The organism is Flavobacterium olei, from assembly GCF_039749035.1.
GTDB lineage: Bacteria > Bacteroidota > Bacteroidia > Flavobacteriales > Flavobacteriaceae > Flavobacterium > Flavobacterium olei.
In genome coordinates, this window is record NZ_JBDKWC010000005.1 from 338,451 (window position 1) to 453,793 (window position 115,343).

The following is a 115,343-nucleotide window of genomic DNA, read 5'->3' on the forward strand; positions in this document are numbered from 1 at the left end:
TACGATTATACTTTAAAAGGTAACGGAACAGAAGAATGGACACCAAAATTCAGTTATTACGGCTTTCAATTTATTCAAATAGAAAACATTAATTATAAGGAAACAAAAGATAAAAGTCTGCCGACAATATTAGATTTGAAATCAAATTTTATTTATAATTCCGCAGGAGAAGCAGGAAGTTTTGTTTGTTCAAATGAACTTTTTAACAAAACCCATGAGATTATAAATAATGCTATAAAAAGTAATTTTCAGAGTGTTTTTACCGATTGTCCGCAACGAGAAAAATTGGGCTGGCTGGAAGAAATTCACTTAAACGGACCCGGATTACTATTTAATTATAATCTGGAAAATTTCATTCCGGCGACAATGCAGAACATTTCAGATTCGCAGAGAGAAAACGGTTTAATTCCGACAATCGTTCCGGAATATGTGGTTTTTGGAGGCGATTTTACCGATTCTCCGGAATGGGGTGTAACGGGTGTAATCCTGCCTTGGATGTATTATGAATATTATGGTGATGCGTCTTTAATTGAAAAATATTATCCGGTAATGAAAAACTATGTCGATTATTTAGAATCAAGGTCTAAAAATCACATCGTTTCTCACGGATTGGGCGATTGGTACGATTACGGAACACATCCCGCTGGATATTCAAAAAATAGTCCGATTGCGCTTTCGGCAACTTCTCATTTTTATTATGGAGCCAGTTTGGTCGCAAAAGCAGCTAAATTGTTTAATAAAACAGAAGATATCGAGAAGTATGAAAACTTAACTTCTGAGATTAAAAAAGCTTTTAATGAGGAATTTTTCAATAAGGAAACGAAACAATACGGCACAAACAGCCAGTTTAGTAATGCCGTTCCAGTTTTTATGGAAATTGTAGAACCGCAATTTAAGGAAGCGGTAATGCAAAATCTGATTGCCGATATCAAAGCAAAAGGCGACCGATTAACAACGGGCGATGTTGGAAACCGTTACTTATTTCAGGCTTTGGCACGAAATGGCGAAAACGAAACGATGTTTAAAATGAACAATCATTATGATGCGCCGGGTTACGGTTTTCAGATTAAATATGGCGTCACAACTTTGACCGAACAATGGGATCCGAGAAAAGGAAACTCATACAATCATTTTATGATGGGACAAATTGAGGAATGGTTTTATCAAAGTCTGGCCGGAATTAATGCAGATCCCGAAAAACCGGCATTCAAACATTTCTTTATTCAGCCGGAAGTAGTAGGCGATATGACTTTCGCGAAAGCGGAATATCACTCGGTTTACGGGAAAATCGTTTCTTCCTGGGAAAAGAAAGACGGGAAATTTATTTTGGAGGTCGAAATTCCGGTGAATACTTCGGCAACCATAAAATTACCAGTTGCTAAAAATTCTGAAATTAGAATTAATAAAAAAGTGGTAAGAACAGGTTTTGATGGAAAGAAACCAAGTTTAGAATTTGGTTCCGGAAAATATACAATTGAGTGTAAGTTATGAGTTCTTAGTTAGTAGTCCTTAGTTCATAGCAATTATCAAATAAAAAATCAATTGCCTCCAGTTTTAACTGGAGGTTATAAATAGACAAAGTCAGAGGGCTTTAGCCAAATAAATAAGTTAGGCTAAAGCCAATATTAAAAATCAATTTGTTTCCTCCAGCTAAAGCAGGAGGCAATTCAAAAACAATTTTGAAATAAAATGAAAAAAATAAAATACACAATCTTACTTTCAATTTTCGCATTGACCATTTCAAATGCGCAGATTACTTCTGATGAAAATTTTAGAAAACCGGTTTCAGAAACCATTCAAAAAATTGGAACTATTTTTAATATTACCATCAACGATGACAGAGGTTTACTAAAAGGAAAAGAACTGGATTATGCAGACTGGAGAATTGAACCGGGAAATCTGGCGGTTTCGCTGACCAATATTCTGGCGCCGTTTGAATTGATGTATTTTAAACAACCCGACGGAACCTACATTATTCGTAAATATGAAAACCATAAAGTTTCAGTTGATAAAGGAAAAGAGCGCTTGTTTTATTTAGAAAGCCAATATTCAACCACAGACGAATGGGAGAAACGTAAAAAGGAGTTAAAAGCATGTATGATAACCTCATTTGGTCTAGACAAGGCTCCCCCAATGCCAAAATCTAAGCCACTTTTAACTCCTAAGAGAATTTATAAAGATTACAGTATTGAAAATATTGGGTTAGAAATTCTTCCGGGAGTTTATGTTACAGGATCGATTTACAAACCGTATCCGTTAAATAAAAAATCGGCTGTAATCTTAACACCGGACGGACATTTCGGTGACGGAAGATATAGAAAAGACGAGCAGTATCGTTGTGCCATTTTAGCCAAAATGGGGGCTATTGTAGTAAGTTATGATTTGTTTGCCTGGGGAGAATCATTGCTTCAGTTTCCAGAACAAACACACAGAAACAGCATTGCATCAACAGTTCAGGTTTTAAGCGGAATTCGATTATTAGATTATTTATCGACTGTAAAAAATGCGGACATGTCTAGAGTTGGTGTTACGGGCGGTTCTGGCGGAGGTTCACACACTATGTTTTTAGGAGCAATCGATGACAGAGTAAAAGTTACGGCTCCAGTGGTAATGGTTTCATCTCATTTCTCAGGCGGTTGTCCGTGCGAAAGCGGACGCGGAATTCACCTTTGCGGAAACGGAACAAACAATGCAGAAATTTCAGCAATGATGGCGCCAAAACCACAACTAATTGTTTCAGATGGAAAAGACTGGACATTGGCAGTTCCGGAGTTGGAATTTCCTTTCATTCAAAGAACGTATGAATTGTACGGTAAAAAAGATTTGGTAGAAAATGCTCATTTTGGAAAAGAAGGACACGATTACGGCGTTTCAAAACGTATGGCAATGTATCCGTTTATGGCGAAATATTTAGGATTAGATTTGAATAAAGTCAAAAATGCAAAAGGCGAAATCGACGAATCGACTTGTGTGATTGAACCTTATGACAAATTATATGTTTTTGGAAATAAAGCAGAAAATTTACCCAAAAATGCTTTGAAAGATATCGACAAATTATATGAAATGTTCGGAGAAAAAAATCTGAAGGTTTATGAAACTAAAAAATAGCCACGAATTACACGAATTGCACTAATTTTTTTTTGCCACTCCCGATAGCTATCGAGAGTGGCAAAAAATTAGAGAAATTGAAATAAAAATTAAAAAAGAAATTAGTGCCATTCGTGAAATTCGTGGCAAAAAAAAATATAAACATGAAGTTAAAAAGTAAAATAACGGTAATCTGTCTGGGAATTTTTTCGCTTACAGCAACAGCGCAAAACGACCTGAAATTATGGTACGATAAACCAGCTTCAATCTGGAACGAAGCTTTGCCATTAGGCAACGGACGATTGGGTGCAATGGTATTCGGCGATCCGGCAGTCGAACGTTTACAATTGAATGAAGAAACCATTTGGGCAGGTTCTCCGAACAGTAATGCGCATACTAAGTCAATCAAAGCTTTGCCGATCGTTCGTCAGTTAATATTTGATGGAAAATTTGATGAAGCGCAGGATTTGGCGACGGAGGATATTATGTCGCAGACCAATGACGGAATGCCGTATCAGACTTTTGGAAGCGTGTATATTTCGTTTCCTGGGCATCAGAAATATTCTAATTATTATAGGGATTTAGATATAAGTAACGCTTCCGCGAAAGTAAAGTACACAGTAAATGGAGTGGAATTTACGCGTGAAATTATTACAGCATTTGCCGATCAGGTAATTGCAGTAAAACTTTCGGCAAGCAAACCGGGACAAATTACGTGTAATGTTTTTATGAACAGTCCGATTGATAAAACCGTTGCTTCAACAGAAGGAAACCAAATTATACTTTCCGGATTAGGGACAAATTTTGAAAATGTAAAAGGAAAAGTGAAATTTCAGGGAAGGCTTACCGCTAAAAATAAAGGCGGCGAAATTAGCGCCAGCAACGGCGTTTTAAGTATTGATAAAGCCGATGAAGTTACTTTATACATTTCAATTGCAACCAATTTTAAAAACTATCAAGACATTTCGGGTGACGAAATTGCGAAAAGCAAATCGTATTTAGAGCAGGCTTTACCAAAAAGTTTCGACGAAATAAAAACGGCGCATACAGCATATTACCAAAAATTCTTCAACAGGGTTGCGTTGGATTTAGGAACAAATGAAAATGCAAAGAAACCAACAAACGAAAGAATCCGTGATTTCTCTAAAGAATTTGATCCACAATTAGCTTCATTGTATTTCCAGTTTGGACGTTACTTATTGATTTCAAGTTCACAACCGGGCGGACAGCCGGCCAATTTACAAGGAATCTGGAACGATATGGTGACTCCGCCGTGGGATAGTAAATACACCACAAACATCAATGCCGAAATGAATTACTGGCCGGCACAAGTAACGAATCTACAGGAAATGCACGAACCGTTTTTGCAAATGGCGAAAGAATTAAGTATAACGGGCGCCATAACTGCAAAAACCATGTACAATGCAAACGGTTGGGTTTTACATCATAATACAGATATTTGGCGTGTAACGGCTCCGGTAGATTCTGCTGCGTCTGGAATGTGGCCAACGGGTGGCGCCTGGGTTTGTCAGGATTTATGGGAAAGATATTTATATACGGGTGATAAAAAATATTTAGAAGAAATTTATCCGATTATGAAAGGTGCGGCAAGTTTCTTTTTAGATTTTATGATCATCGATCCAAATACAAAATATTTGGTTGTAGTTCCGTCAAGTTCGCCAGAGAATACGCATGCAGGAGGAACAGGAAAAGCCACTATTGCATCGGGAACTACGATGGACAATCAGTTGGTTTTTGATTTATTTACACATGTTATTGAGGCTTCAAAACTGGTTGCTCCAGATGCTGATTTTACTAAAAAAGTACAGAATGCCTTAGCAAAAATGGCTCCGATGAAAGTGGGAAAATACAATCAGTTACAGGAATGGCAGGAAGATTGGGATAATCCAAAAGATAACCACAGACACGTTTCGCATTTGTACGGCTTGTATCCGAGTAATCAGATTTCGCCAATCAAAACACCGGAATTATTTGAAGCTGCGAAACAATCTTTGATTTACAGAACAGACGAATCTACAGGCTGGTCAATGGGATGGAAAGTGAATTTATGGGCGAGATTATTAGACGGAAATCACGCATATAAACTGATTCAGGATCAGTTGCATTTGGTAACGGCAGATCAGAGAAAAGGAGGCGGAACGTATCCGAATATGTTAGATGCGCACCAGCCTTTCCAGATTGATGGAAACTTTGGCTGTACGGCCGGAATCGCCGAAATGCTGATGCAGAGTCAGGAAGATGCGATTCATTTATTGCCGGCTTTACCCACGGTTTGGAAAGACGGAAGTATAAAAGGTTTGGTTGCGAGAGGCGGTTTCGTAATCGATATGACGTGGAAAAATAATAAAGTTTCAACTTTGAAAATTTATTCTAAATTAGGTGGAAACTGCCGATTGAAAGTGCAAAATACGCTGAGTGGTTCTTCTATCAAAAAGGCAAAAGGTAAAAATGCAAATGTTTTGTTTTATGATGTGGAAGTGAAGAAACCGATTATTTCTAGCGAAGCTAAATTGAAGAAGGTCGTTTTACCGAATTACAATATTTACGATGTGAATATGAAAGCAGGGCAGACTTATACTTTTACTGGGAAATAATTTTTTTGAACCATATAAGTGATATAAGGAAATATAACGTCTCGTTTTGTCATTTCGACCGAAGGGAGAAATCACACGCGTGACCATAAAGAATGTCAAATATTGTTGCGGAGCTTCTAGTGCGATTTCTCCCTTCGGTCGAAATGACAAACTAGTTGCAGAATTATATAATAAATAAAAAATAATGTTAACAAATCTCAAACATAAAATAGTAACCCTTTCAATTATAATTGCTTGTTTAAACAGCAGTTGTAAATCAGGTGCGAATGTTTCAAATAAAGGGAAATCGGTTGTTTTAAAAGAAAATAACTTCAAACATTATGTTGATTATTTCAACACGATGGAAGACGAGAATTTAAAATTTGCGATTCCGAATGACAGCGCGTGGAGCTGGATGGAAAAGAATATTCCGTTGTTTGAATGTCCACAGCAGAATTTTGAGGAAATCTATTATTTCCGTTGGTGGAGCGTTCGTAAACATATCAAAAATACACCGCAGGGATTTGCGATCACGGAGTTTTTGGTAGATCGTTCTTATGCCGATAAATACAATATGATCAGTTGTGCTTTGGGACATCATATTAATGAATTCCGCTGGGTTCATGATCCTAAATATATTGAGCAGGACGTTCATTTATGGTTTAGAGGAAATGATGGAAAGCCAATGAAGAAACTCAGAACGTTTAGTTCTTGGACAGCTGATGCATTATACAACAGATATTTAGTAAATAAAGATGACAAGTTTTTACTGAATATGTATCCGGATTTGGTTAATGAATATGCAGCTTGGGAAGGCGACAGAAAACGTAAAGACGGTTTATTCTGGCAATTTGACGTAAAAGACGGTATGGAAGAATCGTTGAGCGGTGCGAGAAAGTTTAGAAATGCGCGCCCAACAATTAACAGTTATATGTTTGGAAATGCGGTGGCGCTGTCTAAAATGGCAAAACTAAAAGGCGATACGGCAAAAGAAAATTATTTTACTGCAAAAGCCGATACGCTTCAGAACTTAGTGGAAACGAAATTGTGGAATAAAAAATCTGAGTTTTTTGAAACTTTCACAGAAAAAGATACATTAGCACAGGTGAGAGAAGCGATTGGATTTATTCCGTGGTATTTTAATCTGCCTCAAAAAGATAAAGGTTTTGAAAAAGCCTGGGAGCAGGTGAAGGATGAAAAAGGATTTTCGGCTCCGTTTGGATTAACAACGGCAGAAAGAAGAAGTCCGCGTTTTAGAACTCACGGAACCGGAACCTGCGAGTGGGACGGGGCAATCTGGCCTTTTGCAAGTTCGCAGACTTTGACCGCAATGGCCAATGTTTTGAACAATTACAATCAGGATTTTGTGGCAAAACCTGATTATTTCAAACAAATGGAATTGTATGTGCAGTCGCAGTATTATAGAGGAAAACCTTATCTTGGCGAATATCTGGACGAAACTACAGGCTATTGGTTAATGGGCGACAGAGAAAGAAGCCGTTATTATAATCATTCGACTTTTAATGATTTGGTGATTACCGGTTTGGTTGGTTTACGCCCGAGAGAGGATGAAAAAATTGAGGTAAATCCGTTGATTCCGCCGGAAAAATGGGATTGGTTTTGTCTGGATAATGTTTTGTATCATGGCAATATTATTACGATTCTTTGGGATAAAACCGGAGAGAAATATCATAAAGGAAAAGGATTTAGGGTTTTTAAAAACGGAAAAGAAATTGCGGTTTCTGAGAAGTTGGAGCGTGTGATTTCTGAATAGAATCATATATTAATCGTCCAGTTTGTCATTTCGACGAAAGGAGAAATCGCACTAGAAACTCCACAAAGTGAGCCAATCTTTGTAGAATCCCGCGTGTGATTTCTCCTTTCGTCGAAATGACAAAAATGAGAATAAATTTACTCTTGCAGATTTAAGGGATTTTTACTTTAAAGAAATAAAAAAATCTGCTCAATCTGTAAAATCTGCGAGAAACAAAAAATAATACCATGAAAAAGTTTTTACACCTTACATTAATCATCACATTGTCTGCATTTTCGGCGAAAGCCCAAAACAAAATCAGTGTAAACAATCTGCAATGCGAAATGATGAACAATCCGGAAGGTATTGATGTTTTGCAACCGCGATTAAGCTGGCAGATTGATGCAAATGTAAACGATGTAAAACAAACCGCTTATCAGATTATTATTGCTTCGACTCAAGAAAATTTAAACGCGAATAATGCCGATCTATGGGACAGTGGAAAAATAGAAAGCAACGAATCTGTCAATATTATTTACAATGGAAAAACTTTAGAAAACAGACAAAATGCTTTTTGGAAAGTAAAAATCTGGACGAATAAAGGAGAAATTCAATCTACTGAAAAAGCATTTTTCAGTATGGGAATTTTAAATTATGCCGACTGGAAATCGACGCGTTGGATTGGTTATGAAAAAGCTTCGCCGGGAGATAGTATTTCGCAATATTCGAGATTATCGGCAAGATATTTAAGAAAAGAAATCAACCTTAAAAAACAAATTAAGAGTGCGAAAGTATATTTAATGGGTTTAGGCATGTACGAATTGTATATTAACGGAAATAAAATTGGAAATCAGGTTTTAGCACCCGTTCCTACAGATTACACCAAGAATGTAAAATACAATGTTTTTGATGTGACTTCGCAATTGAAAGAAGGCAAAAATATGCTGGGAACTATTCTTGGAAATGGCCGTTTTTTTACTATGCGTCAGGATTATAAACCTTATAAAATCAAGACTTTTGGTTATCCAAAAATGGCTTTGCAATTGTTTGTAGAATATACAGATGGCAGCAAAGACGTAATTCGTACAGACGATACTTGGAAAGTTACTACAAATGGACCGATTTTATCTAATAATGAATACGATGGCGAAGATTATGATGCACGCAAAGAATTAAAAAACTGGAATACTGTAAATTATGATGATAAAAATTGGTTAAGCGCCGAATATGTTCAGGAACCGGGCGGTTTTTATGAAGCTCAGATGACTCCGAATATGAAAATAATGGGAGAAGTAAAGCCAATTTCCATGAAGAAAACGCCACGCGGAACTTATATTCTGGATATGGGCCAGAACATGGTAGGCTGGTTACAATTGAAAGTAAAAGGAAAAAGCGGTGACAAAATCACTTTGAAGTTTGCTGAATCTTTGCAGGCCGATGGTTCTTTATATATTGATAATCTGCGCGATGCGAGAACGACAGATCATTATATTTTAAAAGGAGAAGGCGAAGAAGTTTGGGAACCAAGATTTATTTTCCACGGATTTCGATTTGTAGAAGTTACAGGATTTCCGTCAAAACCAACATTAGATAATTTTGTTGGAAAAGTAGTTTATGACGACATCAAAACAACGGGAACTTTTGAATCTTCTGATGCGACGATGAACCAGATCTTCAAAAATGCCTATTGGGGAATCAGAGGGAATTATAAAGGAATGCCGATTGACTGTCCGCAAAGAAATGAGCGCCAGCCTTGGTTGGGTGATCGTACTACGGGTGCTTACGGCGAGAGTTTTATTTTTAACAATCAGACTTTATATGCAAAATGGCTGGACGATATTAAAAATGCACAGACGGCAGATGGCGGAATTCCGGATGTTGCGCCGGCTTTCTGGCGTTATTACGGGGATAATGTGACCTGGCCGGGAACGTATATTACAGTTGCCGATATGTTGTATCAGCAATTTGCAGATAAAAAAGTAATCGAAAAACACTATCCATCAATGAAAAAATGGGTGGTGTATATGGAGAAAAATTATTTGGTTAAGGATTTAATGACCAAAGACAAATACGGCGATTGGTGCGTTCCACCGGAATCTCTGGAGTTGATTCATTCTAAAGATTCAGCCAGAACAACAAACGGCGAATTGATTGCGAGTGCATTCTATTATCATTTATTGCAAAAAATGAAAAAATTTGCCACAATTAATGATTCTGGAAATGAAGATATTCAATATTATGAAGGACTCTCACAAAGAATAAAATCAGCATTTAATGCTAAGTTTTTCAATTTAAAAACAAATAACTACGCCAATAATACGGTAACAGCAAATCTTTTACCATTGACTTTCGGAATGGTTCCGGAGAATCTGGAAGATAAAGTTTTTGAAAATATTGTTTATGAAGTTGAAGTTACATACAAAGGTCACATCAGTACAGGTGTGATCGGAACGCAGTTTTTAATGCGGACTTTATCGCAGTTCGGGCGACCTGATTTGTCTTATAAACTGGCGTCCAACAATACCTATCCGAGTTGGGGATATATGGCGAAAAACGGCGCCACTACGATTTGGGAATTATGGAACGGTAACACGGCAGATCCAAAAATGAATTCGCAAAACCATGTCATGCTTTTGGGTGATTTACTGATTTGGTATTACGAAAATATGGCCGGAATAAAAAGCAATCCAGAAACTCCAGGTTTCAAAGAAATTATCATGAAACCCGATTTTAATGCCGGATTAACTTACGTGAATACTTCTTACGAGTCTATTTACGGATTAATTAAAAGTAACTGGAAAAAGAGCAAAAATTCTTTGTCGTGGAATATTACGATTCCTGCCAATACGACTGCGGTTGTTTATCTTCCCACAGAAAATGCTTCTAAAGTTACTATCAATAATCAAAAACTACACAAGACTTCAAATACATTTAAAACAGAAAAAGGTAATCTTGTACTTACACTTCCGTCAGGAACTTATGTTTTAAATGTTAAATAATCTGCTTTTCTGTTAATTCGGGACAGTACAGGATAGATATTTAAAAAATTAGTGTCATTTTTACACTTAATAAATAATTTTGTGTAAAAAATTATTGAGAATGCATTTAATATCAGAAATTGTAATTCAAAAATAAAACCTAAGAATGAAGATTTTCAAAGTAACATTTATCCTGTTTAGTTTATTTCTTTTAGGAAGCTGTAAATCGGCTTTAGAAAAGAAAACCTGGAAAGAAGGCATTTTAGTAGATCAGTTTATCTATGATAAAGCCCCTTATCCGTCTTGCCACGCCGTAACTATCGTAGAAGCAACCAATGGTGATCTTGTAGCCTCCTGGTTTGGAGGTACTAAAGAAAGACATCCGGACGTTTGTATTTATGTGGCAATCAAACCAAAAGGAAGTGATAAATGGAACGAAGGTATACAAGTAGCTGACGGAGTGATGAAAGACGGACCGAGATTACCAACCTGGAATCCGGTTTTGTATCAAATTCCGGGTGGCGATTTAATGTTATTTTATAAAATCGGCCCTAAACCATCAGAATGGTGGGGTGTAATCAGAACTTCATCTGATGGCGGAAAAACATGGTCTGAAGCTAAAAAAATGCCAGACGGTTTCTTAGGGCCAATCAAAAACAAACCTGTTTTATTAAGCAACGGAACTTTACTTTGTCCGTCAAGTATAGAAGGCGATGGCTGGAGACTTCGAATGGAATCTACACCAGACTTCGGGAAAACATGGGTAATGGGCGATACGCTTTCAAGAGGAAAACAGAAAATCAATGCGATTCAGCCAAGTATTTTATTTCATAAAGATGGAAGTATTCAGGCGATCGGAAGAACCAGAAACCGCGCTATTTTCAGCACCTTTTCAAAAGATAACGGAAAAACCTGGTCGGATGTTGAGTTAATTGGACTTCCAAATAACAACTCAGGAACAGATGCCGTTACACTTAAAGACGGCAGACATTTATTGGTTTACAATCACGTCCTGCCTCCGGGAAAAGAAGCAAAAGGGCCAAGAACGCCTTTGAATGTTTCGGTTTCGAAAGACGGAATTAATTGGAACGCCGCTTTGGTTTTAGAAGATTCAAAAATCAGTCAGTATTCTTATCCGTCGATGATTCAAAGTGCTGACGGAATGGTGCATATTGTATATACGTGGAGAAGAGAAAAACTGAAATATGTAAAAGTTGATCCGAGCAAATTAAAAGCACTTCCAATCAAAAACGGAATCTGGCCTGGCGATGAAAACAAAGTCGTAACAGCTGTAAAAGCAGAAGAAGAGTAAAGAAATTATTCGCCACGAATTCCACAAATTTTCACGAATTATTATTTAAAAAATTAGTGTAATTAGTGTAATTCGTGGCAAAAAAATATACCCATGATATATAAAAAACACTTATTAATTGCACTACTTGTTGTTTTATCGACAACATTCAACAGCTGTGCAACGGCTCAGGCATCAAAAAACAAGCACCAATACAAAGTGGCGGTTTGCGACTGGATGATTTTAAAAAGACAAAAATTAGGTGCGTTTGGACTTGCGTCTGATATAAAAGCAGACGGAATCGAACTGGATATGGGCGGTTTAGGAAAGCGACCAACCTTTGACAGCAAACTAGGAGATCCCGTAGAAAGACAAAGGTTTCTGGATAAATCTAAAGAAGTAAATGTCGGAATCAGTTCTATTGCAATGTCAGGGTTTTATGCGCAGTCTTTTGCCAAAAGAGAAACCATCGAGCCTATGATAAACGATTGTGTGACAGCGATGAAAAACATGAAAGTAAAAGTCGCGTATTTACCATTAGGCACAGAAAGTGATTTGACTAAAAATCCCGAATTACGCCCAATTATTATTGAACGATTAAAATGGGCAGGAAAACAAGTCGGTAAAATTGGCGGTGTAATTGCTATTGAAACGTCACTAAATGCTACAGACGAGAAAAAACTTTTAGAAGAAATAGGTTCCAAATACATTAAAAGTTCGTTCAATTTTGCGAATGCAGTTGATAACGGAAGAGACATTTCGGCTGAATTAAAAATTTTAGGCAAAAAACATTTAGCACAGATTCACGCTTCCAACACCGATAAATTCTGGTTAGAAAATGATCCGGCGATCGACATGCCAAAAATCAAACAAACGCTGGACGAAATGAAATGGAGCGGATGGTTAATTGTGGAGCGTTCAAGAGATGTAACACAAGTACATAATGTAAAAGCCAATTACGGAGCAAATGTGGCTTATTTGAAAAAGATTTTTCAGAATTAAAATAATAGAGCTTTCTCTCATTTTTGTCATCCCGAGGAACGAGGGATCTCCGCAATTAACTCCACAAAGATTGTCGATTTAGTTTGCGGAGTTACTTGCGGAGATTTCTCCTTCGTCGAAATGACAAATAGAACGAGGTAAGATTGCCAAGAATAAAAACAAAATACAATGAAATACCTAAGTTTACTTTTTTTTAGTTTTTACGTCACTTTCGCAACAGCGCAAAATATCACTATTGTAAGTGATGCAAATGCGCCAAGAGCAAAGTTTGGTGCAGAGAAATTAGCAGAAACCCTAACTTCAAAAGGATTCAAAGTTAGTCCATCTGACAAGTTTAAAAAGTCAAAAGAACAAGTAATTGTAATCGGCGAAAAAGGAACAGATTTCTGGAAAAAAAACACCAAAAGTGCCAAAATCGATGACAGTAAATTAAGTAAAAAAGAAGGATTTCAGATTCGTACACAAAATAATACCATTTTTATTGAAGGAACAGATGCGACTGGAGCGTTGTATGGTGCTTTGGAATTAGCAGAGCGAATCAAATCCTCAGGTAAAGTTCCTTCCGAAATTAATATTGATGACAGTCCCGAAATGGTTTTGCGCGGCGCCTGTATCGGAATGCAGAAACCGGTTTATCTTCCGGGTCGTGACGTTTACGAATATCCTTATACACCAGAAACTTTTCCGTGGTTTTATGATAAAGCTTTATGGATTAAGTATTTGGATATGATGGTAGACAATAGAATGAATTCTTTGTATCTATGGAACGGTCATCCTTTTGCTTCTTTAGTCAAACTAAAAGAATATCCGTTTGCGGTAGAAGTAAGCGACGAGGATTTCAAAAAAAACGAAGAAGTTTATAAATTCTTAACCGTAGAAGCCAATAAAAGAGGAATTTGGGTAATCCAAATGTTTTACAATATCATCGTTTCTAAACCTTTTGCAGAACATTACAACATAAAAACACAAGATCGTTCGCGACCAATTACGCCTTTACTTTCCGATTATACACGAAAGTCAATTGCTGCGTTTATCGAAAAATATCCAAATGTAGGTTTAATGGTTTGTCTCGGAGAAGCGATCAATACTGTGGATGACGACGTAGAATGGTTTACCAAAACCATAATTCCGGGTGTTCGCGACGGTTTACAAGCCTTAGGAAAAACAGATGAACCGCCAATTATTTTACGTTCTCACGATACAGACGGACCTTTGGTTATGGAGAAATCGCTCCCGTTATACAAAAATCTGTACACCGAAAGCAAATATACAGGAGAATCGCTGACGACTTATACGCCAGGCGGACCTTGGGGTGAAACACACAAGCAATTGAGTTCGTTAAAATCGATTCATATTGAGAACGTTCATATTTTGGCCAATTTAGAGCCTTTCAGATACGGATCACCAGATTTTATCCAGAAAACCGTAAAAGCAATGCACAGCGTTCACGGCGCCAATGCATTACATTTATACCCGCAGGCATCGTATTGGGATTGGCCTTATTCTGCCGATAAAACCAAAACTGGCGAAAGACTGCTGGAGATGGATCGCGACTGGATCTGGTACAAGGCCTGGGCAAGATATGCCTGGGACAGTAAAAGAGACCGAAACGCAGAAGTTAAATATTGGGATAATGATTTAGCGACAAAATACGGAACAGATCAGGAAGCTGCTAATAATATTTTAAAAGCCTACGAAGAAACAGGAGAAATCGCTCCAAAAACATTAAGACGTTTCGGAATTACTGAAGGAAACCGTCAAACCTTATTATTAGGTATGTTTGAAAGTCAGTTGGTAAATCCGGCAAAATGGAGAGTGTATCCGGGATTCCACGAATCGTGCGGACCTCCGGGAGAATTACTTTTAGAATATGCCAAAAAAGAATGGAACAAAGAACCCCATTCTGGGGAACTTCCAACGCAGATTATTGCTGAAATTACAGAACACGGCAGATTGGCCGTTGAAGCTATCGACAAAGCCGAAGCAAGTGTAACCAAAGACAAAGAAGAATTTTTACGTCTTAAAAACGATGTACATTGTTACAAAGCTTTCGCCGATTTCTTTTCAGAGAAAGTAAAAGCAGCGTTACTGGTTTTGAGATACAGTTATTCTAATGACATTTCAGATCTGGATAAAGCGATGCCACATTTGGAAGAAAGCATCAAACATTATGAATTATTGGTAAATTTAACCAAAGATACTTATTGGTACGCCAATAGTATGCAGACCGCGCAACGCCGAATCCCGATTGGAGGAGACGACGGAAACAACAAGACTTGGGCTGAATTGTTACCGCATTACGAACGTGAGTTGGCGAATTTTAAAAGAAATTTAGAAAAACTGAAATCTTCTAAAGATGGTAAAATAGAAAGTAAAGAAGGAAAACCGTGGAAAACGGCAGAAGTCACTTTCATCGACGAAAAACCGGGAACGTATTTGGTTAAAACCGGAACAAAAGTTTATGGAACCGATATTTCAGAACTAACAAAAATTGCTCCCGAACTCCAGAACCTAAAAGGATTCTCGTTTGTAGAAAACGATCAGAACGAAAAAGGAACACATTTGAAATTCAGAAATAACAAAGCCGTAAAACTGGTTGTAGGTTATTTCAATTCAGACCAAAAGAGATTTTTATTACCGCCAAGTTTAGAAACCGATGCTGCAGGAAACGCCCACGGTCAGGCCGAAGTGATTTTGGCAAGTGCCATGAATTTGAAAGAACTGCCACGTGTAAACATTCATACCTATACTTTTCAGCCGGGTGAAAACAAACTCGATTTAGGAAAAGGAAAAGTATTAATTTTAGGTTTCATCGATGCAGATCAAACCATTACAACTCGCGATGTTGGGTATATAGATGCAGGAGAAAAAGCAGCAGTAGACTGGTTATTCTATTAAAATAATAGTATTTTGGGCGTGTCCCTCCGGGTCGGGCTGTACGTTCCCGCTTTTTTTGAGGCAAAGACCCGAGCGTAAGCGAACAGGCGGAGCAAAAATTGCCCCAAAAAAGAGCTCCACTGCCATCCCTCACGCGAACCAAGATTGCATTAAACCTGACGGGTTTTCAAAAGCCGTCAGGTTTAATAACACAATCTTGTCATTTCGACGAAGGAGAAATCACACTAGAAGCTCCGCAAAGTAGAGACAATCTTTGTCGAATCCCGAGTGTGATTTCTCCTTCGTCGAAATGACAAAAAAGCCGAGTAAAGGCGTTGTATAATAAACCAAAAAACAACCTTATAATCACTTATATGGTTTAAAAATATGAAGAAAATAGTTTTTTTTATTTTTTGTTTTTTCTCAGGTTTTTACTTTGTTTGGAGTCAGAGTAAAAGTTCAGTTCGTAAAGAAATTTCGCTGAATTCATCCTGGGAAACCATAATGTTGGATAATCTTCCGCTGAAAGAAGAAGATTTTGTAGAAAATCCAAAAACTGATTCCAATTGGAACAAGGTAAGTGTGCCTCACAATTGGGATCAGTATTATGGCTTTAGAAGAACAAAACATGGAAATTTGCACGGTACCGCCTGGTACAAAAAAACTTTAAAACTTGATAAATCTGCCATTGGCAAAAAACTTTTCCTTTTTTTTGAAGGCGTAAGTTCGTACGCAGATGTTTGGGTAAACGGCAAAAAAGTAGGTCAGCACAAAGGCGGAAGAACCACTTTCACTTTAGAGATTACCAAAGCCGTTTCTTTTCATAAGGAAAATAAGATTTTAGTAAAAGTTTCACATCCTTCTTTTATTGCTGATCTTCCGTGGGTTTGCGGAGGCTGTTCGGGAGAATGGGGATTTTCAGAAGGTTCTCAGCCAATGGGGATTTTCAGACCTGTTTCTTTAGTGATTACAAACGATATCAGAATCGAACCTTTTGGCATTCATGTGTGGAATGATAAATCGGTTTCTAAACAAAAAGCAATTCTTCATACCACAACAGAAATCAGAAATTACGGGACTTCAGACCGAAATCTAATCTTAGAAAATATTCTTTTTGATGCTTCAGGAAAGAAAGTTTCAAGCATTAAAAATCAAATCAAATACAATTCTGGAGAGAAGAAAGAAGTCGCGTTGACTTTACCGGAAATTCAAAATCCGAAATTATGGTCGCCATCCCATCCATATTTATACAAATTGGTAACCTCAATTTACGAAAACGGAAAAATAATAGATCAATTAACAACGCCTTATGGAATCCGCTGGGTAAGCTGGCCGGTAAGTCGTGACGGAAAAGACAATCGATTTTTCATTAACGATGAACCTGTTTTTATAAATGGAGTTTGTGAGTACGAACATCAAATTGGAAACAGTCACGCCTTTTCAGACGAACAAATTCATGCCCGAATTGAACAAATAAAAACGGCTGGATTTAATGCTTTCAGAGAAGCGCATCAGCCCCATAATTTATTATATCAGGCAGCATTAGACGAAAACGGAATTCTGTTTTGGAGTCAGTTTTCGGCACATATCTGGTACGATACACCGGAATTCAAAGAAAATTTTAAAACGCTTTTACGCGAATGGATTAAGGAACGCAGAAACAGTCCGTCGGTTGTAATGTGGGGCTTGCAGAATGAAAGTACAATTCCGAAAGAATTTGCAGAAGAATGCACCAAAATCATTCGTGAAATGGATCCGTTATCCGATAAACAGAGAATTGTAACAACTTGCAACGGAGGAGAAGGAACCGATTGGAATGTCGTACAAAACTGGTCCGGAACCTACGGGGGAGATCCGCTAAAGTATCATTTAGAAATGACAACGCAGTTATTAAATGGCGAATACGGTGCGTGGCGTTCGGCAGATTTGCATACCGAAGGCGAATTTGATCAAAAAGGAACGTTGAGCGAAAACCGTTTTTCTCAATTAATGGAAATTAAAGTCCGCGAAGCCGAATCGGTTCGTGATAAAATTGCGGGACAATTCAACTGGCTTTTTGCTTCACATGAAAATCCGGGACGCGTACAAAACGGAGAAGGATTTAGAGATATTGACAAGGTCGGACCCGTAAATTACAAAGGACTTTTTACGATTTGGGGCGAACCGCTGGATGCGTATTATATGTACCGCGCCAATTATGTTTCGAACAAAACCAATCCCATGGTGTATATTGTTTCGCATACCTGGCCAAGTCGTTGGGAAAGTGCAGGAATCAAAAACGGAATCGATATTTACTCGAATTGTGAAGAAGTAGAATTGTTTAATGATGTCAATAAAACTTCATTAGGAAAATTGAAAAATCCGGGAATCGGAAATCATTTTCAGTTTAATAATGTAAACGTTCAATACAATGTTTTATACGCTGTGGGTTATGTAAACGGAAAAGCTGTTGCCAAAGATTATATTGTTTTGAATACTCTTCCGAAAGCGCCGAATTTAGAGGTTTTAACGCCAAATAAAACCGATATTCTAAAAGCAAAAAGTGGTTTAAACTATATTTACCGAGTAAACTGCGGTGGTTCAGAATTTACAGACAGCAACGGAAATACCTGGTTAACTGATACACACAAAAGCGGAAAAAATACTTGGGGTTCTTTATCGTGGACAGATAATTTCGAAAAACTTCCGGACTTTTTTGCCAGCCAAAGAAGTAGTTTTGATCTTGTAAACGGCACAAAAGACCAAACTTTATTTCAGACTTTCAGATACGGAGTGGACAAATTAAGTTATGAATTTCCTGCACCGGACGGGGAATATGTAATCGAATTGTATTTCATAGAACCATGGTACGGAACAGGCGGTGGCATGGATTGTAAAGGCTGGCGTTTGTTTGATGTGGCAGTTAACGATAATGTGATTTTGAAAGATTTTGATATTTGGGCAGAAGCCGGACACGATAATGCTTTAAAGAAAACGTTGAAAGTAAAAAGTGTTGGAGGGAAAATCAAAATTTCATTTCCAAATGTAAAAGCAGGACAGGCGATTATTTCGGCAATCGCTATCGGGACAAAAGATTATCACGCAAGACCAGCTGAGGAATCGGCAAGAAATATTCAGAATGTAAGTTTAGATTCCAGAGATTTTAAAATTGCTTCGTGGTTGGATATTAATTCAAAACAATTCGTAAACTCAGAAGTTCTATTTACCGAATTACCTTCAGAAGTTTTTGGTGCTGATTTTATTCAGTTTTTGACTGATTCAAAAGCAACTGGTTCATTCAAAGCAAAAGAAGAATCGACTGTTTTTGTTTTAGTTGATAATAAAATCAAGTCTTTAAACTGGCTTTCGGATTATAAAAAAATAGAAGAAAAAGCAAAAAACAACGCTGGAACTAGTTTTGATGTTTTCACTAAAAAAGTAAAAAAAGGCGAAAAAGTAGCTTTTGATAATTCAGAAACGACAATTTCGATTGCAGTTGTTCCAACTTATGATATGGGCGAAAAAGACGATTCTAGGCCCGTTGTTATCATAGAAGCTGAGAAAACAAAGACGACAGGAACGGGAATTGAAAAAGGAAATTTCAAAAAAGCCGATTATATTGAATTCACAAAAAAGACAAATAACAGTATCGAGTTTGAAGTAAAACCAGGAGTTGCGGGAATTTATCTAATGCGTTTCCGTTTTATGAACCGAAATGAAACGCCATTAAAAGTAAAATTCAAAATGGAAGATGCGTACGGGATTTTAATGCGAAATGACACGATCGAATTTTTTCCTTCATCGGAAAAATGGAAAATTTTAAACACAACATCAGGAGGTTATATCAACGCGGGGACTTATAAAATCACTTTGGAAGGAGATGATTTGAAGGGGTTGATGTTGGATAATTTTGAATTTCAATAATTTGATTTAGCCACAAAGACACAAAGACGCAAAGGTTCAAAGTTTTTTGTTGGGTTCGGTTGTCAGGCTGAGCGAAGTCGAAGCCCACGCAAAGTAATTAACCCAAAGGTTAACACGTTTAGTTTGTCATCCTGAGGAACGAAGGATCTCCGCAAGTAGCTCGACAAAAGGATTAAGGTTCAGTTTGTCATTTCGACGAAGGAGAAATCACACTCGAAACTCTATAAAGATTGGCGATTCGCTGTGCGGAATCCCGCGTGTGATTCTCCCTTCGGTCGAAATGACAAGATTGTGGAATTCGATAATTAAAAAGATTATTTATAGATATTATGATTATAAAAAAAGTAACATTTGTATTTCTGATACTATTCTCAACAGCAATAATGGCACAAAAAGCCAGAATTGTAGAGGATTTCAATAAAAACTGGAACTTCAAATTAGGCGATTATCCAGAAGCAATTAATGCAAATTACAACGCATCAGACTGGAGAACGCTTCAATTACCACACGATTGGAGTATCGAATTGCCCTTTGATAAAGACAGCAAAACCAAACAAGCACAGGGATTTTTACCTGCTGGAAAAGGCTGGTACCGCAAAGTTTTTACCGTTCCGGCTGATTGGAAAAACAAAACGGTTTCAATAGAATTTGACGGTGTTTTTAAAAACAGTGAAGTATTTATAAACGGACATTCTTTAGGAATGCGTCCAAACGGGTATATTTCTTTTGGATATGATTTAACGTCCTATTTACAATTTGGAAAATCGAATACTATCGCAGTAAAAGTCGATAATGATGCACAGCCGAATTCACGTTGGTACACCGGTTCTGGTATTTACAGAAACGTTCGATTAATAGCAAGCGAAAAACTACATGTAGGGAAGTGGGGTACTTTTGTAACAACTCCGGAAGTTTCGGCAGAAAAATCAAAAGTAAATGTGGAAGTTACGATTGATAATGATAATGCTTCTGCAAAAGAATTTAAACTGATTACTTCAATTGTAAATGCAGATAATAAAGAGGTTGCAACTTTTACTTCAACAGAAAAAATTGGTGCTAAAACTTCTGAGAAAAAGGTTCATAATCTGGAAGTCAAACAGCCGAAATTATGGAATACAGAGAATCCGTATTCGTATAAAGTAATTACAAAAGTGTACGAGAAATCGAAGCTTGTAGACAATTACGACACTCCTTTAGGTTTCCGTTATTTCAATTTTGATGCTGAAAAAGGATTTTCTTTAAACGGCGTTCCAACTAAGATTTATGGAGTTTGTCTCCATCACGATAATGGCGCTTTGGGTGCGGTTGAAAACATTCACGCCGTTCGCAGAAAACTGACTTTAATGAAAGAAATGGGTGTGAATGCGATCAGAATGTCGCATAATCCGCATTCTTTGGAAATGATGCAATTGTGTGACGAAATGGGGTTCATTGTTCAGGACGAAGCTTTTGATGTCTGGAAAAAGAAAAAAGTGACCAACGATTACCATAAAGACTGGGATGCTTGGCACAAACAGGACTTAGAAGATTTCATCAAAAGAGACCGCAATCATCCATCGGTTATGATGTGGAGTATTGGTAACGAAATCCGTGAGCAATTCGATTCAACCGGAATTGCAATAACGAGAGAATTAGCTAAAATCGTAAAATCTTTAGATACAACCCGTCCTGTAACTTCCGCTTTGACGGAAAATGTAATTGAGAAAAACTTTATTTATCAGTCGGGCGCTTTAGATCTTTTGGGATTCAATTATAAACATGAAGATTATAGAGATTTTCCAACGAAATTTAAAGGGCAAAAGATATTAGCATCAGAAAGTGTGTCGGCTTTGGAAACCAGAGGACATTACGATGCACCTGATGGAATTAAAGCCTGGCCCACAAAACACGGCGCTAAGTTTGACGGAAATGCAGATTGGACGGTTTCAGCTTACGATCAGGTAAAATCGTATTGGGGCGCGACGCACGAAGAAAACTGGAAAACGATCAAGAAACAGGATTTTATGGCGGGAACTTTTATCTGGACAGGATTTGATTATATCGGAGAACCAGATCCTTATCCTTATCCCGCGAGAAGTTCGTATTTCGGAATTGTAGATTTGGCCGGACTTCCAAAAGATGTCTATTATATGTACCAAAGCGAATGGTCGAAGAAAGACGTTCTGCATATTTTCCCACATTGGAACTGGAAAAAAGATCAGGAAGTAGATGTTTGGGCATATTACAATAATGCCGATGAAGTGGAGCTTTTCTTAAACGGAAAATCTCTTGGAAAGAAATCCAAAAAAAATGATGATTTGCACATTTCCTGGAAAGTGAAATTCGAGCCGGGAACTTTAAAAGCCATTTCCAGAAAGAATGGAAAAGTAGTTTTAGAAAAGGAAATCAAAACGGCTGGAGAAGCTTCTAAAATTGATTTAAAAGCAGATAAAACCACGATTAAAAATGATACGTACGATTTGGTTTATGTAACCGTTTCGTTAGTTGACAAAGATGGAAATATGCTTCCAAACGCTATGGATTTAATCAATTTCGAAGTTTCCGGCGGAGGAAAATTAGTTGGAGTTGATAACGGTTATCAGGCGAATTTGGATTCGTTTAAAGCGAATTCCTGTAAATTGTTTAATGGAAAATGTATTGCGATTATTCAGTCGAATGGGAAGAAAGAGAAAATTCAGTTGAAAGCTACAACTGACAATTTAAAAGCTTCGACAATTGAAGTTAAAGTAAATTAATTTTTGCTCGCGAAGTTGCAAAGGCACAAAGTTTTTGAACCATATAAGTTATATAAGTAATTTTAAGTTTAGCTTAATGGAACTTATATAACTTATATGGTTTAATTTTTTGTAAACATGTTTTTTTGTGAAAGAAATAATACTATTTTAGCTCGGGATTAATCAAACAAATTTTTGGATTTAACTTGATTTTTTATAACTAAAATATAAGTGATTTTATGAATAAAACACTTTGGGAAAAAGCTTTAGCATTTAGTTTTGATCATCCAAAAGATCAATATGGATTTTCGACAAGACTGGCATTAGAAAATCATTGGACTGTTAATTTCACTCAAAGCGCCATAGTCGAATATAAAAAATTCATGTTCCTGGCTGCGACCAATAACGAAATGGTTTCGCCTTCTGAAATTGTAGATATTGTTTGGCATGAACATCTAATTTTTACAAATTCGTATACCGATTTTTGCTCACTTTTAGGAAAGAGAATTGAGCATATTCCATCGACACATAGCCGATCTGAATTTGATAAGTTTCAAATTGCAAAAGAGCGAACAAAAGAACTTTACGAACTTAATTTTGGACCACAGCCACAAGAAGTTTGGCATTATAGTAACGAACTTGATTCTTTCAATCTGGAGAAAAGTAAATATGAGATTAAAAAGCTTAGTAAAGGTTTTTTAAAATATACATTCGTACTGTCTTTTCCAGTTTGTTTCCTGATTTCTTTTATACTGATAAGAATAAACAACCCTAATTTTATTATAGGATATCTTTTGTTGTTTTTAGCTGGATTTCTGTTTGTAAAATGGTATGTCACAAAAGGTCTTAAAGATTTGCATACTAAAATACAGGCAAACGTCATTTTAAAAAACCTTACCGCATTGGAATTGGTTTATTTCAAGGAAAATAGTTTAGATGCTGTCATTCACGGTGTAGTCAATAATTTGATTGAGAATAATAAAATCCAAATTTTAGCGAATAAGAGATTACAGTTAATTAATGGAAATTTGGGTGATAATCCATATGAAAACTGCGTGATAGAAATTATGAAGGATTTCGAGCCAATGCCTTACAAACAATTATGCTATAACGTGAGGCAGAAACCTATTTTTGAACAGCTGCAAAAAGCCATTGACAGGATAAAAGAGAGAATTATAGCATCCAGACAGTTTACCAATATGATAATTGTTGCTATGGTCACTTTAGGTGGTTTATTAAGTATTGGATTCAGCAGACTATTTATGGGAATTTGGCGAGATAAACCCATTGTTTATTTAGCCATTGCATTGCTTCCTTTGTTGGCGGTTTCGATGTATTATATAAATCAGTTATTAAATTTACTGTTTGTAGACATCATACCAGCTTCTTTTAAAGCGGCGATTTTAGATAGAAAAGAAAGTGAAAGAGATTGGCAATGGAGCTATTTTCTTTATGGAACTGCTGCGCTTTCAACCGCTTTTATTCCAATAACCGGTTTTGTAGCACCAAATTCTTCCAGTGATTATTTCAGCAATTCGACTTCTGGTGATTCAGGTTCCGGTGGCTCGTCGGGTGGAAGCTCGTGTGGGAGTTCCTGCGGTTCTTCCTGTGGAAGTTCTTGTGGAGGTTGTGGTGGTGATTAAAACAATTATTTTGAAAGATTTTTAACCATACAAATCTTAAATCAATTCAAGTTTTAGCTTAATTGAACTTATATAACTTATATGCTGTAATTTTTATCCGTATTTCCAACATAGCCCATGGTTTTAACCGTGGGAAACTAAACGTGATATTGCATGCGTTCTCACGGTTAAAACCGGGGGCTATTTTTTTAGCATCTTATTTATAATTTAATTTTTTATTTTTAAACTTTGAGACTTCGCTCCCGATAATTATCGGGATTGCGAGATTCTTTTTATATTTATACAAAAAAATGAAACCTACTTTCTTTGCAGATCAAAACGACTTCAGAAAATGGCTTGAGATAAACCATCAAAAAGAAAAAGAACTTTTGGTTGGTTTTTATAAAGTCAATAGCAAGAAACCTTCAATGAGCTGGTCAGAATCTGTAGATCAGGCGCTTTGTTTTGGCTGGATTGACGGTGTTCGTAAATCTATTGACGAAGAAAGTTATACCATTCGTTTTACGCCCAGAAAAACTTCAAGTATCTGGAGTGCTATTAATATCCAAAAAATGGAAGATTTAACTAAAGCCGGTTTAATGACTGATGCCGGTTTAAAAGCTTTCAGTTTTAGAACCGAAAATAAATCCAAAATTTATTCCCACGAAAAAGAACCCGTTCCGCTTGATGGGTCTTACGAGAAACAATTTAAAGCGAATAAAACGGCATGGGATTTTTTTGAGAAGCAGGCACCTTCGTACAAAAAAGTCATGATACATTGGATTATGAGTGCGAAGCAGGAGAAAACACGTCAATCGAGATTAGAGAAAACGATTAGCGAAAGCGAAAAACAGAAAAGAATTTTGTAAACTATTCTAAATGAAATTTCAAATTGTTGAACAGTTTGTTTGGAAAATGGGATATCTAGTATGCAAGATTAAATTTATTATCCGGACTATTTCGAAAACTGTCTTAAATCTGTCATTGGTCGAAATTCTTTAGATCGCAATCTTTAATTCTATTACATTTATGGTTTAGACTAATTTAAGTAAACCACAATGAAAAACATTTTCCTTTCGCTTTGTCTTTTAGGCGTTTTATCGAGCAGTTTTAGTCAGGAATTACCAAATGCGCCAAAACCTTTTGGGCCGCTTCCGACGCAGAAACAAATCGATTGGCAGGAAATGGAATTCTACGCTTTTGTACATTTTTCGTTAAATACATTTACCAATAAAGAATGGGGTTACGGCGACGAATCTCCGGAACTTTTTAATCCGACAAATTTAGACGTTCGTCAGTGGGCGCGCGTGGTTAAGGAAGCCGGTATGAAAGGAATTATTCTGGTTGCTAAACATCACGACGGATTTTGCTTGTGGCCGTCGGCGTATACGGAACGTTCGGTTAAGAATTCGCCCTGGGAAAATGGAAAGGGAGATCTGGTCAAAGAATTGGCTGCAGCCTGCAAAGAATACGATTTAAAATTAGGATTATATCTTTCGCCTTGGGACAGAAATCATCCACAATATGGAAAACCGGAATATGTTACCTATTTTAGAAATCAGCTGAAAGAATTACTGACCAATTATGGTGATGTTTTCGAAATGTGGTTTGACGGTGCAAACGGTGGCGACGGCTATTATGGCGGTGCAAACGAAACCAGAAAAATCAACACTCTTACGTATTATAATTGGGATGAAACTTATAAAATGATTTACGACTTAGCTCCAAAAACTTTAGTTTGGGGCGTTGGTCCTTCTGAAGCGAGATGGATTGGAAATGAAGAAGGACGTGCCGGCAAAACCAATTGGTCATTATTGCGCCAAAAAGATGAACTGGCTGGAAAAGTACATTATACCGAATTTATGTCGGGCCACGAAGACGGGGAGAAGTGGGTTCCGGGAGAAGCCGATGTCTCCATTAGACCGGGGTGGTTTTATCATTCGGTTGAAGATGATAAAGTGCGTTCGCTGGACGAAATGGTTGATATTTATTACGAGTCGATTGGACGAAATGCAACTTTATTACTGAATCTTCCTGTTGACAGACGCGGACTGATTCATGAAAATGATGAAACGCGACTAAAAGAATTGGTGGCAACTATTAAAGCCGATTTCCAAACAGAACTATTAGCAGCAACAAATGTTCAGGCATCAAACATAAGAGCAACAGATTCTAATTTTGGACCTCAAAATGTGATTGATGGAAATAAAAATACGTATTGGGCAACCGATGATAAAGTAAAAGAAGCTTCAATTGAATTTACGTTTAAAAAACCAACAGAATTTAATAGAATTCTGCTTCAGGAATATATTAAACTGGGACAAAGGGTAAAATCTTTTTCTGTTGAAGCAAATGTAAACGGACAATGGAAAACTATTGCCAATGAAACTACGATTGGATACAAAAGAATTCTCCGTTTAGAACGAGTTAGGGCTTCAGCTCTGAGAATTAATATTATGGATGCAAAAGCCGGTTTTGTAATTCATACCATCGAAGCGTATAATGCGCCGACTTTTGTTAAAGAACCTCAGATCCGGAGAGATAAAAATGGTCTGGTCACGATTAAATCAGAATTGGGGACTGCTGTTTATTATTCGCTTGACGGAAAAAATCCTACGGAAAAAAGTACCCTTTATAAAGCTCCGTTTACTTATAATAAAGCGGTAGAAATTAAAGCGATTGCCAGAAATCTGAAAGAGAAAATCAATAGTGCCGTAAAGTCAGCTAAATATGGTGTTTCTAAAGAAAAATGGAAAGTGGTCTCGGTTTCAGACGGAGACAGTAAACTGGCGGAAAGAATTATTGACGGCGATGCCAATACCGATTGGGGATTTGGAAATGACCAAAATAAATTACCGCAAACAGTCATTATTGATATGGGCGAATTAGTCCGTATTAAAGGTTTTACGTATACGCCACAACAAGTTGGTAACAATCTGAATCTAATTTCGAATTATGAATTCTACACCAGTATAGATAATTTTTACTGGGATAAACAATCAGAGGGAGAATTTTCTAATATCAAACATAATCCAATTGAGCAATTTAAGAGTTTTACTGCAGTAAAAGCAAGATTTTTGAAATTTGTAGCTACAGCAGGGTTAGGAAAATCACAAAGTGTTTCGATTGCTGAAATTAATGTTATGGAATAAAATCTTTTTTTCCTGTTGATAAAATAGCTTATACCTACTAATTTGTCTTTTGCCGAAGCGCAGTCGTTATTAGTCGAATTTTTGATAGTTGGAGGCAATTAAATTCTACTTTTAACATACATTAATTAAATGGTCAAAGGCAAATGATTAAAGAAGACATTGGTTTTAGAGAAGCAGGAAAGTTTGAAGAAACTCGTTTTGAGAAAATTCACAATGTCATTTTCGAATCGTCTGAAGAAGCTTCTTTTTTGGTTGCACAGGAAATTGCCAATTTGATTCAGAGAAAAAATGAGCTGAACGAACCATGCGTTTTAGGTTTAGCGACAGGCTCTTCGCCAATTAAAGTATACGAAGAACTGGTGAGAATGCACAAAGAAGAAGGTCTTAATTTTGAAAACGTTGTGACCTTCAATTTAGATGAATATTATCCGATGGATAAAAATGATATTCAGAGTTATTATCATTTTATGCACGAGCATTTATTCGATCATGTCAACATTCAGCCTAAAAATATCAACATTCCGGATGGACAGGTAAGTGCGGAGGAATTACAACAATATTGCATTGATTATGAAATGAAAATCAAGTCGTACGGCGGATTGGATTTTCAGCTTCTCGGAATTGGAAGAACGGGTCATATTGGTTTTAATGAACCGGGTTCTCACGTTAATTCGGGAACTAGAAGTATTACACTGGATCATTTAACCAGAGTCGATGCGGCATCTTCTTTTTTAGGAATTGACAATGTGCCGAGAAAAGCCATTACTATGGGAATCGGTACGGTTAGAAATGCAAAAAGAATTGTTTTGCTGGGATGGGGAATCAGCAAGGCGGGAATCATAAAAAAAACTATTGAAGGAGAAGTTTCTTCACGAGTGCCTGCGACGTATCTGCAGGAGCATAACAACACAACATTTGTTCTGGACACAGAAGCATCGTCTGAACTGACACGAGTTAAAACGCCCTGGCTGGTTAAATCGGTAGTTTGGACAGACGAATTAAAACTGAAGGCGGTGGCCTGGTTAAGCGAATTGACCAAAAAGCCGTTTCTTAAACTTACTGATAAAGATTATAACGACAGCGGAATGTCGAGTCTTTTGACTGAAGAAGGCACTGCATACGATTTGAACATTAAGATGTTTAATAAAATGCAACAAACAATCACTGGCTGGCCGGGCGGAAAACCAAACGCAGATGATACTTACAGACCGGAACGTTCCACACCGGAAAGAAAAAGGATCATTATTTTCAGCCCGCACCCAGATGATGATGTGATATCGATGGGTGGAACATTTGACCGCCTTGTAGATCAGGGACATGATGTTCATGTTGCGTATCAGACTTCTGGAAATATCGCGGTTTCGAATGAAGAAGCGTTAAAATTTGCAGAAATTTCGAAAGCACTGAATCCTGATTCGGATGTTGCTGATGAAATTATTAATTTCTTAAAGAACAGAACCGGGAACGAAATAGATTCTTTAGAAGTCAGAAAATTAAAAGGATTAATAAGAAGAAGCGAATCTCACGCCGCAACGCGTTATTTAGGTTTGGCAGATTCTAATGTAAACTTTTTAGATTTACCGTTTTACGAAACGGGAACGGTTAAAAAGAATAATCTTTCGGATGCAGATATCAACATTATGTGTGATATTATTGAAAGAATAAAACCGCATCAAATTTATGCCGCCGGAGATCTGGCAGATCCGCATGGCACTCATAAAGTCTGTTTAGACAGTTTGTTTGAAGCTTTAAAAAGATTAAAACACAACTCATTTATGGAAGACTGTTGGGTTTGGTTGTACAGAGGCGCATGGCATGAATGGGAATCGTACCAAATTGACATGGCAGTACCAATGAGTCCTGATCAGGTTTTAAAGAAACGACATGCTATTTTTTATCACCAGTCTCAAAAAGACGGTGTTATGTTTCAGGGCGATGACAGCAGGGAGTTTTGGGTACGTGTTGAAGACAGAAACAGATTGACTGCAGAAAAATACCACAACTTAGGATTAGCAGATTATTCGGCCATTGAGGCGTTTAAGCGTTATCATTTTTAGTGATTTTTGCAGCAATAAAGATAATAGACTATTTCATGGTTTATTTTGGTTAGTTACCTATAATTGAGAGAAAATGCGGTCGTGGTTGGCCGCATTTTCGTTTTTTATTAGTTTTTACTGCAAAGATTTCTTTACCGCAAAGAGCGCTAAGGTTTCGCAAAGTTTCTTTTTAGGAATGCCACGAAGGCGCAAGGACACAAAGGTTTTTCTTATTTCTGTCAGGCTGAGCGGAGTCGAAGCCCACGTAAGAAGCTCTACAAAGATTGATGACTTTATATGCAATTACTAACGTGGGCTTCGACTCGCTCAGTCGGACAAACACGGTGACAAACTTTGTGTCTCAGTAAACTGGCTTCGACTCCGCTCAGCCTGACAAATTAGGCGTAAAAAAAAAGGTTCGCAAAGCTTAAAAATAAAACTTTGCGAACTTTGCGTAATTCTTTGCGCTCTTTGCGGTTAAATAGACGAATTCAAAATTTTCTGTTTTACTTCATCAATATAAGATCTTCCGATAACGTATCTAAGACCTTCAATTTCAATGCTGTTCCCTTCAACGGCATCAATTTTGTCAATCGCAATGGTGTAGGATCTGTGGATTCTGATAAAATCTCTTTCGGGTAATAAACTCGTAAAGTCAGATAAAGTACTGTGAATGATAAACTTTCCCGAAGTGGTGCTGATTTTTAGGTAATCCTTTAAACTTTCAATGACCAGAATTTCATTCAGAAAAATCTTTTTCATCTTCTTTTTATCGATTTTCACAAAGATAAAAGCGTTTTCTTTACTGTTTTCCGTCGGTGTTTTAGTATTTGTATTAAGACGCTTGTTGATTTTATTGACTGCTTTCATCAAACGTGGAAACTCAATTGGTTTTACGAGATAATCCAAAACATCAAGTTCATACGTTTCTATGGCAAATTGATCGTAAGCGCTTGTAATGACTAATAATGGCGGATTTTCTAAACTTTTAATAAAATTAATACCGTCCAGAACAGGCATGTTTATGTCCAGAAAAATTACATCGATTGTGTTGTTCTTTAAAAAATTAAGACCTTCAATAGAATTACTGAAAGTATTGATTAATTCTAATTCTTCAATCTGCTCAATATAATTTTTAATAACGTTTATTGCCAATGGCTCATCATCGATAACTAAACACTTTATTTTCATTTTTTTATGTAATATTATTTAGGCCGGTAAAGATTTTGTAGGTATAGTATGAGAAAAAGTTAAAACGTGGACTACGTGACTTTTATAACTAGTTTGACGACAAAAATATTCTTTTTATTTTTAAATGAAAGCTTATAGTCACTTTTATTATATCCTAATTCCAGTCTTTTTTTGACATTTTCAATACCTATACCACTTGCCTTGTTAAAATTATCTTTATGTACGGTAAATTCTGGTGTTGGGTTTGAAATAGAGAAATATAGAAAATCTCCTTTTACCTTAAAATTTATATCAATAAGCACATTTCCGGTGTTTTTATTTACACCATGTTTAAAAGCGTTTTCTACAAAAGTCAGCAACAGAACAGGTGAAATTTCCTTGTCGTGTATATCGCCTGAGATAGACATATTAACTTCAAGACGTTCTCCGTTTCTAATTCGTTCCAGATCAAGGTAATTCTGGATACACATAATTTCATTTTCCAGACTTTGCTTTTTTCCTTTTGTTTCATACAACATATAACGCATTAATTCTGAAAGTTTTAAAACTATTTTAGGCGTTTTATTTGATTTTTCTACAGAAAGCGAATAAATATTATTTAAGGTATTAAAGAAAAAATGCGGAGAAATCTGTGATTTCAAAAAGAGTAATTCGGTTTCTAACTGCGATTTTTCCAGATCGGTAACCCTTCTTTGTTCTTTTAAAAAATCTAACGTAATTTTAATCGCAGTCACAAACGTCATTACATATAATTCGCCCATCATCATATCTATAGTATAATTTAGGGTTAATTCGTTAATAGTCTGCGGACCTTCCGGCCAGACATCGTGTGTGATTAATAAATAGGTAAGATTAAATTTAATGACAACCATTATAAAAATGGCAGACAAAACGCTTACTATATAAAGGAAGTATTTTTTTCGATAAACCAAAAAAGGCATCAAAACCAAAATATTCAGATAACACAACGCCATGTGAATAGGAAAGCCCAGCAAAGTTGTTTTTAATGAATAGACATAATCGTTAAAATAGCTTCCCCAGCGGAAAGTGTTAAACAAAAAATAGGTAAGCCAAAAGTAAACATGGTAACGAATAGGAAGGCTGTATGGTTTATTTGAATTAAAAATCATATGGGTAATTTAAAATGTCGTTTGTTACTGTTTTTTGATGTTTAGGGCTGTTTAAATGTCGTCCGTCTAAAAATATTTTGGTAAAAGTTGAATTTATCTAAATTTAAAGTTAAATTAATATTGTTTTGATATGAGGAAAATTACACTGCTCTCTCTAACGGTAATTTTTATTGCAAGTTGCAAAATAAATGTAGATAAAAACAAAGATCGACAAAGTTTTGCAACAAATTATGTAGATCCTTTCATAGGCACCGGCGGTCACGGACATACGTATCCGGGTGCTACGGTTCCTTTTGGAATGCTACAGGTGAGTCCGGATAACGGAATTTCGAGTTGGGACTGGTGTTCCGGCTACCATTATTCAGATTCGATTGTCTCAGGTTTTAGTCATTTACATTTAAGCGGAACAGGAATCGGTGATTTGGCAGATATATTATTTATGCCAACAAACAAAAAGTTAGACTTAACCGCCAAAGCCGCTTCACGCGATTTCCTTCCGTATAAATCAAAATATAATCATGCTAACGAAAAAGCAATACCGGGCTATTACCAGGTTTTTCTTGAAGATCCTAAAATCAATGTAGAATTAACCTCTACACAAAGAACAGCATATCATAAGTATACCTATAATAATAACGACATTCAATCTGTGGTTGTCGATTTAGGTTTTGCCATTAACTGGGATAAAGCGACAAAAACTTCGATAAAAATTGAAGATGAAAATACAATCAGCGGTTTTCGTTACAGTACAGGCTGGGCAAAAAATCAAAAAGTATTTTTTGTAGCAAAATTTTCCAAGCCTATTACAGAATCTATTTTAACGAATGATAAAAAAGTAGTTTCCGCTAAAAACGCAGAAGGAGAAAACACCGCATTACAATTGTTCTTCGATGCTAAAAATTCTAAACAATTAAATGTAAAAGTGGCACTTTCTTCGGTTAGTATCGCTAATGCGAAAGATAATTTAGATAAAGATCGGGAATTTGAAAAAGTAAAAACCGATGCGTCTGCACTTTGGAATAAAGCTTTAAGCAAAATTACGGTTGAAACGCCTGTAGATTCTTTAAAAACAATTTTCTACACTGCTTTATATCACGCTCAGGTTGCGCCGGTAACGTACAGCGATAAAAACGGTCAGTTTAGAACAGAAGATGATAAAATTGTAACGGCAAAAGACTATACTGCGTATTCTACTTTGTCTCTTTGGGATACTTTTAGAGCAGAAAATCCTTTATTGACGATTTTAGAACCGACAAAAGTTTCTGATCTGATAAATTCTATGTTAACATATTATGAAACCAAAAAGATCCTTCCGGTCTGGACTTTATATGCAAATGAAACCAACACGATGACAGGATATCATTCGATTCCTGTTATTGCAGATGCTTATTTAAAAGGTATAAAAGGTTTTGATGCAGAAAAAGCTTTTGAAGCGATGAAAGCCACCATGATGCAGGACGAACGTGGTTTAAATTTCTATAAAAAATACGGTTACATTCCGTACAACTTATTAGACGAATCAGTTACTATTACTTTAGAATATGCTTATGACGATTGGTGCGTGGCTCAAATGGCAAAAGCATTAGGCAAACAAGCTGATTATGAGTTTTTCTCTAAAAGATCAAAAGCATACGAATATCTGTTTGATTCGAAATCCGGTTTTATGAGAGGAAAATCGGAAGATGGAAAATCCTGGAACGAACCTTTCGATCCAAAACATTCCAACCACAGAGCGCATACCGATTACACAGAAGGAAATGCATGGCAGCACAGCTGGTTTGTGCCTCATGATGTTGATAATGTTATTAAGCTTCATGGCGGAAATGCCTCTTTTACAAAACGTTTAGAGCAGTTGTTTACAGAAAGTTCAGAAATTACAGGAAATAATGTTTCAGCAGATATTTCAGGATTAATCGGGCAATACGCACACGGAAATGAACCGAGCCATCATATAGCGTATATGTTCAACCATGCCAAACAGCCATGGAGAACACAATATTGGGTGCGTCATATATTAGATACGCAATACAATACAACCGCAAACGGATTGAGCGGAAACGAAGACTGCGGACAAATGTCAGCTTGGTATGTGTTCAGTTCTATGGGATTATACCCTATGAATCCTGCCTCAGGTGACTACGAAATTGGAAGTCCGATTTTTGAGAAATCAACCTTAAATCTTCCAAACGGAAAAACCTTTGTGATTGAGGCAGAAAATGTTTCAAAACAAAACTTCTATATCCAATCGGCAACCTTAAACGGAAAACCATTTAATAAAACAGCAATTTCTCATCAGGAAATGCAAAACGGCGGCGTACTTCATTTTGTAATGGGAGCACAGCCAAACCAAAACTGGGGAATAAACTAACTAACTCAAAATAAATATATTAATGAACATTATTGACGTATCAATCATTTTAATCTATATCGTACTCTCGGTGGGTATAGGAATCTGGATTTCAAGAAAAGCATCTAAAGGTTTAGATGATTATTTTCTGGGCGGAAAATCGATCAAATGGTATTTTTTGGGGTTGAGTAACGGCTCGGGGATGTTTGATGTTTCGGGAACTTCCTGGATGATTGGCGTGCTATTTTTATACGGCGTAAAAAGTTTCATGTTTATGTGGCTTTGGCCAATTTGGAATCAGATTTTCGTTATGATGTTCCTTGCAGTCTGGATCAGAAGATCGAAAGTAATGACAGGTTCTGAATGGATTTTAACCCGTTTTGGAAGTGATAAAGCAGGAAAAGCTTCTCATATTATTGTGGCCATTTTTGCTATTATTTCGACAATAGGTTTTATCGCTTATTTCTTTGTCGGTATCGGAAAATTTGTAACCATTATTCTGCCATGGGATTTAACAGTTTACATGAACGATGCTGTTTTTCTAACTTCAGAACAGGCTTATGCATTGTTAATCATTTTCTTAACTACGATTTATACCGTTAAAGGAGGGATGTTTTCTGTGGTGGCGACAGAAGTAGTGCAATATGTAATTATGATTATCGCCGGAGTTTTGATTGCAGGTTATGCTTTTATTAATTACACAGATATTCAGATTAATTCGGTTATTACACCCGAATGGAAAAATGTTTTCTTTGGATGGGAATTTGAAACACAATGGGGCGATAAATTCGAAACTTTCAACAGATTAATTGATACAGAAGGTTATAAAATGTTCGGTGCTTTTATCGGAATGACACTTTTCAAAGGTTTCTTCGCGAGTGTTGCAGGACCAACTCCAAGTTACGATTTACAGCGTGTTTTATCTACCAAATCGGTTAAGGAAGCGGCTTATATGAGTGGTTTTACCAACCTGATTTTATTTATACCAAGATATTTATTAATTACAGGAATCGTCGTTATTGCTTTAGTCAATTTAGCGCCGGAATTAAATGCCAATGTTAATTTAACTGGTGCCGATTTAGAATTATTGATGCCAAAAGTGGTTAATCTTTATATCCCGGTAGGAATTAAAGGAATTCTTCTTGCAGGTTTACTGGCGGCTTTCATGTCTGGATTCTCCGCTTTCGTAAACGCCGGACCCGCTTATATCGTAAATGATATTTATAAAAAATACTTTAAACCAGTTGCTACGAATCAGCATTATATTAAGGTAAGTCAGATCTCGTCTTTTCTTGTTGTTGGCTTAGGGGTTTTCATGGGATTCTTCGCAGATTCGATTAACTCATTAACACTCTGGATTACAAGTGCATTGTATGGCGGTTACGTAGCAGCCAATTTCCTAAAATGGATTTGGTGGCGTTTTAACGGATGGGGCTATTTCTGGGGAATGGTCGGCGGATTAATTGCGGCTTCGCTTCAGTTTATTTTAGATCAGAGCAAAGGAAGTTTAACACTGGGAACGTTCCTGCATGATCTTTCGCAGGTGCCGTCGATTTATTTATTCCCTTTAATTTTCGGAATGTCAATTTTAGGCTGTCTTCTGGGAACGTATTTAAGTAAACCAACAGACATGAATGTGTTAAGATCTTTTTACGCAAATGTAAGACCTTGGGGATTCTGGGGACCCGTTTATAAATCGCTTAAAGCGGAAGATCAGTCTTTCCAGAAAAATAATGATTTCTATTTAGATATGATGAATTGTATTATCGGAATCGTTTGGCAGTCGAGTATGATCCTGCTTCCGATTTACTTCATCATAAGGGATTATCCAAAAGCATTAGTGGCTTTGGTTGTCTTTTTAGTGACTACGACAGTATTGAAGTTTACCTGGCTGGATAGAGTTAGGAAGATTGAAGAGTAGATTTTTAGGAGAGAGATTTTGAGAAGAAAGATTTTAGAAGCAAGAGGCAAGATTTCAGATTAGAGAAAATAGAATATAGAATATAGAATATAGATTTTAGAGTAAGGATATTTTCAACAGACGCTGTAAACGCACGATAGCTTTGTCAAAGTTTTAAACTTTGACAAAGCTTAATAAGATAGCGTTTTACAGTACAGTGTGTCATTCTGAGCGAAGTCGAAGAACCGCAAGAAACTCTGCAAAGATTGGCGAATTACTGGATGGATCTTCTAGCTGCCCTTCGACTTCGTTCAGGGTGACAAAACGTAAAACCACAAACCACAAACCACAAACAAAGAACAATAAACAATAAAAAAGATAAAAAAATGAGTACTATTCCTTGGCAAGACAGACCCGAAAACAGTAAAGATGTAATGTGGAGATATTCTGAGAATCCTATTATCGACAGATATGCGATTCCTACTTCAAACAGTATATTTAATAGTGCGGTAGTACCTTTTGGAGATGGATATGCCGGGGTTTTCAGATGTGATAATAAAGCGGTTCAGATGAATATTTTTGCTGGTTTCAGTAAAGACGGAATCAATTGGGATATCAACCACGAACCAATCGAGATGAAATCGGGAAATACAGAAATGATCGAATCGGCTTATAAATATGATCCGCGCGTTGTTTGGATCGAAGACCGTTACTGGATTACCTGGTGTAATGGTTACAACGGACCAACCATCGGAATTGGGTATACTTTCGATTTTAAAGAATTTTTCCAATGCGAAAATGCCTTTCTTCCTTTCAACAGAAACGGGGTTTTATTCCCTCAGAAAATAAATGGTAAATACGCCATGTTAAGTCGCCCAAGTGATAACGGACATACTCCTTTCGGAGATATCTGGATCAGCTACAGTCCGGACATGAAATATTGGGGCGAACACAGATTGGTAATGAAACCAAGTGCTTTCGAAAAAAGTGCGTGGCAGTGTACCAAAGTGGGAGCGGGACCTATTCCGATTTTAACAGAAGAAGGCTGGCTGATGATTTACCACGGCGTTATTAATACCTGCAACGGCTTCCGTTACGCAATGGGGTCAGCTTTGTTGGAAACAGATGCTCCGGATAAGGTAAAATACAGAACGCAGCCGTATTTACTAGGACCTGCAGAAACGTATGAAATGGTTGGAGATGTACCAAACGTAGTTTTCCCATGTGCAGCACTTCATGATTTTGAAGAAGATAAACTGGCAGTTTATTACGGAGCGGCAGATACTGCGGTTGCGATTGCTTTTGGGAAATTAAGTGAAGTAATTCAGTTTACAAAAGATAATAGTTTATAATAGAAGATGCATTGTAGAAGTAAATTATTGTCCCTTGCCGTATTCTTTGTTGGATTGGTGGGTTATGCGCAATCTGAAAAACAGGTTATACCAAAAAATTATATTGCGTATAAAACGTCAAAAGAAATTGTTATTGACGGCGATGAGTCAGATAAAGCCTGGGAAAAAGCATCCTGGACAACACCTTTTGTCGACATAGAAGGCGTTGAAACTCCAAAATACAAGACTCAGGTCAAAATGCTCTGGGACGATAATTACTACTATATTCTTGCTAAAATGGAGGAGCCTCACGTTTGGGCAAATCTAAAACAACGCGATACCATTATTTTTTATAATAATGATTTTGAGGTTTTTATCGATCCGGATAATGATACCCATAATTATTATGAATTAGAAATAAACGCTTTAAACACGGCTTGGGATTTATTCATCAATAAACCTTACCGCGAAAAAAATACCGTTCTAAACGACTGGAATATCGAGGGATTAAAATCGGCTGTAAAAGTTCACGGAACTTTAAATAATCCTTCAGATATTGATAAAGGCTGGAAATTAGAAATCGCCATTCCGTGGTCGGTTTATAAGACGTCTTATTTTGACAATATTGTTCCGAAAGATAAATTTTGGAAAGTCAATTTCTCACGTGTGAATTGGCAGCACGATATTGTAAACGGAAAATACGAACGTAAAAAAGATAAAGAAGGAAAATTTCTCCCAGAATACAATTGGGTTTGGTCGCCTATGGGAGTGATCAATATGCATGAGCCCGAAAAGTGGGCTTATGTATACTTCTCTTCAAAAGAAAGTGAAGATACATTTGCAATTCCGCAGGAAGAAAAAGTAAAATGGGAATTGTATACGTTGTATAGAGCTCAGAAAAGATATTTTGATAAGAATAAGACTTGGGCAAAATCCCTTCAAAATATCAATAAAAAAAATATAATTGTTGATGGAAAAGTGTTGAAACCGACATTAGAAAATCATTTATCCGGATTTAATATTGCTGTAAAAAGCCCTTTTTCAAACAAAACCTTAATAATTAAAGAAGATGGTAAAATTATTACGAAAGAATAAATTACAGAACCTTTCAAAAGTTATTGTTCTGGCGCTTTCGCTGAGTTTATTCTCTTGCGGACAAAAAGACACTAAAACAGAAGAGAGCGGAAAATTCAATTTCGGAGTCTGGACTACAGCCGACGCTAAAAAATCGGATGCAGATTATTCGAAAGAATTTAAAAAATACAAAGACGGCGGAATCGATGAAGTATTAATCAATACCAATACAGATCCGAAACTATTAGGAAGATTAGTGCCTTTAGCCCAAAAAGAAGGTTTAAAAGTTCACGCCTGGATTATGGCTATGAACCGCCCAAATGATTCTGTTGCATTACAGCATCCGGATTGGTATCAGGTGAGTAAAGAAGGAAAGTCTTGTTTTGATAACCGACCTTATGTAGATTATTACCAATGGCTTTGCCCGACTAAACAAGAATCGAGAAACCACGTTTTAGGTTTGGTTGAAGGTTTGGCAAAAGTAAAAGGAATTGAAAGCGTTCATTTAGATTACATTCGTTTTCCGGATATCTTTTTACCAATCAGTTTATTACCAAAATACAATCTGGTTCAGGATACAGAATTACCACAATTTGATTTCTGTTATTGTGACGCCTGCGTTTCTAAATTCGAAAAAGAACATCATAAAAATCCAAAAACAAGTCACAACACTTCGATTGATATGGAGTGGAAGAACTTCAGGTTAAATGCTGTAAAAGCAGTTGTCGACGATGCGTATAAAATTGCTCACAAACACAATGTAAAATTAACGGCAGCAGTTTTTCCTTATCCGGAAATGGCAGATCACATGGTACGCCAGCGTTGGGACAAATGGAATATTGACGAAGTTTATCCGATGATTTATCATAGTTTTTATGATGAAGAAATTGACTGGGTAGGTTACGCAACAAAACAAGGCGTTGCCGATTTAGAAGGAAAAGAAACCAAAATAAATACAGGAATTTATATTCCGGGATTAAAATCGGATGCCGAATTGAAAGAAGCCATTCTTCAGGCAAAGAAAAATGGCGCAACCGGCGTTTCATTTTTTGACGGAAATGCTTTATCAGAAAGTAATTTAAAGACAATAAAAGCAGTAAAAGCAAGCTTATAAGAGATTTTTCTCGGATTAAAATTATTTACGAAGTAAATTGCAGCATCAAGAATAATTTGATTTCTAAATGTTGAACCAAAAATAAACCACATGTCAAATAGAAGAGATTTTATCAGGAAAACAGCTTTGGGCACTTTGGCCGTAAGTTCTGTTTTAGGCGTAAGCGGATTTGCTGCAAATCATGAAAATGAAGTTGAAGAAATAAAAGAGAAAAAACAGCAGAAACCGGTCATAATTTCGACATGGAATCACGGTCTGCCTGCCAATAAAGAATCCTGGAAAAATTTAAAAGAAGGAAAATCTGCTTTAGATGCTATCGAAGCCGGAATGAAAATTCCTGAAGCAGATCCAAATGTAAGAAGCGTTGGTTACGGAGGATATCCGGATCGTGAAGGCAAAGTAACGCTGGATGCCTGTATAATGGATCACAACAGCAATTGCGGTTCTGTTTGTTTTCTACAAGGAATTAAACATCCCATTTCTGTAGCGAAAAGAGTTTTACAAAATACGCCTCACGTAATGCTGGCCGGACAAGGCGCTTTGCAATTCGCTTTAGCGGAAGGTTTTAAAGAAGAAAATTTACTGACTCCGGAATCTGAAAAAGACTGGAAAAAATGGCTGGAAGATTCTAAATACAAGCCAGTCATTAATATAGAAAATCACGACACCATAAGTATGCTAATGTTAGATAAAGACGGTAACCTTTCGGGAGGGTGCACCACCAGTGGTGCTGCCTGGAAGATGCACGGCCGCGTCGGTGACTCCCCAATAATCGGCGCGGGTCTTTTCCTGGATAACGAAGTTGGAGCAGCAGCTGCAACCGGTTTGGGTGAAGCAGTTATCAGAACTGCAGGCAGCGCAATGGTGGTCGAATTAATGCGTCAGGGAAAATCGCCTTATGATGCCTGCAAAGAAATTACGGAGCGTATTTACAACAAACACAAAAATCATAAAGATATGGAATACCTGCAAGTCGGTTTTATTGCTTTAAATAAAAACGGCGAATATGCAGGATACAGCTTGAGATCAGGATTTAATTTTGCTGTTTCAGATGACGTAAAAGGTCACAGAATGGAAGATGCAAAATTTAAAATGTCCTGGGACAAATAGTTAGTGCCTGAGCTTTGTCAAAGTTTTACAGCCTTGACAAAGTTTTTATTTATGACGTCAATTGATTATCAAACGTTTCCCAAGGTTGAAATCTCGGGCTATGTTTTAAAAGCAGAGGCAATAAAAATCAAATATAGCCAATGGTTTTAACCATTGAGACACAAATTTAATCCGCAATGTATTGTCATTTCGACTGAAAGGAGAAATCGCACAAGTTAATCGATATAGATTGGAGATATACTTTGTAGAATTTGTAGTATGATTTCTCCTTTCAATCGAAATGACAAACTAAACTAATAAAACTATCTCTCTTCATCTTCTTTCAATAAGAAACTGATGAGACAAACCAAAAAATAAAGAATGAAAAAATTACTATTCCTATTAACGTTAATCATTTCAATTTTTTCGGCTAATGCGCAGAAAGTTTACACAGAAAGTGATATACATATCATTCCGAAACCGAGTCAGACTTTTATTAAAACTGGTGTTTTTGAATTTACAAAAGATACAAAGTTTGTCGTAAACGGAGATTTCCAGAAAGATGCGGCAAATGCTTTGGCTTCTAAATTTGAAATTGCCGCAGGATGGAAACCAGAAACGACAACTAAAGCACCTGCAAGCAATTTTGTTCAGTTTAAAGTAGATCCGAACTTAAAAAATGAAGCTTATATTTTAGATGTAAATCAGACTAGTATTGTGATTTCTGCGAAAGGAAATGTAGGCTTTTTATATGGTTTGGAAAGTGTCAGACAATTACTTCCGGAAGCAATTGAAAGCAAATTTGCTATTACTTCTGCAAAATGGCAGGTTCCAAGCTTAACGATTAATGATGAACCTCGTTTCAAATGGAGAGGTTTAATGTTGGATTTATCGCGTCATTTCTTCGATAAAAATTATATTCTGTCTACAATTGATCGTTTGGCAATGCACAAAATGAATGTTTTGCATTTGCATTTGGTTGATGATCAGGGCTGGAGAATTGAAATAAAAAAATATCCCAAATTAACAGAAGTTGGCGCCTGGAGAGTAGATCAGGAAAGCTTATCATGGAATGCAAGGCTTCCGGTTACAGCAGATCAAAAAGGAACTTATGGTGGTTTCTTTACACAAGATGAATTAAGAGAAATCGTAAAATATGCTTCAACAAAAGGAATCGAAATCATTCCGGAAATTGAAATGCCGGCACACGTAAGCAGCGCAATTGCATCGTACCCTGAACTGGCCTGTTTTGAACAGAAAATTGGTGTTCCGTCGGGCGGAGTTTGGCCTTTGACAGATATTTATTGTGCAGGAAAAGAAACGACTTTTGAGTTTTTACAAAATGTAATTGATGAAGTAATTACCATTTTTCCTTCAAAATACATTCATATTGGCGGCGATGAAGCGACTAAAACCAATTGGGCAAAATGTCCGCATTGTCAGAAAAGAATTAAAGATGAGAAATTAAAAGATGTCAACGAATTACAAAGCTATTTTGTAAAACGTATGGAAAAATACATCAACTCAAAAGGTAAAAGAGTTATTGGTTGGGATGAAATCTTAGAAGGTGGATTAGCTCCGGATGCAACCGTAATGAGCTGGAGAGGAATGAAAGGCGGAATCGAAGCAGCAGATCAGGGTCATGACGTAATTATGACTCCGGAATCTCCTTGTTATTTCAACTTTTACCAAGGTCCGCAAAACGAAGAGCCTTTAGCTTTTGACGCTTATAATCCGTTAAGTGAAGTGTACAAATTTGATCCTGTAGTTTCAAGCATGACGCCTCAGGAAGCAGCACATGTGTTAGGCGGACAAGCCAATTTATGGGCAGAACACTTAGCATTACCCAAAGATTCTGAATACATGATTTTTCCAAGATTGGCAGCATTATCAGAAACTTTATGGAGTCCGAAAGAGAAACGCAATTGGAACGATTTTACAACAAGATTGTTCTCATTATTGAAGCGTTACGATTATTTAGGAATCAATTATGCGAAAAGTGCCTATTTGGTAACCGCTTCTTCAACGGCTGATTTGTCTAACAAACAAATAAAAGTCGAATTGAAAAATGAATTTCCTAATCCTGATATTCGTTACGTTTTAGGAGATAAAAGCATTGATCATCATGCTCTAAAATATGTTGCTCCAATTGAAATCAAAGAAACTACTGTTTTAAAAGCTTCTTTATTTCAGGATGACAAACCAGTTGGAAAAACATATACAGATACTATAGTTTTCCATAAAGCATTTGCAAAAAAAGTGAAATATTTAACACCTTATAATTCGAATTATAAAGGAGATGCGAATACGATGGTAAACACCATTCGCGGAAGCAAAAATTTCCATGACGGACAATGGCAGGCCTGGCTGGTTAACGATATGGAATTGTTAATTGACCTGGAAAAATTAGAAAGCATTGAGCAAGTTAAAGTTGGCGTTTTAGAGAGTCAGGGAGCTGGAGTTAATTTCCCAATTGAGGTTAAAGTTTTGGTTTCTGCTGATGGAATAAAATATCAGCAAGTTGGAAAAATTACACGTCCATATGCGGTAAATGCAGTTCCGGAGTTGAAAGATTTCAAAATTAATTTCCAAAAGCAAAATGCACGTTTTGTAAAAGTAATTGGAGGCAACTTAAAGAAAAGTCCAAAAGGAGAAAGCTCTTGGTTGTTTGTGGATGAAATTGTAATCAATTAATTTTTAGTTATTTAAAAAATGAATAAGATACTATTTAAGCTCGGAATATTATTGATTGGATTGATGCCATTTTTTAGTACAGCACAAACCAAAGGATTTTCTATATCTAAAGGAGAATTTCAGCAAGACGGAAAAATTATTAAAATACATTCAGGCGAAATGCATTATGCACGTATTCCTAAAGAGTATTGGAGACACAGGTTGCAAATGCTTAAAGCGATGGGAATGAATACCGTGGCCACTTATGTGTTTTGGAATTATCACGAAACAGCGCCAGGTGTATGGGATTTTAAAACAGAAAATAGAGATTTAGCTGAGTTTTTACGTATTGCTAAAAGTGAAGGATTATATGTGATTCTGCGGCCAGGACCTTATGCCTGCGGTGAATGGGAATTTGGAGGATATCCTTGGTGGCTTCAAAATAATCCGGATTTAGTAATTCGTACCAATAACAAAGCATTTTTAGAAGCTTGTAAAACGTATTTGGAGCAATTGTCTGCAGTGGTAAAAGGATATTTTTCTAATCAGGGAGGGCCTATTATTATGGTTCAGGTTGAAAATGAATTTGGTTCTTACGTTTCTCAAAGAACAGATATTGCAGCTGCTGATCATACAGCATACAAAACAGCTATTTACAATACGCTTAAACAAACCGGGTTTCAGGAGCCTTTTTTTACTTCCGACGGGACCTGGCTGTTTGAAGGCGGAATGGTTGATGGCGTTTTGCCAACTGCAAATGGGGAATCAAATATAGAAAATTTAAAAAAGCAGGTTGATAAATTCCATAAAGGACAAGGACCTTACATGGTTGCAGAGTTTTATTCTGGCTGGTTAGATCATTGGGCAGAACCATTTGTTAAAATTGGATCTGAGGAGATTGCAAGTCAAACCAAAAAGTACCTTGATGCAGGCGTTTCTTTTAATTATTATATGGTACATGGCGGTACAAATTTTGGATTTACTTCCGGAGCAAATTATAATGAAGAAAAAGATATTCAGCCTGATATTACAAGTTATGATTATGACGCGCCAATTAGCGAAGCAGGTTGGGCAACTCCAAAATTTATGGCGATACGTGATATTATGCAAAAGTATTCTAAAACAAAATTAGCACCGATTCCAGAGAAAATACCAGTTTCAAAATATCCTAATCAGCCGGTAAAATCCAGTATGGATGTTTTAAGCTGGATAAAAAAAGAAAAAGCTGTTGTTAATGACCAGCTTTTAACATTTGAAAAATTGGGTCAGGGACATGGATATGTTTTGTATCGAAAAAGATTTACTCAACCAATTAATGGCAAATTAAAAATTGAGGGATTGAGAGATTTTGCTACAGTTTATGTAAACGGAGTTAACGTGGGCGAGTTGAATAGAGTTTTTAATAACTACGAGTTGGAAGTTTCTATTCCTTTTAACGCTATTTTAGAAATTCTGGTTGAAAATATGGGTCGTATTAACTACGGTGCCGAAATAGTTCATAATACTAAAGGAATTATTTCTCCGGTATTCATCAATGAATATGAAATTAGTGGCGGATGGGAAATGTATAAAATGCCAATGAATGAAGTGCCGGTTCTTAAAAATGAAAAGATAAAATCTGGACGACCAGTTATTTACGAATCTATTGTAAACATAGACAAACCAGCCGATACTTTTCTTGATATGACAAATTGGGGTAAAGGAATTGTATATGTTAACGGTCACAATCTGGGGCGCTACTGGAAAGTCGGACCGCAACAAACACTCTATGTGCCAGGTTGCTGGTTGAAGAAAGGTGAAAATAAGTTTGTGGTATTGGAGCAGCTTAATGAAAACAGCAAAACAGAATTAACTTTTACAGACCAGCCAATACTTGAAAAGTTAAATTGATAATACCTATTAACCAGAGAATCGAGTTTGTCGTTTGGAGTGAGAAGACTTAAGCAACAGCTAACCGGAAGTAAAATCTTCCAGGTATTTGACACAGATTAAAGTTCTAATAGCAAACATAGCCCGAGGTTTCAACCCCGGGATGTCTATTCAAACTAACTTTAGGTTGAATTACGTTGAGTCCCAATGGTTGAAACCATTAGCTATGTTTAGAATGATAAACTTCGAGAGTAAAAAATAAACAAAAAACAAAAGAATAAATAAAACCTAATAAATAGATTAAAGATGAAAAGAGGAATATTCATTATCGCCCTTTTATTTTCAGCTCAGATATTCGCGCAGGCAATATATGAAGATGAAAGATACGTACCAGAAACAGATCCGTTAGTTTTAAAGAACCTGGACGAATGGCAAGGCAAAAAATTTGGTCTGCTAATGCACTGGGGAACTTACAGCCAGTGGGGTATCGTAGAATCCTGGTCTATTTGTCCTGAAGATTACGGTTGGTGCGAACGTAAAAAAGGAAGCAATCCTGCTAACTACAATCAGTACATCGCCGATTATGAAGGTTTAAGAAAAACATTTAATCCTGTAAAATTTGATCCTGCAAAATGGGCAAAAGCGGCTAAATACGCAGGAATGAAATACATGGTTTTCACTACAAAGCACCATGACGGTTTCAATATGTACGACACTAAATATTCTGATTATAAAATCACGAGTAAAGACGTTCCTTTTCATACCAATCCAAAAGCAGACGTTTTAAAAGAGATTTTCAACTCTTTTAGAGGTGAAGGTATTTCTACTGGAGCTTATTTCTCTAAACCAGACTGGCATAACGAAAACTACTGGGATCCTTATTTTCCTCCATTTGACAGAAATGTAAATTACGATCCTGCTTTATACCCAGAAAAATGGCAGAAATATGTTGATTTTACTCATAACCAAATTATGGAAATCCTGACTAATTACGGAAAAGTAGACATTTTATGGTTAGATGGTGGATGGGTTAGAAAAAGAGACCAGGTAAATATCAAAGAGAACTACGACGAGAAATTTACAGAAAACGAAGCTAAAAACGGTTTCATCAAGCACAGAGTGGTAGATCAGGATCCTAAAATGGATGAATTGGTTGTAAAAGCACGTGCCAAACAACCGGGTTTAATTGTGGTTGACAGAGCGGTACATGGTAAAAACCAAAACTACTTAACTCCGGAAGGGCGTGTTCCTGCCAAAACTTTGCCTTACCCATGGGAATCCTGTATTCCTGCTGGCGGTGGATGGTCTTACTCTCCAGGTGCTACTTACATGACTGGAAGACAAGGTATTCATATGTTAGTTGATATTGTGGCTAAAGGTGGTAACTTATTATTAAACGTGGCACCAAGTCCGGAAGGAGAATGGGATAAAGGAGCTTACGATTTGTTACAAGCTTACGGAGACTGGATGAAAGTAAACAGCACCGCCATTTACAATACCAAGCCAATCGAACCTTACAAAGAGGAAAACATTTGTTTTACACAAAATAAAGCGGGTAATGTATTTGCTTTTTACCTAGCTAAAGAAGGAGAAGACAAAATTCCTGCAACGGTTGCAGTAAAATCTATCAGCCCTAAAAAAGGAACAAAAATCACGATGTTGGGTTCTAAAACTTCATTGAAATGGGTAAAATCGGATAAAGGATTTACAGTAACTATTCCAGAAAGTTTAAGAAACAACCTTCCTGCAAAAGAAGCGTGGACTTTAAAAATAGAAGCGATTAACAGATAAACGAAACCTATGGTTTTAAATATAACAAATAAATTCAGGACAGCATGTATCTTGTACATGCTGTTTTTTAGCATCACCATTTTGGCACAGGAACCTGCCGATTATGTCAATCCGTTTATTGGGACTTCCAATTTTGGAGCGGCTTTTCCGGGTCCGATTGCACCTAGAGGGATGGCAAGTATTAGTCCGTTTAACGTGGCGGGAATAAAAAACACGCCTATGGAAAAAGACAGTCAATGGTTGTCTAATCCGTATGTGAATGAAAATACTTTTCTGACTGGATTTTCTCAGGTTAATTTAAGTGGTGTCGGCTGTCCGGAATTGGGTGTTATTTTACTGATGCCCACAACAGGAGCAGTAGAAACCGATCATTTAAAATATGGTTCGACCTATTCTAATGAAGTGGCAAAAGCAGGGTATTACAGCGTAAACATCGACAAGTATAAGGTTAAAGGCGAATTTACAGCTTCAAAACGAGTTGGAGTAAGCAGATTCACTTTCCCGAAAGGACAGTCAAACGTCTTGTTGAATCTTGGTGTTGGTTTAACCAATGAAGAAGGTGCCATGATAAAAGTGGTGTCGCCGACAGAAATTGAAGGAATGCGTTCGGTTGGTTCGTTTTGTTACAACAGTCCTGAAGATGCTTATCCGGTTTATTTTGTGGCTCAATTTTCTAAACCTGCCGATAAATTCGGAGTTTGGAAAAAACCTGCAAAATACAACGGCGTTGAAGCGCAATGGATGGGTTACAACGGAAAAACGAGAATAATGGAAAATACTGTTAAAACCGTTGTAGGTGATAGTATCGGAAGTTATTTTACGTATAAGTTCGACAAACAAGAAACGGTTGAAGTAAAGATCGGAATTTCGTACGTAAGTATCGAAAATGCCCGTGAAAACTTAGCAAAAGAAGTGGGTAACAGATCTTTTGATGCAATTTACAAAGAAACCTACAACGAATGGAACGAAGAACTTTCTAAAATTTTGGTTGAAGGAGGCTCAAAAGATGACAATACGATTTTTTACACGGCTTTGTATCATACTTTAATTCACCCCAATATTTTGAATGATATTAATGGTGAATATCCGGTAATCAAAAGAACTAAAGTTGGTAAAACCAACGGCACCCGTTATACCGTATTTTCATTATGGGATACTTATAGAAATGTGCATCAGTTAATGTCTTTGGTTTATCCCAAACAGCAATCTGAAATGATAAAAAGTATGCTGGACATGTTTGATGAAAACGGATGGCTTCCGAAATGGGAATTGAATTCGACGGAAACTTTTACTATGGTTGGAGACCCGGCAAGTATCGTCATTACAGATACATACTTAAAAGGAATTCGTGATTATGATGTTAATAAAGCGTATTATGCGATGTTGAAAGGAGCAGATAATACGGAAAATAATCCGCTTCGTCCCGGATTAAAAGATTATATCAAAAAAGGATATGTGACAACCAATGACAAAGGTCCGGTTTCAACGACACAGGAATATAATATTTCAGATTATGCTATTTCGCTAATGGCCAACGAATTCGGCGACAAAGACAATGTAAAACGTTTTAAAAACCGTTCGTTATCGTATAGAAAATTATTTGATAAGAATCTGAATTTACTTCGCCCAAGAACGGCAAACGGAGATTGGTACGAGCCTTTTGATCCGGCATCGGGAGCCAATTTTGAGGAAAATGTTGGTTTTATAGAAGGAAATGCATGGCAGTATAATTTTATGGTACCACACGATATCGTCGGATTAAAGAAATTAATGGGCGGTGATAAGGTTTTTTCAGCACAATTGCAGAAAATCTTCGACATGAAACAATTTGATATGGCAAATGAGCCGGATATCGCAAATCCGTACTTATTTAATTATGTTAAAGGAGAAGAGTATAAAGCTCAGGAACTTGTAAAAAAACTGGTTCGCGAATACTTCCAAAACAAACCAAAAGGATTGCCGGGAAATGACGATACAGGAACCATGTCGGCCTGGCTGGTCTATTCGATGATGGGAATTTATCCAATATCGCCGGGAGATCCAATTTACACTATTACAGCGCCAATGTTTCACAGAGTGACAATTAAATTAGATCCAAGATATTATAAAAAAGAAAGCATTGTCATTGAAAGACAAATCAATAATGATGGAAAAATCAATTCGATTGAGCTAAACGGTAAAACACTAAACAGCTTTTTTATTTCGCATGATGATTTTGTGAATGGAACAAAGCTGAAAGTGATTCAAAATTAAACAACACAATTATGTTACAACTAAAAATCAAAAAAACAGCCATTATTTTTGTAATGGCTGTAGGTTTTTTTAACCAAAGCCATGCGCAGAAAAAATATCCGTATCAGGATGCCAAACTGCCTGTTGAAGAAAGAGTTCAGGATTTATTAAGCCGTATGACACTTGAAGAAAAAGTACGTCAGATGGATATGTACAGAGGAGATTTTTTTAAAGAAAAGGAAGATTTTGCCAAATCTAAATCAGCTGAAAAAATCGGGATATTAGGTATTGGAGCAATTCATGACCTTTATCCGCGTTCGGCGAAAATGATTAATGATTTGCAGACCAACGTAATCAAAGGAAACCGCTGGGGAATTCCAGCGCTTATTATGTGTGAAATGCTTCATGGTTATTTAGATGAAGGAAGTACCGCTTTTCCAATGAATATCGGACTTGGAGCAACTTGGGACGTAAATGTACTGGACAAAGTTGGAAAAGTAATCGGTATGGAAGCTCGTGCTCATGGTGTTCACTTCGGTTTTGGTCCAAACTTAGATTTAGGACGCGAGCCAAGATGGGGGCGTGTTGCGGAGACTTTTGGTGAAGATGCATTCTTGAACAGCGAAATTGGTTTGGCTTTTATTAAAGGTTTACAAGGAGATGATTTAAAATCAGATCGTTCGATTATTGCTGAACCTAAGCATTTTGCAGTTCACGGTATTCCACAGGCGGGAGGAAATTCTTCTCCAATTTTAGTGGGAGAACGTTCGGCTCGTGAAGATCATCTACCTTCTTTTAGAAAAGCATTTACAAAAGGTGGTGCATTGGGAACGATGTGTGCCTATTCAGAGTTAGACGGAATTCCATGTGCGGCAAATCATTGGCTATTGACGGATGTTTTGAGAAAAGAATGGGGTTTTAAAGGAATCGTAGTTTCAGATTTAGGAGCTATTAAATACATTCAGACCACTCACAAAGTGGCTGATTCTCCAAAAGATGCTATTAGAGAAGCAGTTTCTTCTGGTGTTGATATGCAGTTTTACGATTTTTCAAACGAGTTCTGGCAGAATACGATTATCGAATTGGTTAATGAGAAAAAATTAACTGAAGAAAATATCAATCGTGCTGCGGGAGGAGTTTTACGTTTGAAATTCTTGTTAGGATTATTTGAAAATCCGTTTACCGATAAAAACTTAATTAAAGAGCGTTTTCATACTAAAGAAAATCAAGCTGTTGCATTAGAAGCAGCTCAAAAATCGATGATTTTATTGAAGAATGAAAACAATATTCTTCCATTAAAAAAAGATCTTAAAAACATTGCGGTAATCGGTCCAAATGCAAATGCTTCAAGATTGGGAGGTTATTCTCCTAAAAATAGTGTCGGAACAACTGTTTTTGAAGGTATTCAGCAAGTGGTTGGTAAAACGGCAAATGTGGTTTATGAAGAAGGTGTACCGCTGATTGTAAAAGGACAAGCTATTCCATCAAAATATTTATTTACTTCTGACGGATCTCAAAACGGATTAAAAGGAGAATATTTTAATAATAGAAATGTGGAAGGAACTCCAGCTTTAACGCGTATTGACAGCCAATTAGAATTTGACTGGCCTTGGGCGCCTGGTGATGGTGTAAATGTGGATGATTTCTCTATCCGTTGGACAGGTTACATTCAATCAGATAAATCATTTGACGGCTGGTTAGGTTTAAGTTCTGATGACGGAATCAGAATGTGGATTGATGATGTATTGGTTGTTGACAACTGGGCAAAAGGTGCGACAAGCATTGTTACAACTCCAAAAAATATTGAAGCAGGAAAAAAATATAAAGTCCGCATTGAAATGTGGGAAGGCGGTTGGGGTGCCAGAGCACACTTGCGTTGGAACTTAGAAAAAGTAAACATGCAGCCGGCAATCGATGCCGCTAAAAAAGCTGATGTTGCGATTGTCGTTTTAGGAGAATCTAACGAATTAGTAGAAGAAAATAGAGACGTTGCTGATTTGAATTTACACGGAATACAGCAGGAATTGATCGAAGCGATTCAGAAAACAGGAACTCCTGTAGTTTGTGTATTGTTAAACGGTCGTCCGTTATCGACAAACTGGATTGCTGATAATATCCCAGCGATTATTGAAGGATGGTTCCCAGGTGAAAGTGGGGGTAGAGCTGTAGCTGATGTTTTGTTTGGAGATTACAATCCGGCGGGAAGACTGCCTATTACGGTTCCAAAATCGGTTGGACAGTTACCTATATATTATAACCAAAAACCATCTGCGATTCATAAATACGTCAGCGAAAGCGAAAACCCGCTTTTCAATTTCGGTTTTGGTTTAAGTTATACTAAGTTTTCTTATTCGAATTTAGCCATCAGCTCGACTGAAATAAAGCAAGACGGCGAATTGAAAGTTAGTGTTGATGTGAAAAACATTGGAAATTATGACGGTGACGAAGTCGTTCAACTTTATATTAATGATATTTACAGCAGTGTAACAACTCCTGAAAAAACCTTAAAAGGTTTTAAAAGAGTGTTCATTAAAAAAGGAGAAACCAAACGTGTTGATTTTACACTTACTCCCGATGAGCTATCTCTTTGGAACAGAGAAATGAAGGAGGTTGTAGAGCCGGGAGATTTTGAAGTTATGGTCGGCGGAAATTCGGTCGATTTGTTAAAATTAAAATTCAGGGTTTTGAACTAAAAACCATAAAACGCCGAAGATTTTTCGGCGTTTTTGCTTTAAAAAAGTGAATACAATTATAAAAGGTAAAAATCACTAAAATAAATAGACTAAGCCCTTGTAAAATAAGGAAGACTAGGATTACAAATGAAAACGTTTTCTTTCATTTTCAACTAAAGTTTCACCAACACCTTTGAAAAAATGTCATTTGTCGAAATTATGATTCGTTAACAAAATGTATTCTTAAGTTTAACATGTTATTAACTCTAAAAAAACAACTAATATGATTAAAGACGTACTAAAATTACTGTTGGTCATATGCCTCTTCGGATTCCAAAGTCTGGAGGCACAAACCACAGTAAAAGGAACGATAACAGATGCTTCCACAGGGATTCCGATTCCGGGAGCAAATATTATTGTTAAAGGAACTAAAACAAGTGCTTCAACCGATTTTGACGGTAAGTATGCTATTATTGTTCCAAATCAATCAGCAGTTTTAGTTTTTACTTATGTAGGATCTGCTACAAAAGAAGTAGCTGTTGGTTCGCAAACTACAATTAATGTTGCGTTAGGAGCAGACACGCAACAACTGGGAGAAGTTGTTGTAACCGCTCTTGGTATTAAAAGAGAGAAAAAAGCAATTACGTATTCTGCTCAGAACGTTTCTGTAGATGAGCTTTCTGAAGCGAGATCATTAAACGTTGCCAACTCATTATCAGGTAAAGTTGCAGGTCTTAACTTCTCTACTACTTCAAATGGTGTTGGATCATCTTCCAGAATTACTTTAAGAGGGAACAGATCGCTTAACGGAAACAACCAGCCATTATATGTGGTAGATGGTGTGCCGATTAGTAATGGTACAACAAATTCTAATCCTGATATTGATACAGGAGGAACTACACAGCCAGATGGTATTTCTAACATTAACCCGGAAGATATTGCTTCGATGACTGTTCTTAAAGGACCTTCTGCTGCAGCACTTTACGGATCAAGAGCATCAAATGGTGTAATTGTTATTACAACTAAATCAGGTAAAGCCGGAAAAACTTCAGTTTCGTTATCATCCAACTTTATGGCATCTTCTGCTTATAATTTGATGAATTTACAAAACGAATACGGTCAGGGTACAAACGGAAATTACGTTTCTAACTCAAGTTCAAGCTGGGGTGCGCCGTTAGACGGGCGTCAGGTTTCTGCCTGGCAGTTGGTTCGTAATCCAAACTATACGGGACCGGCTACTCAAAGTTATTCTCCACAGCCAAACAACGTAATCGATTTTTACAAAACTGGTTATAACTTAGCGAATACCTTAACAGTTACAGCAGGTAACGAAAAAGCACAAGGATATTTCTCTTACACGAACACTCGTGCTGAAGGTATCGTTGGCGGTAACCAGATGGACAGACACAATCTTAACTTAAGATTAACCAGCAAAATTACAGATAAGTTAACTTTAGATGCCAAAACAAATTACATTGTGCAGGATATCGATAACTTATTAAGAACTGGTGAAGAGTCTATTGGTACATCTGCTTATTTGTTACCTCGTAGTATTGCTTACAACGATTACAAAAATTTCGAATATTTTGATGCTGCCGGACAAAGACAGGTAAACTATTTTCTTGACGAAACGGGAGCTCCGGGTGGAAATCCTTTCTGGTCAGCTTTAAGAGATGATGCACGTACAGATAAAAGAAACAGATTTATTGGTTTAGCTTCTCTTAAATATGAGTTTACAAAAACGTTAAGCTTACAAGGTAGAGCAGGTCTGGATCAAATGACAAATAAAAACGTAAGAAACAGATATGCAACCAATGCTTTCAACAGCAATATGGGATCATACAGCGAATCGTATGAAACGGTAAGTGAATTAAACGTTGATGCGTTACTTTCTTACAATGAAAAATTCGGTGATTTTGCTGTCGGACTTAATGCCGGTGCTAATGCATTACAACAAAATAATTCAAGTTTAGGTTCAGGCGGTGTTTTAAGTAAAAGAAACTTCTTCGCATTATCAAATGTTCAGACAGTTCAATCAACTTCTACGGCTTCGAATAAAAGAATTAATTCGGTTTACGCATTTGGTCAGTTGGGTTACAGAAACTATTTATTCTTAGATGTAACCGCCAGAAATGACTGGTCTTCTACTTTACCAACAGATTATTTCTACCCATCTTTTGGTCTTTCTGCAGTTCTTTCGGATATGTTTACTTTACCGGAAGTAATTAGTTTTGCAAAAGTCAGAGGTTCTTACGCACAAGTAGGTAACGATACAGATCCTTACCAGACACAACAAAGATTCTCTTATATTGGAGGTAACGGTGGTATGTTGTACGGACAAAGCACAAAAGCAAATCCAAACTTAAAACCGGAGATTTCTTCTTCTACAGAGTTTGGTGCTGATGTTAGATTTTTCAACAACCGTTTAGGTTTAGATTTTACGTATTTCAATACACTAACAGATAATCAGATTTTCTACATCAACACTCCTGAGTCTTCTGGATACTCCAGAGCTATTGTAAACGGTGGTGATATTGAAAATAAAGGTATTGAGCTTACTTTAACTGCAACTCCAATTCAGACTGAAAACTTTACCTGGGATATTACGGCAAATTATGCTTCGTATAAATCAAAAGTAAAATCTATTTACGACGGAAGAGATGAGTTAGTTTTGGGTGAAGGACGTTTAGTGAGAAGTAAAGTGGTTCAGGGTGGAGAATATGGTGACTTATACATTAAAGGTTTCCAAAGAGATCCACAGGGAAATATTATCGTAAACAGTGCGGGTCTTCCATTGGCAACAAATGGATTTGACGTTCGCGCGGGTAACTTTAATCCGGACTGGACTGCAGGTTTTAAAAACAACTTCAAGTACAAAGATTTCTCTTTAAGTTTCTTAGTTGATTTCAGAATTGGTGGAGAAGTGATTTCTTATACTCAGGCTAGACAAGCTGGTTTAGGGGTAAGTGACATTACTTTGGCAGGAAGAAATGGTGGAATTATTGTAGACGGTGTTGTGGCAAACGGTGACGGTACATTTAGTCCAAATACTACCAGCATCAATGCTGAACAATACTGGACATCTATCGGACAAAGAACTCCGATTGCAGAACCCTTTATTTATGATGCTACAAACATCAGATTAAGAGAGCTTGTTTTTGGTTATTCATTACCAAAACGTATCTTGGGCGATTCTGGATTTTCAAGCATCGATTTCTCTTTAGTAGGCAGAAACTTGTTTTTCTTCGTAAACAAAGCAGAACACTTTGACCCGGAAGCAGGAGCAGGTACAGGAAACTTGCAGGGGATAGAATCTTTCAACATTCCTTCAACCAGAGATTACGGAGTAAATGTTAAATTTGGATTTTAATTAAAAGAGAAATATCATGAAATATAGTTTTAAAATAAAAACATTAGGAGTTGCATTAATGGCAGTTTCAGTTTTGTCAAGCTGCGCTGGCGACTTTGATGAAATTAATAAAGATCCTAATTCCTTGACTGAAGATCAGTTAGATGCTACATTAGCAGGTCCTGCGTTTGCATCTGCATTGTATGCCGGGATTCACAATGGTTCTTATTCTTCTCCGGGTGTAGATGATCAGGGTACATGGGGTATTGCAACAGGTATTTTGTCTTCGACTTTTATTCACTACCTAAACTGTGGGTACGGAACGGAAAGAAATGCTTTCGTTAACGGATATGAAGGCAGAGGATGGACAAGATTTTATACAGTAGCTGCACCGGCTTTATCAAATGCCATCAAAGCATCTGAAGGAAATGCTGAAGCATTGGCGATTCTTAAAATCTGGAAAGTTTTCATGTACAACCAAATGGTTGATGCTTACGGACCAATTCCTTACACTGAAGCAGGAAATGGTAAAGAAAAAGTACCTTACGACAGCGTAGAATTTATTTACGCAGATTTCTTTAAATTGTTAGATGAAGCCAATGCAGTATTGTCTTCTTCTTCAACAGCTACTGTTGCATCTCTTTCTCCAAATGACCGTGTGTATGCAGGAAGTGTTGACAAATGGAGAGTTTTTGGAAATAGTATGAGATTACGTTTAGCCATGAGAATTTCGGATAAAGATCCTGCAAGGGCAAAAACTCAGGCTGAAGCTGCTGTAGCAGCAGGAGTAATGCAGACTAACGATCAGGGAGCGTTCTTTAAAGCAAGTAACATTACACCAAACAACCTGAACATGATTGTGAACAGCTGGGGTTATGTAATGACATCTTCTATGGAAAGTATCTTAGTAGGATACAACGATCCGCGTTTGTCTAAATGGTTTGCTCCAATTGCGGCAGGTGTTTACAGAGGTAACCCGGTGGGAGGTCTAGAAGATCAATTTGGAACAACTGAATTCTCTAAATTTAATAATGATGAGCTGGGTAACGGTGCGGCTAATACACGCAGCGAAACTAAAAACATCGAAATCTTTATGGCTTCTGAAAATTATCTGACAAGAGCAGAAGGAGCTTTAAATGGATGGAACATGGGCGGTGATGCCAAAACATTGTACGAAACAGGTATCAGATTATCTCTTGCACAATGGGGATTCACAGATCCGGCTGTTGTTAATGCTTATATTAACGGAGCTTCATTGCCAACATTACCAAACATTTTAACCGTTTATCCAACATTAGATTTACGTGATATTCCGGTGAAGTTACCGGTGGCATGGTCTGCATCTACTGCAGATCAGCGTACACAGATCGCTGTTCAGAAATATTTGGCTATTTTCCCGGAATCCTGGGAAGCTTGGGCAGATTTACGCAGAAGCGATGCTAAGGTTATTTATCCGGTATTAAATACTGATAATCCGGATGCGGGAGTTGGTAAATCTTTAATGAAAAGAATTATTTACACTACAAACGAGTACTCAGCAAACAAAGCAGCAGTTGAAGATGGTATCGTAAAATTAGGCGGTGCAGATTCAGGTGGAACCAGACTTTGGTGGGACACAAAATAATTAATTTGGTAAGTAACGATCCACACAATCCTTACTTAAAATTCAAAAGGAGAGGCAACTCTCCTTTTGTTTTATATATAAGTCAGATCGTATCTTTAGCTGACCTAAAAAATAATTTAAATGATATCAAAAGTAAAGTATACTAAGGCGATAATACTGGTAGTTTTTCTTTTATCGAATGCAGTAGGTGCACAGAAAGCCATTAATATTGAAAGCAGTTATATTGCAGATCCGCCTGTTACGGCGGCGAGTCACGCTGCGACTTTGGCAGAATGCAAACCAAACGAAATTTTAGCAGCCTGGTTTGGCGGTAAATACGAGGGAGCTAAAGACGTCGGAATTTATATTGCTTCGTATAAAGATAAGAAATGGTCCGAGCCTAAAAACCTGATTCAGCCTTTAATTAAAAACGGCGATACATTGCCTTGCTGGAATCCGGTTTTGTTTAAAAGTAAAAGCGAAAATCTGTATTTATTTTATAAAGTAGGCAAGAATCCCAGAGAATGGTTTGGCGCTATGATGGTTTCCAAAGACAATGGAAACAGCTGGGGAGAAACGACATATCTTCCAGACGGATTTCTCGGTCCCATCCGAAATAAACCAATCGAAACCACTCCCGGCGTAATCTTATGCGGAAGCAGTACAGAAAGTGTCCATACAGACGAATGGCGCGTTCATGTAGAGGAATATACAGAAGCAACCGATTCCTGGAAAAAGATTGAAGTTGAAAACAATAAAAACTTCAATATTATTCAGCCTGCATTTTTAATTCACAGCGCGACCGATATTCAGATTCTTTCGAGAAGTAAGCACAATAAAATAGTTTCCAGTTGGTCTGGCGATAATGGTAAAAGCTGGATTAGAACCAATACCATTAATGTTATCAATTCAAATTCCGGAATTGATGCACTGACGGTAAATAAAAACCTGTTTTTATTGGTAAATAATCCATTGCCAATGGGAAAAGACTGGTTTAACGGAAGAAATATTCTCGACGTAGATTATTCTACTGATGGCTTAAACTGGAAGAAATTATTTGATCTGGAAAAACAGGAAAAAGGAGAATTCAGTTATCCAGCCATTATTCAGACCGCAGATAAAAAAGTACATGTTTTATATACCTACAATCGTAAATATATTAAGCATACCGTTTTTGAGTTAGGTGTATAAAGCTTTAGCGGTTAATTGTACAAGGTTTATTTCACACAGATTTAAAATAATTTCAGCAGAAAAAAGCAGATTTTTTAAATCATAAATGCATTTGAAAATCAAAATAATTTACTGGTGAAATTATTTTAAAAACAAAACATCGTTTCTAATTAAAAAATGGCCTTTAAATCTGCGTGAAACAAAAATAAAAAAACGTTTTAATCTGCGTTTTAGCGATAGCAAACCGTATAAATTTTTTAGATAATTAAATATGAAAGTTTTAAAGAGCATCAGTATTATTTTAGGTTTCTTTTTTTTGAGTATTACTTCAAATGCTCAAAATATGGCGCAAACCTTTTATAAACACGATAAATATTTATCGTCTGATAAAATGGAAGGCCGCTTTCCCGGTACAAAACAAAATAACAAAGCGGCAGCTTATATTCAGAAGTATTTCAAAAAATACGGTTTACAGCCAGTCTATAAAAATTATTATCAGCCATTTAAAGTTTTTATAAAAGAAGGCGTCAACAAAATGAGATCGGATAGTGTTGCAACCCAGAATGTTGTTGGTTTTATAGAAGGCTCAGATGAAAAACTCAAAAACGAATTTATAATAATAGGTGCACATTACGATCACTGGGGCTGGGGCGGACCTGGTTCAGGAAGTAAAAAGAAAGATGTGGCCGCCATTCACAATGGCGCAGATGATAATGCTTCGGGAGTTTCGGCTTTACTTTGCATTTTGGAAGAAATTTCAAAGATGAAAGTAAAACCTAAAAGGAGCATCCTGTTTATTTCCTTCAGCGGAGAAGAAGAAGGTTTAGTCGGTTCGCGCTATTTTGTAAATCATTTACCTGTAAAAAAAGAAGCCGTAAAAGTAATGCTCAACATGGATATGGTTGGAAGACTAAATGCCGAAAAAGAGCTTTACATGGGCGGCGCCGGAACTTTTCCAAACGGAGTAGAACTGATGAAAAAACTGGGCGAAGGCAGTGGTTTAAAACCTGTTGTTCACGCCGGAGATGTCGGCGGATCGGATCATGTTTCGTTTTACAAAGAATCGATTGCAGCTGTTGGTTTCCATACCGGCGGGCATCCACAATATCATACGCCGGAAGATGATATCGAATTAATTAATTTTGAAGGTGGCGCATTAGTTTCAAAATATATTTTTAATGCACTAATCTCCATTGCAAATTATAATGAAGATTTGAGATTTATAAAACAAAATTAAAGCAATTATACGCAGATAAAGACTGATTTTTTATTTTCACGCACATCTAAACAGATTTGAGCAGATTTAGCAGATTGTTAATTAGTATAATTTGTTACTGGCGATAATAAGAGAATCTGCGTTTTCTGTCATACAAAAAAAATATCTTGAAAATCAGCATTTTTCGCGAAAACAAATCCATTTCACTGGCGTTTTAAGATAATAAAGTTAAGTTAATTAGTTATTTGTTTTGAGCAAAGACGGCATTCTATGCTATGGTATAGATGCCGTCTTTTACTTTAAATGCCCACGCTGCCATTGCATCAATTACAGGTACTAAACCAGTTCCGGCATGGCTTAATTTGTAAGTTAAATCCCTCTTGATTAGCAGGGAGAATCTATCACTTAATAAAAGGATGTTATAAATGTTCGGGTTTATTTCTTAAAATTTAGCTTTAAATCTTTTAGCTCTAAAATTCTTCGATTTTAAAACCTTTCCTTTATCAGTAATCATTAAACCGCTGTATTCTGGAAATTTTGAGAGTAAAATTAGTCCTTCTTTTTGTCCTAAAACCATAATCGAAGTACTCAGTCCGTTTGCGGTTTCGGCGTTAGGACCAAATATAGTAACACTGCATAAACCTGTTGCAGGATAACCCGTTGCCGGATTTATAATGTGCGAATAACGCTTTCCGTTAAACACAACAAATTTTTCGTAACTGCCTGAAGTTGTAACAGCTTCTTGCTCCAGCGAAACAACGCCAAGTAATTTTTCAGGTTTAAACGGATTCGTAATTCCAATTTTCCATGGCAAGCCATTGGGCTGTTTTCCCCAGGTGCTCATGTCACCGGAACCGTTTATAATTCCGGCATTTATTCCCTGTGCGAGCATCATTGCCCGACATTTGTCCGTTGCATATCCTTCGCCCAAAGCACCAAAACCAATTTTCATTCCTTTTATTTTTAGAAAAATAGTAGACTGAACACTGTCCAGAATTATGTTACGATAACCCACTTTTTCTACTGAATTTTTTATGGCTTCCGCCGAAGGCATTTCGGTCATGGAGCCGTCAAATTTCCAGATTCGGTCCATTGCCGCAAAGCTAATATCAAATCCGCCCTTTGTAATTTCAGACAGTTTTATAGCTCTCTCCGTTAATTCAAATACTTCACGATCTACTTTTACGGGCCGAATTCCTGCATTCTGATTCACTTCTGAAATTTGGGAGTCCGGTTTCCAATCTGAAATCAAGTTCTCAATTCGCGTAATCTCAGCAATAACTTCTTCAATTTTCTGACTCGCAGTTGCAGAATCTTTAGCCACAATCGAAATGTCAAAACGACCGCCCATCAAAAGCGTGGTTTTCTTACGCAATATTTGAGCATTCGCTGAAAAGCAAATAAATACTATAAGTATAGTGATTTTTTGACGAGTTGACATTGGCTTTATTTTTTTTTGTCCCCTAATAACAATCCGTTAAGATCTGACCGTTTCGTTTGTACTCTGTTATATTTTTAGAATTAGAAGTCAGGCAAAGTTCCTCCAGAATATTCTCGACATCGTTCTGCATTTGCAGTGATCCGCAGATCATGATCACGCCACCCTGGTTTAATAATCGGATAAAGAATGCAGCGTCACGCCTAATTAAATCCATAACATAAATATGTTCTGCTTCACGCGAAAGCGCCACATGAAAATTCTCAAGATGTTCTTTCCGGATCATGATTTCCGCAAACTTTTTATATGCCAAAAGCGTCGGAGTTTCCATCCTGAAACCGCTGTACAAATGTAATTCGGTTTTTGCTTTATTTTGTTCGATCATTCCGAGAAAAGGAGCAATTCCGGTTCCGTTTGAGATAAATGCAGCTTTTGGAGCTTTTTTTGGAAGATGAAAAGCGGCATTTTTTAAAATTCTGGCCTTTATTGTATCTCCGGGTTCCAGTTTATTCAGATAACCGGAACCTAAACCCAACGGATGCAATTTGACAACCAACTGAATATTTCCGGTATGTTTTCCAATTGAATAAAGACGTTCCCGATTGTCGTTTGCAGGATAAATGGCCAGTAAATCTCCAGAAGTAAATTTGGTTCTGCTGCCCGCGCGTAAAGTTAGTAAAAAAGTATGTTCGGTTTCTGAAATGGGTGTCTTATCCAAAACCATAAATTTTTCTAACCCTTTTGGAATCTGATTGTAAACCGACGGTGTTTGCGATAAAACAATTTTACTTTTAGAATTCCATAATTTAATCCATTCCACAAAATCTTCTGCCGATTTATCGTTGACTGTCTGCAGCGGTAAAAAACGTTCTGCCCAGCTTTGATCTTCTAATAAAGCATCGGCTTTTTTTGCAAAACCACAAAAATCAGGATAGGCTTTTGAACCAAAACCAACCACAGAAAAATGTGTTTTATGTTCTTGCGTATGTTTTTTAAGGATCGAAATAAATTTATTGGCATTAGAAGGCGCATCTCCCAATCCATGTGTAGAGGTAAAAACAATAATATGTTCTGCTTTGGCGAAAGTTTTAAAATTATTCAATTCAGTTAGAAAAACTTTTTCTCCTGCCGCAATTAATTGTTTCTGAATGGCATTGGCAAAACGCAGCGAACTTCCGTTTTCAGAACCTGTCAGTAAAATATAGTTACTTTCGTCTGCCTTAAATTTATTTTTAATCCTGCTCGATCTTCTCTTTAAGGTGATTGCAAATCCCGAATAAATAAAGAATAAAATATTTATACAGGCCAAACCTAAAATAACAGCCCAGACTGCATTTATTCTTCCCGTATGAAGATCAAGACTTAAAGCGGCAATCTGCGTGCGTACGGGTGATAGTTTCTCAGAAGTAACCATTCCAGTTCCCTGATTCACTTCAACTTCGCGGTCTTTTAATTCTATAATGTAATATTCTTCAGGATCATCTGTAAACGGAAATTCTATTTTTTTGACATCACTTAAAAGTGTGTTTTTGAAAAAAGATTTTCGATCCTTAGCTAAATCTGAAGCTGACGTTGTGGTTAATTCTTTTGCTTTTTCGTCTTTTGGCATAAAAAAATTAAATCTCTCCAGAGACAAATAAGTTCCTGTAAGTGCAATAACCAAAATCGGAATCAGGGCAAATCTTCCTAAAATAACATGGTAATACTGGGCGAAATATTCTTTTATGACTTTGGAAAAGAAATTTCGAATTCCTTTTTGTCTTTTTAAAACCAATACAAAACCCGACGTTGCAATTAGAAACAATAAAAATGAAATTACGCCAATAAAAAAACGCCCCGTTTCATGAAGAAACAAAGAGCGGTGTAAACCCGTAATCCACTTTATAAATTCACTTTTCTTTACAGGTTTTCCTAATGTCTTTCCTGTTTTAGGATCAATGTAAGCGTTAATGTCATTTCCGTCTTCATCAATTGCTTTCAAAGTTACGAACTGATGGTAATCGACACTCAATTCGGTAATTTCCATATAAGACTTTTTAAGAACCGGCAGTGTCTCCTCCAAAGTTAACCGATCGAAATCAGCTGCCTTGTACGGAAGTGTTTTTTCCTGAACGGCATCAACCGAAAGAATAATTCCGGTAACGGAAGCTAAAATCAGAAAAAGGGAAGAAAACAAGGCCAAAGCCAAATGAGAGTAACGCCAGAAAGAAAGAGTCATGGAATGTATTCTAGATATGGAAACGCATTATAATGTAACTATTTATAAAATGATAAAAATTTTTAACCCATAACAATATGCATTGTAATGGGTTAAAAATTATAAAAACGGTTTCCCTACAGTTTTATTAATTTGACATATTTGATATAGCCTTTTCCGTCTGTTTTATCAGCAAGGACTTCGGTCGTCAACGGTACCTCAAGATCGCTTACATAATATTTCTGGTCTTCGACTGCAGATTCAAAACGTAATTTGTACCCTTTATTGATTTTAGAATTTTCGATTTCAAAAGTTGTAACACTGCGATCGCCACCAGTAACAGAAGCACCTGTTTTGGCACTAATATCATCATTTTTCTGTGTGTGAAATTTATTCCATTCTTTCAGTGATTTGTACCATTTTTTATCATCGCCCATCACATAAAGTGTTTTTTCGTACTGGCCGCCGGCATTTACAAGTGAAACCACAATGTAGGCTCCTTCTCCCATATAATTATTCATTTGCAGCATACACTTGTATTTGATCGATTGCGCCTGAGATTGAAAAGAAAGTAAAAATATAAAAACGCTTGTAAGGGTGATTTTTAATATAGATTTCATGTAATTTAAATTTGTGTATTGAATTTTAATCAATGTTTTTAAAATTCCAAAAATCAAATGTAGAATTTGAATTTCGGAATTTCAAATCATGCTTATTATTATATCGTTATTTTAGAAACTCAACAGAAATGTTGTTTTTTGTCAGTAATTCATTTTCTTTCGCCAGGGCATAAGGAGTTTCATCAAATTCTGTTATCACGTCTTTTTTAGCACCAACAGAAACCAGGTATTTTAAGATTGCGTCGTCTTTAGAAATCATTGCTGCTCTGTGTAATGCTGTCAAACCATCTTTATTTTTGGCATTCACATCTACTTTCAGATCATTTATTTTTTTTAGAAGTGCAATATCATTTTTGGTAACTGCCACATGATACAGAGTGTTTCCGTCTTTTTGAGCAGCTGCGAGATCCAGTCCTTTATCCTGCAGTAATTTTGCTTTTGCATCAAAAGGATCTTGTTTTGGGGTTTCTCTATCTTTTCCTGACGGACGATAAGACTGTACCAGATAAAGGCCAAGATTATTTCCGTCTTTGTCTTTTACATTTACAGCTGCACCTTTTGCCAACAGTAAACCAACAGTTTCAGGAGTACCATATTGAACGGCTTTGGTCAATGCAGATTCTCCTTTTAAATTCTGGATATTAACGGTTTTTGTTTTTGGAAGTAAAAGTTCCAAAGCAGCAGGTTCTTTTGCAGATGCTGCAGCCATAAGCGGTGTATTTCCTTCCTTATCTGCTTTATTGGCATCAACTCCCTTATCCAGGAAATATTTAATAATTTCTGTCTGATTGGGTTTGCCCGCCAGAATATGCAGTACATTTTGACCCGCTTTATTCTGCGCAGTTGGTTTAAGTTTTACTTCTTCAACTAAATATTTATAAGTTTCAATTGTATTGGTTTCCCTGCGGCTTCCCTGTGCAGCGATTAATAACGCTTCATCAGTAGGCTTAATTCCTTTTTCCAGAAGTTTCTTTAACAAGTCTATATTGCCGGATCTTGCTGCATACGTAAAAGCAGTATTTCCGTTTACATCTACATCTTTTAGCGACATTCCTTTGGTAGCAAAATATTCTGCTGCTTTTAAATCTTTATCGGCTGCAATTCCTAATAATAAGAGATTAGCACCGTTAGTATATTTTTTCTTTGGATCTAAACCTGCCTTAAAAAACGCATCATACATTGCCGGATTTGCCTGCCCGTTTGAAGCTGCAAAATCTGCAGGAGCAGTACCGTGGCTGTCTTCAAAATTAACATCAGAACCTTTGCTCAGCAGATACTGCACCAATTCTGTATTTCCTCTGTATGCCGCCCAATGTAGATATATACGATTATCGTGTGTTAATTTCGTTACAGAATTTCCCGGTTGTTCTGCCAAAAATTTAATAGTTTCTATTGGTGCATCGTTATTAATTGCTAAAGTAGTCACATCAAAGGCATTGGCATTCGCTTCTGATGGATTGTTTCCTTTTGCAATTTCAGCTTTTACAGTTTCAACATTTGGAGAAGTTTTCCAAAAAGAGGGGTCCAAAAGCGTATTTTTTTGCTGTGCACTTACAAATGCGGTAGTAGCTAATACAAAAGAAACGAAAAGATTCTTTTTCATAATAAGTTATGTTAGAATTGTACAGAGTTAATTGTTTTCGGTCAAAATTTCTCTATTTAGAATAAATAAAAATAAAGCAAAAGTAAAAATTTATATTCTTAAACCAAGAATTATTTGAAGTAAAAAGTCTTTTTGGATAAGCTATTTTAAATCTTAAGAATCACTTAAGCAGATTTTAATTTTATTTTGAGTGAAAATGTCAAATTGAAATTGTTTCATAGATAGAAAACCCCATTTAAAAATGATGCCGCAATGAAATCTTGTCAAAAAATGTCAGGGTTTAAATTTTAACTGTTAAAGTTGATTTAAATCAGTGAAAAATCAAAAGTAATCGTTTTGTATTTATTTCTGCTAAAGCTATTTGGTTGTATTAAAATAGGTTATCGATATTTTGAAAATTTTATTTAGAATAATTATTAATAATTCTGCTTTTTTTTTCAGTTTAAAACAGACTGAAAGTTCCATTTTAAAAAAATTATTGTTGATAACTGTTTCGCATTTTCAGGGAAAACCGAAGCTTTTGAGATGTTTAAAACTTCCAACTAAATTTATAGAAAGACCTAACTGATTGCAAATTACGAAACACTGAACCCCTATCGAAACGATTTAAAATTCATTTTTTTTCGATCGTTTTTCAACTGTTGATAATTGATTAGATTTTTAACATCAAAAACTGGACACGAGAAATAACTCCGACTTAAATTTGTATAATTAGAATTACAGCCGAATTTTCAATTCGGTTTTTCTATCTGAATAAGTCACTTAAAAATCTATATATATGTCTATTTTCGATAAACGAATCAATTATAAACCTTTCGAATATCCTGAGGTTCTGCAATTTACTGAAGCAATTAATAAAGCGTACTGGGTTCACACCGAAGTAGATTTTACTGCCGATACACAAGATTTTCACGCACACTTAAATGACGCTGAAAAGACTGCAATTAAAAACAGTTTACTCGCTATTGCGCAGATTGAGGTAGCGGTAAAAAGTTTCTGGGGTAATATCTACGAACATTTTCCGAAACCGGAATTTAATGGTTTGGGAACTACTTTTGCAGAATGCGAGTTTAGACATTCGGAAGCGTATTCCCGATTGCTCGAAGTTTTAGGGTACAATGACGAATTCGAAAGACTGTTGGATGTCCCTGTAGTTCGCAGACGTGTAGATTATTTATCGAATGTTTTAAAAGATACCAAATCTCAGGACAACCAAAAATATATGGTGTCCCTTATTTTATTCAGTATCCTGATTGAAAATGTATCGTTATTCAGTCAGTTTGCTATTTTACTGTCTTTTACCAGATTTAAAGGTTACATGAAAAATGTAAGTAATATTATCGCGTGGACCTCTATTGATGAACAGATTCATGCCAATGGCGGAATTTTTATTATCAATAAAATTCGCGAAGAATTTCCCGAATATTTCAATGCAGAAACTTTACAATTAATTAGAGAAACCGTAAAGGAATCCATAATTGTGGAAGCAGATATTCTGGACTGGATTTTTGAAGACGGCGCAATTGAAACCATTAATAAAGAAGATTTGGTAAACTTTATGAAATTTAGAATTGACGAAAGTTTAAAACAAATTAATATCGAAACCATTTTTAATGTTTCGCCCGATGAATATAGTAAAATGACCTGGTTTGAAGAAGAAGTTTTTGCAAACAGTCTGGATGATTTCTTTGCAAAAAGACCTGTAGAGTACACGAAACACGATAAGAGCATTACAGCAAACGACCTTTTTTAATACAAGCCCATACAAATTATGAATACAACAGATATAAATCCGGAAAATTTAGATACGCGAACGGAAGGAAAAATGTGGTGGAAAAATTCTGAAAGTGAACAGATTTTAAACCGCGGTTATCTTCTGAAAGGAGAAACCGTTGAAGGTGCAATTGACAGAATTTGTACCGCTGCTGCGAAAAGACTTTACAAGCCTGAATTGAAAGAGTCTTTTATGGAAATGATCGAGAGAGGCTGGATGAGTATAAGCTCGCCGGTTTGGGCCAATATGGGTACAGAAAGAGGATTACCGATTTCCTGTTTTAATGTACACGTTCCGGATAAAATTGAGGGAATTACACATAAATTGGGTGAGGTGATCATGCAGACCAAAATTGGTGGCGGAACTTCCGGTTACTTTGGTGAATTACGCGAACGCGGAAGCGCCGTAACTGATAACGGAAAGAGTAGTGGAGCAGTAAGCTTTATGAAACTTTTTGATACTGCGATGGATACCATTTCGCAGGGCGGAGTTCGTCGTGGTGCTTTTGCAGCCTATCTGGATGTCGATCATCCGGATATCGAAGAGTTTTTAAAAATAAAAAGTATCGGAAACCCAATTCAGAATTTGTTTACCGGAATCTGTGTACCCGATTACTGGATGCAGGAAATGATTGACGGAGATACGGAGAAAAGACAGGTTTGGGCGAAAGTTTTAGAAAGCCGTCAGCAAAAAGGTCTTCCTTATATATTTTTTAGTGATAATGTAAACAAAAATAAACCTCAGGTATATAAAGATCAAAATTTGCGAATTAACGCAAGTAATCTTTGCAGCGAAATTATGCTTCCGTCTACTCATGACGAATCATTTATCTGCTGCCTTTCTTCAATGAACCTGGAATTGTATGAAGAATGGAAAGATACGGAAGCCGTAAAATTAGCGATCTTTTTCTTAGATGCTGTTTTACAGGAATTCATAGAAAAAACCGAAGGCAATTATTATCTTGCTGCAGCCAATAAATTTGCCAAAAGACACCGTGCTTTAGGATTGGGAGTTTTAGGATGGCATTCGTATTTACAGAAAAATATGATTCCGTTTGAAGGAATGGAAGCTAAAATGAAAACAACAGAGATTTTCAAACATATCAGCGACAAAGCAGATAAGGCAAGTCAGGAACTGGCAAGAATTTACGGTGAACCGGAATTGTTAAAAGGCTACGGAAGACGTAACACCACTACAATGGCAATCGCACCAACTACTTCGTCTTCTGCTATTTTAGGACAGACTTCTCCAGGAATTGAGCCTTTCAGCAGTAATTATTACAAAGCAGGTTTGAGCAAAGGTAATTTTATGCGAAAAAATAAATACCTTAAAATTCTTTTAGAGAAAAAAGGCCTGGATAACGAAGAAGTCTGGAGAGGCATCATGTTGAACGGTGGAAGTGTGCAACACATGAACGAACTAACTCAGGAAGAAAAAGACGTTTTTAAAACGTTTAAAGAAATTAGTCAGTTAGAGATTGTGCAGCAAGCCGGAATTCGCCAGAAATTCGTCGATCAGGGACAAAGTTTAAATCTGAATATTCCGGCAGAACTGGCTATTAAAGATGTAAACCGTTTGATGATCGAAGCATGGCAGCAGGGCGTTAAAAGTTTGTATTACCAAAGAAGCCAGAGTGTTTCTAAAGAATTGGTTACAAGCCTTGTCTCGTGCAGCAGCTGCGAATCATAAAAATTTAAGCCGGATCTAATTAGATCCGGCTTTTTTTTATAGGTTGTAACTAACCGTTTTTCTCTGTCGCGAATTACACGAATTTTCACGAATTTAATTAAAAGATTTTTAGAAATTGCTCAAATGAAAATTGATAATAGTGAGCGATGAATTACCTTCGGCCAATTGAAGTTTTTTTAGTTTACTTTTTTTTTCTCGTTTTATTAGTACAAATTCGTGTAATTCGTGGTAAAAAATCTCTCTATAGAAAATTACTGCATCTATTTTGCAAAGAGTGTCCACGGAATTGCCTCCAAAAAAACATTTCCAAAAAACATCCGAAAACACTAATTTAGCATCGCATTAATCCATTCCAAAACCAAAATAAATTCCTAAATGGAGAATATTTCCGTAATCATAATGCTGCTTTTTGGCGTAGCATTTCTTAGTCTTGTTAGTAAAAGATATAATTTTCCAATTCCGATTGTATTAGTTTTATGCGGTGTCATAATTAGTATAATTCCCGGACTTCCTGTAATAGCTTTAAGTCCCGAAGTGGTTTTTTTATTATTCTTGCCGCCCTTATTATACCATTCTGCATGGTACACCAGCTGGTCCGATTTTAAGCATGCTATTCGCCCCATTACACTTGCCGCTGTTGGATTAGTCTTTTTTACCACATTTGCCGTTGCTGTTGTCGTACACGAATTAATAGATGATATTTCCTGGCCGTTGGCTTTTTTGCTGGGTGCCATTGTTTCGCCTCCAGATGCAGTTTCTGCGGCATCAATTACAAAAGGACTCGGACTGAATCCCAGGCTGATTGCGATTCTGGAAGGCGAAAGTCTGGTTAATGATGCAAGCGGACTTGTAGCATATAAATATGCGTTAACTGCCATAACTGCAGGAAACTTTGTGCTGTGGGAAGCGGGTTTTAATTTTGTATTGATGTGTATCATTGGAATTGCAATAGGACTCGCAGTTGGATTTATCATGAGTTATATTCATAAAAGATTTGTGTGTGATGAAGTCATCGAAACCACTCTGACATTACTAACTCCGTTTTCATCCTATCTCCTTGCCGAACATTTTGAAGGTTCAGGGGTTTTGGCAGTTGTAGTGACAGGTTTATTTCTTTCGGCTCGTTCCGGGACTATTTTTACGCACGAAAGCCGGATCATGACGGGAACAATCTGGAATGTATTGACCAATATCTTAAACGGTCTTATTTTTATCTTAATTGGACTTCAGTTACGCGAAATCATTTCCGGGATCGATAATTATTCCGGAATGTCCTTATTTATCTGGGGTGCGGTTGTCAGTGTTGTTGTAATTTTGGTGCGGTTCTTATGGGTTATTCCGGCCACAATGCTGCCAAGATTTTTCAGTAAAAGAATCCGGAAGAATGAAGAATTTGATTATCGCAACATGATTATTTTCGGATGGTCCGGAATGCGGGGTGTGGTGTCTATGGCGGCTGCTCTGGCACTGCCGCTTTCTATAAGTCCAAATCAGGCTTTCCCTTTTCGAAATCTGATTATTTATCTGGTATTCTGCGTTATACTTTCTACTTTAGTGATTCAGGGTTTGACACTTCCGTGGATTATTCGTAAAATGAAAGTACAGCCTTACTCGATAATTGCTGAAGAATACAATATCAGAAACATCATAGTTTCGGAAACGATTACTCATATTGAGGATAATTTTTCTTTACTAAATGATGATTTGCTGCATAATATTAAAAGTAAATATGAAGTCAAATTTAATCGTCTGCAGAAAACAGAACTTCCCGCCAATTTCTTCGGGAAAGGAAATGTAATGGGCGGTCAGGTTTTTAATGATTTTACCAAAATTCAGATTGATCTGCTGAATGTAGAACGTTCTAAATTAGAGAAAATGCATAAAGCAGGTTCGGTAAACGAAGAAATTTTCAGAAAAATAGAAAAAGAATTAGATCTCGAAGAAACCCGTCTATGGATGGAAATGTATGAAGATTAGTTTTTTAGTTCTCAGTTCTTAGTACTTAGTTTCCGGTCAATAATAATTAGTTCTGATTTTCCATTAAGTTTAAAATTTTAGTGGCAGCTTAATCAGTAAAACCATGATAAAGTACTAATGCAAAGTACAAAGTACAAAATCCATGAACCAAAAACTAAGAACTAAGAACAAAATAAAACTATATAACCCCCATTTTCTGCATTAAGAAAGTAGCACTTTTATTTTTGCAGATTCCGTTTCGGAGCTTGTAATCGAAATGCAGATCATTGTTTTGAATTTCCACCTCAAAACATTGATTGATTAAAGTTTCAGGATAGTCATTTGTGGTCAGACATACCTCAATATCATGAGTGGCAATAGCACCAATAGCGTTTTTCGAAATTATTTTCTTAACTACTTCAATTGTTCCGTTTCGTTTGTCATCTGAATTAGTTCCGCGTAAAATCTCATCTAACAAAACAAAAGCAGGTCTATCTTCCAGTGCTTCCATAATCTGCTTCAAACGCTTAATTTCGGCAAAAAAGTACGATTCACTATCCGACAAGGAATCTGATAATCGCATTGAAACCAATACTGGAAGTGGATGTATTTTAGCTTCTGTAGCACAAATAACTGAGCCGATTCCGCCTAGTACCATATTAATTCCCAAACTTCGTAAAAAAGTACTTTTTCCGGACATATTGGATCCGGTCAGAATAACAAATGACTGGGGATAAAATTCCGTATCGTTTCCGATTCTGGTTTCCGGATTTAATAAAGGATGACTCAAATTTTTAAATTCGATTTTATAATCAGAATTAATTTCAGGAAAAACAAAATCGGCATTATTGTACGCTAAATTTGCCAGACTGTTCAGTGTCTCTATTTCCCCAATGTTATCCATCCAGCCCGAAATTTCAGAAGCATAATTTTCTTTCCATTTTAAAAGTGCTCTAAGAACATGAAGATTAAATAAGAAGGTTCCGTTAAACAATGTGGCTGTTACAAAATTATTGATAGTGTCCATTCTCGAAAAAAGTTCAGACAGCTGCTTTAAATGCTGGCTGGCTTTTTCATTTTTAAAAACGAAAATCTCCTGAAGCCGGATTAATTTTTTTGATTCAAAAGTCTCGTTTTCTATTTTCTCAATCAGTAAACCATAATGTTTCATGATACTAGCGATATTGTCCGCTTGTGCAATTTCTGATTTAATTCTTTTGGTTGCCGCTCCCAAAACCATTAAATTGGCGATAAAAACGTAAGTGACGTACGATAAGATTATAATTTTGGAAGTTAGAAAATACCAGGCCAGCAGTCCGAAAAATAAAACAGGAAATACAATTGAAAGTATAACCAAAACTTTAGGTAAAGTATTATTTCTAAAAGAAATCCAGTGTTTTATTGCCTCATACGATTGTTTAGAATCCTGACTTATTATTCCTAAAGCCTGAAATTCCTGTCGCCAGTTTAGTTTGTTTTTAAGTTCCCGAATGGCTTGCTGATTTTCGAGAATAGAAGTTTCAGAAAGTGTGCCCAGCAATTTTTCTGCGAGCGTTCTTTTTCCGATAAAAGTGGAAGTTCTGTTTAGATTTTGAAATAAAGAATGTTCTCCAAAAATATCTAAATCGTAGGCATACGGATGATGAAAATCGATAAATTCGGATCCGTTTTCAAAAGAAGTTTTTTCTCTTTTTAAAAAAGTAATCTCGTTTTTATTAATCTTTAGGAGCGTTTCTGCAAAAAGTCTCTGAAAGGAGACTTTAGAGTGTATTTTCATTAAAAAAAGAAAACCAATAAAAGACAAAACAGCCGCAGAAACAAAAAGTATTTCATTTGTTTTGATGTAATAAAACATAAAAAACAAAAAAAGAAAAATACTTAATAACCTTAAAAGGCTGATGCTGTTGTATTTTTTATTGGTTTTATTGTATAATTCTGAATATTCTGTAACCTTGTCTAAATATGCTTTCATTGTATTTATTTGCTGAAATACAAATATAGCTTTTAAGTTACAAAACCATCACTTTTGGTATTTAATCTTCGTGCATGATCATAACCGGAATCTGAACTTCTTTTGAAATTTTCTGACTGAAACCGGAATCGAAAAGATTTTCAAAAAACGAACGTTTATGTGTAATTGTCGTTAAAATATCAATGTCTTTGTACAATACAAAATCCAGAATGGTTTCTTTAACTTCGTCGCTTGGTAAAACCAGGAACTCTACATTTTCACCCGCAAATTCGTTTTCCCATTCTTTTCTCGTGGCATCTGTCACATCAGAATTGGAAGTTTTTACATAAAGGCTTTTTACTTTAGCATCTGTTTTTCTTGCGATTTTTAGAATTTTTCTGAGTTCTTTTTTGTCTTTTTCACGGTAGCGCGTAGTAAAACCTATAGTTTTGATTTTTTTATATTTAGCCTCGGCAGGAACACACAAAACAGGAACATCGACCCCTGCAATCACAGAGTTGGTATTAGAACCGGTAAAGAATTTGGTCCAGTCAGAGACGCTGTTGGTTCCCATTATTACAAAATCAATCTGGTCTTCTTCAATTGCATTTTTCAGGTTGTAGATCAGATCTCCGTCCATTAAACGGTGTTTGATCACAATGTCTTCCAGATTGCGTTCCATTGCAATGGTTCTCAGTTTCGGAATCTCATCTTTAAACATTTCAAATTTCGCCAATTCGATTGAACTGTAAATAGAGGCGTAATTTTCAGGAAAAAACTGGCTGTCGTAAACCGGGATCTCAAAAGTGTGAAGCAGAATCAGTTCGGCTTTTACAATCTTAGCAAATTCTAAGGCATGAACAAACGCATTGGTTGCTGCGTCAGAGAAATCGGTTGGGAATAATATCTTTTTCATTTTTATTAAGATTATGGTTTGTCTCTCAAATTTACTCATTATAACAGAAAAACAACCTGATAATTATCAGTAATTTAACACTTAATAATTTGTTAATCTTCTTTATTTTAAAGGTTTTATAAGATAATTTGAAAGAAAGATTCCTCAGAATAAATTATCCTTTTTTAATATCTTTGCAGCATGATAAATCAAGATTCTATAGTTGCTCTGGCTACGCCTTCGGGTGCGGGAGCTATTGCCATCATTCGAATTTCCGGTCAGGAAGCTATTACAATTGGTAATTCTGTTTTTAAATCTGTTAAAAATAAAGATTTAACTAAACAGAAAACCCACACTTTGCATTTGGGTCATATTGTGGACGGAAATAAGACATTGGACGAAGTTTTGGTTTCGGTATTTAAAGGACCAAATTCCTATACCGGCGAAAATACTATCGAGATTTCGTGTCACGGATCTACTTACATTCAACAGCAGATTATTCAGTTATTGCTACGAAACGGATGCAGAATGGCAGATGCCGGAGAATTTACTTTGAGAGCTTTCTTAAATGGAAAACTAGATTTGTCCCAGGCAGAAGCTGTAGCAGATTTAATTTCATCGGATAACGAAGCTTCACATCAGATTGCCATGCAACAAATGCGCGGAGGTTTTAGTAATGAAATTGCCAAACTTCGCGAAGAACTTTTGAATTTTGCCTCCTTAATCGAACTGGAACTGGATTTTGCAGAAGAAGATGTAGAATTTGCAGACCGAACTCAATTTCATGAATTATTAAACAGAATTGAATTTGTTTTAAAACGGTTAATTGATTCCTTTGCAGTTGGGAATGTGATAAAAAACGGAATTCCGGTGGCCATTGTAGGGGAACCTAATGTTGGAAAATCGACTTTATTAAATGCGCTTTTAAACGAAGAAAGAGCCATTGTTTCTGATATTGCCGGAACAACTCGCGATACCATTGAAGATGAACTGGTAATTGGCGGAATTGGATTTCGATTTATCGATACGGCCGGAATTCGCGAAACGAAAGATGTTGTGGAGAGTATCGGAATCAAGAAAACTTTCGAAAAAATAGAGCAGGCGCAGGTCGTAATTTATCTGTTTGATGGTTTAAAATTTCAGGTTTCCAGTTCTGAATTTGTCAATGAAATTGAACAGATCAAGAACAAATATCCATTAAAACCATTACTGATTGTAGTAAACAAAAAAGATATTCTGTCTGAAGAGGAAGTGTCAAATATTACCAATAAGTTAGAGAATTTAAATGCAAAACTGCTGTTGATTTCGGCAAAGCAAAAGATTGGAGTTGAGGATTTAAAGAATGAATTATTGTCTTTTGTAAATACCGGTGCACTCCGTAATAATGAAACCATTGTTACCAATACCAGACATTATGATTCGCTATTAAAAGCTTTGGATGAAATCATGAAAGTGAAATTTGGTTTAGAATCTGGACTTTCCAGCGATCTGATGGCACTCGATATCCGGGAAGCGCTATATCAATTTGGACTGATTACCGGACAGGTTTCTAATGACGAATTACTGGGGAATATTTTCGCTAATTTTTGCATCGGGAAATAACCGAAAAAAATATAATATAAATGGATAAAAAAAGAGCAGAAAATGTTACTATCAACATTTTCTGCTCTTTGTGGTTTACATTCGAATACAGATTTTTGTGTATCCTTACAGACATTTATTCTTATCAAAAATAGATTGCAGCTGCTCCATGACCGATTTTACTTTAAAATCAGTTTTTTCGATGGCATCAATAATTTTAGGACAATCGCCAAAAGCTTCTCTCGACATTTTTCTAATTAAAGAATCTGTACCTATTGCCAGGTGGCTGCCGGCAGATTTTGCATAACCAAAAACCAGTTCTTCGCTGTTCTTTTTTCCGAAGAAATAGGAGGTACTTGCCGGAGTAATTACCCTGCTGGTTCCGCCCGCATTTGGTCGGTTGCTGGCTTCTTCTACAATATAACCTATTTTTGCATTTTTATTAGAAACCATGTAAAACCATCTTTTTTTGCCCGATCGGGAAAATTTTCCTGTAAAAAGATTTGCCGTTGTAGCATAATATTTTTCGGCCGTATACACAACGTTACTATCATCTGTAAATTCAATTTTTTTAATATCCGAACTTGAAAATTTTTCTTTTGCTGCTTCTTCGTTTGCCTTAAATTTTACTTTAGAATCATTATAAGCCACTTTTTCGGCAAGTCCTTTTTTAACAGTTCCATCTTCCATGTACAATACGGCTTTAATATACTTGGCATGTATTGTTGTTGTGCATAATAAAAAGATTGCGAAAATTAAACTGGCTTGTTTCATGAGATTTTTTTTTGTAATAAATATATTATTTTTTTATGATTTTAAAAGGCAGCAAATATAAAAGGAATCTTAAAACCAGCGCATACCTGAAATCAGGTATATTGTCCGTTTTTTTCTACTCTTTGGCGATTATTTCTAATTCAAAATTAAAATTAATACATATATTCGCAAAAAATTTTGCGAATGAAAGTAATATTACCTTTATTAATTTTTAGTTGTTTTATTAATGCCCCTGTTTACAGTCAGAACGAAACCAATATTACTTATGGGTTAAAGCTTGGCGTCATTCATTCTACCTTTAGCAATTTACCGGAAAGTATTAAAGGACGAGATAATACCTTTGATAACAGTGTTATGGAAAGTAAAGGAAAGCTGGGTATAGAAGGGGGTTTCTTTATTAATTGCAAGCTTTATGATACCCGTGTCGCGATACAGCCTGAAATTTTGTTTCGCCAATCGGGAGAAACAATAAAGTACCGTGATGCAGTTGGAAAAGAATTTGAGCTTGGACTTAACTATGCTTTTTTACAAATAGGCGCCTTATACAAAGTATATCCATATGAAGGTCTGAATCTGGGTTTTGGAGCTTTTTACGGAATTAACCTGTCTCCAAACGATGTTACATATACTTCTAACGAAGCAGGCGGCATGTACGATGTAGCTACCCGACAGTTTTATAAAGACGGACTAGACGGTGCTGATGATTTCTCACTTTGTGTTGCATTAGGGTATGAACTTCATGAAAGCATTCATTTTGATCTCCGCTACTATTTAGGCGTTAAAGATATGGTTAAAAGTAATGCATCTTCTTTTCAGTTTATTGAAAATCAAAACAAAAGCAGTGTCTTTAGTTTTTCGGTAGGCTACAGTTTTCATCAATGGTAATTTAATTAAAAATGAAAAAAATTATTCTGCTTCTATTATTAGTAAGCACCAAATTTCTATTTGCACAGGGAGACCGTGAAATTACGTACGGACTTTTTGCCGGCGGAATTTATTCTAAAATGTCAAATCTGCCCGATGTGATAGTACCAAAAGGTATATATGAAGGATACACTTTAGAAGAAAAAGGAAAGTTTGGCGGAACGGGTGGATTTTTTATCAACTGGAAATACCCTTATGCCAAAGTCGCTATCCAGACGGAAGTTTCCTATTCTGGTCAGAGTACGGATCTGAATTATGAAGATGTAAAAGGGCTTAAATACAAAATGACTTTTGGATATAGTTATATCAATCTCGGCGCTCAGCTTAAGTTTTATCCAATAGAAGGATTTTATATAGGTGCAGGTCCGTATGTGGGTTTTAATATTTCAAGTGACAATATTAAGTATTCATCAAATGCACAGGAAATATTTGCAGATTCGGGAGTTTATTTTGAGCCGGATGCCAATGTGCAGAAAGTTCTTAAAGAATCTCTTACCGGTAAAAATTATTTCTACGGTATGTTATCCATGGGATATGAATTCAATTCTAAATTATCTGTGGGAGCCCGATACACTCTCGGTCTTACAGATGCTTTAATGACGGAGGAAAACGGACATCGTTACAGCGAAAACAAAAATAAAATCAACAGCATTTCCCTGATTATCGGTTATTCTTTTGATTTTGATGATTTAGGAAATTTCTAGGTTTTCCATACTAAAAAACCAATTAGGTTATGAAAAGAAAAATGTTTTCTGCAATTGTTTTTACAGCATTATTTTGCTCCTGTACTGCTTTTTCTCAGGAAAAAATCCTGCCCGGAGGCGTTGCACAACCTTATTTCTGGCTAAAATCCAGAAATACCGGCGAGAATTATTATTGGGAAAATAACAGTACAAATAAAGAAACAAAGGTATCGGCCAATAAGCATAAAGGCACTGCTTTCAATTATAATCCGAGTATTGTTTTTGATGCAGCTCACGATTCGTTGATCGTTCCTCTTGGTGTGGATAGTAAAAGACGTCAGACCCTTTTTATGGTTTATAAAGTTAATGACAGTTTGAAGGAACAGTTTTTATGGACTATAAATGATCCTAAAAAAATAATTTCGGCTGCGACCAATAAACGTTTAGTTGATTTAAAGAAATATTCCTATCAATCGTATCAGGAAAAAATTAAACCTCACAAAGCCAATATTCACTTCTTTCAGCAGAATGTTACAGATACTGTGGCAGAATTTTCGTCTTTAACGATTGGACAAAAATCCAAACTTGAAAAACTGCCACCTGAAGATTTTAAAGGCAATATTAGTGAAATCGTGGTTTTTAACCGTGTTTTATCAGGATTAGAAACTCAAAAAGCAGCAAGTTATCTGGCCATAAAATATGGAATCTCTCTTTCTCAGTTTGAGAATAAAAATTATGTAAACAGTCAGGGTCATACGATTTGGGACTTAGAAAAACATAAAGGATTTAATTCCTCTATTACAGCCGTAGGACGTGATGATGCCAGCGGGTTATTGCAGAAAAAAAGCAATAATATGATTGACGAAGGAATGTTGACGATAGAAATGAAAAGCAAGTCCAACCAGATTCCCAACAACTATTTTACTTTCTGGAGTGATAACGGTAAAAATCTGTTAGTAAAAAAGCAGGAGCAGGGAGAACCAATTGGTATTTCCAGAGAGTGGCAGCTGGATTTTGCAAATCCTTCAGATATAACGTTAGACTGGACTTTTGATCCTAAATTTATAAAAGGAACTTTACCCAAAGATACTTATTACTGGCTTTTGGTTGATTATTCAGGAAAAGGAACTTATGATGAAAACGACTCAGAATACATTCGTTTAGGAAGTACGTCAAGCTCAGAAAAATTAGTTTTAAAGGATTTTGACTGGAACAAACACAAAACCGGAGTTACAAAATTTACTCTTAAAATAGCGCCTCAAATGTTTAGCCGCGTGTGGATTACAGAAGCTGTTTGCGGCGTTTCCGGCTCTGGTGAATTGAATTACACCATTGAAGGCGGAGAAGCGCCCTTTACCGTAACGGTAAAAAAAGAAGGAAGTGCCGCTGTTGTAAAACAATGGAATCAGGCGGCGAAAAGTCAGAATGGTGTACAGCTTTCATCGGGAACTTATGACTATATTGTTAAGGACAAAAGAGGGAATCTGTATTCTGAAACAGTTTTTGTTGCCGATAAAGAAGGAACATTTCCAAACCTGAAATCTCAATATTTATTGACCGATGGAAACGCCGTCCTTCTGGATGCCGCAAAAGATCTTCCCGCAGGAAATTATCAGTACGAATGGTTTTATGAAGGTAATTTTGTTGATGATAATCCGAAATTACTGGTTGATCAGCCGGGTAACTACGAACTTCGATTAATAAACGATCAGGAATGTAAGACTTCCATGAAAATAGCCGTAAACACAGACGGGAAAGAAATTAATGATTCGAGTATTTTGATTTTATATCCAAATCCGACGCCAGATGGAAAATATGCGATCGCGATGCAGTTTCCTAAAAAGACAAATGCAACAGTACATGTGTATGCTGTAAACGGTTCGCTGCTAAAAGAAACCAAATACAATCAGATTGAGACCTACCTGCATGAAGATGTGATAAAGGGTGCAACAGGAATATATCTGGTAAAAGTGAGTTCCGATTTCGGCACTAAAACCTTTAAAGTCATTCTGAAATAATTCGGGTTTCAATTTAAATTTGAAGCTGTAATCAATATAATATTAACCGGTTATCCCAAATCGTTTATTCTGTTTTATGAAAAACAAATCCATATTACTGTTACTTTTAATTGGTACTTTTTTATTTGCCGCCAATTTTGGAGAATATAAAATCGTATCTTTTTTTTCTCAAAATATCTCAAATGAAAAAATCTCCAGTGGAAATTTGGATTCTAAGGCAATTTCTACAGATGAAAGTCAGACAACAAAACTTTTTACAGCTGATATTCAGGAAGGAGTTATCGGAACTGTAAATTCTGAAGATATTGACGATGCCTATGATAATGTTTTCCATTTAAAAATAGACGAACTCCCAAAAGCCTCTGAATACGCTTATCTAGAATATGAGCTTTTTGGTTACGATAACAGCGCATCGATTTCAAGAAGTTTAAACAATCAGCCAAGTATTGGAGGTCAGTTTTTGTCTCAAAACAAAGCCTGGACGCAACAATCTGAATTATTGTCTGATAAATCTTTGCGAACAGGAGACAACGTACTTTTATTTACAGCGCCAGAAGGAGTTAAAAACGGATATAAAATTAAAAATATACGCATTGTATATAAAAATAAAGCGTCACTCCAGAATCTGACACTTTTAAAAGCAGCGAGTAAATTATATATAAAAGGACCTAATTTTTCTTCACAAATAAAAAAACTAACCATTGCCGGAATTGCCGTAGATGTAAACCAGCCGGAATTTGAATTGATTTTGGATGCTGAAAATGCCGGAAAATCAGTTTCAGTATTAAAAGAAATGGTGACCGGAGTTATTGTCAAAGAAAAGATCGATTTAGAACACTTTTTAGAGGTTGACACTTTCAGACCAATGGGAAACGCAAAAGAGCGTATTTTTCAGAATATTAATGTCGAAAAAGAAAATATTCTTGCGTACAAAGAATTTGGAGCAGTTTTTCCAGCTGGTGCTTTAAAGCAAAACATTTCGGTTTCGGTTCGCGGACTTAGAACAATAGATATTGCGCCTTTAAATTCGGCAATGATAAATGTAACAGGTACTAATGCAGGTTACAGGTTATTGCCGCACGGAACCATTTTTGAAAAAGCGGTAACCTTGTCACTTCCTTTCAACAAAGAAGCAATTCCGGAGGGATATACGGAGAAAGATATTAATGTATTTTATTTTGATGAAAACAAGCGCCTTTGGCAGGAAGTAACCAAAGATTCTCTGGATATTAAAAATGGAATCATTAAAGCAAAAACAAATCATTTTACAGACTTTATTGCGGGAATTATAAAAATGCCGGAATCTCCGGAAACTTCAGGTTATACGCCCACAAGCATAAAAGACTTAAAAGCAGCCAGCCCGTTGGTAGGGGTTCAGTCGATTGCACCGCCTTCGGCAAACGGAAGAGGAACCATGAGTACAGGTTTTTCTATTGTGATTCCTAATGGAAGAGGAGGTATGCAGCCTTCTTTTAACCTGCAGTACGATAGTGATGGCGGACACAGTTGGGCAGGAACGGGCTGGGATATTTCAGCACCATCGGTAAATATAGAAACCCGTTGGGGAGCACCCCGCTACGATGCCTCAAATGAAACCGAAAGTTATTCTATTTCAGGAGAAGCTTTAATTCCGAATTCGCATCGTGCCGAATGGATTGGCAGAACGCCGGATAAGCAATTTTATCCAAGACGCGAAGGCGCTTTCCAACAGATTATTCGTAAAGGGTCATCACCTAAAAATTATTATTGGGTGGTAAAAGACAAAAGCGGGGTTACCAGTTATTACGGAGGAAATGAATCGGGTATGAGCACTAATGCTCTTTTACAAGATGGCTCTGGAAATGTAGCACAATGGGCGCTTTGTCTTCAGAAAGATTTAAAAGGAAATACGGTTGAATACGAGTACGACAAAAAAGACGGAGAATTATATCTTAAAAAAGTGTATTACACTGGTTTTGGTTCTCAGAAAGGAAACTACAATGTAACGTTTGTTAAAAACTCCGATTTAGGAGAAGCCAACCGTCAGGATGTCCAGGTTTCGGCAAGATTAGGATTTAAGCAATTAAACAATCAATTACTGCGAAAAATTGAGGTGCGTTACAAAAACGAAATGATCCGCAGTTACGAATTAAAGTATAAAGAAGGAGCATTCAGGAAAACCTTATTAGAATCTGTCTCAGAATACGATTCAGAGTCCAAATTGTTCTACACCAATACATTAGATTACTTTGATGATGTTCGTGATGCTTCGGGAAAATATACTCCTTTTGGGGCAGAGCAAAATTGGAATGTACCAAATGACAATTTACGAAATACTTCGATTCCGTCTTTCAGTGATGTATTGTTTTCAGGAAAACATTCTTTGGTAAGCAGTACTGAAGGTTCTACAGAAGGGGTAAGTTACAGACTTGGAATTGGGCTGGCAACAAACGCAGGAAGTCTTAAAGGTTTTACGGTCGGTGGTCACGGAGGTAACAGCTGGGGTAAATCTGAAAGCGCCGCAGTATTAGAAGATTTGGATGGCGACGGACTGCCAGATAAGGTTTTTAGAAATAAAGACGGTGTTTATTACCGAAAAAATCTTGCAGGTTCAGGTCAGTTAGGCTTTGGTGAATTACAGCAAATTAACATCAATGATGTTGGATTTTCGAAGTCAACGTCTTATAACTGGGGAGTCGATTTGAATCTGAAATATGGAAATATTGGTTATGATCAACAGCGCTCTACCAATAAGACAAAAGCATATTTCATGGATTTTAACGGCGACGGATTAGTAGATTTTGTCCGTAACGGTCAGGTATATTACAATAGGTTAGAAAACGGCATACCCACTTTTAAAAATAACAGTACAGGAACTCCATCGCCTGTTTTTGGAGGAGGAAATATCAATATTCCGGGATTTACCACGATTTCGGCAGAAGAAATAGAAAAACAGAATCCGCTGCACGATGTTGTACGTATGTGGGAAGCCCCCGTAAAAGGTATTATCTCTATTTCACATGAATATCGATTAATTGAAGATACAACTCCGGAAGGTATTAAGGCCCGTGCCGAATATGTTAATAATGCGGGAGTTAACAAAGCAGATGGCGTTCAATTATACTTTCAAAAAGGAAATCAATTAGTTTGGAACGAAGCTGTTTCAGCGACAGACTACGCGCAAAAATCGAGGCAAAACACAAGAATTTCTGTTGAAAAAGGAGAACGCTTATATTTCAGGGTAAGTTCTGTAAAAGACGGAAATTTTGATGAAGTGTATTGGAATCCGAAGATTACGTATTCTCAGTTTAAACATTTTGACAGAGGCATCAACGGGAATATAGCAGAAATTGATTTTATAGTACCCGCTTCTTTAAGAGATGTTAATACCTACTCACTGGCAGCTTATGAGGCAAACACTGATTTTTTTAGCAGTTCGATTGCAGGAAAAACAATTCCGGCTGCAGGAAATGTGGTTTTAAAAGGCATTTTAAATAAGCCTGTAACTTCAGATCACTTGAAATTAGTAATCAGAAAAAGTTATCTGGATCAGACCAGTCCGTCTGTAATAGTTTTTGAAAAAACATTTTTAGCCAATGAAGCGGTTTCTTTTGATTTAGCATCTGTCTCATTGCCCGCTTTCGAAGCCGAAACACAGATCAGCCTGGCTTTAGAAACGGCAACAAACATCAACTGGCAGACTGTTTCGTTTGCTCCAAGTGTTATAGTACCAACTTACGCAGGCGGAACAGTTGAAGAAGTGCCAATCGAAGTTTCTCATTTATTATACAATAAAAGAGAAGGAAATTACAACATTCCGGGTGTAACTTCGACAGTTGGCGGAAAAGTGAAATTGAGTATTTTGCCACAGGATTTAATTTTAGCAGTTCCTTTTCAATACCCTGGAAACATTAATAATTATAATGGAGAAGTTATTGTTTCGGCTAAACAAAACAATGTTTTATTAGCACGTAACCGTTACCAGATTACAGCGGGTACTTTAGTAATACAAAATAATGCTTTTGACAATGCAGTTAATTATCCCGATGCAGTTTTAGGAGAAGCGATTCAGTTAGAAATCACAGTCTCAAATGCGCAGTCCGGCATTATTCTTAAAAATTATCCAAAAGCCGGTGCGCTTCCCATCCAGGTTGAAGTAACAGATTTAAAAGACCTCGCAGATCTTACGGATGATGTAATTTTTACAAAATCTACAGATGATTTTGCTATATATAGTTTGCTGAATGCAGACGAAAGGATGCTTGGATTATACCAGCGTCAATGGGGTGGATTTGTAATCAACGGAACTTTAGCATCAAACATTATAGATCAAACGAAGTTAAAACAATCAGATGCTTACAACAATGAGCCAGATTTAAACAATACCGATCCCGAAAATTACGACGGAAAAGGCTACGAAATGGCCAATAACTATTTTGTGTCTTTAAATCCATCTTATACTAAAACAAAATGGGAGGGTCTGGAAGAAGGAGTATTTATTAAAGGACCAACTATAGGAACCTCAAGATTGGGTGAAGATGATATTTCAGATTACAGTGATTTCTCACTTCCAAATCTGCAGGGCGGGAGTACTTCTGCTCTGGATATGATCAGCGAAAGCAAGAGTAAAAGTATTTCTGCCGGAGCTTCTGCAGGAGGATCTGCCAGTATTGGTTACAGTAAATCTATTGATGGAGATTCGTATATGACGCAGACCATGAGCGATTTTAACGGAGACCGTTTTCCCGATTATGTTCGTGGCGGTAACGTACAGCTTACTGCCCCGGTTGGAAAAGTTTCTGATCAGATCATCAATATAGGCGATAATTTCAGTCATTCCATTACAAGTTCAGAAGGACCTAATTTTGGCGGAAGTTATAGCCACGGGGCTCCATCAAACTCCATGAATGTAACGATAGGAAAAGCCAGTGTAAAAAAAGATTCTTCCAAAGAAACCGCCTCAAAAGAAGCAGAAAAGGGAGGGAATTCTCTTTCTGTGAGTGCTTCGCAAGGAAAAGGAGAAGACCGTTCTGTAATGATCCATAGTGATATCAATGGAGATGGACTGCCGGATAAAATTACCGAATCCGGAGAAGTATTTTTAAATACAGGTTATGGTTTTTTACCTGCAGATAATTGGAACCTCAACAGCATTAACAAAGGAAATTCGACAGACTGGAGTGCGGGACTTGGATATAGTATTAAACAGGGATCTATTTCCGGGGGAGCAAACTATGCCAGATCACAATCCGATAGTGATGAATCTTTTATGGATATCAACGGAGACGGACTTGCCGATAAAATTCGATATTCAGGGAGTACGATGTTAGTTTCTTTAAATCTTGGAAATTCATTTGATACGCCGGTTGTGTATCCGAGATTCTCTGAGATGAACCAAAACAAGGGTGTAAGTTATGGTTTTAATGCCAATTTTTCATTTGATATTACAGTTTGGCTCCTGCGAATTACGCCTACTGTTGGCGGAAGTAAAGGATGGAGTACCAACCGTTCTGAGGGTACTTTTATGGATATTGACGGAGACGGAAACCTCGATTACGTAGTTTCCAAAAATGATGGTCACCTGACGGCTCAGCTTTCCAACATCAAAAGAACCAACAAACTTAAAAGTGTTACCAACGGAGCCGGAAACAGCTATGTGGTAGATTACGAATTAACTAAACCAAGTTATGAAAATCCTTCTGCAAAATGGGTTTTACAGTCGGTAGATGTTTTTGACGGACATACTGGTGACGGAATTGATCATTCGATTGCTAAATTCAGATATGAAGACGGTTACCAGGATCGCCGTGAGAGAGAATTTTACGGTTTCGGAAAAGTAATTCAGGAACAGATTGATGCGGCTGATAATTCGGTTTTTTCGACCTCAATTCAGGAATTTTACAATCAGGATTATTTCCGTAAAAATTTACTCAAACACAGTTATGTTTTAGATAAAAACGGTAAAATGCGTCAGGAATCAGAGAATGAGTATAGTTTTATTGATGTGACCACACAAGCGAGTATTCCCGTTTCAGAATTAAATTTACCTTCCTGTGATGCGAAACGCATTTTTGTGGGTCTTATTCATGCCAGTCAAAAAGTATACGAAGGCGGTAGCGATTATCTGGAAACGAATACGTTTAATACGTACGATGCCAACGGAAATATTATTCAATACGTAGATTTAGGAAACGGAACTGCCGGTGATAAAGTAACCGCTAAAATTAGTTATTACGAAAGTACAACACCATACTACGGCGGGATTCCGAAACAATTAGAAGTTTTTACAACTGAAGGCTTACGCCGAAAAAGAGCCACAACCATCAACACCACTACGGCAGAAGTAACTCAGATTAAAAATTACGCTGCTGCGGATAAAATTGCTATTACGGATATTGCTTATGATACGTACGGAAACCTGCAGAAAATTACCGGCCCTGCCAATCATAAAGCACAGCGTATGACTTTGGAATATACTTTTGATACAGAAAACCATCAGTATATGACCGACATTAAAGATGCCTTTGGGTATCAGAATAAAATGGAGTATGATTACCGTTTTGGTGTGCCATTAAAAACAACTGATCGCAACGACCAAAGTACTATTTATACTCTGGATACTAAAGGTCGTCCGGCAACCATAAAAGCGCCTTACGAAATTGCTTCGGGAAAACCATATACTATTGCCTACGAATATTTCCCGGAAGCAAAAGTTCCGTACGCGAAAACTAAAAATTACGATCCGGAATTAGACAAAGACATCGAAACCTACACCTATACCGACGGATTAGGAAGAGCGTTGCAGGTTAAAAAAACAGCCAGTTTGTTTACTCAGGCCGGAAGTGCCGATCAGGAAGCACAGATTATTTCAGGAAAAGTGATTTATGATGGATTGGGAAGACCGATAACCAGTTATTACCCAACCACTACGACCACAATAGACAATAATTTTAGTTCGGCAGTTTCCAGCGTTACGCCGACTAAAACAGAATACGATGAGGTTGGACGTGCCGTTAAAGTAACATTGCCGGATGGGAGTACCAACACAACCGTTTTTGCTTTAGAAAATTACGACGGCGTACCCGTTTTAAGAACGACTCAAACCGATGCTTTAAACAAAACAAGTCAGACCTATACCGATGCTACGGGACAGAATTTAGCCAGTATGCAGAATGACTTAACCACTAAGTTTGATACCAACGCTTTGGGAGAGATGATCAAAGTGACCGATGCGATGGATCATATTACCAAAAGCAGTTACGACTGGTTAGGAAGACGTGTAGAGTTTACGCATCCGGATGCGGGAACCACTACTATGCAGTACGATTTGGCGGGCAACCTGACAAGCCGAATTACACAAGACATTAAAAACACAGTGCCAAATGGCGGAGCTATAGAATATATATACAATTACAACCGTTTGGAAACGATTAAATATCCTAAAAACCCTCAGAACAATGTACAATACAATTACGGTAAAGCAGACGGAACACCGGCACGCCGAGGCAGATTGTGGTTTGTACAGGATGCGAGCGGCGGTCAGGAATTTTACTACGGAAAATTGGGAGAAGTCGAAAAAGAAATCCGAACGTTGCGTATTACGCCTACCGATGTACAGACTTACATTTCGCAATACGAATACGACACCTGGAACCGTATCCAGAAAATGACCTATCCTGACGGTGAGGTGGTAGAATATACCTATAACCGTGCAGGAAATCTGCAGAGCATGCAGGGAAAAAAAGAAAGTCATACCTACGATTACATCAAACAATTGAGTTATGATGAATTTGAACAGCGTAAATATTTGAAATACGGAAACGATACTGAAACCAATTGTACCTACGATCCTGTGATGCGAAGATTACAGCAGTTGCAGGTTAAAAGCGGTTCGAGACAAGTCATGAACAATTCGTACGGTTATGATGTGGTCGGAAACGTGCTGAACATTAAAAACACCGCACCAATTGTAAACAATACATTAGGAGGAACCGCTTCGCACGAATACCAATACGATGATTTTTACCGTTTAAAATCGGCAAAGGCAACCTATCAGGGCGAGTTTACCAAAGCCAGTTATGAGCTTAATATGAGCTATAATAAAATGCACAATATTACCAAAAAAAATTTGGTACATACTGTTAATAATGAGCAGAAAGGCTATGTTTTAGAATATAATTACGATAACGAACAGCACCCAAATGCGCCGAATAAAATTGCCGAAGCAGGAAAAACGATTCCAAGAGAATATGTTTACGACGGCAACGGAAACCCAACGAGTTATACCGAAGACCAAAACTTCAGAAAAATGACCTGGGACGAAGAAAACCGTTTAATGGGAATTAACGATAACGGAAGAATCCACCAATATACCTATGATGCTGGTGGAGAAAGAGTGATTAAAAGCTCTGGAGATTCACAGAACGTAGCAATAAATGGACAAACTGCTGCAACCATTGTACATACCGATGATTATACGGGTTATGTTTCGCCTTATTTTGTGATTAGCAAGGGAAAATTTACCAAACATTATTTTGAAGGCGCGGGACGAATTGTAAGTAAGTTAGGAAACGGAGCTTTTGCGCAGCCACTTAAAATTACAGCAGGCGGTGTTAATTATGGTAAACTAACAGCCGAACAGCAAAAAGCAATGGATGCCTACGTAAGAAGTTTAGGTTTACCGCCAGGACCACCAACACAACAGGGAATCTACGCAACACCAGAATTTACAGGAGATCCGTACCCTAGTGAAGTACTAAAACCAGTCGAAGAAAACCAGGAACCGCCTGAAGGCTGGCCGAGAAATCCTATTTTCAATGCGCCGGGAGATGTTCCCGGACCACCAGTACAATTTGGTCCGCCAGTAGAACCAGAAACAGTAAAAGCAAGTGAAGGTTTTACCGGAACCGGAATGCCGGAAAATGATATTTTTTATTTTCATCCTGATCATTTGGGAAGTACTTCGTATATTACAACCAAAAATGGTTCTATTTCACAGCATGTGGAGTATATTGCTTTTGGGGAGGTTTTGTTTGAGGAACATAGTTCATCTTTTTCTAGTCCTTATTTATTTAATGGAAAGGAGTTAGATCGAGAGACTAATTTGAGTTATTATGGGGCGAGGTATTATGATTTAAAAACTAGCCTGTGGTTAAGTGTGGATCCTATGAAAGAAAAAGGATTAAATATTTCTCCATATGTTTATTGCTTTAATAATCCATTAATGTTTTCTGATCCAACTGGGCTTTGGCCAGTTTATAATGAAAAAGGAGAATATATTGGTGATGATGGACGCAGTGAAAAAGGAAAAGATCTAGCTTTTACAGGTGAAAAAGATGGTAAAGGAGGCTTTAAAAATCTTAAACAATTTACTGACAAGCACACACAATTTCAAAAAGCATCCAATGTAGTTAAACATGAATCATCGGGAGATCAGGAAGAAAGTTTATGGATTGCACATACAGCAAATAATGCACAAAAAAATCCAGCCGTTAATTGGAAAAAAAATAATAAAAACAAGGATGTTTTTGAACAATTAATGGATCAAGATTATTCAACAACACCTGCATCAGCTAGAACTGCACTTGGTACTAGCGATAATAGTAACGGTGCTAAAAATGCTAGAGCTGGTTTAATTAATGTTTTATCAGGTGGGGCAGATCCTACAGGTGGGGCAGATTTATGGGATGGATTAGATTTTCTATATAAAGGGTTTAAATCAAATAAATTTAAAGAATATGGATATGTAAGAATTGATTCTGGGCATTTGCAAAATTTGACTGAATTTTACTCATGGCAATCAAATAAAAATAAAATAAATAAAAATTGGTATGTAGATTGTATGTTTGAAATACATGGTAAAGTTCCGCATGTATATACATTTAATATTGCGTATTGGACTGGACTTGGTAAGGAATCAAAAAGTTATCAAGGAATTCGTTCAACAGGTTCATTTGGAGGTACAATTTTTTGGAATATATATAAAAGATAAAAAATGATTAAAAAATATTTTGTGACGTGTTTAATTTTGTTGATTGTTTTATCTTGTAATAAAGTAAAAATTAGCAAAAATGAAAATACGATTATATTTGATAGTATTAAAGCTCCTGAAGGATTGGAGGATAGTTGTTCAGTTTCAGTAAAAGGGTATAAGAAAAAGTTTGGAGTAATTTTATCAAATTATTTTGAAATTTCTGATCAGATGTTTTATGATATTAATAAAGATGAAAAGATAGATACTCTACTCGTGTTGACACCTGCTTCAATGATACCAGGAGAAAAAGGTAATAGTTGCAATCGAGCAGATTTAGATGATAGATTACTAGTTGTACTTTTTAATTTGGATGGAAAAAAATCTAAGATTAATATATTTAAAAATATAATATCAAATCAAATAAGTGTTGCTTGGCAAGGTTCCGAAGAGTTTGGGAAATATAAAAATGGTTTTAAATTACAAAAGTCCTCAGGTCAGGGTTGTAAATTTGATTATTCTATTTTTGTGAATACTACTAACAAAAGAATAGTTATTGACAGTATAAGTTTATCATCTTTTTGTCCGTCAAGTAATAATAAAGAGAAGAATATTCAATTTTTTAAGACAAAAGATATTAGAAAATTTAATAGAAAAATGATAGATTCAATTAAAATGAAATATGACTTGTAGTCTGTAGCTTTATTCAAGTCTATTTCAAAGTAAATGATAGAAGATTTTAGATTTCTAACATGTTGAAATATTAAGAATATCAGTAAGAATAACTTGAAGATGAGCAGTAATGCTCATCTTCTTTTATAGCCATTTTTAACTTTAAAATAGAAACACTAAAAAGAAAGTAAAATCTTATGTGTTATTAGGGGCGTTTGGGAAGTACTTCGTATATTACAACCAAAAACGGTTCTATTTCGCAGCATGTGGAGTATATTGCTTTTGGGGAAGTTTTGTTTGAAGAGCATTCGAGTTCTTTTTCTTCTCCTTATTTATTTAACGGTAAGGAATTGGATCGTGAGACTAATCTGAGTTATTATGGTGCTAGGTATTTGGATATGAAGACTTCGCTTTGGTTAACGCTAGATATGATGGCGGAAAAAGGAGCAAATATTGGTGGATAAGTATATTGTTTTAATAATCCAATGATGTTTAGTGATCCAAGCGGATTATGGCCTGTATACAATGAAAATGGAGAATATATTGGTGATGATGGACGCAATGAAAAAGGAAAAGACTTAGCTTTTACTGGAGAAAAGGATGGCAAAGGGGGTTTTAAAAACCTAAAACAGTTTACAGATAATCATAACAAATTTATTCAAAAAGCATCAACTGTTTATGGAGAAAGTTCAGCGTATAAATCTGAAATGACAGAAGATTTAAGGAAAGAAATGTTTGCTATAGCCTCAGTGCATGAAAGAAATACGACTGCTTATGGGAATAATAGTGCACCTGCTAAAAAATTCCGTGAAACATCTCAAGAGGGAAGAAATGGAACAAAAATGCAATATGCTGTGGCTGCAGAAATCAACGCATTAAATGGGGGATTTGATTATAGCTATGGCGCTGATGCATGGGACGGAGCGGAGCAAGCTATGTTTAAATCTACAGATTATCGTTTTTCAACAGGTAGATTTGAATTACATAAAAATACCCTTGGCTGGACAATTTCTGATGCGCATTATAAGCAGTGGTCCTCTAATGTAGGAGAAGGTTTTGAAGTACCACAACTTAGCTTTACTCCTCATTCAGATACTAAATACAATAAGTATTATCAAGCAGGAAGAATTAATCTTAAATCTACAGCAGTGTATAATAAAACGATTTTTTGGCAAACTTTAAAAGGAAAAGATGTAATTAAAGCCTATCCTTGGAGTATCCCAAATCGTCCAGTCGAACCTAGTTTTCTAGATAATTTTAAAAAATAAAAAAAATGAAAATTTCGCAAATTTTATTTATCATATCCTTTACAATTTTTGGCTGTAATAATCCCGTTAAAAAAGAAACGGCTAATATTAAAAATAAAAAAGATAGTGTTAAAAATGAGTATCAGCTTATTAATGTGTTTCAAGATGGTATAAAAACTGCCTCTTATTATTATGATAAAATGGAACAACTAATAAAGATCAATGAGTACTTGACTAATGGAGATTTGGATAATGAAATAAACTTTCATTACAAAAATAATGAACTTGATTTTGTTTCTATTGGAGAGAATAATAAATCACAAGATGATTGGCTTTCTAATTATTATAAAAATATCAAAGAATATAATAATTTTTTAATTCAGAAAGGAATCAAAGTTGATAAACCTTTTATGATTGCCAATGAAGTAAGTGATTTACAAAATTTAATAACTAATATAGAATCCTTTAAGAAAACTAATAAAAAAGATGGAATATTATTTGCTTCTAAAAGAATAGATTTAAATGTAAGTTTTAATCCTTCTACAATGGAAAAGTTTATACCGCAAAATTCGAAGATTAGTTATTTTGAGTATTCATTAAATAATGCAGGATTTCTTGAAAGGGAAACAATTAAATTTAATGACGGTATTTTACGAATAGATTATATTTATGTTGATGAAAATATAAAGGAAATAGTATATTTATTAAAATACAGTAATAAAGAAAAATTAAAAGTAATCAAAAAATTTGATTCCCTTTAGAGTTCAACTCCTAGATGCCTTGCTAATCTATTTAAGTGATAAAGAGTAGTTAATTTTTCAAATTTAATGATGTAAGATTATACTATATTTGAAACAGAAATAATAACATTAAGAATTAATTTAAAGATGATCATTTGCTCATCTTTTTTTTTATAGTCATTTTAGGTTTACAATAGAAACATTAAAAGTAAGTAAAATTTTATTTTTTAAACGTAATCATTTAGGAAGAACTTCGCATATAACAACCAAAACGTTTCTATTTTGCAGCATTTGGAATATAATGCTTTTGGGGAAGTGTTGTTTGAGGAACATAGTTCATCTTTTTCTTCACCTTATTTATTTAATGGTAAGGAGTTAGATCGAGAGACAAATCTTAGTTACTATGGAGCTAGATATTTGGATATGAAGACTAGTTTATGGTTGAGTACTGACGATTATAAGGAGATATATCCAAATATTTCGTCATATGTATATGCAGCAAATAATCCTATAAATATTATTGATCCTGATGGAAAATTTTTAATGGATGTTCATAGAAGAATAACTGATAATGCTTTTACGGGTTCCGCAAAAGGGAGAACCTATGGTTCAGTGTACGATCATAAAGAGTTGAAATATAAAATGTTTGCCTTAGTATCAAAAGATACAGAACAATTTAGGAATGCAATTACAGGCGGGGCAAGTAATTATAGTGGATCCGTAGTTGCACGAGATGTTAGATCATTACCATGGTATGCTGGCGGGAGTGGAAAACCGTCGGTTGATAGTAATCACTTCGATAACATGAATTATTCTCAAATTAATTCAAATTTTGCGTCAATAAATCAAGGAATTGATAATTCTTTAAGTAAATATAAGAACGGTAAAATCAACGCAAAACAATTAGGAGGAATAGTTGGGGAATTTTACCACGCTATTGAAGATTTTTATTCCCATTCAAATTATATTGAATTATATGAAAAAACTTTCGGACAAACTTCTATTGATAAAATTCCAACATACTCTGATGTACTTTCTGATGCTAAATATAAAGATTTTGCTAATTTATTAAAGAAAGAGCTTCATACTGGGGAATATCCAGGGGAGGGTAATAATTCTTATAAAATGATGAATCATGATTTAGGTGCAGGTTCTCAATATGATTTCGTTGGTCAAGTAAAAGATAAAAGCGTTAATTGGAACTCAAGAGCCGCAGAGGCTGTAGCAACAAAAGCAGTAATTCAATATAATAATAAAGTGGAATCCCAAATTAAATAAGTATGAAAAAGTATAATTTGATAGTTTTATTAATTGTTTTAAATTTGGTTTTGGTCATTTATCTAAATTATAAAATTTCAAGTTTTGATTTGAGATTTTACTATGGAAACGATGATGGCTTTTTTACAAGATTAGAGGCGACATGTTTAATGAGTTGCTTATATTTTGGACTTTTAAGTAAAAAAAGAAAGCTTTTATTTTCAATAGTTGGGTTTGTAGTTGGAATTTTGTCAATTTTAATAAGTTGTCTAACAGTTTTCTATTTTTTAGATTTTGATGGAGTATTTTACCATCTGTTTGCTATTTTGTTATTTATTTTTACTTTTCATTTAATTGATAAACGTTTGACATAACTCCAGAAGGGGTAGTGTTTCAGATTAGGTGTTTTTATAAAATGATGATGTAAATACTTGAAAAAGAATATAATTTTTTAATTATGAAATAGAATAAGAGACGGCCAACAGGTCGTCTCTTCTATATTTTGTCTTTTAATAAGCCTTAAAATGCTTTTAACATACTTTAATGTTTCAAATTAGGTCATGAAAATAAAATCTAATTTTGGAATGGTACATGCATAAAAAAATAGATTTCAAGCGCTCCAATCGTCAACAATACGCTGGGAGGAACCGCTTCGCACGAATACCAATACGATGATTTTTACCGTTTAAAATCGGCAAAGGCAACCTATCAGGGCGAGTTTACCAAAGCCAGTTATGAGCTTAATATGAGCTATAATAAAATGCATAATATTACCAAAAAAGATTTGGTACATACCGTTAATAATGAGCAGAAAGGCTATGTTTTAGAGTATAATTACGATAACGAACTGCACCCAAATGCGCCTAATAAAATTGCAGAGGCAGGAAAAGCAGTTCCAAGAGAATATGCCTATGATGGCAACGAAAACCCAACAAGTTATACCGAAGATCAAAACTTCAGAAAAATGACCTGGGACGAAGAAAACCGTTTGATGGGAATCAACGATAACGGAAGAATCCATCAATATACCTATGATGCAAACGGCGAAAGGATAATTATAAGTTCTGGAGATTCGCAGAACGTAGCGGTTAATGGACAGACTGCCGCAACCATTGTACATACCGATGATTATACCGGTTATGTTTCACCTTATTTTGTGATTAGCAAGGGAAAATTTACCAAACATTATTTTGAAGGCGCGGGACGAATTGTAAGTAAACTAGGAAACGGAGCATTTGCGCAGCCGCTTAAAATTACGGCAGGCGGTGTTAATTATGGTAAACTAACAGCCGACAGCAAAAAGCAATGGATACTTATGTTAGAAGTTTAGGTTTGCCTCCAGGACTACCAACACAACAGGGAATCTATGCAACGCCTGAATTTACAGGAGATCCGTACCCTAGTGAAGTACTAAAACCCGTAGAAGAAAACCAGGAACCACCGGAATGGTGGCCGAGAAATCCTATTTTCAATGCGCCGGGAGATGTTCCCGGACCACCGGTACAATTTGGTCCGCCAGTAGAACCAGAAACAGTAAAAGCAAGTGAAGGTTTTACCGGAACAGGAATGCCGGAAAATGATATTTTTTATTTTCATCCTGATCATTTGGGAAGTACTTCGTATATTACAACCAAAAATGGTTCTATCTCACAGCATGTGGAGTATATAGCATTTGGAGAGGTTTTGTTTGAAGAGCATTCGAGTTCATTTTCTTCACCTTATTTGTTTAATGGTAAGGAATTGGATCGGGAGACGAATTTGAGTTATTATGGTGCTAGATATTATTCGCCAAAAGAAAACATTTGGTATGGATTAGATAAAATGGCAGAGAAATATCCTGATTTTGGAGGATATATTTATGCTTTTAATAATCCAGTTCGTTTTATTGATCCAGATGGTAATGATCCAAAACCGGTATATAATGGTTTCTGGAATGTGTTAAACGTTCTTCTATCGGGGAAAAAATGGATACCATATATGTCTAAGACAATTAAAGAAAGTGAATGGAATTTTAGCTGGGGTAGAGGATTTTACAAACAAACATCTTGTAGAACTGGAGAATGTGCTGATTACAGTCGATTGCAAGTGAACCAAGGCTCATCAGGAAAATATACAGCTGTTGGATCTAAGAATAGAGTGGATATGTATGTTAAAAAAGGCGGAGATACATCGAAATTAAATCTACAAAAAGGTGTAGATACAATTATTGAAAATCTTAACGAAGGAAAAGCAGTAATGGCCGGAGTTATGTATGATTCTAATAAGAATACAGGTAATCCAAATAGTGCAACAAATCATTACATTACAATTGTTGGTATGGGAAGAGATAAAGATGGCGCATATTTTTCTTATTATGATAATTATGCAGGAGAAGGGCATAGAGAACAGACAAAAAAAAATGTTGGTACAGATATAGTGCTTAACAAATTAAGGTTAAGTCAAACAAAAGATGGAACATATTATTTTTCTGATGGAGCAGATGGTAATATTCCTTATAATCAAAATAAGAAAGTTGAAGTAGGTAATCAAAATAAACAACCTGCTAGATATATTTTAACAGAAGTAAGAGACAATGAATAATGAAAAATAAAATAAAAGTTTTAATAATATTAGTTATGATTTCATCTTTTTTAGGGTGTAATAACATTTCAAAAAATGAAATATTAGGTGTATATGTTGTAGATAAGCAACCAATAGAATTGGTTAATAATAATATGTATTATTATCTGATTTTAGATAAGAATAGTAAGTACTATCTTAAATCAAATGATGACAATAAAAAAAAATTTGTTAGTTCTTGGAAAATACTAAATTCAAAAAATGATACTTTAAATATTGAATTTAAGTACATGAATAAAATTGTTATAGGAAAACTAAAAGGAAATACTTTTTTGTTTGAAAAAACAAATATTTTTGATCAACGCCTTCTCGCTTCATTGTATGTAAAAACAAATTTAGAAATTGGAAAAATTATAAGCTCCAAGTAAATTTGATGGAGTAGATCCGTACCCTAGTGAAGTACTAAAACCCGTAGAAGAGAATCAGGAACCGTCTGAAGGCTGGCCGAGAAATCCTATTTTCAATGCGCCGGGAGACGTTCCGGGACCGCCAGTACAGTTTGGACCACCTGTAGAACCCACAACTGTGAAAGGTGGTGAAGGATTTATCGGAGCCGGAATGCCGGAGAACGATATTTTTTACTTTCACCCTGATTATTTGGGAAGTACTTCGTATATTACGACCAAAAGTGCAAGTATAAACGAACACGTGGAATTATCGCGTTTGAAGAAGTGCTTTTTGAAGAACATAGTTCTTCGTTTAGTTCACCTCATTTATTTGATAGGAGGCAGTTGGGTCGTGAGACTAATCTGAGTTATATTTGGGCGAGATGTTCTGGCAATAAAAAACATTGATTCAAAGACATCCCTATTTACTACTTTGGTTCAAGTACTTATTATTTCTAAAAGATAAAAAAGAAATATCCTGAAAACTGGAAATAATATAGTGAAGGATATTAATTATAGTTTTATAACGTGAATTATTTTGTTTTTGTAGGTCGTACTTCTATCTTGCTTGGCAATACATTAGGATTCATTCGTAGGAGATCCACCACCATTTGTCCGATATCTGAAGGCTGGATTTTCCAGTTATCGGCTTCATTTGGCGTATGACCGTTAAAGTGCGACCTAACCGATCCGGGCATAATGGTAGTACATTTGACATCATATTCCCGTAGATCCAGCATCGCAGCCTGTGTAAAGCCCACCAGACCAAATTTTGAGGCATTATAAGCAGCACCATTAGCAAAGAAATTCGCTCCGGCCAGAGATGCAATAGAAATGTAGTAACCTTTATTTTCTTTGAGTTGTCCGGCAGTAGCTTTTAAGGTATGGAAAGCACCTGTAAGATTGGTGTCAATCATAGCGTTCCAGTCCTCAAGCGACATTTGATCTATAGGCGTAAATTTTCCAACGCCTGCATTCGCAATGACAATATCAAGTTTTCCAAATCTATGTACAACCTGTTCCACTGCTGTGGCCTCGTCATTAAAATTTCTGACGTCAGATTGAATAATCAGTACATTCTCGTTTCCTAATCTTTCCTGCACCTTTTCCAGGGCTTCGGTATCCCGGCCCGAAATTGCTACTTTTAATCCGTTATTTACCAGAGCTTCTGCAATGCCCAGACCGATGCCTTTTGCCGCTCCTGTGATATAAGCTACTTTGTTTTCTATTTGCTGCATTTTGATAAAATTAAATGGAGTTATTATTTTAAGGATATCGTTCGTTGTTTAAGTCCTTTTATCACAAAGACTCTTTATAAAAATACAATAAATTATAGAATACTGTCTCTTATAATGGGCTAAAATGCAAATGAACAAAGAGAAAAACTGAAAAAGTTGATCTTAGAAATAAAAAAAAAGCTTCAGTTATACTGAAGCTTTTCCCTTACGGATTAACGATGTCCTCATAAGGAAGATTAAAAATACCGTCTGTAATCTCGATGGCTTTCCCCGTATCCAGATTTCGCACCATCCCTGAGAAAGTGCCTTTAATGCCTGTTTTACTAATCGATTCGATTTTTACCGTAAAAACATCATCGGCAGTTCTTGTATTGTAAAGAATAGTTCCGTTTGGGGTCTGCACTGCATAGCGAGCCACCATTCCGGGTTCGACAGGGGTGGAGTAGGTGCCGGCTGTAATATTGCCTCCTAATTTCCATATTTCGAAATCCAGTGATGGTGATGGTAATTCTCCGGCTTTAGTAGGGTAAGGGGCTTCAGATCCTCCAATAACAATTTGCTCAAAACGGTTATCATTACCGCCACCTTGAAAGTTTACGGTATAAAAATTTATTTTACGTCCGTCCAAAGTAGCTTTAAAGTAATATTCTGCTGTATTGGCCTCCGGTTCGTCGTCACCGCCCGAACAGCCGCAGAAAAATAGTGCTAACATGCAAACGCATAAAAGCTTTTTACAGACGCGTGTAATGCTACCCGAAAAAATAGCCTCTCGCCAACTTTTAATCCTTATACTATTAATTCTCATAACTGTTTTTTTTTTTTTGATTATTAACAAATCTACCAAAGTAGTCTTTAGCAGACAATACCTGTTTTCATGGTATTTGTACTCTTCTTACTTATGAAGATTTTTTATTTGCCATTTCCCATCAATAAGGAGTAATAAAGTCGAGAACAATTTTTTCAATAAGGAAATACGATTTTAATATGCAGTAAATACTACTTTACCAGGATCAGGAATGAAGAGTGCTGACTCTAATTGCCTCGTACTCTGACTACTTTTACTAGCGAAGTATACTTTTTCCATTTATAGAATAAAAAGTTGTTTTACGATATTATAATCATACTTTTATTTTGTTAGAAAATTTTAAAGGATAGTGGTTAAATTTTTATTGTGTTGTTATTTTTTTTGTATATTTAATATAAGGATGCTAATTATTATAACATCAATTAAATTAGAAGCTTTTTAAAAATAAAACAATAAAAATCAGTTTAGTATGTATAGGTGCCATAAGTCGTAAAGGACTAGTATTTGTTCTCATTTGAGAGTGTTTTACATATTTTATTCGTGTAGGTAGCTTGAAATACATAGAAACTAATGGCGATTGCTTTCGAAGTTGATATACAAAGTACCAATAGACCAGAGGACAATTCTATATTGTTCTGGCAACAGTTTTAAATAAGCAGCATTATAAATAATACTATAAAAATCAATATTTAATTCCATGGTTATACAAAATAATTCGCCTCCATACTTTGGCTGCCTACCTATGTTAAGTCGGTTCAGAAAATACCGGACTTATTACTTTTAATGCCTAATAATGATAGGTAATTTTAAGCAAATTCTTGAAAAAGCATTCTCAAATTATGACCCCCCGTCTACAAATTTTAAAAATTATATGTTATGAAAAAAAAATACTCATCCCTTGTAGTTTTGCTGTTCATTTTGTTTTTTTTATCTAATCCTCTTAATGCCCGTACTGCGACAGATAAGCCCGCAGTTCGTAACTATAAATCTTTTATTTCAAATAATAGTATTGCATATGAAATTGAAAAACACAGGGTGTGGCTTAATCTAACCAATAATGAGGGGCTATTTAAGCAGCTTTTAATTGGTTACATTGATGGAGCAACCAATGGTTTTGATCAGAATTACGATGCCGTTACTGCAAACGCAAATAAATATGCAGATTTTTACAGTATTAATGAAGGTAAAAAATTAGTCATTCAGGGACGCGGTCTCCCATTCCTTACAACAGATATGATCCCTTTGGGTTACAGATCTGAAATCGCGGGAGAGTTAAAGATTTCCATTGATCAGGCAGATGGTAAATTAACGGATCAGGATATTTATATTGAAGATCGAAAAACCGGTACAATACATAATTTGAAGAAAAGTTTATATACATTTTCAACAGAGAAAGGTGTATTTACAGATCGTTTTATACTTCGTTATAGCGCAGCTGCAAGTCTTGGGACAGAGGAAGTTACGATCGCTGATTCGAAAGTACTCATTGCCTCAAGAAATAAAATAGTGACATTAAAATCATACGGCTCTGCACTGGAGGATGTGGCAGTGTATGATATTACAGGTAGACTCGTGTGCAGTCGTCCTAATTTAAATACATTTGATTTGGAACTTGCTGATATTCAATCTGATAATCAGGTATTGCTAATTAAGGCACTTTTTGAAGATGGAAATACAATAACTAAAAAAGTTATATTTTAGATATTGTATTGTTTCTTAGATAAAAGAGCGTTAAAGTAATAAAGTAGTTCCATAATTGACTACAACAAAAAAGCTTCAGAGAGATCTGAAGCTTTTTTTGTTGAGGTTAAAATGCTGTAATATTAGCAGGAAATCCTGTAAGATTACCCTGCTGATATAGTTGTAAATTTGTCTCTATACTGGTAACAATACATTTGAAATCAGTCAGAAAATAACAGGGAACCGGCGGGGTTCGTCTGGAGGTTCTGTCCAATGATTTAGTTAGTTACCGCATACCATTTCAGGCACCCGCCGGCTGCCGAAGAACTCCTTAAACTTTTAGGGAGTTTTTTTTTGCCAAAAGTTAACTTCCTGATTTTTCATTGTTTATAAATTCTGATGGCGACATTGAAAAGCTTTTCTGGAAGTTCCTGCTGAAGCTGGATTGTGAATTATAACCCACTATTTCTGCAATTTCATACACTTTATATTTCCCGGATAACAATAATTCTGCTGCTTTTTTCAGGCGTGCATTGTTTATCAGTTCGTTCGGACTTAAATTAGAGATGTCTTTTATTTTTCGATACAAAGTAGAACGGCTCATGTGCAGGATATCGGCCAGAGATTCGACACTTAAATTGGTATCAGACATATTCTGATCGATAATTTCATCCAGTTTTTTTATGAATTCCTCGTCAACCGTATTGTGGGCAATAGTTTTTAAATGAGATAGAGGAGAACTAGCATAATATTCCATAACATGACGTCTGTTAGATAATAAATTATCAATTTGCGCGATTATAAAATCCATTGAAAATGGCTTTGAAATATATGCATCAGCACCAGATTCCAAACCTTTAATACGGGATTGTACTGCACTTAACGCGGTTAAGAGAATAACCGGAATATGGCTGGTTTCGATATTAGATTTAATGCGCGCGCACAATTCGATTCCGTCCATAACCGGCATCGTGATATCACTTATTACAATATGAATGGTTTGATTATGAATAACTTTCAAAGCTTCCTCTCCGTTTGCAGCTTTATAAATTTTATATTCCTTGCTCAGTTCTTTGCTCATAAAGTTGAGCAGTTCCAGATTATCTTCAACAATCAGAATTTGCGTTTTGGTGTTCTTCGCCGTAATTTCATTTTCAAATTCTTCGTTACCGTCTTTTAAGGTTTCGGTGGTATCTTTATAAAGATGGAATTCACTTTCCTGACGCAAAGGCAGTTTCAAAACAAAAGTATTCATGGTATCATCCACGAACTTGAGTTTCAAAGTTCCATTGTGCAGTTCCGTTAAAGAATGTGCCAGTGACAAACCAATTCCGGTTCCTGTTTGTGTTTCCGATCCCAATATCCTGAAGAAAGGTTCAAAGATTTTGCTCTTAAGGCTTTTCGGAATCAGGTTCCCGTCGTTTTTTACAATAAATTCCAAAGAATTTTCATCTCTGAATAACGTAATTATAACTTCACTTTTGGCATATTTTATAGCATTACTAATTAAATTGCTCAGTATTTTTCGAATTGCTTCTTCGTCTACAAAAGCATAAATATTTTTTTCCCCCAGTTCCAGCTCCAGTTTTATATTTCTCTCCTCTATAAGAGGCGTAAACTCAGATTGCAATTGTTTGACTATTAAGGATATATTGGTTTCTACAAAAGTCAGCCCAATTCCTTCCATTTCCGTTTTTCTAAAGTCAAGTAATTCGTTTACTAAATTTAAAAGACGAGAAGTATTTTTTTCCATAATTGATAAATTAGGAAGAATATCGGAAGACTCATAAGTCTTTTTCAAAAGGCTTTCCAACGGACTCTTGATCAGCGTTAAAGGCGTACGGATTTCGTGTGCAACATTGGTAAAAAACTCGATTTTTGCGTGATAGATTTCCTTTTCTTTTTCGTTATTAAGATTAGCAATTTTCTGGTTGTTTTCTTTAATCGTCATTTGATGATAAAGTCGCAAAAGCCAGTAAAGACAGCCTGCAATAAGAAGAAAATAAACAAAAAATGCATAACCGCTGGCCCAGAAAGGAGGTAAAATCGTAATTTCAACAACCGCCTCCTTACTCCAGATACCACTTGCGCTTAACGATTTAACCCTAAATTTATAATTGCCTGACGGAAGCTCGGTAAAAAACACTTTATTGTTTCTGTTTAAATAAACCCAGTCATCGCTGATCCCGTCGAGCTTATACCAATATTGTGTAAGCTCAGGCGCGGTGTAGCTTAACGCCGCAAAATCGATATTAAAATTGGACTGGTCATTTTTTAAAGTAATTTTTTTGATATAAGAAACAGATTCATCCAGTGGCGAGTTGTCCTCATTTACCACAACATCCTGATTGTTAATCTGCAGCCCGGTAATAAATACAGGCGGATTGTATCTGTAAGTGCTGAAATTTTTAGGATTAAAGCTAATCATTCCGTTAAGATTTCCAAAATACATATCGCCGTTTGAATCCTTAAAAGCAGAACTGTAATTAAACTGGTCACTCAGTAAACCGTTTGCTGTCGTAAAAAATTTAACCGATTTCGTTTTATAGTTAAATCGCACCAATCCTTTTGACGTCGTGATACATAAATTTTGCTGATCGTCCTGAAGAATCGAGTAGATTACGTTGCTCGAAAAACCATCTTTGGTCGTAAACTTTGTAAATTCTTTGGTTTTTGCATGAAATAAATTGAGGCCATTTTCGGTTGCAATCCAAAGATTATTTTGCTTATCCTGAAAAATAGAAGTTATAAAATCATTGCTGATGCTTTTACCGTCTTTATAATCATGACGGTAAACGGCTTTTTCTTTGGTTTTCGGATTGTAATAAAACAGTCCGTCACGATACGATCCCGCCCATAAATTTCCATCCTTATCCTTAAACATACAGGTATAATGGGTAGACTCTGAAAAGAAATCACAAATTTTGAAGCTGTCGTTCTGATCTTCGTACAAATAGATTCCAACAGAAGTTATGACATACAATTTCTTTTCGGGAGTTTCATAAAACGAAACGATAAAGTCACTTTTAAAACTGCTAGTCTTATGATCGTAATGTTTAATAATTCTGCCGGTGCCCGCATCCATCACATCTAAGCCATGTTCAAAAGTACCAATCCAGATTTTATTTCCACGAGGTAAAACGCCGTGAATATTGTAAAACGAAAGACCTGATTTTGTTCCGTCTGGTTTATAATTGATAAATTTTTTGGTTTGAAGATTAAATTTATTAAGCCCTGCATCTTCAGTACCAATCCACAAATTACCCTGATTGTCTTTCTGGATTTCGCGAACAGCGCTGCCTACAATTGCATTTTCACTCTTTCGGGGAAAATATTTTTTAAACTGATCGTATTGTTTTTGATGGTAGTTGACACCGCCAAAATAAGTTCCAATCCAGACACCATTTTCCTTGTCTATTGTAATAGAGTAGGTTGCATTATCAGAAATGGCGTAAGGATCGCTCGGACTTTTTCGCAAATTTCGGATTGTTTTATTTTGCAGGTTATAAATGTATGCACCAGATTCGCTGGCAATCCATAATTCATTTTTGCTTCTTTTAAATTGCCTCACAAAAACCGGCTTTTCAGCTGTTGCAATAAAAGGTGTTGTTTTTCCACTCGGTACATCATATTTAAAAATACCATGATCGCGGGTACCAATTAAGATGGCATTTGCATCAAGTGCGTAAATTACCGAGATCGAAAACGTGCTTCCCGGAAGCTGTACTTTAATTTTATCAAAACTCTGCGTAGCTTCAGAATAATGGTATAAATCATCGTAAGAGGAAACCCAGATTCCGCCTTTTTTATCACAGCTTATAGAAGTGGCGTAAAAAGAATTACGGCCGTCAAACATTCTGGTTTCTTTGGTATCGACATTATATTTAATAAGCGTTCCAATAGAAATAAACCAGAGATTATTCTTCAAATCATTGTCAATATCATTGATACGACTATTTATAGCCTCATTTATAAAAGCAAATTTTTCTAATTTTTTGTCATAGGAATACAAACCTTTATCGGTTCCCACCCAGATATAATTTTTGAATTCGTGAAGCGATTGAATATAATTACTTCCCAATGAGGTTTTAGGATCCGGACCGCTTCTAAATGTTTTAAAATGGTAACCGTCAAAACGATTTAAACCGTCTTTTGTACCAAACCATAAAAAACCGTCTTTGTCCTGAATAGAAGCCAAAACAGTATTATTCGACATTCCGTTTTCTACTTTATAATGTTTAAAATAATATTCCTGGCTAAAAACAAAAGAAGATAAAAACAGGAAAAAAAGAGATAGTCCGGATTTTAAAAGACGCTGCATGTAAATGGTTGTATTAATTTTTATAAAAAAAAAATTTTTCGGTTGTCTCAATAGCACATCATTTTGATTTTTCTGTGTAATAGCAATGCGTTAAAAGTTGTTTTGAATCAATTCAACACAAATGTGAAACAAAATGAGATCAGAATTAAGTGCTCATTATCCTATTTTGGCCAAAAATTAAAATGATAATTTTTTAATATTTAAATTATTATATTAATAAAAATAAAGTAAAATTTTGTGACAGAAGTTAGATTTTTGGCTTTTATAGCGCTTGCAATATTACTTATATTTTTAATAATACAAAATGAAATTCTTAAAAGTTCTTTTTTTAATTTTTCTATGTGAAACTAACCTGAAAACCAAAAAAAACAAAACAACCAGATCCCAAAAGGTTCTTAAACCTAAACCTAATTAGATGAAAAGAAAAATACACCTACTACCACAATCCCTTTTATTGCTTTTGTTTTGGATGGTCAGTCCTAATGTCAATGCACAAAAAACTTTTGCAAATCCACTTTTAGAGTACGGGCCCGATCCTTACAGCACGTATCACGAAGGATATTACTATTACACCCATACCATGCAGGACCGTCTTGTGCTTTTTAAAACTAAAAATCTGGCTGATTTAAAAAATGCGGAAAAGAAAACCATTTGGATTGCGCCAAAAAATACCGACTACAGTGCCGAAATATGGGCACCAGAATTTCATTTTATTAAGGGGAAATGGTATGTGTATTTTGCCGCCGATAATGGTTCTAATAACACTCACCGAATGTATGTTTTAGAAAATGATTCTAAAGATCCGATGAAAGGCGATTGGCTTTTTAAAGGCAAAATTGCTGCGCAAACAGACAAATGGGCTATTGACGGAAATGTTTTTACCTATAAAAAACAATTGTATATGATTTGGTCCGGTTGGGAAGGAGATACCAATGGTCAGCAGAATATTTATATTGCCAAAATGAAATCTCCGACCGAAATTGAGAGCGACAGAGTTTTGATTTCCAGTCCGAAAAATCAGTGGGAATTACATGGAGCGCTGCATGATGATGTAAATCCCCCGCAGGTCAATGTAAATGAAGGACCTCAGTTTTTGTCTCATAAAAATAAGGTCTTTATTATTTTCTCTGCAAGCGGATGCTGGACAGACAATTATAGTTTAGGATTACTGACCTTCACGGGAAAAGATAATTTGTTAGAACCTTCTTCCTGGATAAAATCTGAAACGCCCATTTTGAGTCAGTCGCATCAGACAAAAGTTTACGCTCCGGGACATAATTCGTTTTTTAAGTCACCAAACGGAAAAGAAGACTGGATTTTATACCATGCCAATTCAAATCCCGGAGAAGGCTGCGGAATGAAAAGATCGCCAAGAATGCAGCAGATAAAATGGGGCATAAATGGAAATCCGGTTATTGGAGACCCGGTTTCTGAAGGAAAAGAACTGGCAATTCCGGCAATGTAATTTCCGGCCATTTCTAAAAAAAACATTTTTCATAACAAATTAAATCAATATTTTTACAATTATACTAAATCGTTTTAGTAGATTTGTTGATATTGATTTTTAATAGTTTACTAACATTTCAATTACTAACTAACCACATGAATCTTAAAACCATTTTATTTTCAGTTTATTTTATTGCAATTCCATTTGCTGTCGTAAAGGCACAGGAAGTTGCAATTCAAAAAGCCTCGTTGGCCGGTGATAGAATTGCCGAGTTTATTCCGAAAGGATACGATAAGAGCAAAACACCTTCTTTAATTCTTGCTTCAGAACCGAAGTCAAAAGGAAAATTACCGTCAGATTGGTCATTAGTTCCTGAATTTACATTCAAAAACGATAAAGCAAGCGCGGTTTTAAATTTAAAAGAAGATATTAGTCTGTACGGCGGCGGCGAAGTTACTGGTCCGCTATTGCGTAACGGGCAATCCATAAAACTTTGGAATACCGATACCGGCGCGTACAGCGTAGAAGGCGGTAAACGATTATATCAGACGCATCCCTGGGTAATGGGAGTTCGTAAAGACGGTTCTGCTTTCGGAATTATCTTCGACAGTACCTGGAAAGCAGAATTAATCACCAATTCAGATCAGATTATTTATAATTCCGAAGGCGCATTGTTCAGGATTTATATTATTGATCGCAAATCACCACAGGAAGTCATAAAAGGACTTTCAGAATTAACAGGAACTATTAAATTACCTCCACGCTGGGCTTTGGGTTATCATCAATGTCGTTTTTCGTATGACAGCGAAAAACGCGTAATGGAAATTGCAGATAATTTTAGAGAAAGAAAAATTCCGTGCGACGTAATCTGGATGGATATTGATTATATGCAGGGGTACAGAGTTTTTACATTTGACAGCGTAAGGTTTAAAAATCCAAAAAGATTAAATGACAATCTTCATAAAAAAGGTTTTCGTGCTGTTTATATGATTGATCCGGGTGTGAAAGTAGATAAAGAATATTCAGTTTATAACTCGGGTTCGCAAAATGATGTGTGGGTAAAAAAGCCGGACGGAGAAGAATATCATGGTAAAGTCTGGCCGGGAGATTGCGCTTTCCCTGATTTTACAAGTCCGAAAACCAGAACCTGGTGGGCAGGTCTATATAAAGATTTTTTAAATACAGGAATAGACGGTGTCTGGAATGATATGAACGAACCTGCTGTCAATGATAATGATTTTCCCGAAGATAAACGTCTGGGAACCATGCCATACGATACACCTCATAAAGGAGGTGGTACTTTACCGCCGGGCTCTCATTTGTTGTACCACAACGCTTACGGCCGACTAATGGTCGAAGCTTCTTATGAGGGAATATTAAAAACTAATCCGGAGAAGCGTCCTTTTCTCTTAACAAGATCCAATTTACTGGGCGGACAGCGATATGCAGCCACGTGGACGGGAGATAATTATGCCGGCTGGGATCATTTAAAATTATCGGTGCCAATGTCGCTGACTTTAGGATTATCGGGTCAGCCGTTTAACGGACCGGATATTGGAGGTTTCCTGGGGAATACAGATGGCGATTTATGGGCCAACTGGCTGGGATTTGGTGCTTTTATGCCATTCGCCCGCGGACATGCCTGCGCCGGAACCAATGACAAAGAACCTTGGGCATACGGGCCCGAAATTGAGAAAACTTCTCGAATTGCTCTGGAAAGACGCTATCGTCTGCTTCCATATATGTATACTCTTTTTTATGAATCTTCAAAAATCGGTCTTCCGGTTATGGCTCCGGTGTTTTTTGCAGATCCTAAGGATGCACGTTTAAGAAGTGAAGAACAGGCTTTCCTGTTGGGAGAAAATCTTTTGGTGGTTCCCGCTTTCGCGAAAAATCCGATTTTGCCTTCAGGAATTTGGGAAGAATTAAATTTGGTAGATGGTGAGAAAGGCGATAAATATCAGGCCAAACTGAGTATTAAGGGGGGAAGTATTATTCCGGCAGGAAAAATTATCCAAAATGCAGGAGAAAATTCGTTCGATCCGTTGAGTCTCTTTGTTTGTCTGAATAAGGATGGCAAAGCTCAAGGCGAATTGTACGTAGATGCCGGTGACGGATTTGGTTTTCAGAAAGGAGATTTTGCTTTGCTACAATTCACTGCAGAAAGAAAGAACAATACCGTGCAAATCAAAACTTCCGGTAAAGAAGGAAAAAGAAATATCGACAAGGAAATAAATAAAATAAACGTGACTTTACTTTTAGATGGTAAAACTTATGAAGGTATAGGGACACTTAAAGATGGAATTACGATCCAGTTAAAGTAATTAAGTCTTCAAAATGAAAAATTAAATATGAAAAACATTTTTAAAATCTGTCTTATAATAGTTGCCTCCACTGTAAGTAATGTCTCGGTGGCACAACCATCTGTTAAAAAGTTCTCCGATTATGTAAATCCGAATATTGGCACTGCTCACAGCCGCTGGTTTTTTTACACGCCCGCTGCAATGCCGTTTGGTCTGGCAAAACTAGGTCCGTCGACCAATGGACATTTGGGTAACAAGGATGGATGGGAAGCTACAGGTTATGATGAAAGAGATACTTCTATTGAGGGTTTCCCGTGCTTACACGAATTCCAGATAGGCGGAATTGTGCTTGCACCTTCTGTTGGGAAGCTGCAAACCATTCCCGGCAAAGCTGAAAATCCGGATGAAGGTTACAGATCCCGATTTGACAGAAAAGACGAATATGCCACTTCCGGTTATTATTCGGTTTTGTTAAAAGATTATAAGGTTAAAGCAGAACTTACGGCTACAAAAAGAGTTGGTTTTCAGAGGTATACTTTTCCCAAATCTTCTGAGTCGAATATTATTTTTGATATTGGAAACAGACAAGGCGAAAGCGGTGCTGTAAAAGATTCAAAAGTAAACATTACAGCAGACGGAAGGATTGAAGGTTATGTGATCACAACTCCTGAATATGTTAAAAAATATCAGACTGGCGCCGAAGTGGCGATGTATTTTTCGGCTGTCGTAGATAAGAAACCCGCTGGCTTCGGAACATTCAATAAAAAAGAAACCAAAGCCGGAAGTAAAGAAATTTCAGGAGAAGGTGCAGGCGTATATTTAACTTTTAATACAAAAGAAAATGAAAGTATTACAGTAAAAATTGGACTGTCTTATACTTCAATTGCAAATGCGAGACTTAATCGGGATACAGAAGCTAAAAACCTCAACTTTGATGCAGCAAGAAAGCAAGGTAATTCAGTTTGGAACGATTATTTAGGAAGGATAGCCGTAGAAGGTAAAAACGAAAATGACAAAATTAAATTCTATACCGGATTGTACCATGCATTATTGGGCCGTGGATTAGGAAGCGATGTCAATGGTGCTTATCCGATGAATAATGGTAAGGTAGGACAAATTCCGCTTGACGCAAAAGGAAAGCCCCAGTATAATTATTATAATACAGATGCCATTTGGGGCGGCTATTGGAATCTGACACAACTTTGGGCACTGGCGTACCCGGAATATTACGCAGATTGGGTTCAGGGACAAATTTTGGTTTATAAAGATGCGGGCTGGCTGGGCGACGGAATTGCAAACAGTAAATACGTTTCGGGTGTGGGTACCAATTTTACCGGACTTGCAATTGCATCGGCTTATAATTCAGGCATCCGTAATTTTGATGTGGAGAAAGGTTATGAAGCGGCCTTAAAAAATGAACTGGAATGGAAAAACAGAATTGAAGGTGCAGGGAAAATGGATGTAAAACAATTTGTAGAATTGGGTTATTCTCCATTTCTGGACAATATGGATTTTAAAACCAATTCTGAAGGTTCCGGATTTTCGGCTTCTCATACGCTGGAATATTCGTTTAGTGCTTATGCTGTTGCGCAATTTGCAAAAGCGCTTGGTAAAACAGAAGATTACGAAAAACTCATAAAACTGGCAGATGGCTGGAAATTGATATACGATAAGGAAACAACTTTTATAAGACCCAAATATGCCAACGGTACATTCATTAAAGATTTTGATCCGTCGCAGCCGTGGACAGGTTTTCAGGAAGGAAATGCATGGCAGTATACTTTTTACGTTCCTCACAATGTGCCGGAATTAGTGGCAGCTTTAGGTAAAGATACGTTTAACAATCGTCTCGATGATATTTTTAAAAAATCTCAGAAAAATGTTTTTGGCGGAGGAACAAAAATCGATGCTTTTGCAGGATTATCCGGTTTTTACAATCATGGAAATCAGCCTAATTTACATATTTCATGGCTTTTCAATTTCTCAGGAAAACCATACCTGACACAAAAATGGGTACACGCAATCTGCGATGAATTTTATGGAACAGAAGGAATTCATGGCTACGGTTATGGTCAGGATGAAGATCAGGGGCAACTGGGCGCTTGGTATGTAATGTCCTCCATCGGGTTATTTGATGTGAAAGGGCTGACAGATATTAATCCGTCTTTTCAGATTGGAAGTCCGCTATTTGATAAAATCACCATATCGCAATTGGGAAAAGACCGAAATAAAAAGTTTGTAATCGATGTTAAAAACAATTCCAAAACCAATATTTACCTGCAGGAAGTACAATTGAACGGCGCAAATTTAGAGAAGCTTTCTGTTGGTTTGGATGCCATTAAAAAAGGGGGCTCCTTAAAAATTAAAGTTGATGCGAACCCAGGCGATAAATGGTCCAATTAAAGTGGTGATGTTATGAAACAAGTTATATTTTTTCTTTTAATTATTTTCTGTCTGACCGCTACTGCACAAAAGACAGACGCTTCCAAAAATAATAATCCCATTTTTAAAGGCTGGTACGCCGATCCTGAAGGAATTATTTTTGACAAAACGTACTGGGTTTATCCCACTTATTCTGCGCGTTATGAAGAGCAGGTTTTTATGGATGCTTTCTCCTCCAAAGATTTAATAAAGTGGAAAAAACATCCTGCAATTATAGATACCTCAGCGGTAAAGTGGGCAAAAAAAGCAATGTGGGCGCCTTCGGTTATTAAAAATAAAAATAAATATTTTTTGTTTTTTGGAGCAAACGATATTCAGAACGATAAGGAAATTGGCGGAATTGGCGTTGCTGTGGCTTCAAAACCGGAAGGTCCATATAAAGATTATTTGGGCAAACCATTAGTAGATAAATTTTATAATGGCGCTCAGCCTATTGATCAATTTGTGTTTCGGGATAAAGACGGTCAGTGTTATCTAATTTACGGTGGTTGGAGACATTGTAATATCGCAAAATTAAAACCCGATTTTACTGGTTTTGTTCCTTTTGAAGATCAGACCATTTTTAAGGAGATTACACCCGAAAACTATGTCGAAGGTCCTTTTATGTTTATCAGAAATAATAAATATTACTTTATGTGGTCAGAAGGCGGCTGGACCGGGCCGGATTATTGTGTGGCTTATGCTATTGCAGATTCTCCTATGGGACCTTTTAAGAGAATTGGTAAAATATTAGAACAGGATAATAAAATTGCTAACGGCGCAGGACATCATTCTATTATAAAAACACCCGATTCTGACACGTATTATATCGTCTACCACCGAAGACCATTGACCGAAACGCATGGCAACTCTCGGGAAACATGCATAGAAGAAATGCATTTTGATGAAAATGGTTTTATAAAACCTGTTGTGATTACTAAAGAAGGTGTAAAAGCTCATGTAATTAAATAGAAACATAGTGGCAGACCGTAATAAAAAATAACGCAGCGATGCGTTATTTTTTTTGATTTTTTCTTTTAATAATTAGAAAGATCCTAAGGTAATTGCATGTCTTTATTTTTTGACTGCTATATCTAATCTATATAGTTAGGATATTATCGAATTGAAGTTTACTTATTTGCTTTTAAAAAAAAAGCTACTATACTATTACTTATTCCAATGGAACTATTGGGAAAAATAGAACTAAAACTATAAAAAACATACAGGCTAAATTTTTATATAATGCACCGTTCTTTATCTGCATTAGAATAAGCTTTTCGTTTTTTGTCTCATTATGACATTGTTTTTGCTCATGTACCATATTTTCAATGTTTTAAAGGCTTTAATGAATGATTTGAACACAATTTTGAAACAAAATGAGATTAAAATAATGTTACCATTCTCCTAATTTGGCAATAAATTAAATCGGAATTTTTTAGTATTTAAATTATTGTATCGGTAAAAAATAACATAATATTTTATTATGTTTAAAATATTAGCGATACAAAAGACTAAAATGTTATTTGTAATACAATTCTCATTGCAAGGCTTTTTAGAGAAATATTCAAAATCCATTTTAATTTAAAAACTTACTAATTACCAACCAAAAAATTAACCAAATGAAAATTAAACCGACTAGGAAAATGTCTTCCTTCTGTCTACACTTATTTACGTGGAGTAAATTGAAGTGTATTACGGATGGATGGATTTGTTTATTGTTTCTCCTGTTTTGCATAAGCAGTTCGTATGCGCAAAATGGAACTCCCGTAAAAGTAACAGGAACCGTTGTAGACTCGAAAGGATTGTCCTTACCCTCTGCGACAGTTCTTGAAAAAGGAACCAAAAATGCCGTTTCAACAGATTTTGACGGAACTTTTAGTATTACGGTGTCCTCTCCGGACGCCATTCTGGTATTTAAATTTATCGGGATGAAGGAGATAGAAAGACCATTAAACAATGAAAAGAAAATAACGGTGACCCTGCAGGACGAAACCAACGATCTTCAGGCTGTTGTCGTTGTAGGTTATGGTACGCAGAAAAAAGCTTCGGTTGTTGGAGCAATTGCCACTATAAAGCCGTCATTGCTGCAGGTGGGAACTTCCCGTACTTTAGGGAATAACCTTGCGGGTCAGATTACAGGGGTTATGGCCGTGCAAAGATCAGGAGAACCGGGTTACGATCAATCGGATATTAAAATTCGTGGAATCTCAACTTTTAAAGGAGGCACAAATCCACTTGTACTGGTTGACGGAATTGAACGTAATCTAAACGACCTGGATCCTTCTGAAATCGAATCTTTCTCAGTTTTAAAAGATGCTGCCGCCAGTGCCGTGTATGGTGTAAGAGGAGCAAACGGAGTAATTTTGATTAACACGAAAAGAGGTTTTGTGGGAACTCCAACCATTCAGGTAAGAACAGAATATTCAATTCAGGAACCTACAAAACTGCCGGAGTTTATTAGAGCCGCTCCCTACATGACGCTTTTAAATCAATTAGCCGCAGAGCAGGGCAAACCTCAGTTGTATTCTGATGATCGCATTTCAAAAACTTCCAGTAATTATGATCCTGATTTATATCCGGATGTAAACTGGGTTGATGCTATTACGAAGAAATTTGCCTTTACCTCAAGATCGAATCTGAATGTCGCCGGTGGATCTGAAATTCTGAGATATGCTTTAACAGCATCCTACTACAGTGAAAATGGTATTTTGGCCGCAGATCCGAATCAGACATACGATTCTGAAACAAAATTAAACAGAGCGAATGTTCGTACCAACGTAGATGTTAACGTGTCTAAAACAACTTTATTAAGAGTAAATATTGGAGGATTTTTGCAAAATCTGAATAAAGCCAATACAAGTACTGATTATTTATTTGGTACTGCATTCGAAACCACTCCTTTTGTACATCCTGCCATTTATTCTGATGGGAAGATTCCCCGTGTATTTGCGCGCGAAAATCCGTGGGCAGTTGGTACGCAGCAAGGATACTACAAACAGGGAGGCAGTAAAATAGAAAGTCTGGTGTCGATAGAACAGGATTTCAAAGGGATCACTCCGGGACTTAAAGCAAAGTTTACCTACTCCTTTGACTCTTATTCAGAAAATAAAATTATTCGCGGAAAATCTCCGGATTATTATAATGTGGCTACGCAGCGTGATCTGGATGGAAGTCTGATTCATGGCACAGTTCAGGCTTACGGTCAGGAATATTTAGGTTATAAAACCGAAGCTGCATTTGGTAACAGACGTATTTATCTGGAAGCCAATACTACTTATAACCGTTCTTTTGGCAAACATGATGTAGGCGGACTTTTATTATACAATCAGGACAGTTATAATGACGGTACGGCTCCTCAGGCTTTTAAGCATCAGGGATTAGCGGGAAGAACTTCTTATACTTTTGATAGAAAGTATGTGGGTGAATTTAACTTTGGATACAATGGATCTGAAAATTTTGCAAAAGGAAATCGTTACGGCTTTTTCCCTTCTGTAGCAATGGGATGGATTGCCTCTGAAGAAAAATTTATGGAGCCTTACAAAGATGTTTTCAATAAGCTGAAAATTCGCGGTTCTTATGGCTTAGTGGGTAATGATAATATTGGAGGTAACAGAAGGTTTGCGTATTTGACGACTATTAGTGATGATAACGGTTCTGACTACCATTTTGGTACAGGTCAGGGAGTAAAATTTGAAGGAATCGAAGAAGGTCAGATCGGTGTAAGCAATTTAACCTGGGAAAAAGTTGCCAAAGCAGATATAGGAATTGAATTAGGTCTTTTTAATATGATGGATCTAACTGTAGATGTATTTCAGGAAAAAAGAAAGGACATTTTTGTAGAAAGAAATACCGTTCCTACGCAAGCAGGATTTATTAATGCGCCGTGGGCCAATTTTGGAAAAATGGAGAATAAGGGTATTGAGGTTGGTTTCAATTTAAACAAACAAATAACTCCGGATTTCTTTATGAGCTGGCGATTCAATTTTACTTACGTAGAAAATAAAGTAACCGAAAGAGATGAAGCAGAAGCCGTTAAAGGAACTTATCGTTCGGGAACGGGCATTCAGAATAATACTTTATGGGGTTACATAGCAAAAGGTTTGTATACAGACGAAGATTTTGCTTCGCCGGGCGTACTGGCAGCAGGATTACCGGTTCCTACATTCGGAACAGCTTTAAGACCCGGAGATATTAAATATGAAGACCGAAATGGCGACGGAATCATCAGCGGGCTGGACGAAGGTTTTATCGGAGGAACAACAGATCCACAGATTGTTTACGGTTTCGGAAGTAATTTAAAATACAAACAATTCGATCTGAGCTTTTTCTTTCAGGGAATTGGTAAATCAGAAAGAATAATAGGAGGTTCTAATTTTATTCCGGGAAGCGGCACAGGAACTTTAGGAAATATTTATTCCAATTACGAAGATAGCTGGACAGAAGAAAATCCAAGTCAGGATGTGTTTTGGCCAAGATTGAGTTATGGTCCTAATGTCAATAATTCTGTTGCTTCTACATGGTGGAAAAAAGACATGAGCTTTGGACGTTTAAAAACAATGGAAGTAGGCTATACATTGGATAAAAAAGTAGCAGAGCGCATGTATCTGCAGGGATTAAGAATTTATATCAGTGGAAATAATCTTTGGTATGTATCGAATTTTAAACTATGGGATCCGGAATTGGATACCGGAAATGGTTTAAAATATCCCACAACAAAATCAGTTCTTTTTGGATTATCAATAGGGCTATAATTTAAAAATCAATCAAAATGAAAAAGATATACATTAAATCGATATTCCTTTTTTTAGGCTTATTACTATCCTCTTCCTGTTCTGATTATCTGGACAAGGAAAGTGATACCGAACTTACTCTGGATGGTGTTTTTGAAAGTAAAACAAAGACCGAGAACTGGCTGGCCGCATGTTATTCCAGAATTCCAGACCCAACATGGGGATATACGAGAAGTATAGGATGGGAAATTCTCGGAGATGATATGAGTCCGTCAGAAAGATGGCGTCAGTACGGCTGGCAGGTAATACCATTTGCGCTGGGTGACTGGTCAGTGGGTTCACAGTGGAGTCCAAGTTATTGGAACAGCCTTCCACAACGAATAAGAGAATGCAATCTTCTTATAAAAAACATCAAGCCATTACCGGGTCAGAACTTAAACGAAGATGAGGTTAAGTTAATGATCGCTGAATGTCGTTTTCTTAAAGCATATTATTATTCTATATTGCTCAATACGTATGGCCCAATACCGTTTAGCCCGGATGAAATCACGCCTGTAGATTACAATCTGACTGATTTACAAGTAGGACAGACTCCTTACGACGAAATTGTAACCTGGATAGATAAAGAACTAAGAGAGGTAGAACAAATTTTGCCGACCTCATAC

Annotated in this window: 65 protein-coding genes (2 of these 65 cut by a window edge); 53 read left to right on the top strand and 12 right to left on the bottom strand. The window is 36.3% G+C overall.

From position 1 onward, the window contains the following. The 14 genes from ABEB31_RS15175 to nagB all read left to right on the top strand — a co-directional run. Nucleotides 1-1,491, top strand: the 3' portion of a protein-coding gene (locus ABEB31_RS15175; RefSeq protein ID WP_347052480.1) for a glycoside hydrolase family 78 protein. It extends 1,284 nt beyond the left edge of the window; only the last 1,491 of its 2,775 coding nucleotides appear in the window; its start codon lies off the left edge, out of view; the stop codon is at nucleotides 1,489-1,491. Nucleotides 1,492-1,689: 198 nt separating this feature from the next. Next, nucleotides 1,690-3,108 (top strand): acetylxylan esterase, encoded by a 1,419-nt coding sequence (locus ABEB31_RS15180; RefSeq protein ID WP_347052481.1) that lies wholly within the window; start codon nucleotides 1,690-1,692, stop codon nucleotides 3,106-3,108. A gap of 143 nt (nucleotides 3,109-3,251) precedes the next feature. After that, nucleotides 3,252-5,702, top strand: coding sequence for a glycoside hydrolase family 95 protein (locus ABEB31_RS15185; RefSeq protein WP_347052482.1), 2,451 nt, complete (start codon nucleotides 3,252-3,254; stop codon nucleotides 5,700-5,702). Nucleotides 5,703-5,886: 184 nt separating this feature from the next. Beyond that, entirely contained in the window at nucleotides 5,887-7,455 is a 1,569-nt protein-coding gene (locus ABEB31_RS15190) for an MGH1-like glycoside hydrolase domain-containing protein (RefSeq protein ID WP_347052483.1), read from the top strand. Between the two features lie 227 nt (nucleotides 7,456-7,682). Beyond that, complete coding sequence (locus ABEB31_RS15195; protein WP_347052484.1) at nucleotides 7,683-10,433, top strand: glycoside hydrolase family 78 protein; 2,751 nt, start codon at nucleotides 7,683-7,685, stop codon at nucleotides 10,431-10,433. Between the two features lie 145 nt (nucleotides 10,434-10,578). Then, nucleotides 10,579-11,724 (top strand): sialidase family protein, encoded by a 1,146-nt coding sequence (locus ABEB31_RS15200; protein ID WP_347052485.1) that lies wholly within the window; start codon nucleotides 10,579-10,581, stop codon nucleotides 11,722-11,724. Nucleotides 11,725-11,817: 93 nt separating this feature from the next. Further along, nucleotides 11,818-12,705 carry a sugar phosphate isomerase/epimerase family protein gene (locus ABEB31_RS15205; protein WP_347052486.1) on the top strand — a complete coding sequence of 296 codons (888 nt, stop codon included), beginning with the start codon at nucleotides 11,818-11,820 and terminating at the stop codon, nucleotides 12,703-12,705. Between the two features lie 168 nt (nucleotides 12,706-12,873). Next, nucleotides 12,874-15,603: an alpha-d-galacturonidase gene (locus ABEB31_RS15210; protein ID WP_347052487.1), complete on the top strand. Its 2,730-nt coding sequence runs from the start codon at nucleotides 12,874-12,876 to the stop codon at nucleotides 15,601-15,603. Nucleotides 15,604-15,969: 366 nt separating this feature from the next. Continuing rightward, a complete protein-coding gene (locus tag ABEB31_RS15215; RefSeq protein WP_347052488.1) occupies nucleotides 15,970-19,485 on the top strand; it encodes a malectin domain-containing carbohydrate-binding protein in 3,516 nt (1,171 codons plus the stop codon). Between the two features lie 383 nt (nucleotides 19,486-19,868). After that, the gene (locus ABEB31_RS15220; protein ID WP_347052489.1) at nucleotides 19,869-22,220 is read left to right on the top strand and encodes a glycoside hydrolase family 2 TIM barrel-domain containing protein; all 2,352 of its coding nucleotides are present in this window, start codon (nucleotides 19,869-19,871) and stop codon (nucleotides 22,218-22,220) included. Between the two features lie 218 nt (nucleotides 22,221-22,438). Further along, nucleotides 22,439-23,842 carry a glycine-rich domain-containing protein gene (locus ABEB31_RS15225; protein WP_347052490.1) on the top strand — a complete coding sequence of 468 codons (1,404 nt, stop codon included), beginning with the start codon at nucleotides 22,439-22,441 and terminating at the stop codon, nucleotides 23,840-23,842. A 290-nt stretch (nucleotides 23,843-24,132) separates the two neighbouring features. After that, on the top strand, nucleotides 24,133-24,690 hold the full coding sequence (locus ABEB31_RS15230; RefSeq protein WP_347052491.1) for a YdeI/OmpD-associated family protein: 558 nt from the start codon (nucleotides 24,133-24,135) through the stop codon (nucleotides 24,688-24,690). 189 nt (nucleotides 24,691-24,879) lie between these two features. After that, nucleotides 24,880-26,973: an alpha-L-fucosidase gene (locus ABEB31_RS15235; RefSeq protein ID WP_347052492.1), complete on the top strand. Its 2,094-nt coding sequence runs from the start codon at nucleotides 24,880-24,882 to the stop codon at nucleotides 26,971-26,973. 143 nt (nucleotides 26,974-27,116) lie between these two features. Beyond that, nucleotides 27,117-29,030, top strand: a complete 1,914-nt coding sequence (gene nagB, locus ABEB31_RS15240; RefSeq protein ID WP_347052493.1) for a glucosamine-6-phosphate deaminase — start codon at nucleotides 27,117-27,119, stop codon at nucleotides 29,028-29,030. A 456-nt stretch (nucleotides 29,031-29,486) separates the two neighbouring features. On the opposite strand, the gene ABEB31_RS15245 is transcribed toward nagB, so the two are convergent. Beyond that, nucleotides 29,487-30,200, bottom strand: a complete 714-nt coding sequence (locus ABEB31_RS15245; protein ID WP_347052494.1) for a LytR/AlgR family response regulator transcription factor — start codon at nucleotides 30,198-30,200, stop codon at nucleotides 29,487-29,489. 71 nt (nucleotides 30,201-30,271) lie between these two features. Next, nucleotides 30,272-31,330 carry a sensor histidine kinase gene (locus ABEB31_RS15250; protein WP_347052495.1) on the bottom strand — a complete coding sequence of 353 codons (1,059 nt, stop codon included), beginning with the start codon at nucleotides 31,328-31,330 and terminating at the stop codon, nucleotides 30,272-30,274. A gap of 130 nt (nucleotides 31,331-31,460) precedes the next feature. Here ABEB31_RS15250 and ABEB31_RS15255 point away from each other — a divergent pair, with 130 nt between their 5' ends. From ABEB31_RS15255 to ABEB31_RS15325, 15 genes are all read left to right on the top strand, one after another. After that, on the top strand, nucleotides 31,461-33,698 hold the full coding sequence (locus ABEB31_RS15255; protein WP_347052496.1) for a GH92 family glycosyl hydrolase: 2,238 nt from the start codon (nucleotides 31,461-31,463) through the stop codon (nucleotides 33,696-33,698). Nucleotides 33,699-33,720: 22 nt separating this feature from the next. After that, nucleotides 33,721-35,598 carry a sodium:solute symporter family protein gene (locus tag ABEB31_RS15260; protein WP_347052497.1) on the top strand — a complete coding sequence of 626 codons (1,878 nt, stop codon included), beginning with the start codon at nucleotides 33,721-33,723 and terminating at the stop codon, nucleotides 35,596-35,598. A gap of 365 nt (nucleotides 35,599-35,963) precedes the next feature. Continuing rightward, nucleotides 35,964-36,929: a glycoside hydrolase family 130 protein gene (locus ABEB31_RS15265; protein WP_347052498.1), complete on the top strand. Its 966-nt coding sequence runs from the start codon at nucleotides 35,964-35,966 to the stop codon at nucleotides 36,927-36,929. A 6-nt stretch (nucleotides 36,930-36,935) separates the two neighbouring features. After that, the gene (locus ABEB31_RS15270) at nucleotides 36,936-38,003 is read left to right on the top strand and encodes a carbohydrate-binding family 9-like protein (RefSeq protein ID WP_347052499.1); all 1,068 of its coding nucleotides are present in this window, start codon (nucleotides 36,936-36,938) and stop codon (nucleotides 38,001-38,003) included. After that, nucleotides 37,978-39,096, top strand: a complete 1,119-nt coding sequence (locus tag ABEB31_RS15275; RefSeq protein WP_347052500.1) for a putative glycoside hydrolase — start codon at nucleotides 37,978-37,980, stop codon at nucleotides 39,094-39,096. Before ABEB31_RS15270 ends, ABEB31_RS15275 begins: the two co-directional genes overlap by 26 nt. Nucleotides 39,097-39,186: 90 nt before the next feature. Next, nucleotides 39,187-40,206, top strand: coding sequence for an isoaspartyl peptidase/L-asparaginase family protein (locus ABEB31_RS15280; RefSeq protein WP_347052501.1), 1,020 nt, complete (start codon nucleotides 39,187-39,189; stop codon nucleotides 40,204-40,206). Between the two features lie 360 nt (nucleotides 40,207-40,566). Further along, entirely contained in the window at nucleotides 40,567-42,879 is a 2,313-nt protein-coding gene (locus tag ABEB31_RS15285; RefSeq protein WP_347052502.1) for a beta-N-acetylhexosaminidase, read from the top strand. A gap of 18 nt (nucleotides 42,880-42,897) precedes the next feature. Next, the gene (locus tag ABEB31_RS15290; protein WP_347052503.1) at nucleotides 42,898-44,748 is read left to right on the top strand and encodes a beta-galactosidase; all 1,851 of its coding nucleotides are present in this window, start codon (nucleotides 42,898-42,900) and stop codon (nucleotides 44,746-44,748) included. Nucleotides 44,749-45,033: 285 nt separating this feature from the next. Beyond that, the gene (locus ABEB31_RS15295) at nucleotides 45,034-46,518 is read left to right on the top strand and encodes an alpha-L-fucosidase (RefSeq protein ID WP_347052504.1); all 1,485 of its coding nucleotides are present in this window, start codon (nucleotides 45,034-45,036) and stop codon (nucleotides 46,516-46,518) included. A 9-nt stretch (nucleotides 46,519-46,527) separates the two neighbouring features. Next, the gene (locus ABEB31_RS15300; RefSeq protein ID WP_347052505.1) at nucleotides 46,528-48,771 is read left to right on the top strand and encodes a GH92 family glycosyl hydrolase; all 2,244 of its coding nucleotides are present in this window, start codon (nucleotides 46,528-46,530) and stop codon (nucleotides 48,769-48,771) included. A gap of 11 nt (nucleotides 48,772-48,782) precedes the next feature. Further along, on the top strand, nucleotides 48,783-51,443 hold the full coding sequence (locus tag ABEB31_RS15305; RefSeq protein WP_347052506.1) for a glycoside hydrolase family 3 N-terminal domain-containing protein: 2,661 nt from the start codon (nucleotides 48,783-48,785) through the stop codon (nucleotides 51,441-51,443). 262 nt (nucleotides 51,444-51,705) lie between these two features. Further along, a complete protein-coding gene (locus ABEB31_RS15310) occupies nucleotides 51,706-54,792 on the top strand; it encodes a SusC/RagA family TonB-linked outer membrane protein (RefSeq protein ID WP_347052507.1) in 3,087 nt (1,028 codons plus the stop codon). A 16-nt stretch (nucleotides 54,793-54,808) separates the two neighbouring features. After that, nucleotides 54,809-56,395 (top strand): SusD/RagB family nutrient-binding outer membrane lipoprotein, encoded by a 1,587-nt coding sequence (locus tag ABEB31_RS15315; RefSeq protein ID WP_347052508.1) that lies wholly within the window; start codon nucleotides 54,809-54,811, stop codon nucleotides 56,393-56,395. A gap of 120 nt (nucleotides 56,396-56,515) precedes the next feature. After that, entirely contained in the window at nucleotides 56,516-57,565 is a 1,050-nt protein-coding gene (locus ABEB31_RS15320; RefSeq protein ID WP_347052509.1) for a sialidase family protein, read from the top strand. A 250-nt stretch (nucleotides 57,566-57,815) separates the two neighbouring features. After that, nucleotides 57,816-58,781: a M20/M25/M40 family metallo-hydrolase gene (locus ABEB31_RS15325; RefSeq protein ID WP_347052510.1), complete on the top strand. Its 966-nt coding sequence runs from the start codon at nucleotides 57,816-57,818 to the stop codon at nucleotides 58,779-58,781. Nucleotides 58,782-59,202: 421 nt separating this feature from the next. Here ABEB31_RS15325 and ABEB31_RS15330 read toward each other — a convergent pair whose 3' ends face one another. From ABEB31_RS15330 to ABEB31_RS15345, 4 genes are all read right to left on the bottom strand, one after another. Further along, nucleotides 59,203-60,201, bottom strand: coding sequence for an FAD:protein FMN transferase (locus ABEB31_RS15330; protein WP_347052511.1), 999 nt, complete (start codon nucleotides 60,199-60,201; stop codon nucleotides 59,203-59,205). Nucleotides 60,202-60,223: 22 nt separating this feature from the next. Next, nucleotides 60,224-62,416, bottom strand: coding sequence for a PepSY domain-containing protein (locus ABEB31_RS15335; protein ID WP_347052512.1), 2,193 nt, complete (start codon nucleotides 62,414-62,416; stop codon nucleotides 60,224-60,226). Between the two features lie 116 nt (nucleotides 62,417-62,532). Then, the gene (locus ABEB31_RS15340) at nucleotides 62,533-63,015 is read right to left on the bottom strand and encodes a DUF2271 domain-containing protein (RefSeq protein ID WP_347052513.1); all 483 of its coding nucleotides are present in this window, start codon (nucleotides 63,013-63,015) and stop codon (nucleotides 62,533-62,535) included. Between the two features lie 106 nt (nucleotides 63,016-63,121). After that, nucleotides 63,122-64,618 carry an ankyrin repeat domain-containing protein gene (locus tag ABEB31_RS15345; protein WP_347052514.1) on the bottom strand — a complete coding sequence of 499 codons (1,497 nt, stop codon included), beginning with the start codon at nucleotides 64,616-64,618 and terminating at the stop codon, nucleotides 63,122-63,124. Between the two features lie 778 nt (nucleotides 64,619-65,396). Between ABEB31_RS15345 and ABEB31_RS15350 the strand changes: the two genes are divergently transcribed. The 3 genes from ABEB31_RS15350 to ABEB31_RS15360 all read left to right on the top strand — a co-directional run bounded on the left by ABEB31_RS15350 (nucleotide 65,397) and on the right by ABEB31_RS15360 (nucleotide 70,058). Next, nucleotides 65,397-66,371 carry a ribonucleotide-diphosphate reductase subunit beta gene (locus tag ABEB31_RS15350; RefSeq protein ID WP_347052515.1) on the top strand — a complete coding sequence of 325 codons (975 nt, stop codon included), beginning with the start codon at nucleotides 65,397-65,399 and terminating at the stop codon, nucleotides 66,369-66,371. Nucleotides 66,372-66,389: 18 nt separating this feature from the next. Continuing rightward, the gene (locus ABEB31_RS15355; protein WP_347052516.1) at nucleotides 66,390-68,081 is read left to right on the top strand and encodes a ribonucleoside-diphosphate reductase subunit alpha; all 1,692 of its coding nucleotides are present in this window, start codon (nucleotides 66,390-66,392) and stop codon (nucleotides 68,079-68,081) included. Nucleotides 68,082-68,456: 375 nt separating this feature from the next. Further along, the gene (locus ABEB31_RS15360) at nucleotides 68,457-70,058 is read left to right on the top strand and encodes a Na+/H+ antiporter (RefSeq protein WP_347052517.1); all 1,602 of its coding nucleotides are present in this window, start codon (nucleotides 68,457-68,459) and stop codon (nucleotides 70,056-70,058) included. A 178-nt stretch (nucleotides 70,059-70,236) separates the two neighbouring features. Here ABEB31_RS15360 and ABEB31_RS15365 read toward each other — a convergent pair whose 3' ends face one another. Further along, nucleotides 70,237-72,009 carry a MutS-related protein gene (locus ABEB31_RS15365; RefSeq protein WP_347052518.1) on the bottom strand — a complete coding sequence of 591 codons (1,773 nt, stop codon included), beginning with the start codon at nucleotides 72,007-72,009 and terminating at the stop codon, nucleotides 70,237-70,239. A 61-nt stretch (nucleotides 72,010-72,070) separates the two neighbouring features. Then, nucleotides 72,071-72,904, bottom strand: coding sequence for a universal stress protein (locus ABEB31_RS15370; protein WP_347052519.1), 834 nt, complete (start codon nucleotides 72,902-72,904; stop codon nucleotides 72,071-72,073). Nucleotides 72,905-73,084: 180 nt separating this feature from the next. Here ABEB31_RS15370 and mnmE point away from each other — a divergent pair, with 180 nt between their 5' ends. Then, nucleotides 73,085-74,485 (top strand): tRNA uridine-5-carboxymethylaminomethyl(34) synthesis GTPase MnmE, encoded by a 1,401-nt coding sequence (gene mnmE, locus ABEB31_RS15375; RefSeq protein WP_347052520.1) that lies wholly within the window; start codon nucleotides 73,085-73,087, stop codon nucleotides 74,483-74,485. 105 nt (nucleotides 74,486-74,590) lie between these two features. Here mnmE and ABEB31_RS15380 read toward each other — a convergent pair whose 3' ends face one another. Beyond that, nucleotides 74,591-75,238, bottom strand: a complete 648-nt coding sequence (locus ABEB31_RS15380) for a hypothetical protein (protein ID WP_347052521.1) — start codon at nucleotides 75,236-75,238, stop codon at nucleotides 74,591-74,593. 183 nt (nucleotides 75,239-75,421) lie between these two features. Here ABEB31_RS15380 and ABEB31_RS15385 point away from each other — a divergent pair, with 183 nt between their 5' ends. The 13 genes from ABEB31_RS15385 (at nucleotide 75,422) to ABEB31_RS15445 (ending at nucleotide 95,715) form a co-directional block, all read left to right on the top strand. Next, nucleotides 75,422-76,123 (top strand): outer membrane beta-barrel protein, encoded by a 702-nt coding sequence (locus tag ABEB31_RS15385; RefSeq protein ID WP_347052522.1) that lies wholly within the window; start codon nucleotides 75,422-75,424, stop codon nucleotides 76,121-76,123. A gap of 11 nt (nucleotides 76,124-76,134) precedes the next feature. Continuing rightward, nucleotides 76,135-76,866: an outer membrane beta-barrel protein gene (locus ABEB31_RS15390; protein WP_347052523.1), complete on the top strand. Its 732-nt coding sequence runs from the start codon at nucleotides 76,135-76,137 to the stop codon at nucleotides 76,864-76,866. A 29-nt stretch (nucleotides 76,867-76,895) separates the two neighbouring features. Continuing rightward, the gene (locus ABEB31_RS15395; RefSeq protein ID WP_347052524.1) at nucleotides 76,896-78,863 is read left to right on the top strand and encodes a T9SS type A sorting domain-containing protein; all 1,968 of its coding nucleotides are present in this window, start codon (nucleotides 76,896-76,898) and stop codon (nucleotides 78,861-78,863) included. A 76-nt stretch (nucleotides 78,864-78,939) separates the two neighbouring features. Next, on the top strand, nucleotides 78,940-88,833 hold the full coding sequence (locus ABEB31_RS15400) for an RHS repeat-associated core domain-containing protein (protein WP_347052525.1): 9,894 nt from the start codon (nucleotides 78,940-78,942) through the stop codon (nucleotides 88,831-88,833). Between the two features lie 3 nt (nucleotides 88,834-88,836). Beyond that, entirely contained in the window at nucleotides 88,837-89,505 is a 669-nt protein-coding gene (locus ABEB31_RS15405) for a hypothetical protein (protein ID WP_347052526.1), read from the top strand. Nucleotides 89,506-89,699: 194 nt separating this feature from the next. Continuing rightward, nucleotides 89,700-89,948: an RHS repeat domain-containing protein gene (locus ABEB31_RS15410; protein WP_347052527.1), complete on the top strand. Its 249-nt coding sequence runs from the start codon at nucleotides 89,700-89,702 to the stop codon at nucleotides 89,946-89,948. A 21-nt stretch (nucleotides 89,949-89,969) separates the two neighbouring features. Further along, nucleotides 89,970-90,752 (top strand): hypothetical protein, encoded by a 783-nt coding sequence (locus ABEB31_RS15415; protein ID WP_347052528.1) that lies wholly within the window; start codon nucleotides 89,970-89,972, stop codon nucleotides 90,750-90,752. A 5-nt stretch (nucleotides 90,753-90,757) separates the two neighbouring features. Beyond that, nucleotides 90,758-91,492: a hypothetical protein gene (locus ABEB31_RS15420; protein ID WP_347052529.1), complete on the top strand. Its 735-nt coding sequence runs from the start codon at nucleotides 90,758-90,760 to the stop codon at nucleotides 91,490-91,492. Nucleotides 91,493-91,753: 261 nt separating this feature from the next. Then, nucleotides 91,754-92,749 carry an RHS repeat-associated core domain-containing protein gene (locus ABEB31_RS15425; RefSeq protein ID WP_347052530.1) on the top strand — a complete coding sequence of 332 codons (996 nt, stop codon included), beginning with the start codon at nucleotides 91,754-91,756 and terminating at the stop codon, nucleotides 92,747-92,749. A 2-nt stretch (nucleotides 92,750-92,751) separates the two neighbouring features. Next, nucleotides 92,752-93,102 (top strand): hypothetical protein, encoded by a 351-nt coding sequence (locus ABEB31_RS15430; protein ID WP_347052531.1) that lies wholly within the window; start codon nucleotides 92,752-92,754, stop codon nucleotides 93,100-93,102. Between the two features lie 263 nt (nucleotides 93,103-93,365). Next, nucleotides 93,366-94,058: a hypothetical protein gene (locus tag ABEB31_RS15435; protein WP_488168027.1), complete on the top strand. Its 693-nt coding sequence runs from the start codon at nucleotides 93,366-93,368 to the stop codon at nucleotides 94,056-94,058. Next, nucleotides 94,034-95,308: an RHS repeat domain-containing protein gene (locus tag ABEB31_RS15440; protein ID WP_347052533.1), complete on the top strand. Its 1,275-nt coding sequence runs from the start codon at nucleotides 94,034-94,036 to the stop codon at nucleotides 95,306-95,308. Before ABEB31_RS15435 ends, ABEB31_RS15440 begins: the two co-directional genes overlap by 25 nt. Further along, the gene (locus ABEB31_RS15445; protein ID WP_347052534.1) at nucleotides 95,308-95,715 is read left to right on the top strand and encodes a hypothetical protein; all 408 of its coding nucleotides are present in this window, start codon (nucleotides 95,308-95,310) and stop codon (nucleotides 95,713-95,715) included. Before ABEB31_RS15440 ends, ABEB31_RS15445 begins: the two co-directional genes overlap by 1 nt. A gap of 551 nt (nucleotides 95,716-96,266) precedes the next feature. Here the strand turns inward: ABEB31_RS15445 and ABEB31_RS15450 are convergent. Next, nucleotides 96,267-96,971: an SDR family oxidoreductase gene (locus ABEB31_RS15450; protein ID WP_347052535.1), complete on the bottom strand. Its 705-nt coding sequence runs from the start codon at nucleotides 96,969-96,971 to the stop codon at nucleotides 96,267-96,269. A 205-nt stretch (nucleotides 96,972-97,176) separates the two neighbouring features. Continuing rightward, nucleotides 97,177-97,683 (bottom strand): hypothetical protein, encoded by a 507-nt coding sequence (locus ABEB31_RS15455; RefSeq protein WP_347052536.1) that lies wholly within the window; start codon nucleotides 97,681-97,683, stop codon nucleotides 97,177-97,179. Nucleotides 97,684-98,652: 969 nt separating this feature from the next. On the opposite strand from ABEB31_RS15455, the gene ABEB31_RS15460 reads away from it, so the two are divergent. After that, the gene (locus ABEB31_RS15460; RefSeq protein WP_347052537.1) at nucleotides 98,653-99,477 is read left to right on the top strand and encodes a T9SS sorting signal type C domain-containing protein; all 825 of its coding nucleotides are present in this window, start codon (nucleotides 98,653-98,655) and stop codon (nucleotides 99,475-99,477) included. Nucleotides 99,478-99,820: 343 nt separating this feature from the next. On the opposite strand, the gene ABEB31_RS15465 is transcribed toward ABEB31_RS15460, so the two are convergent. Then, nucleotides 99,821-103,777, bottom strand: coding sequence for a hybrid sensor histidine kinase/response regulator transcription factor (locus ABEB31_RS15465; protein WP_347052538.1), 3,957 nt, complete (start codon nucleotides 103,775-103,777; stop codon nucleotides 99,821-99,823). A gap of 415 nt (nucleotides 103,778-104,192) precedes the next feature. Between ABEB31_RS15465 and ABEB31_RS15470 the strand changes: the two genes are divergently transcribed. The 6 genes from ABEB31_RS15470 to ABEB31_RS15495 form a co-directional block, all read left to right on the top strand. Then, nucleotides 104,193-105,242, top strand: a complete 1,050-nt coding sequence (locus ABEB31_RS15470; protein ID WP_347052539.1) for a glycoside hydrolase family 43 protein — start codon at nucleotides 104,193-104,195, stop codon at nucleotides 105,240-105,242. Between the two features lie 137 nt (nucleotides 105,243-105,379). Then, nucleotides 105,380-107,548, top strand: coding sequence for a TIM-barrel domain-containing protein (locus ABEB31_RS15475; protein WP_347052540.1), 2,169 nt, complete (start codon nucleotides 105,380-105,382; stop codon nucleotides 107,546-107,548). 27 nt (nucleotides 107,549-107,575) lie between these two features. After that, a complete protein-coding gene (locus ABEB31_RS15480; protein WP_347052541.1) occupies nucleotides 107,576-109,930 on the top strand; it encodes a GH92 family glycosyl hydrolase in 2,355 nt (784 codons plus the stop codon). A 12-nt stretch (nucleotides 109,931-109,942) separates the two neighbouring features. Then, nucleotides 109,943-110,920, top strand: coding sequence for a glycoside hydrolase family 43 protein (locus tag ABEB31_RS15485; protein WP_347052542.1), 978 nt, complete (start codon nucleotides 109,943-109,945; stop codon nucleotides 110,918-110,920). Nucleotides 110,921-111,567: 647 nt separating this feature from the next. Continuing rightward, nucleotides 111,568-114,699 carry a SusC/RagA family TonB-linked outer membrane protein gene (locus ABEB31_RS15490; protein WP_347052543.1) on the top strand — a complete coding sequence of 1,044 codons (3,132 nt, stop codon included), beginning with the start codon at nucleotides 111,568-111,570 and terminating at the stop codon, nucleotides 114,697-114,699. Nucleotides 114,700-114,716: 17 nt separating this feature from the next. Beyond that, nucleotides 114,717-115,343: the 5' end (the start) of a RagB/SusD family nutrient uptake outer membrane protein gene (locus tag ABEB31_RS15495; protein ID WP_347052544.1), read on the top strand. The gene runs 1,266 nt beyond the window's last position; the window shows 627 of its 1,893 coding nt (coding positions 1-627); its start codon is at nucleotides 114,717-114,719; its stop codon lies beyond the right edge, outside the window.

Excerpts from the sequence above, each read along its gene's own strand:
- ABEB31_RS15180 (WP_347052481.1), top strand. The coding sequence starts at position 1,690 with ATGAAAAAAATAAAATACACAATCTTACTTTCAATTTTCGCATTGACC.
- ABEB31_RS15185 (WP_347052482.1), top strand. The coding sequence starts at position 3,252 with ATGAAGTTAAAAAGTAAAATAACGGTAATCTGTCTGGGAATTTTTTCG.
- ABEB31_RS15190 (WP_347052483.1), top strand. The coding sequence starts at position 5,887 with ATGTTAACAAATCTCAAACATAAAATAGTAACCCTTTCAATTATAATT.
- ABEB31_RS15195 (WP_347052484.1), top strand. The coding sequence starts at position 7,683 with ATGAAAAAGTTTTTACACCTTACATTAATCATCACATTGTCTGCATTT.
- ABEB31_RS15200 (WP_347052485.1), top strand. The coding sequence starts at position 10,579 with ATGAAGATTTTCAAAGTAACATTTATCCTGTTTAGTTTATTTCTTTTA.
- ABEB31_RS15205 (WP_347052486.1), top strand. The coding sequence starts at position 11,818 with ATGATATATAAAAAACACTTATTAATTGCACTACTTGTTGTTTTATCG.
- ABEB31_RS15210 (WP_347052487.1), top strand. The coding sequence starts at position 12,874 with ATGAAATACCTAAGTTTACTTTTTTTTAGTTTTTACGTCACTTTCGCA.
- ABEB31_RS15215 (WP_347052488.1), top strand. The coding sequence starts at position 15,970 with ATGAAGAAAATAGTTTTTTTTATTTTTTGTTTTTTCTCAGGTTTTTAC.
- ABEB31_RS15220 (WP_347052489.1), top strand. The coding sequence starts at position 19,869 with ATGGCACAAAAAGCCAGAATTGTAGAGGATTTCAATAAAAACTGGAAC.
- ABEB31_RS15225 (WP_347052490.1), top strand. The coding sequence starts at position 22,439 with ATGAATAAAACACTTTGGGAAAAAGCTTTAGCATTTAGTTTTGATCAT.
- ABEB31_RS15230 (WP_347052491.1), top strand. The coding sequence starts at position 24,133 with ATGAAACCTACTTTCTTTGCAGATCAAAACGACTTCAGAAAATGGCTT.
- ABEB31_RS15235 (WP_347052492.1), top strand. The coding sequence starts at position 24,880 with ATGAAAAACATTTTCCTTTCGCTTTGTCTTTTAGGCGTTTTATCGAGC.
- nagB (WP_347052493.1), top strand. The coding sequence starts at position 27,117 with ATGATTAAAGAAGACATTGGTTTTAGAGAAGCAGGAAAGTTTGAAGAA.
- ABEB31_RS15245 (WP_347052494.1), bottom strand. The coding sequence starts at position 30,200 with ATGAAAATAAAGTGTTTAGTTATCGATGATGAGCCATTGGCAATAAAC.
- ABEB31_RS15250 (WP_347052495.1), bottom strand. The coding sequence starts at position 31,330 with ATGATTTTTAATTCAAATAAACCATACAGCCTTCCTATTCGTTACCAT.
- ABEB31_RS15255 (WP_347052496.1), top strand. The coding sequence starts at position 31,461 with ATGAGGAAAATTACACTGCTCTCTCTAACGGTAATTTTTATTGCAAGT.
- ABEB31_RS15260 (WP_347052497.1), top strand. The coding sequence starts at position 33,721 with ATGAACATTATTGACGTATCAATCATTTTAATCTATATCGTACTCTCG.
- ABEB31_RS15265 (WP_347052498.1), top strand. The coding sequence starts at position 35,964 with ATGAGTACTATTCCTTGGCAAGACAGACCCGAAAACAGTAAAGATGTA.
- ABEB31_RS15270 (WP_347052499.1), top strand. The coding sequence starts at position 36,936 with ATGCATTGTAGAAGTAAATTATTGTCCCTTGCCGTATTCTTTGTTGGA.
- ABEB31_RS15275 (WP_347052500.1), top strand. The coding sequence starts at position 37,978 with ATGGTAAAATTATTACGAAAGAATAAATTACAGAACCTTTCAAAAGTT.
- ABEB31_RS15280 (WP_347052501.1), top strand. The coding sequence starts at position 39,187 with ATGTCAAATAGAAGAGATTTTATCAGGAAAACAGCTTTGGGCACTTTG.
- ABEB31_RS15285 (WP_347052502.1), top strand. The coding sequence starts at position 40,567 with ATGAAAAAATTACTATTCCTATTAACGTTAATCATTTCAATTTTTTCG.
- ABEB31_RS15290 (WP_347052503.1), top strand. The coding sequence starts at position 42,898 with ATGAATAAGATACTATTTAAGCTCGGAATATTATTGATTGGATTGATG.
- ABEB31_RS15295 (WP_347052504.1), top strand. The coding sequence starts at position 45,034 with ATGAAAAGAGGAATATTCATTATCGCCCTTTTATTTTCAGCTCAGATA.
- ABEB31_RS15300 (WP_347052505.1), top strand. The coding sequence starts at position 46,528 with ATGGTTTTAAATATAACAAATAAATTCAGGACAGCATGTATCTTGTAC.
- ABEB31_RS15305 (WP_347052506.1), top strand. The coding sequence starts at position 48,783 with ATGTTACAACTAAAAATCAAAAAAACAGCCATTATTTTTGTAATGGCT.
- ABEB31_RS15310 (WP_347052507.1), top strand. The coding sequence starts at position 51,706 with ATGATTAAAGACGTACTAAAATTACTGTTGGTCATATGCCTCTTCGGA.
- ABEB31_RS15315 (WP_347052508.1), top strand. The coding sequence starts at position 54,809 with ATGAAATATAGTTTTAAAATAAAAACATTAGGAGTTGCATTAATGGCA.
- ABEB31_RS15320 (WP_347052509.1), top strand. The coding sequence starts at position 56,516 with ATGATATCAAAAGTAAAGTATACTAAGGCGATAATACTGGTAGTTTTT.
- ABEB31_RS15325 (WP_347052510.1), top strand. The coding sequence starts at position 57,816 with ATGAAAGTTTTAAAGAGCATCAGTATTATTTTAGGTTTCTTTTTTTTG.
- ABEB31_RS15330 (WP_347052511.1), bottom strand. The coding sequence starts at position 60,201 with ATGTCAACTCGTCAAAAAATCACTATACTTATAGTATTTATTTGCTTT.
- ABEB31_RS15335 (WP_347052512.1), bottom strand. The coding sequence starts at position 62,416 with ATGACTCTTTCTTTCTGGCGTTACTCTCATTTGGCTTTGGCCTTGTTT.
- ABEB31_RS15340 (WP_347052513.1), bottom strand. The coding sequence starts at position 63,015 with ATGAAATCTATATTAAAAATCACCCTTACAAGCGTTTTTATATTTTTA.
- ABEB31_RS15345 (WP_347052514.1), bottom strand. The coding sequence starts at position 64,618 with ATGAAAAAGAATCTTTTCGTTTCTTTTGTATTAGCTACTACCGCATTT.
- ABEB31_RS15350 (WP_347052515.1), top strand. The coding sequence starts at position 65,397 with ATGTCTATTTTCGATAAACGAATCAATTATAAACCTTTCGAATATCCT.
- ABEB31_RS15355 (WP_347052516.1), top strand. The coding sequence starts at position 66,390 with ATGAATACAACAGATATAAATCCGGAAAATTTAGATACGCGAACGGAA.
- ABEB31_RS15360 (WP_347052517.1), top strand. The coding sequence starts at position 68,457 with ATGGAGAATATTTCCGTAATCATAATGCTGCTTTTTGGCGTAGCATTT.
- ABEB31_RS15365 (WP_347052518.1), bottom strand. The coding sequence starts at position 72,009 with ATGAAAGCATATTTAGACAAGGTTACAGAATATTCAGAATTATACAAT.
- ABEB31_RS15370 (WP_347052519.1), bottom strand. The coding sequence starts at position 72,904 with ATGAAAAAGATATTATTCCCAACCGATTTCTCTGACGCAGCAACCAAT.
- mnmE (WP_347052520.1), top strand. The coding sequence starts at position 73,085 with ATGATAAATCAAGATTCTATAGTTGCTCTGGCTACGCCTTCGGGTGCG.
- ABEB31_RS15380 (WP_347052521.1), bottom strand. The coding sequence starts at position 75,238 with ATGAAACAAGCCAGTTTAATTTTCGCAATCTTTTTATTATGCACAACA.
- ABEB31_RS15385 (WP_347052522.1), top strand. The coding sequence starts at position 75,422 with ATGAAAGTAATATTACCTTTATTAATTTTTAGTTGTTTTATTAATGCC.
- ABEB31_RS15390 (WP_347052523.1), top strand. The coding sequence starts at position 76,135 with ATGAAAAAAATTATTCTGCTTCTATTATTAGTAAGCACCAAATTTCTA.
- ABEB31_RS15395 (WP_347052524.1), top strand. The coding sequence starts at position 76,896 with ATGAAAAGAAAAATGTTTTCTGCAATTGTTTTTACAGCATTATTTTGC.
- ABEB31_RS15400 (WP_347052525.1), top strand. The coding sequence starts at position 78,940 with ATGAAAAACAAATCCATATTACTGTTACTTTTAATTGGTACTTTTTTA.
- ABEB31_RS15405 (WP_347052526.1), top strand. The coding sequence starts at position 88,837 with ATGATTAAAAAATATTTTGTGACGTGTTTAATTTTGTTGATTGTTTTA.
- ABEB31_RS15415 (WP_347052528.1), top strand. The coding sequence starts at position 89,970 with ATGATGTTTAGTGATCCAAGCGGATTATGGCCTGTATACAATGAAAAT.
- ABEB31_RS15420 (WP_347052529.1), top strand. The coding sequence starts at position 90,758 with ATGAAAATTTCGCAAATTTTATTTATCATATCCTTTACAATTTTTGGC.
- ABEB31_RS15430 (WP_347052531.1), top strand. The coding sequence starts at position 92,752 with ATGAAAAAGTATAATTTGATAGTTTTATTAATTGTTTTAAATTTGGTT.
- ABEB31_RS15440 (WP_347052533.1), top strand. The coding sequence starts at position 94,034 with ATGGATACTTATGTTAGAAGTTTAGGTTTGCCTCCAGGACTACCAACA.
- ABEB31_RS15445 (WP_347052534.1), top strand. The coding sequence starts at position 95,308 with ATGAAAAATAAAATAAAAGTTTTAATAATATTAGTTATGATTTCATCT.
- ABEB31_RS15450 (WP_347052535.1), bottom strand. The coding sequence starts at position 96,971 with ATGCAGCAAATAGAAAACAAAGTAGCTTATATCACAGGAGCGGCAAAA.
- ABEB31_RS15455 (WP_347052536.1), bottom strand. The coding sequence starts at position 97,683 with ATGTTAGCACTATTTTTCTGCGGCTGTTCGGGCGGTGACGACGAACCG.
- ABEB31_RS15460 (WP_347052537.1), top strand. The coding sequence starts at position 98,653 with ATGAAAAAAAAATACTCATCCCTTGTAGTTTTGCTGTTCATTTTGTTT.
- ABEB31_RS15465 (WP_347052538.1), bottom strand. The coding sequence starts at position 103,777 with ATGCAGCGTCTTTTAAAATCCGGACTATCTCTTTTTTTCCTGTTTTTA.
- ABEB31_RS15470 (WP_347052539.1), top strand. The coding sequence starts at position 104,193 with ATGAAAAGAAAAATACACCTACTACCACAATCCCTTTTATTGCTTTTG.
- ABEB31_RS15475 (WP_347052540.1), top strand. The coding sequence starts at position 105,380 with ATGAATCTTAAAACCATTTTATTTTCAGTTTATTTTATTGCAATTCCA.
- ABEB31_RS15480 (WP_347052541.1), top strand. The coding sequence starts at position 107,576 with ATGAAAAACATTTTTAAAATCTGTCTTATAATAGTTGCCTCCACTGTA.
- ABEB31_RS15485 (WP_347052542.1), top strand. The coding sequence starts at position 109,943 with ATGAAACAAGTTATATTTTTTCTTTTAATTATTTTCTGTCTGACCGCT.
- ABEB31_RS15490 (WP_347052543.1), top strand. The coding sequence starts at position 111,568 with ATGAAAATTAAACCGACTAGGAAAATGTCTTCCTTCTGTCTACACTTA.